The sequence below is a fragment of the Candidatus Methylobacter oryzae genome (genome assembly GCF_003994235.2).
Lineage (GTDB): Bacteria > Pseudomonadota > Gammaproteobacteria > Methylococcales > Methylomonadaceae > Methylobacter_A > Methylobacter_A oryzae.
In genome coordinates this window covers 1-115,343 of the sequence record NZ_RYFG02000119.1, presented here as the reverse complement: position 1 = coordinate 115,343, position 115,343 = coordinate 1, and the positions used below count along the sequence as shown (strand labels likewise).

Sequence of the window (115,343 nt, the reverse complement as noted above, 5' to 3'; positions counted from 1 at the left end):
GCGTTGATCCGGATAAAGTCCTGGATACGGTAAAGTCGCTGGATCAGTACCCGTTATCGATATTAGGCGTCGGCACCGATGAAGGCGCGCCGATTGCAGCGCCTGAAGGCGGTTTTCTTAAAGACCAGAGCGGCAATATTGTCGTACCCAAATTGAATTCCGGCGAGCTCGCAAAATTGGCGCAGCTGGGACATGGCGTTTATCAAACCATAACGGCGAATGACGCGGACATTCAACGCTTGCTGGCGAATGTCGATAAATCCATGCAGCAGCAGGGCAAGCAAAACGATAGTTTATTGTTGGATCAATGGGCCGAAAAAGGTCCTTGGTTGTTGTTGGCGGTTTTACCGTTAGCGGCGTTGACGTTCAGGAAAGGCCTGTTGTGTTTCATCTTCTTGCTAATCTTGCCGTTGCCTAAAAACAGTTATGCGTTGGGTTGGCAGGATTTATGGCAAACCAAGGATCAACAGGCTCAGCAAGCTTATAAAAAGCAGGACTATGCGAAAGCAGCCGAGCAATTTGAGAACCCGGATTGGAAAGCGGCAGCTAATTACAAAGCGGGCAACTACGATAAGGCGCTGGAAGACCTGAAAAACAGCAAGTCGGCCAATAGTGCTTACAACGAAGGCAATGCGCTGGCAAAAGCAGGCCAGTTGGCAGAAGCGGTTAAAGCTTATGAAAAAGCCCTAGCAATAAACCCCAACGATAGCGACGCCAAACATAACAAGGAAGTCGTAGAAAAAGAACTGGAAAAGCAAAAACAACAGAATCAACAGCAGGACGATAAACAGCAATCCAAAGACGATTCCCAGCAAAACAAGGAAGACCGACAATCAGGAAAATCCGGCGAGCAGAATCAGGACCAAAAGCCGGATCAAAGTAATAACGAGGAAAAACCCGAACAAAAGCCGGAGCAAAAGCAATCGGATAAACAGCAATCCGAACAAAATCAACAACAAGATAAAGCCGAGGACAAAAAGCCGGAATCCGAAAAACCTGAACAAGCCGAACAGGGCAAAGATCAACAGAATAAGGAGCAAGCCAAGGAGCAAACGCCTGTTGAGGCCCAACCATCGGATGAACAGCAGCAAGCGAATGAACAATGGCTCAAAAGAATCCCCGACGATCCGTCAGGCTTGTTAAAACGCAAGTTTAAATATCAATACGGGCAGCGTGGCCGTCAATCCGGCGGTAATAGCGATGGTTACTAATAAACAAATCGCGATCTTCGGCGAAGCGCTGTTCGATCAATTTCCGGACGGCCGGCAAATATTAGGTGGCGCGCCTTTTAACGTGGCTTGGCATCTGCAAGCCTTTAAGCAGTTGCCCCGTTTTATCAGCCGGGTAGGCAATGACCGGAAAGGCGATAAAATCAGGCAAGCCATGCAGGCTTGGGGCATGGCTGTTGAAAACCTGGCTTGCGATCCCGATTATCCTACCGGAACCGTGCAAGTCACTATCAATAATGGCGAACCGGACTATGAAATTTTAGCCGACCAAGCCTACGATTTTATTAATGCGCAGCAATTGCTTGCAGACCAGCAGTTCAGCATTCTGTATCACGGCACCTTGGCCTTGCGCAACCGCGCTTCGCAATCGGCATTGCACGATTTAATCGCGCATCATCAGGGCAAAATTTTTATCGATGTGAATTTGCGAGCGCCGTGGTGGCAGAAAGACGCTGTCAACGGCTGGCTCGACAATGCGCATTGGGCCAAGCTGAATCATGAAGAATTGGCGCACTTGGCGCCGCAGCAAAACACCTTAACAGAGGCAATGCGTTTGTTTTTGGCGCAACATCAATTGGAGGTTCTGGTGGTCACTTGCGCTAGCAGGGGGGCGGCGGCAATCGGCCAAGCCGGTGAATTTATTGAAGTTGCGCCGGAATCCGGTTTGACGGTAGCCGACACCGTCGGCGCCGGTGACGCATTTGCCGCAGTGTTATTGCTGGGCATGCAGTTGAATTGGCCGTTACAACTGACGATGCAGCGGGCCCAATCGTTCGCGTCCGCCCTGGTCACGCAAAGAGGCGCTACGGTCCAGGATTTGAATTTTTACCGGCCGTTTATAGACGCCTGGAATCTTGATTAATCAATATGATGAACATGAATTTTATAAAAAAATTATTTTTTCTGTTGTTGCTGCTGAATTTTGCTCCGGTCAACGTATTTGCCGCGCAAATCGGCGTGTCGTTCGACCGCAACCCGGTCAGCCTGGACGAGTCTTTTCAGATCATTTTCAGCGCCGATGAAACGCCGGACAGCGATCCCGATTTCAGTCCGCTGGAGCAGGATTTCGAGGTGCTTGGCCAAAGCCAGAGCAGCAGTTCGTCATGGATTAACGGGCAGTCCAGCAAGACCATACAGTGGACGGTTAACGTGATGGCCAAACGAACCGGCAGTTTAATTGTTCCGCAAATAAGCTTCGGCAAGGATGTCAGCCGGCCGGCAAGCATTTTGATTACCCAGGCTTCCGCGAATAAAGCCTTTAACACCGACGATGATTTGTTTTTAGAGGTTGAGGTAACGCCGGAAAGCCCCTATGTGCAGTCCCAGGTTCTTTATACCGTCAAGTTATACAGAAGAGTTGAAATCGCCCAGGCTACTTTGAGTGAGCCGGAACTGGGCGATGCCGTGGTGGAAAAACTCGGCGACGACAATAATTATACGACCCAGGTTAACGGGGTGAATTATGTGATCACTGAGCGCAAATACGCGATTTTTCCGCAAAAAAGCGGCTCATTAACGATTAAGCCGTTGGTATTGTCGGCGGAAGTCGTCGCTAATACGCGTCCGAATTTTAACGGTTTTTTTAATTCGCAGATGACCAAAACCAAGAAAATCTTATCCAAACCGGTGACGCTGAATGTAAAGCCGGCTCCGGCAACTTTTACCGGCAATCACTGGCTTTCTGCCGAACAACTGGTTTTAAAGGAGGAATGGTCGGGCGATAATCAGCAGATGAAAGTCGGCGAACCTTTGACCAGGACCTTAACATTGCTGGCAAAAGGTGCAACGGTCGGCCAATTGCCCGAGCTGAATACCGGTAAAATCGATATTCAGCTAAAAACTTATCCCGATCAGCCGGTGTTGCAGGAGCAGAAAAAACCGGAAGGCCTGATTGCTTTTAGGGAAGAAAAAATAGCTATCATTCCGTCGAAAGCCGGTTTTTATAAATTGCCCGCCATAGAAATTCCCTGGTTTAACAGCCAAAGCCAAAAAATGGAAATAGCCAGAATCCCGGAAACCCGGATTACGGTATTGGATGCGGTTGGCGCTGAACAAATGCCCGCCGCACCGGAGGCCCGGGTAGCGGAACAACAACCTCCAAAAATCGAACCATCCGCGCCGGTTGCCGCACAGCCCCAGCAGCAAAATATTTGGTTTTGGATAGCTTTATTCTTCGGCAGCGGTTGGCTGGCGACGTTGGCTTATTTCCTGGTCAAACGTCCGGCCAAGAAATCGGTAGTCGAGAAAAGCCCTGTCGAAATCCGTTTAGAAGACAATATCAAAAAGCTGAAAAAAGCTTGTGCCGATAATAATGCCATGGCGGCCAAGGACGCATTGCTGGCTTGGGGACGGCAAAAATACGGCGTGGTGAATCTAGGCGCTATTGCCGACCTAAGCGATGCCAGGTTAAGGGATGAAATCCGGTATTTGAGCCAGACTCTGTATGGCAACGGAGCCGATCAGTGGCAGGGCAAAAAATTGTTCCAGGCTTTTGTTGAAAATAAAGCCAGGGAAAGAATGGCGGTTACCGAAGACGATAAATTGGAGCCGCTTTATCGGTTGTGATGTAGGCCGGAATAAAGTGGGTTCAAGAGAGCTTTTCCGGTCTTATTTAGCCGGACGCGCTTTTAAAATATTCCAAAGCCATAAACAGCGCGGCAATTGAGCGGGCTTCGGTACATTCCCCGGTCGCTAGCAATTCATTAATGCGGCTTAATTTCCACGGCACAACTTCCAATTCTTCGGGCTCGTCGCCTTCCAGCTTTTCGGCATACAAATCCTGGGCGATGATGATTTCGGTCATGTGTTCCAAATAGGACGGCGCGAGGGAAAAAGAGCTTAAATGATGCAGGTTTCTGGCGCCAAAGCCGACTTCCTCTTTTAATTCACGGTTTGCTGCTTCAAAGTACGACTCGCCGGCGTCGGTCTTACCCTTCGGCAAGCCCAGTTCATAACGATGCACTCCGGCGGAATATTCCCTGATTAACAGCACCGTTTCAGCATCCAGCATCGGTATAACCAGCACTGCGCTACCCGGCCTGCTACGTGCTAAGCGTTCGTAGCTGCGCAGTTCGCCATTGCTGAACTTGATCTCCAGCGATTCAATACGGAATAATCGGCTGGTAGCGACGGTTGTTTTGTTAAGGATGGTAGGTCTTTCAGCCATTGTGCTATGTTATTAACTATTTTTTGCAAATATAACACTCCGATGATTGATTGGAAAAAAATTGATACCGTTTTGCTGGATATGGACGGAACGCTGCTGGATTTGAACTTCGATAATCATTTCTGGAAAGAGTTTGTGCCTCTTAAATTTGCCGAAAAACAAGGCTTGTCGATAGAAGAAGCAAAACAGCAGTTGCAGCCGCGCTTTAAAAGTATGGAAGGCAAGTTGGAATGGTATTGCCTGGATTATTGGAGCGATGTTTTAGCGTTGGATATTGCCGGACTGAAAGCGGAGATTTCCGGATTAATTGCCGTGTTGCCGCATGTTACAGAGTTTTTGGAAAAAGCTCATCGTTCGCCGAAAAAGGTGTATCTGGTCACCAACGCACACCGGGGCAGTTTGGGACTTAAGATGGAAAAAACCTGCTTACACCGTTTTTTCGACGAAATTATCAGTTCGCACGATTTGGGCTTCCCGAAAGAACATGCCGATTTTTGGCGTCTGCTGCAACAGCGCATACCGTTTGAAAAGCAAAACTCGCTGTTGATCGACGATAGTTTGTCGGTTTTGAACTCAGCCAAGCAATTCGGCATCGCGCATTTAATTGCTGTCAGTAAGCCCGATACGAAGTTGCCGAAAAGAGAGATAGCCGGTTATCCCGCTATCGAGGATTTTCGAGAGTTGATGTTGGGATTATAAAGCTGAGTTGAGCAGCTTGTCTGGCCAACGAAACTTATGCCCTTTGGGTATAAGTTCGGCACAAGTTTTCATCTGTCGAAAACGCTACGAGTCAGACCTTCCAGGTTTTACGACTGCCATGGATGGCTCCAGTAAAAACCTGGAAGGTCTCATATCCCGCTAACGCCTCCAATCTACGCTCTTTTTTCTTGGCGTGGGCGCCGTTGTCTGCCCTGATAGTCGGTTTTGGGTTTCTCAGGCCTTCTTTCCGGCTTTACAACTTTGGCTAAAAGATCATCGGTAATAGGCAGGACCGGAATCTTCTGCTCAATATACTCTTCGATATCGGGCATTGAATAAGCATATTCCTCGCAAATAAAACTGATCGCGACGCCGCTCGCGCCAAAGCGCGCAGTACGGCCAATCCTGTGTACATAATCTTCCACATCCTGCGGCAGGTCGTAATTAAAGACATGGGAAACATCGGCAATATGCAGGCCTCTGGCCGCAACATCGGTCGCTATCAACAAAGTGATTTTGTTTTCCTGGAAATCACTTAACAAGCGCTGGCGTTTCTCCTGCGGCACATCGCCGCTCAGTGCGGCAGTTTTATAGCCGTTAGCATTCAAAGTGTCATTGAGGTATTCGGCACAGCGCTTGGTATTCACAAAAATAATGCTGCGTTGCGGCTTATGCTGGTTCAATATGCCGACCAATAACGGAACTTTCTGTTCATTCGACGGACAGTATGCGCTTTGCTGGATGGCTTTGGATGTAACTTCCTCGGTCTCGATACGAATCAACACCGGGTTGTTCATATGCTCGTAAGCCAGCTCGGTTACTTTGTAAGATAAAGTCGCCGAGAACAGCATATTCAAGCGCTGATCCGGCGGCGGCATGCGTCGCAGCAAGTAGCGTATGTCTTTAATAAAGCCCAGGTCGAACATGCGGTCGGCTTCGTCCATCACTGTGACTTTCACGTTATCCAGAGTGAACGCGTTTTGCCGGTAGAAGTCGATGATGCGCCCCGGCGTGCCGATGATAATATCGACGTTGGATTTGATGCTGTCCAGTTGCTTTTGATAATCGGTGCCGCCGTATATCAGCGCGAATTTAAAATTAAGATGCTTGCCCAGTTGCAAGGCGTCTTTATGGATTTGAATAGCCAGCTCACGGGTCGGTGCAAGAATAATGGCTCTTGGATTTTTAATTTTTTTATTTTTGGCAACGGCTTTTGACGTTTGACCTTTTGAATCCGTGCCGTCGTCGGTTTGTGCTTCCGTATCAATAGATTCGTTATCATTGATCAGATGCTGAAAAGTGGCCAGCAAAAAAGTGGCGGTTTTGCCGGTTCCGGTTTGAGCTTGTCCCGCAATATCCTTGTCCCGTAACAACAGGGGCAAGGCTTGTCTTTGTATCGGAGTACAGTGATCGAAGCCGGCATCTTTCAAGCTGCGTAAGATGGAATCGGATAATTCAAGATTGCTGAAGCGAGTTTGGGTTAAATGTGTATTATTCATAAGCTATAGCATAACGTAAAAATCAAAACAGCTGAAATTGATTGACTACCAGCGTCATCCCTCCTATAGTTTTGATTTTAACAATTGGAGAAAAAAAGTGAGCGATTCAGTCCTTCATGTAAGCGATAGTGAGTTTAACGAAGCTGTTATTAAAGCTGCGGGTCCCGTACTGGTTGACTATTGGGCTGAATGGTGCGGACCTTGCAAAATGATTGCGCCGATTCTGGACGCTATTGCCGAAGATTATGCGGGTAAATTAACCGTCGTAAAATTAAATATAGACGAAAACCCGGAAACTCCCCAACACTACGGCGTACGCGGCATTCCAACATTAATGCTGTTTAAGGACGGCGAAGTGGAAGCGACAAAAGTAGGCGCATTGTCAAAATCAGAACTTGCCAAGTTTATAGACAGCAATATTTAAACTCGCCCCACTACTCAGTGCCTAGTTTACATCTTTTACAAAAGGTTGGACTAGGCTGAGTACTTGAGTTAAACTTAAGCGGTGCGATAGTCACGCGCACCCAATCATATCACCCGATAAACTACACCCCTGAATTATCCCTGTCCTAGTAGTTGCGGTTTTCACATCGCATATACTTTTCCCTTGAGTTATCTTTTATATGAATCTAACTGAGTTAAAACTAAAACAAATAAGTGAAGTTATTGAGATTGCCGAGTCGCTTGGCCTTGAAAATGTCGCCAGATCGCGAAAGCAAGACCTTATTTTTGCCATTCTGAAAAAACAGGCAAAGGCCGGCGACGATATATCAGGTGATGGCGTATTGGAAATTTTACAGGATGGGTTTGGTTTTTTACGTACACCGGGTTGTTCATATTTAGCAGGTCCTGACGATATTTATGTTTCACCCAGTCAAATCAGGCGATTTTCTTTAAAGACCGGCGACACGATCAGCGGAAAGATTAGACCTCCAAAGGACAACGAACGATATTTCGCAATGCTCAAGGTTGACCAGATCAACTTTGAACCCCCTGAAAACACCAAAAACAAAATCACTTTCTCAAACCTGACTCCGTTATTTGCCAAGCAACGGTTTGTTCTTGAACAAGGCAACGGTACCAGCGAAGATTTAACCGGCCGGATGATCGATCTGATCGCACCTATCGGCAAAGGCCAGCGCGGCTTGATTGTGTCACCGCCTAAAGCCGGTAAAACCATGATAATGCAAAGCCTGGCGCAGGCGATTGCGGAACAGAATCCCGAGTGTTACCTGATTGTTTTATTGATAGATGAACGCCCTGAAGAAGTGACGGAGATGGAGCGTTGCGTTCGCGGCGAAGTTATTTCCAGTACCTTTGATGAACCGGCAACACGGCATGTACAAGTTGCCGAGATGGTTATTGAAAAAGCGCGTCGATTGGTCGAACATAAACACGATGTAGTCATCTTGTTAGACTCGATTACGCGTTTGGCGAGGGCTTATAACACTGTCGTACCTTCATCTGGCAAGATATTAACCGGTGGTGTTGACGCGAATGCGCTGGAAAAGCCGAAACGCTTTTTTGGTGCGGCGCGAAATATAGAAGAAGGCGGCAGCTTGACGATTATTGCCACCGCGCTGGTTGATACCGGTTCAAGAATGGACGAAGTGATCTACGAAGAATTTAAAGGCACAGGCAACATGGAGTTGCACTTGGATCGCAAAATTGCCGAGAAAAGAATTTACCCGGCAATTAACATCAACCGTTCCGGCACGCGCCGTGAAGAATATTTGGTCGATCCCGATACGCTGCAAAAAACCTGGATTTTACGCAAAATTCTTCAACCTATGGATGAAACCGCAGCGTCGGAATTCCTGATCGGCAAGCTTAGAGATTTTAAGACGAACGCCGAATTTTTTGAGTCGATGAAGCGATAAGTTATCCAGCTAAAGTTTTTTCAAGTATTTTAGAGTGCAAGCTCTACTTTCCTAGCAAGCGGCAGCCAATACAGAAACAGACCAGGAAAAATCTATGATTTTCTTGGTCATTGTTTAACCCTAGCTTACAGATCTTAGAAACACCGGCAGCATTTGCTGACGCACGGATGGCCGCATATTTAAGATGTGAGACCTTGAGTTACAAGAAAGTTTAAACATCAATCCGATCTTCACGGATCGCCGTCAATTCGCATAACTTGACTTGCTGTGTGGAGGCCTCGCCCTTTCCCTTAACACATCGGCAAGCGAAGCTTCGGGAAAAAGCCTGCGGAAGCCGAATCGCATAAAGCCCGTCGGGCTTTCATGGTTTAAGGCTGTGCTAAAAGCCGCCTTGGCGGCAAAATTATTGCCGCTCACTTCCCGCGTATTTATAATATTTAACCGCTATATCAGCTGAATTTATAGGAATGATGAATATGAGCGCACTGGATGAATTAAGAAGAAAAGCAGACGAAAAAAAAGCCGCTGAACTTCAGGAAAAGTTAATAAGTGAGCAGTTGGAAGCAACCTATCAGTCTAAGCTCTTGCCCAAAATGCAGCTCTTTTACGATACGCTGAATGAAACCATCAACCATTTAAGCTTTCTTGAAGAGCCCATCATTGCTAAAAATTACTCAAGCCGCTATCCGCAATTTGGCGATCTGCTCCAGACGAATTACAAGATCAATACCGATGGCCGCTCAGGTCTTGCCAGCTATGATCGCTTAATGGAGATTAATTTAAGTTTCGTCTGCGAAGGCAAAGGCGATTTTACCTATCCGGTCATATCCAAATACTTGATAGAGCATGAAGTGAGCTTTCTTCAAGCCAATCGGCTAAATTTCGACTGGAAATTCCTGATGCCGAAGGATGGTAAAGCCTGCGCTAACTTTACGGTTAAAAGAAATGTTCCCGTTCGTTTCCGGATCGAGGTTTTGTACGAGTTGTCCCAATTGAAACTGACCATACAAAACCATCAGAATCTGGAAACTTACAGCAAGGATTTTTCACCCGAACAACTTGATGATCATTTCTTAGACGCTTTGCTGAATTATTTTTTGCGTAAGGATTCCCGGCTCTTAGTAAAATTCGGCGAACTCTCTGCCGAGCACAAAACAGCCATTAAATCAGCCATCCATAAGAATCTTTACAACTTCCAACAAGAACAAGCCCAGTTATTAGAAAAAATAAAATTTGAGGATAATCCCAAGCCGCAGCAGGTCACATCAGGAAAAATAGAATTTGTAAAAAATCTTTTTTCTAAATTCCATAAATAGCCTCTGCAATCGGTTGCCTATCCCAACCAGCTTTGAATTGCTATTTTTTCGCAGCCTGCATTTTCAGCAACGCCAGCTTTTTCTTTTTCGCGCGTTCCGCTTTGTCAGCTTCTTCTTTTTCTTTGCGCAAACAGCGCGCATCATAACGCCGTTTTGCTTGCGCGGATCTTTGCTTACGGCTAACTTCGGCATGATTGGGTGGCGAAGGCTGCATAATGACACAATCGACCGGACAAGGTGCTATACATAACTCACAGCCGGTACATTCCGAAGCGATAACTGTGTGCATGAACTTCGGTGCCCCCAATATTGCATCGACAGGACAGGCGGCAATGCATTTAGTGCAACCGATGCAATCCTCTTCAACAATAAACGCGACGCTTGGCGGCTTATGCACGCCGAATTTTGGATTCAGCGGCTTGGCCGCAACGCCCAACAAACCGGCAATATCGCGTATGCCTTCGTCGCCGCTGGGCGGGCATTGATTAATGTCGGCAGAGCCCGAGGCGATGGCTTCGGCATAAGGACGGCAGCCGCAATAGCCGCATTGGCCGCATTGGGTTTGCGGCAATAATGCGTTTATTTGGTCGGTTAGGCTGGGAGATTCTGGTGAAACGGACATGCTTTGGATATTCTCAAATCAAATAGTTCCCGCGCTCCGGCGTCATTGCCATAATGATAGGAGCGAGCTATGGCAGCGATCAAAGTCCTGCAAATCTGCAAGCCAATGTCGCGGGCGCGGCCCGCTCCTACATTATTATTTTCTTAACTTAATCCGGTATGGGAACGATAGTGGATGAAGTTACTTAACCCGCATCCCCGGCTGCGCTCCTTCGTCCGGACTTAAAATCCAAATATCCTTGCCGCCGGGACCTGCCGCCAGCACCATGCCCTCGGAAACACCGAAGCGCATTTTTCTCGGCGCCAGGTTGGCAATCACCAGCGTCAGCCGTCCTTCCAAATCTTCCGGACTGTAAGCGGATTTAATGCCGGCAAAAATATTGCGGGTCTCGTCGCCGATATCGACGGTCAACTGCAGCAGCTTTTCCGCACCTTCGACATGCTCGGCTTTAAGAATCTTGGCGATACGTAAATCCAGTTTGGCGAAATCGTCGAATTCGATGGTATCGGCAATCGGCTCGCATGTTTTCGCTTTAACAGGCTCCGGCGTTTTTTCCAGGTTTTCTTTCGACGCTTCGATAATCGCCGTGATTTTGTCCGGGTCAACCCGCGTCATCAACGGCTTGAAGTCATTGATCGTATGGTTCAACAACGGCTTGGCATCGGCCGGCCAAACTTGTGCATCGATATTTAAAAAGCTTTCCGCATTGTTTGCCAAAACCGGAAGCACAGGCTTTAAATACACGGCCAGTATGCGGAATAGGTTCAGGCCCATTGTGCAGACTTCGTGCAATTCGGTATCCTTGCCCTCTTCCTTGGCAATAACCCACGGCTTCTTTTCGTCGATATACTGGTTGGCTTTATCGGCCAGCGCCATGATTTCGCGCATCGCCTTGCCGAATTCGCGGGCTTCGTAGAATTCGGCAATTTGCTCATTCGCGGAGACGAACTCATGGAATAAAGCCTGTTCCGAGCATTGCTCGGCCAGTTTGTTATTAAAGCGCTTGGCGATGAAACCGCTGCAACGGCTGGCGATGTTGACCACTTTGCCGACCAGGTCGGAGTTGACCCGCTGGCTGAAATCGTCGAAGTTCAAATCGATGTCGTCGACGCCGGCGCTGAGTTTGGCGGCGAAGTAATAGCGCAGGTATTCCGGGTTCAAATGATCCAGGTAGGTTCTGGCCTTGATGAATGTGCCGCGCGATTTGGACATTTTTTCGCCGTTCACGGTCAAAAAGCCGTGCGCGAAAATCGCGCTCGGCGTCCTGAAATGCGCACCGCTCAGCATTGCAGGCCAGAATAGTGCATGAAAATAAATGATGTCTTTACCGATGAAATGGTACAGCTCGGCGTCGCTGTTTTTCGACCAGAAATCATTGAAATCCAGCCCCTGCTTGTCGCACAGGTTTTTAAAGCTGGCCATGTAGCCGATCGGCGCGTCCAGCCAGACGTAAAAATATTTGCCCGGCGCATCGGGGATTTCAAAGCCGAAATACGGTGCATCGCGGCTTATGTCCCACTGCTGCAAACCGCCGCCCAGCCATTCGGCCAGTTTATTGCTGACTTCAGGTTGCAAATGGCCGGCGTTGGTCCATTCTTGCAGCATATCGCTAAAATTAGCCAAATCGAAAAAGTAATGTACCGAATCTTTATCGACCGGTTTCGCGCCCGAAATCGCCGAAACCGCGTTTTTCAGTTCGGTTGGAGCATAGGTTGTACCGCAGACTTCGCAGCCGTCGCCGTATTGATCGGCCGCGCCGCATTTTGGACATTCGCCTTTGATAAAACGGTCGGACAAGAACATGTTCTTAACCGGATCGTAGGCTTGGGTAATGGTGCGTGAACTGATATGCCCGGCATCGCGCAGACGTTCGTAAATTAGCGATGATAGCGCCTTATTTTCTTCGGAATGCGTGCTGTGGTAATTATCGAATGCAACGCTGAATTCGGTAAAGTCGGCCAGATGTTCCTCGCCGACCTGGGCAATCAGCTGTTCCGGAGTAATGCCTTCACGATCGGCCCTGAGCATAATCGGCGTACCGTGGGTATCGTCCGCGCAAACGTAATAGCAAAGGTTGCCGCGTTGTTTTTGGAAACGCACCCAAATATCGGTTTGGATATATTCGACCAAATGACCGAGATGAATAGGGCCGTTGGCATAAGGCAGTGCGCTGGTGACGAGAATTTTTCTATCTGGCATAGTGTAAAAGTTCAATCAATTCGAAGGCAAAAACAGCTTGGTATTATGGCATAAAATAAACGCAAGCTGCGATTATCGGCCATCTAAAAAGTGCAATGGAGTAGGGTAATCGGTAGAATATTTCTATCTTGAGTCAAACGCTTGGTTTTTGATCGAGTACATTTTTATTTATCTTTATGGAGCATAAGCATGGCGAACATCGAAAAATCTGATGTGGAAGATCTTCTGCGAACATTTATCGACCCTAATAATGGAGCCGATCTTGTTTCAGCAAAATCGGTTAAAGTCATCGCGATCGATGGTAACAATATCAGCGTTAAACTGGAGCTGGGCTATCCTGCCAAAAGTTATGTAGCGGAACTCCAGGCGGCAGTTGAAGAACATTTAAAAACACTGGACGGCGTTGGCAATGTCGATGTTGAAGTGGGCGTAAAAATTCTTTCCCATGCCGTACAGCAATCATTAAAGCCTCTGCCCAATGTTAAAAACATTATCGCTGTCGCATCCGGTAAAGGCGGCGTCGGCAAATCGACAACGGCGGTTAATTTGGCTTTGGCGCTGGCAGCCGAAGGCGCTAATGTCGGCATTTTGGATGCGGACATTTACGGCCCCAGCATTCCGACAATGCTCGGCCTTTCCGGCTATCCGGAAAGCAAGGACAATAAAACCATGATGCCGAAAATTGCTTACGGCGTGCAAACCAATTCTATCGGCTATCTGGTGGAGGCCGACCAAGCGATGATCTGGCGCGGCCCGATGGTTACCACAGCCTTGCAGCAATTGCTTAAGGACACTAATTGGGACAACCTGGATTACCTGGTTATCGATTTGCCGCCCGGCACAGGCGATATTCAGTTAACCCTATCGCAGCAGATTCCGGTCAGCGGCGCGATTATCGTCACCACGCCGCAGGATATTGCGCTGATCGATGCCCAGCGCGGTCTGGGCATGTTCGAGAAAGTCAACGTACCGGTACTGGGCTTGGTTGAGAATATGAGCATTCATATTTGCAGCAATTGCGGTCACGAAGAAGCTATTTTTGGCCACGGCGGTGGGCTAGCGATGGCCGAGCGCAATAGGATTGAACTGCTTGGCTCGTTGCCGTTGGATATTAATATCCGGCAATTTGCGGACTCCGGCAGACCGACAGTGGTTGCCGACCCGGATGGACGGCCTGCGCAAATTTACAAGCAAATCGCTCGTAAAACTGCGGCCAAACTGGCGTTGAAAGCTAAGGACTTTACAACAAAGTTTCCAAAGATCGTAGTGCAGAATACTTAAATAATCGACTTTGTAATGGACACGGATTTAACTGATTTATCACGGATAAAGAAAAATAAAATCCGTTTTAATCCGTCCAATTAGTGTCATCCGTGTTCCACTATTTCTAAATGCTGAGCAATTCCGTTCTATGTTAAAATCCGGCTTTTTGAATCAATCAGGTAGTAATACTCCATGAGCATTAAGTCGGACAAATGGATACGCCGCATGGCGGAACAACACGGCATGATCGAGCCGTTTGAAAGCGGACAGATCAGGGATTCGGAGCGTGGCCGAGTCATTTCCTACGGCACTTCCAGTTACGGCTACGATGTTCGTTGTTCCGACGAATTCAAGATTTTTACCAATATCAATTCAGCTATCGTCGATCCCAAGGATTTCGATTCAAACAGCTTTGTCGACGTTAAATCCGATGTCTGCATTATTCCGCCGAACTCATTCGCCTTGGCCAGAACGGTTGAGTTTTTCCGTATTCCCCGTGATGTCTTGACGATTTGCCTAGGCAAATCAACTTATGCGAGATGCGGCATTATTGTGAATGTAACGCCTCTGGAACCCGAATGGGAAGGTCATGTGACGCTGGAGTTTTCCAATACCACGACACTGCCTGCGAAAATCTATGCCAATGAAGGCGTTGCGCAAATGCTGTTTTTCGGCGGCGACGAAGTTTGCGAAACCTCTTACAAGGACCGGGGCGGCAAATATCAGGGACAAACCGGCGTTACGTTGCCAAAAGCATAAAGCATTAACAATAGGACGCGGATTAAACGGATTTCATTTTTTGGACGCTTTCGCTTTTATCCGTGTATATCAGTTAAATCCGTCTGATCCGTGTTCTATTATTATAAAATTTGAATCTTCGAACTATTGAAGTTTCGACGGCGCAGGCATATTAATCGGCGGCAACTGCACAAAAAAGCCTTTGGTATTCAGGCTTTCAATTACTTTATCGACATCTTCCTTCGCCAGTTTACGTTCCGGCGTCAGCTCCAAATCCATCACAAACTCCATTTTGCCAAAGCTGTTGAAAAGCGCTTCCGGTACTTTCGAAAAATCGTCTTTCTTATCAACGTATAAATAAAGTTGGTCTTTTTTCAAACTCTTATAAATAAAACACAGCATATTGTCGGTCACAAGTCATCAATCAAAGAAAGCATTTTAACCATTTTTCATTAGAATGGCCTTTTCTTACCGACTTAGTTAATACAAATGGCTAAATATCCGATCAATCCCGACGATTTTTTTAAGAAGGCATGTGCTTTTGAAGCGGCCCTGATTTTGGTTGCGCTTTTCTTAGGCTGGATCGCCAACATAAATCCTTTCGCTTACCTGTATTTTTCAGAACCGGCCATTGCTTATGGCGTAATTGGAACCGCGCCTCTATTTTTGTTATTTCTGGTCTTGGAGCTGATACCGGCAGAGTCGATTGTAAAGATTAGAAAAGTATTGTTTGAGACATTAGGCCCCGGCTTATACCGTTATCATTGGACCGATTTGCTGATACTTGCGTCGATTGCCGGATTATCCGAAGAATTGTTGTTTCGCGGCGTTATTCAACCCTGGTTGGAATCCTCCTGGGGCTTGACCGCAGGCCTGATCGCCAGCAACGTTATTTTCGGTTTGGCGCATGCAGTGACGCCGCTTTATGCTGTTTTGGCGGCATTAACAGGAATCTATTTAGGTTTAGCTATGGATTACGGCAGTGATAGGAATTTGCTGGTCCCGATTGTGATTCACAGCTTATATGATTTCCTGGCATTTATCGCCCTCGTGCGTGCGTATCGAGCTCGCCGTTTGGCAGACCCTAAAGAATGATATTGAAAAAAATCTAACGCCAAATTTTGTTCAGCGACTTGACAAAAAAAACGCCGCCCCCACATTTACGGATGAGCATAAATACTCGTTTTTTTTAGTTTGTTATTGAATTAAGACATTAATTTTTAGGAGACAGAAAATGGCTATTATACGTTACGAACCATGGGGCTTATTGAACCAACTACAAAGAGAACTGGCGCTTTCAAAGGAAGACAAAGGCGGCGAAGGCTCAGTCGCAACCGCCGAATGGGCGCCTGCGGTCGACATAAAAGAAGAAGCCGATAAATTTGTTATCCATGCGGATATTCCCGGCGTCAAACCGGAAGATATTGAGATCAGCATGGAAGCAGGCGTTCTGACCGTTAAGGGAGAAAAAGAAACCGAAACCAAAACCGAAAAAGAAGGCTACAAACGCGTCGAAAGGACGTCCGGCTCTTTTTACCGCCGTTTTAGCTTGCCTGATTCCGCCGATGGCGACGCAATCAATGCAAAATGCAAACACGGTGTACTGGAAATCATCATTCCTAAACGGGAAGCCATTAAACCCAAACGCATCAATGTCGTATCAGAGGAATAATTCCCGGCCCCTATTTACATTTCATACCTGTAGCAGGGATTTTTTGCTCTATGCTACCATGTCAGAGCAGCAGGTCCGGCAAGCCTGCTGCTTTTTAACTATCCTGCCATAAAATCAAGATCCACCTGGATTTCCCAGGCTAATTCAATGTAATCGGACGGGCAACATGCAGTATAAAGATTACTATAAGATCATGGAGCTATCCAGGAACGCCACACAGGACGAAATCAAACGCGCCTACCGTAAACTCGCGCGCAAATACCATCCCGACGTGAGCAAGGAAAAAGAAGCCGAGGCCAAATTCAAGGAATTGGGCGAAGCCTACGAAGTGCTTAAAGATCCTGAAAAAAGAGCGGCTTACGATAGGCTGGGCGCCAATTGGAAAGCCGGTGAAGATTTCAGGCCGCCACCCAATTGGGATGAGGGCTTCGAATTCAAGGGCGGCGGTTTTACCGGAGGAGATGCCGGTATCTTCAGCGATTTTTTCGAGCAATTGTTCGGACGCGCCGGCTTCCGTCCATCCGAGTACGGGGCGCGCGGGTTTCATGCGAGAGGGCAGGATACCCATGCAAAAATTTATATCGACCTGGAAGACAGCGTTCACGGTTCAACCCGCAATATTTCCTTGAGTGCCCCGGCAACGGACGCACAAGGCCACGTACAGGTTAAGCAAAGAAACCTGAATATCAAGATCCCCAAAGGCATAAAACCCGGCCAGCATATCCGGCTGACAGGGCAAGGCAATCCCGGCTCAGGAAGCGGCAAAGCTGGCGACCTGCTGCTTGAAATAGCCTTTAATCCACATCCGCTATATCGCGTATCCGAAAGCGATATCTATCTGGACTTGCCGGTTACGCCTTGGGAAGCCGCGTTAGGCGCTAAAATTAAAGTACCGACGCCGGAAGGTAATGTTGACTTGAAAATACCGCCCAATTCCCGGCAAGGCAGCAAACTGCGTTTAAAAGGCCGGGGCTTGCCGGCCAAGACACCGGGAGACTTCTATGTCGCTCTGCAAATCGCGCTGCCGCCTGCAAATACCGAACGCGAAAAAGCGGTCTATCAGAAAATGCAGCAAGAACTTGATTTTAACCCTCGCCTATCTCTGGGGGTATAAAGCTTATGAACTCTCATGACTTATTACCAGTACATACCGGAACCGTCATTGAAGACGACAGCCTGACCTTGGAACAATTGTGCCGTGCTTGCGATGTGCAAACCGATTGGGTTATCAGCCTGGTTGAAGAAAGCATTATCGAGCCGCAAGGCAACGAAATACATGTCTGGCGTTTCTCAGGAGCCAGCTTGGTACGGGTACGCGCCGCGCTACGGTTACAGCATGATCTGGGACTAAACCTGGCCGGTATCGCATTGGCGCTGGACTTGATGGAGGAGCTTGAATATCTGCGTGCCGAACTAAGAAGAATGGGACGTGACTGAAAAATCGGACTGGCTAACCATCGAGACATTCACATCTTACGCCACACTTTGGTTTATACTAAGTGACAACAATTGTAATAACATTAACAAGGTGATTTATGGAATTAGCGATTCGCAGCATTGGTAATTCGGCAGGCGTGGTTCTTCCAAAAGAAGTGCTTAATCGTTTACGTGTGGATAAAGGCGACAAGCTGTATTTAACGGAAACAGAAGATGGTTATAAATTAACGCCCTATAACGATGAATTTGCCAAACAAATGAATATTGCTGAAGACATCATGCGTGAAGACCGTGACATTTTAAAAGCCTTGGCAAAGTAAATGTCCTGGCAATGGATTAGCTCAGAATTAGCATTGGCTATTCATCAACGACAACTGGCGGAACATGGCGGTTTGTCGGGTATTAGAGATAAAGGCTTATTAGATTCGGCTCTGGCTCGTCCGCAAAATTTACATGCTTACGGCGAAAATGATCTCTATGTTTTAGCCGCAGCTTATGGTTTTGGAATTGCGCGTAACCATCCGTTTAACGACGGGAACAAGCGCACTGCATACGTTATTAGCCGATTATTTTTAAAACTGCATGGCAACGATATGTCAGGTACGCCGGAAAATCGAGTGCGACTATTTGAACAGTTGGCGGCGGGCAATATTTCCGAGCATGAACTGATCACTTGGCTGAAGAGTGGTAATGTATAGAACGTGCCACACGCGCCTTTTCCAATGATTGACTATCCCTAATGAGTCAATTACTACAAATTTCCTGATAAAAAAAGCCGCGCCGGGTTACCCGGCGCGGCTTTTTATTTGGTTATTGCTAATATCGTTGATTAGGTCTATAAATAAAACCCAAGCTGACGAATCCTACGCAATTATTACCAATCCAACTGAACGCGTGTTTCAATAATATCCAGGTCGGCGTTGTTGAATGCACGGGCACGAGCATCCGCAACTCCAGAAGTATTAATATCCAACGCATGAATATAGTTAGCCATTACACGAACATGTGAGTTAGGATACCAGTTAACACCAAACTTTGCAGTTGATGCCCGGCCGCCTCTGATCACGCCACTATTCAAGTTGAGTGAATCATAACCAGCCGCAAGTTCCCATGCTCCCCAGCCGCCTTTCATATCGAAATTGCGATTAGGCTTTAAACGATCCCAAGCACCGGTTTTGGATTTATAAGCACGCGATTCGCCGGTTAAGAAGTAAGTCATATAACCATAGTAACCATCCAGGGTTTCACCATCGTTATAGCCTCTACCGGAAACATTCGTCGCGATATATTCACCTTGTGCCGAAAATGGTCCATAAACCAAAGCAGATTCTGCACCAAAGCGGGTAAGATGGTTGACTTGATTGCCCGTCGTTCTATTACCCGAACTCAAATTGCCTGTATTCAATATAGCAGTACGATCTACGTTATTATTAAGACCGTGGGCGAATGAAATGCCGCCGTTGTTAAACGTGCCGTTAGCCAAGTAATTGTTGTTAACATTGATGTAAGAACCTGAAGCGCCCACATGCAGGAATTTGGTTTTGCTTTCCATCCACGGCATACCGGTTACCCGGGCATTGACTTCCCAGTTGGTATCGCCTGCACCGTTATTACGGTTAGCGTTTCCGTTAGAATTGGTTGAGCTGTTGCTGGCGCCGTTCGCGCCAACAGGTTCTGTCTGTAATGACGTAGCAACTTGCCAGCGATCAGTTGCATAATTAGCGCCTATACCCATTTTGTAGGTATTAAGGTCATCGACAAAAGTATCAACTGCCTGGTTACGTTGAATGAATGTAATATAGCGGTTGCTGGTGGCTTCTTCTAAACTGAATGGTTCTTTAAACGCACCGAATTTAATTGAAAAAGGCTTGGAAAAAGTATACCCAATGAAAGCGTCGGTAACGCCGGCACCTGTTGTACCGTTGCCTCGGGTGAAATCGTATTCGAATTTGTAAAAGCTATTTTTGAAAAAAGTACCTTCAACACCCAGACGTGCACGACGAATCGACATGCCGTCATCCAATTGGTTAGGTGTATTAGCACCAGTAGCAGTGGCAACTTGGTTATTAACATTAGTTTGCGAATCCACTTGCAGACGGCCGTTGATGCCGGCAGTGAAATTGCCGTCGTTGGTAGCGAAATGAATGCCGTCGTCTAATTTGACGTGCGCGTGAGAAGGCTTGTTCGCTTCTTCGGCATGCTCTTGCAATGCCTTGATTGCATTATCTTTCAACGCCAAGTCTTCGCGAATTTTAGCGATTTCGGCTTTATCTAATTTTTCTTCTTTAGCTACTGCTTTAGGGGCAGTATTGTCGACTTTTTCAAAATTGCCCATCAGAACTCTATGAGGACCGGGCTCTGCATAAATTTGTTTGGTTTTAGTGTCGACATAAAGATCCATAGCAATCGCGCTGGTTGTTGCGCCCGCACCTAAAACGGTAGCGATTGCCAATGACAGTTTGGAGATTTTCATATTTTGCTCTTGGTTGTTATCAAAAAATTTTGCGCAAGAATATGAGAATAAAGTGACAGCTTAATGACAGCATTGTTACAGCTTTATGACAACGCAACAAATCGGCAAATAAGTTGTAAATCTACAAATATTTGCAGCTATATCCGACTTTTTATTATTAATCAAAAATTTGATTATTAGCTTTTGAGCAACAAAAATACTGAATAAGCAATTAAAGCAAACTTTGAACTCCGAAAATATCGGATTTAGACAACGAAGGAGCGGCGTGGGCAGATGGCGGAAAGTTCTTCACGATTCCTTAAATTCCAGCTCTATTCGGGTACCGCCTTTCTGACAGGCGCGGCTTAGCTGAAGCCGCGCTTTATGCAGGTCGGCAATCTCCTTGACGATTGCCAGTCCAAGTCCGCAACCGTCGCCTTGGCTGCCGGGAATGCGGTAAAACCGTTCGAAAACTTTGTTCGTTTCAGCTTCGGGTATGCCGGGACCGTCATCCACGATGCTCAGGCAAGGCGAGGGACAGGATTCGACTTTAACTACGATATTGCCCCGGTTGTGGCCGTAACAAATCGCGTTATCCAGTAAATTAGCCAGTAACTCCTGCAACAAAACCTCGTCGCCGCGTACATACACCGCTTGCTCCAAACCTTCAAAACTGAGCTCCATATCGCGCTGCAACGCTTTAGGCACCCAGTCCATGCAGGTTTCTTTCGCGAGTTTGCATAAATCTACCGGCCTTAACTCGTAAGCGCCGTAGATAGGTTCGGATTTGGCTAACACCAATAATTGCGTGGTTAAATGCGACATGCGGTCGGCACAGCCCTGAATCTGCGTTAGCGCGGGCTTCATCGCCGACACGTCTTGCTCCCGCTGCGCGCGCTCAACTTGCAATTTCAAGCCTGCCAGCGGGGTGCGCAATTGATGCGCGGCATTGGCAATAAAGCGTTGCTGGGTAGCGATGGCCAAGCCCAGGCGTTCCAGCAGGTCATTAATCGTATCGGTCAATGCCCGTACTTCCAAAAACACATGCTGTTCCGGAATGGGCCGTAGATCGCGCGATGAGCGTTGGGAGATTTCATCGGCCAATTTGTGCAACGGCTGCAAGCCGCGTTTTACGCCGACGACCAGATAAATACCGGCCAGCAGAACCAACGCCATCTGCGGCACAAGGTCGGCCAGCAAAATATCCAGCATCATGCTTCGCCGTTTATTTAAAGTCTCGGCAACGTGGACGAATACTTTTTCCGAAGCCTGTTCAGGCGTAATCGACATCGACACCACCCTGACCGGTTCGCCGTACATTTCATCGTCAAAATAAACCGGGCGGGTCCAATCGGTTTGCACTTCGAACGGCTCGGGAACGAATTTGTCGCCCGCTAGCATGCCTTGTTGTTCGGAGATGATTTTGAAATAGGTTTTATCCGATTCATCCCACTTGAAAATCTCTAAAGCGGCGGGCGGCAATTCCACGAATACCTTGCCTTCGCGCACTTTGATTTCCTGGGTTAACGACCGCGCGGAATCGAGCAGCCAGCGATCGTAAGCGGCGTCGACGTGATGCAAGGTGACGAAATAAGACAGGACCGACTCGGCACTGATAAAAAAAATCAACGGGACAGCCAAACGTAGCAGAATTTGAGTTTTAAGACTGCGCTTTTTATTCATCGCCCGAGCGCTCCAATAAATAGCCCAGTCCGCGCACCGTCCTGATTACCGCGCCATACGGTTCGATGCGTTTACGCAACCGATGCACGTAGATTTCCACTGCGTTATCGGTCAGCGCGTCGCCATCCACGGCCAGACGTTGCGCAATCCGGTCTTTGCTGACAACTTTTCCTGCCTGGATCAACAATATTTCCAACACGCCGTATTCGCGCGCCGACAAGCTAATCGCCTGACCGTCCACCAGGACTTGATGATTACGGGTATCCAGCGCCAAGCGGCCGATCACAATATCGTTATTAAAGCCGCCGTAACAACGCCGAATCAGTGCGTGAACCCTGGCTTCCAATTCCCGTAGCTCAAAAGGTTTGGTCATATAGTCGTCAGCGCCCTGCTCAATGCCGTTGATCCGGTCGTTAACTCCGTCCCGGGCAGTCAAAATCATAATCGGCAGCGGAATTTTGCGGTTGCGAAGCTTACGCAACAGTTCCAGGCCGTCCATATCGGGCAGGCCTAAATCCAGTACGATCAAATCGAAACTTTGCGCCTCAAGCAACTGGTCTGCATAAATGCCGGTGGTGGCCGAGGTCACCGAATAACCGCTGCCGCTCAAGGTATGAATCAAGCCGTCGGCCAGAACGGCATCGTCTTCTATTAATAAAATCTTCATGCATTCAGAAAGTTGTGAAAGGTTCTTGAAAGGTTAAGACGCTAGGATAAGTTCATCGGAATAACCCGCATATGCTATTTAAATTAAGATTGGGGAAAATCAATGAAAACGTTAACTAAAGAGATACAAGCCTCTATTACCCCTACCATGGCATTGGAGTTGCTGAAAGAGGGCAATAAACGGTTTATCAACAACCTTAAAGTAAATCGCAACTTGTTACAACAGGCCAATGAAACTTCCGACGGTCAACATCCGTTTGCGGTTATTTTAAGCTGCATCGATTCGCGGACATCGGTTGAGCTGATTTTTGACCAAGGTTTAGGCGATGTATTCAGCATTCGCATTGCCGGCAATATTATCAATGAAGATATTCTGGGCAGCATGGAATTCGGTTGCAAAATAGCCGGCGCTAAAATCATCGTGGTTCTGGGCCATACCCGATGCGGTGCGATAAAGGGCGCTTGCGATCATATCGAAATGGGTAACCTGACAACGCTATTGAGCAAAATACAGCCCGCGGTTTATGAAGAAAAAACCGTATTGGAAAACCGTAATTCGGATAACGATGAGTTTGTCGAAAAAGTCGCCGCCATTAATGTGAAAAGAGCGGTGCATGCCATTATGGAACGTAGCCCGATATTGAGAGAGATGATTGAAACCGGTGCGATTGGAATTATTGGCGGCAATCACGACATTACGACAGGCAAAGTCGCCTTTTACGATCAGGTGTTAGCGAGCGAGGATATCCCAAGCGAGTATCACTATTTGCCGCTGCAACCTAAGCAAAAAGCGGCAGCCTTGCAGGTGTGAGTACAAAACACTGACCTGTTGGTAAATTTCCTAATCCAAAACCGAGGCGCTACACCATATGATACACAAACATGCCCAGTATTATTTCCGCCATTTAAAAGACGATTTGCCGGCAGGCATCGTGGTGTTCCTGGTAGCCCTGCCATTATGCCTGGGTATTGCATTGGCCTCCGGCGCGCCGTTATTCGCCGGGCTGATTACCGGTTTAGTAGGAGGGCTGATCGTGTCATGGCTCAGTGGCTCGCAACTGGCTATTTCCGGCCCTGCCGCCGGCCTTACCGTGATCGTATTCAACGCGATTGAAACCTTGGGCAGTTTTCAAGGCTTGCTGGTCGCCTGCTTATTGGCGGGTATCCTGCAACTTGCCTTGGGCTACCTCAGAGCCGGGATTATCGGCGCTTTTTTTCCCTCAGCTGTTATTGAAGGCATGTTGGCGGCTATCGGTTTGATTTTGATTATCAAGCAGCTTCCGCATGCCACCGGTTACCATGGCAGCTATGAGGGCGATGAAAGCTATATGAAGGAAACGGCGCATTCAAGTTTTGTGGAGTTTTTTGATGCCTTAAGCGGCGTTACTCCGGGTGCGGTCGTTATCAGCGCGGTGGCATTGTTGCTGTTGATACTATGGGGGACGCCCTGGTTTAAAAAACAAAAACTGCTGAAGCTGATTCCGGGACCGTTAGTCGCGGTGCTGTGGGGGGTCGGCTACAATTTTGCCGCCTCCCAATTCGCGCCAGACTGGGCGGTCAGTTCCGAGCATCTGGTCAAATTACCGATTTCGGAAAAAGCCACGGATTTTTTCAACAACTTCATGTTTCCCGACTTTAGCTACCTTGACTATCTTACCAATCCGCAGGTTTACGTGGTCGCGATAACGATTGCGATCATCGCCAGCTTAGAAACCTTGTTAAGCCTTGAAGCGACTGACAAGCTTGATCCTTTAAAACGCATCGCGCCGACCAACAGGGAATTGAAAGCGCAAGGGGTCGGCAATATTATTTGCGGCCTGATCGGCGGCCTGCCGATGACCGCCGTCATCGTGCGTAGCGCGGCCAGCATCAACGCCGGCGGCCGAACCCGCGTTTCCTGCTTCACTCACGGCTTATTTTTGTTGTTGAGCGTCCTGTTTTTTGCGTACTACCTGAACTACATTCCGTTGCCCTGTCTGGCGGCGATTTTACTGCACACCGGATATAAACTGGCCAATCCCAAGCTGTTCAGCCATTTCTACTACAAAGGCATGAGTCAATTTATGCCGTTTGCGATCACCGTGCTGGCGATTTTATTCACCGATTTATTAAAAGGCATGGCTATCGGCCTGGGTTTTGGATTGTTTTTCGTCATCAAGGCCAACTATTCGGCCGCGATTACCTTGGTTCAGGACGGCATGCATTACGTATTGTTGCTGAACAAAGACGTTTCGTTCCTGAACAAGGCGCTGCTGCGTAAATTTATCCTGCGAATCGAAGCCGACAGCACCGTGACCATAGACGCGAGCAAAGCCAAATTTATCGACCACGACATTCTGGAAACCATCGAGGATTTTCTCTCCACCGCGCCGGACGATAACATCGGCGTCGAAATCATCGATTTATACGGCAAGGAAAAAATCCAAAAGCACGAGCCCTTAGTCGTGTTGAACGCCAGAGGCTGATGTAACCAAACAAAGGATCCCCCTCATCCGGCCACGGACGGCCGACCCTATTTCTACAAGTTCAATTGGCGCAAAAGCTGCTAAGATTTGATAAACAACAAATCCAGAAACGCATTGCACCAATTCATCCCAATACAAAACCATGCGCAGATCCGTAAAATCATCCTTATCAATGGCACGGTTCTTTAGCTTGGCCCTTACGCTAAGCATTGTTTCGCCCAACAGTCTGTCAGCCCCGGCGCTGACCTTGCCCCAGGTGCTGAGCCTGCTCGAAACGCACAGTCCCGCGCTGGCCAGTGTCCAGGCGCGCCAGCAATTGGCCCAGGCCGCGCTGGTTACCGCCAAAGCCTACCCTAACCCGGAACTGGAGCTGGGCGGCGGCGCGGCGACCGGCATCGGCGAAGGCGCACTGAATGGCTCGAATGAACAAGTCTATATCGCCCAACCGCTGGACCTGCCGTTCGTCAGGGAAGCGCGGCGCAAGGTAGCCGAAGCCGGCATTGCCTCGGCCGACGAAGCTAGCCGCCACGTCTGGCTGACCGTGCGCGGCCAGGTCAAACTGGCGTTTTACGAAATCCTGCGCCGCCAGGCCGAATTGCAGATCAGCCGGGACAACGAGCACCTGTTGACGCAAATCCGCGACAAAATCAAATTGAAAACCGAAGTCGGCGAAGCGCCGCGCTATGAACAGGTCAAGTCCGAAGCCGAGGCATTGAACGCACTAAAACTGCGCGAGAGCGCGGAAACGCGAGTCGACGACGCTAAGTCGGCATTACGCGCGATGTTCGGCCAAGCCTTACCGCACCACTATGAAGCGGAAGGCGAACTGCCTGCACCGCCGTCGAACATTCCGCCGCTGGAACAACTGCGCGACGAAGTGCTGGGTAAGCAGCCGGTGCTGCAACAATATCGCGCCGAAGTCGACAAAGCCCGAGCCAAAGTCGGTTTCGAGGAAAAGCTGCGCTATCCGCAACCGACACTGAAAGCCGGCGCCGAGCGCGATCCCGGCCTTGAGCAATGGCGGGTCAATCTCGTGGTGCCGTTGCCGATATGGAACCAACGCCAAGGCCCGATAGGCGAAGCCGAGGCGGAACTGCGCCAGGCCGAGGCGTCGGCCAACCAGCAGGAGCTCACGGTGATCCGGGAACTGGAAAACGCCTACAACCGTTACCATATCGCCAATCGCCAAGTCGAAACTTTCGACTCCGGCCTGCTGAAACAAGCCGAAGCCGCGCTGAAAGTATCCGAAGCCGCCTATCGCCTCGGCGAGCGCGGCATCATCGATTATCTCGACGCCCAGCGCACCTATCGCAGCGTGCGCAACGACTACATCAACGCCCGTTTCGACCGTCAAGCCGCATTGATCGATATCGACCGTCTACGCGCCACCGACCTGGAGAACCTATGACCTTGCTTTACCCTTTGCTGTTAATGCTGCTGATCTCGCCGATAAGCAGCGCCGATAACGTCTTGCCAACGGTCAAAGCAACGCCGGTGCTGATGAAGCAAATCAAAGTCATCGCGATCGGCGAAGGCCAGGTGCACGATTCGCTACGCCTGCCGGCGCGGATCGATCTGGACCAGCAGCGCGTCGCCCGGATCGGCGCGACCGTGACCGGCCGCATTACAGAAACCCAGGCCATACTGGGCCAGGAAGTGAGCAAAGGCGAGCAACTGGCGACATTGAACAGCACCGAACTCGGATTGGCGCAATCGGCCTATTTAAAAACCAGCTCGCAAGTCAACTTGCGCCGGCTGGCGGTGGAACGGGCCAAACGCCTGTTGGCCAGCGACGTGATTGCGGCAGCCGAACTCCAGGAACGGGAAAGCGTACTGAACGAAGCCGAAGTGGATTTGCGCACCGCAACCGACCAGTTACGCGCGTTCGGCATGTCCGACCGCGACCTGGCGCGGCTGTCCAAAGACAAGAAAATCCAATCGCTGCTGCCTATCACCGCGACTATCGAAGGCACCATCGTCGAGCGCAACGTGACCGTCGGCCAAGTCGTGCAACCGGCCGACGCGCTGTTTACCGTCGCCGACCTGTCACATGTCTGGGTCGTCGCGGAAATACCGGAGCAACAGGCCAGCTGGGCGCACGAAGGCGACGAGGCGCTGTTCACGATTGCCGCGCTGCCCGGCGAGGAGTTGTCCGGCCGCCTGACCTATGTCGCCGACATGGTCGATCCGCAGACGCGCACGCTTACTGTGCGCATGGCATTGCCGAATCCGCAGCGCATCTTCAAGCCGAATATGCTGGCGACGCTGGTAATTCGCAAGCAAGGTTTGCAGGACCTGGTATTACCCGAATCGGCCGTGCTGCGCGTCAACGATAAAGACCATGTTTTCGTTGAAATAGGCCCGAACGAATTCCAGCTCAGGCCGGTGAAAACAGGCATCCGTTACGACGACGTGCGGCGCGTACTGGACGGCGTTAACAAGGGCGACAGGGTCGTTGTCGAAGGCGCATTCCATTTGAACAGCGAACGCCAACGCAAGGACCTGGAGTAAGCCGATGATCGAAGCGTTAATCCACCGCAGCCTGCACAACCGTATCGTAATGCTGGCTATCGTGCTGGGGTTGGCCGCCTTCGGCGTGCGCGCGCTGCAATCGCTGGCGGTGGATGCGTTTCCCGACGTCACCAACGTACAGGTGCAAGTCGCCACCGACGCGCCGGGACGCTCGCCGGAGGAAGTCGAGCGTTTCATCACTGTGCCGCTTGAAATCGGCATGACCGGCTTGCCCGGCCTGACCGAAATGCGCTCGCTGAACAAAAACGGCCTGTCGTTGATTACGTTGGTGTTTACCGACGACACCGACGTCTATTTCGCCCGGCAACTGGTCATGGAACGGCTGATGGAAGCCGGCCACAACATGCCCGAAGGCGTCGTTCCTATTCTAGGCCCGGTCTCGACCGGGCTGGGCGAAGTCTATCAATACACGCTGGAGCGCGACGACGACGGCCGGCGCGCGCTGACGCCGGATGAGCTGATGCGCCGCCGCGAGGCCCAGGATTGGGTTGTGCGCCCGTTGCTGCGCGGCATACCGGGCGTTGCCGAGATCAACTCGCAAGGCGGCTACAACAAGCAATACCAGGTACTGGTCAATCCGGACCGCATGCACCATTACCATATCGCGCTGAACGAGGTGTTCGACGCGCTGGCGCGCAACAACGCCAACAGCGGAGGCGGCGTGCTGCCGCATTACGCCGAACAATACCTGATCCGCGGCGTCGGCCTGATCCGCGACGTCAATGATATCGGCAATATCGTACTGAAGGAAGAAAACAGCGTGCCGGTGCATATCCACGACGTCTCCGAGGTCAAAATCGGCCACGAGGTGCGGGTCGGCGCGGTGATTAAAAACGGCTATACCGAATCGGTCGGCGGCATTGTGATGATGCTGCGCGGCGGCAACGCCAAGGAAGTGGTCAGCCGCATCAAGGAACGGGTGCAGGAAATCAACGATAAAAACATGCTGCCGGACGGACTTAAAATCGTGCCGTACTACGACCGTAGCGACCTGGTCGACGCCGCATTGCATACCGTCACTAAAGTGCTGATGGAAGGCATCGCGCTGGTCGTGGTGATTTTGCTGCTGTTCCTCGGCGATCTCCGTTCCAGCCTGATCGTCGTCTGCACCTTGCTGATCACGCCGCTGGCCACGTTCATCGTCATGAACCAACTGGGCCTGTCCGCGAACCTGATGTCGCTGGGCGGCTTGGCGATTGCGATCGGCTTGATCGTCGACGGCTCAGTCGTCGTCGTCGAAAATGCGTTCACGCTGCTAACCAAGCGCAGGGGCGGCACCACCAGCCGGGTCAAAATCGTCATGGCTGCGACCCAGGAAGTCGCGACGCCGGTGTTGTTCGGCGTAGGCATTATCATCCTGGTGTTCCTGCCGCTGATGACGCTGGAAGGCATGGAAGGCAAGATGTTTTCGCCGTTGGCTTATACGATTGCGATTGCGCTGCTGATTTCGCTGATTCTGTCGCTGACGCTGACGCCGGTGCTGTGCTCTTTCCTGCTGCAAGGCCACCAAGGCAAGGAACACGATACGCGCCTTATTGCGGCCATGAAAAAGCCCTACCTGAAACTGCTGGACCTGGCGCTGCACAACAGCAAAACCGTGGTTTTGCTGGCCGCGGCACTGTTTGCCGGCGCGTTGTTATTGCTGCCTTTCTTGGGCACCGCGTTCATCCCGGAAATGAAAGAAGGCTCTATCGTGCCCGGCATCAACCGGGTGCCTAACATATCGTTGCAGGAAAGCATCAAGATGGAAATGGACGCGATGCGCATGGTCATGGACGTGCCCGGCGTGTTGTCGGCGGTATCGGGGGTAGGCCGCGGCGAGAGCCCGGCCGACCCGCAAAGCCAAAACGAATCGACGCCGATCGTCAGCCTGAAACCGCGCGACCAATGGCCCGAAGGCTGGACCCAGGACCAGATCGCCGATGCGATACGCGATAAGCTCAACAAAAACCTGCCCGGTATCCAACTGGTGATGGCGCAGCCGATTTCCGACCGCGTCGACGAAATGCTGACCGGCGTGCGCTCGGACCTGGCGGTCAAAGTGTTCGGCGACGACCTGGAACGCCTGAAAACCGCCGCGAACAGCATCGCCCAGATCGCCGGCGGTATCCAAGGCTCCCGCGACATCCGCGTCGAACGGCTGACCGGCCAGCAATACTTGTCCATCACCGTCAACCGCGAAGCGATCGCCCGGCACGGCATCAACGCGGCCGCGATCCACGACGTCATTGAGACCGCGGTCGGCGGCAAAACCGCAACCGAAATCTACGAAGGCGAACGGCGTTTTTCGGCGATGGTGCGGTTGCCGGAAAACTTCCGCAACAGCATCGAAGCCATCGACGCGATTTTGCTGACCTCGGCCAACGGCGCGCGCGTGCCGCTGGGCGACCTGGCCGACATCCGCCTGCACGACGGACCGTCGCAAGTCAGCCGGGAAATGGGCAAGCGCCGCATTGTGATCGGGGTTAACGTCAGGGACAGGGACTTGGGTAGCTTTGTTGCCGAACTGAAAAAAGCCGTCGCCGGCCGGCTCAAACTGCCGGAAGGCTATTACCTGGAATGGGGCGGGCAATTCCAAAACATGGAACGCGCGTTGGGTCACCTGAAAGTCATCATCCCGATTACCGTCGGCGCGATTTTTTTCGTGCTGTTCATGCTGTTCAATTCGATACGTTATGCCGCGCTGATTATCCTGGTGCTGCCGTTCGCGTCGATAGGCGGCGTGGTATCGCTGTTCATTAGCGGCGAATACTTGTCGGTGCCTGCGTCGGTCGGCTTTATCGCATTGTGGGGCATTGCGGTGCTAAACGGCGTCGTGCTGGTATCCTATATTCGCAACTTGCGCGACAATGGATTGAGCCAGCTCCAGGCTATCCACCAGGGTTGCGCGCAACGTTTCAGGCCGGTGATGATGACCGCGACCGTCGCGCTGCTGGGTCTGGTGCCGTTCCTGTTCGCGACCGGACCCGGCTCGGAAGTGCAGCGACCGTTGGCGATCGTCGTCATCGGCGGCCTGATCACATCGACGCTGTTGACGCTAATCATGCTGCCGACGCTGTACCGCTGGTTCGAGGAGCGGCGCGAACCGGTTTGATTTGGTGAATAGGTTTCTAAACTGACGTGGATAATAGTCTTACAGTTTCGCCTGCTGCCCGGCTGATGACTTGCTGTAGTCGCTATGCAGCGTCGCGGCCAAAAGAGAGCTTCGATAAATTCGCTTAATCGCGAAGCCATTTTTGTACAGCAGGAAACGGTTCGACACCTAACTCCGCAGCCTTGTGGTTCGAATAAGCTATTCCGGCCTCTTCAATACCTGCAATGCCGAAATACACTCCTAACTGGAAATTGAGCAGCAGCGCTTGGGCCCCGCCTTTATAGCCTTTATTGTGGAACAACATTTCGGGATCGATGCCTAACGCAGTAACCGCAGCCCAAGACCAGGCAATCGCCTCGATTTCGTAAGAATTGCCGATTTGATCGATTTTACCGACATTGCCGGTGGCGCAATGCCGCAAGTGGCCGGGAATCATCGCGATATGCCCGGCTTCGTGGAGCAGGTCGCCGGGGTAAAGCAATTTCTGTTCGTCAACCAACAGTTTTCCTTGCTCGATATAAATGCCGGGAATAAATGTTTCTACGTCAAGCGGCGTTTCGACGATTTCAATGCCGATGCCCCGGATGAAGTCCACCATCGTTGCCGTTACCGGATTACAAAATGCCATACGTTTTTCCTAAAATGTTGAATAGTCGCAGCGGATAAGGGCGGCTAGCTTAAACGCTAGGCTTCGTAAACACCAGTTCCGGCTACCCGTTCGGACAGATTTATTTCGGCCTGCATGGCTATTTATCCTATAAAAAAACTTCAGTTTGAGCATTAATAGCCGATAAGCATGAAGTAAACGTTTATTTTTTTCTTCCGACAAAAGAAACTTAATATCTGTAATGCCAACGATTACTTTGATTAGGGGAACGTCAATGGAAATTAAATTAGAACAATCATCGTCAAGCTACACAGCCAACGTAGCCAAGACAAGCCAAAAGGTCGACGTGCCGGCCAATGCGCAGGCGTCGGAGCAAGCGCAGGCGAAAAAAGCCGGCAATATACATGACTCGGCTGCCGTAATAGCCAAAAAGCAATTGAATCAAAGCATCTTGCAAGCCTCCCTGGATGTCAGCGTAAGCGTCGGCGATCAACCGATGGCTTTGCTATATAAGACAGCAATTGAAGGTGTTAACAAGGCTTTAGAAGGACAGCTGGGCCCCGACGCCATCCAGCACGCTTATGACGACGGTCTCGACGTATCGCCGCAAGCCACTGCGGATCGTATTGTCCAGATGAGCACGGCCTTTTTCGGCAAGTATCAGGAAAACCACCCGGAATTAAGCACCGAGGAAGCTGTAGATTCATTCACAAAGATAATCAGCGGCGGTATCGATAAAGGCTTTAAAGAGGCTCGGGATATTCTGCAAGGTCTTAACGTATTAAAAGGCGACATTGCCGACAATATCGATAAAACTTACGACTTGGTGCAAAAAGGGCTGCAAGCTTTTGTGGATAGCTACAAAAAACCGGAACAGACGGGGACCGATAAATCGGCACCAACTGCGCAATAATGCTAAGTAAATATTAACTTTGACCAGAAATGGAATATGCCGCACAAACCGTTGAAATTTAATTGCGTCCTAGCTTTTGTAGCCGCCGGCATGCTGGCGGTGAGCCCTGTCTTCGCCGACAAGCATTCATCGGGCGGTCATGGTAAAGCCGATAAACATGAGAGGAGGGAAAATCAAAACCATGACAGGGATCATGATGATCGGCAGTTTGAGCAAAGGGACGAGCGCGATTATGGACAGAAACGCTATTTCGACGACCGGCATCGAGCCATCATCCGCGACTACTATGCGGAACAATTTAATAGCGGCCACTGTCCTCCCGGCCTCGCCAAAAAGCACAACGGCTGTATGCCGCCGGGGCAAGCAAAAAAATGGCAAATAGGCCGTCCGCTGCCGAGCGACGTAATTTACTACGATTTACCTTCAGCAATTCTTGCGCAGATGGGGCCGCCGATGCCGGGTTACCGTTATGCGCAAGTGGGGCCGGACGTTCTGTTAATCTCGATAGGAACGCGAATGGTTATGGACGCTATTAGGGGACTGACTGGGAATTAACCGGAAACGCCGGTTCTCGCTAACGCTCAAATAGACTTATTCCGGCCTATATGACTTTAATATATGAAGGCCCCTTATGGCGCGGCCCGCGAAAACTTGAAAAATACATTAAGTGAAACGGCCGCGTCCCGGTTCAGCATTTTGTCAGACCGATTTTTTCTCGCATTTATCGTAAACAAACTCAGGATCAAGATCAGCTCCGGATTCCCATTCAATGGTGTCAAAAGCAACTGAAACTTTCTCAAAAGATTTGTAATCTTTAATACGATTAAAAATGCCAAAATCCAGATATGGCTTCATATCTAATACGCCGCTTTCACCGTTGCTAAAAGTAATATCGAGCATGTAATCATCTTGAGGTACGACGGCTGTTACCGATGGATACATTGTATTTCCTCTTATTGTAGTGGTTGAATTTTGAACGGTTCTTTGCCATTCATGACTAAATTCCAATCATCCAGAAGTTCCTCTTGATGTATTCAGCCCATGCTAAAACAAGCTTTATTTGCTTTCCCGGCAAATTTCCTTCAATCATCTTACAAGTAATTATATCTACCGTAGCCGTATATTCAGCATAATAGACATGAAAGTGCGGCGGCGGATGTTCACCTGGAGCAAAGTACATACGAATAATGATTCCATAAAACATCGATATTGTAGGCAAAGCAGACTCCGGTTAAGCAAAGTATTTTCACTCAGATGTTGTAGAAATGTTAGGGACGGGGGGGCAAACCTCGTTCCGCTGGACGCTCGTTTGACGGAAGGGATAGATTACCAGCTCGATACGCACGAATTCGATCACCGACCCTGCGGGCAATAATTACTTCGAGTACATCTCTAGCAAGCATGAGACCGTAACCTAAGAAGAAGAGGACGATAAACATAGCGGTAACCAATGCAGCAGGACTACTGAGAATTAGCAGTTGTTGCACGAGCATCCAGACATAGAACACCATGAACATTAGAAATGCACTTACAAGGGTGGCGATAAACATTCCCTTCTTGCCAGGAGAGACATCAAGAACGCCTACGTCATTGATTTTCATATAGAAGAATGAGGCTCGCAGTTCGGAAAGAGAGAAGAACTTAGACTCGTACAGTGCCATTATTGCAAGTGCTACACGAGGAGGAGCAGCACGGCCAAAAACAGCGGAAAAGAGACTTTCGCGTTTTGCTGATTCGATGAATTCAGAAAGATCTGCGTGAGCCTCGCTTTCTACTATGAGATAAGAAAGATACTTGAATCGTCGCTTCCGAAGGTACTCATCATGAAACTCAAGTATAGCTCGTGTACCTTTATACAAAGCGGCGAAAACAGCGGTTACAGCAGCGCCAATTGCGGGGCCAGAATTCAGGATTTCGGTAAGAGTCATAAAATCTAACGTTTAAAATTGTTGGCCTATGCAGATTTTAGCTCAGACCGAGGATTTATTGGATGGACAAAGTTTACTCTGCCTTTCGTTATTGAACAGTCTATTGGGTTTGGTGTTGTTTTGCTCGGGACACTGCGGGTCATCTACCAGTATGCGCACCATGACATTGCTGTCTAAACTAATTATCGCAAGCCGCTTCGGCTATCGCTTCCTCCATTTGTGCCAACGAAACCGTTTTTGTCGCTTTCAGCAAGCCAAACACTGCACTAATATCATTCTCAACCGGCGTTATAGTAATAATATTATTTTCGCAACTGATTTTTACTTTTTGGCCAGCAGTAAGGTGTAAGGATTTTCGGATATTGGCAGGTATCGTGACTTGGCCTTTTGAAGTAATACTTGATGTTTGCATGATTTACTCCTGCAAATGCGGTGATTGAACAGCAACTTTAAGGACAATCTAACGCTCAACATTTCCAGTGTCAATTGAGCGATCAATGCGTTGCCGCCCAAACCGGCTGCAAAATATTTTGACAATGTCGCTCAAACGACTCGCCCAGCACCAGCCCAATATCCGCGACATTACCGTAAAGCCGCCTGAATTCGGGCTCGTAAGGTTGCTGGGCGGCTCTGGTCAATTGCTCGATTGCGGCATCCAGCGCGGACTTTGACGCCCGGCTGCTGGTTGTCAGCTTCTGGGCTTGCTTGATGTAGGCCAGGGCCGGATCGACAAAGAACGCATCGGGCTGTTTGCAACCCTGCCGGTAAATTTCTATCAATGCCGCCAGATGTTCCGCTTGGCAGTGTTCGGGCAACAAGCTTAAGTCTTCGTCGGTGCTCAACAAAAAGGTCGGCTGCATGTCGGCAAATGCTCCCCGCATCGCCGCGGCATTGACTTTAGCCATTTCCGCCAGGTCGGAAACGACGGTTTCAGAATTGGCGGTCGATTGCGCCTGGTTAATAATCAGATGGTGCAACAGCGCGCAGATAAAATCCCTGCCTTTAAGATCGGCGTAGCGGTAAAACAGGCTGCCGTATTGATAACGGTTGCCGAGTTTGCCGACCAAGCGGTAGCCGTTTACGGTCAGGTCTATCGGCAAATCGTCCAGGCGCGCGCCCAGATTCTTCGCTTTGATCCGTTCGACAAATTCATTAATCACATTTTGTTGCCGCTCAAACTCCAGCTCGCCCGGAATACCCGCCAACCAGCGCCCTTGCGCTTGCAACTTTTTTACCGACATCGGCTTGCCGTTTAACGCTTCATTTATCCATTCATGATAAATGTTGTAACCGTCCAGTGCGTCAATGCTGAACGGTTCGCGCTCTTCGGCAGCGGCCTCGATTCGGCTGAAGCGCAAATCCATTTGCCGCTGCATGAAATAACGTTGAGGATGGCGGAAAAAACTGAACAATTCGTTCAGTTCGATCACTTCCGTTGCCGCCGTATCGTCAGGAAGGCTACCTTGCCACCATAAGTTTGGTGCCGAATCGCTCCTGGCGGCCAGTGCCTTGGCGATTTCGCAGTCGGCTTCCGAGAAGCTGAACAAATGCGTTGCCCCATCAAAATAACGCCGGCTGAAAGGTTGCAGCGGGTGCCGGGTAATCAGCTCGCCGCAGGGTAAAACTTCCAGTAATTCGCTGATGACTACCGACGGCGGAATCGGTTCGTTATGGCTGATCGATTGGCCGATGTAAGTCATGATCAACTGCTGCCGGGCCGACAGCAGGATTTCCAGGAATTGGTAGCGGTCGTCGGCGCGATGCGAGCGGTCGCCTTTGCGAAAGTTAAGGCCCAGTAAGTCGAAGGTAGGGTGGCGGTCGATTTTGGGGAACTCGCCGTCATTCATGCCCAACAGCGCAATGACTTTGAACGGGATGGAGCGCATCGGCAACATCGAACAGAAAGTCAGCTGGCCGCGTAAAAAGCCGTTGGCCGACTTGCGCTCGGCAACCATGCCTTTCAACCAACTGATGATGACTTGCAATTCGACGTCGTCGTTATGCACGGAGGCCGATTCGTCGGACAGTTCCGCCAACAGTTCGTTAAGCTGCTGCCGTTCGGACGGTTCCGCCGCCGTCAATAATTGGTCGGCGTAATAATAAAGTTGCGCACTCCAGCTTCTTAGCGGTTTTGCTTGTTTGAGTTCCTTGCCGGCTTTAAACAGCAGTTGCATAAAATCGCATAAGCCGCCCAAGGCCAGCGCCGACGAGCCCTCAATATCCTTGTAAGGGAGCACGTCGGCATGCACGGAAGCCGCAGTCACGAAATATTCGTCGCTGCCTACCGCATAGCCCATCAGCAATCTGTCCAACGCCGCCTGCCAGGTATTCTCGCTCAGCGCAGGCAAGCCAAGCTCCTGTTTATGCTCCGCCGATTTGCCCCAGCGCACATGGGTGTCCTCCAGCCAATATTTGATCAATTCGAGGTCGGTCTCGGACAAGCCGAAGCCCGGATAGACGACCGGTTGTTCCAGCAAATCCAGCACGGCTTGGCGGCCGAAACGGCTTTGGCTTAACTCCAAAAAGCGTATGAAAGCGTCCAGCGCGCTGTTGCTCAAGCGCAGGCTGCGGTCGGCGATCGCATGTTGAATATCGTCAAAAACCGCCGCAATGAACGGCTCGTAGACCTGAATATCCGGCGCCATGACCACGATATCGCGCAGTTCCAATGTCGGATCGTTTTCCAGCGCTTGCAGAAGCTGGTTTTTTAGCACTTCGACTTCGCGCATCCTGGAATGGCAGGAATGGATGCCGATCGAATTATCTTGTCGTAGCGGCTTTGCGGTTCGGTTCAGCCGGTTGTTTAGAATATCGTTTTGCAAGCGTTGCAGATTAGTAAGGGCTTCGCTAAGTTCAAAGCTTTCCGGTTCAAAATCGAACTGCGCCTGCTCCAGTAGCATTTCCTGGAACTCGCGGCCTTGCTGGCCTAAAGTCGACAGTAACGGATGACCGCTGAAGTTTTCATCGTTAGCCCGTTGTCTCTTGGTAGCCAGATCGGCCCAAAAATCCTGCGCCGGATTCAGCAGGAAAAGATGCAGCTGGCAATGCCGGGACAGGCCTTGTAAATAGCTTAAAAACAACGGCGGCATCGTATTTAGCCCGAATACCGAAATCCGCTCCGGCAACTGCGCGCTGAATGCGCCTTCTTCCGCGTTATTCAATTTGGCTATCGCGTCCAGCCATAGCGAGCCGCGATGTTTGCTGCCGGTTTGCCCGGTTATTTGCAGCCACAGCGCTTGCTGCCATCTTTCCGTCGTTGATTGATACAGGAGCTGGCCTTTTTGCCACGTCTCCAGCATGTCCGGCCGCATCATTTGATATTGGTCGAAAATCTGCGTGAGCTGCTGGGCCAATTGATAACGTTTTAAGGCGATATTGTGGCCGGACAAGTATTGCATTAGCGGCGAAAACTTATCGCCGTCCAATTTACGGAGCAGCGCTTCAATCCGCCACAGCATCAAGTGACGATCGAAAGCCGCATCGCTTAAGCGGCTGTCGATGCTTTGCGCCAGCGAGCTGAAAAATTTGCCGGGAAACAAATACTCGTAGTTTCCCCAGACGTTAAATTGGCCGGCTAACTGCTGCGATAGCCAGCGCTCCATGCCTTGACTTTGAATCAGGAAAGCTTCTTTTGCAAAAGGCGACGACAGCGGCGAGTTTTCGATGACGGCGCTCAGATGCGCAACCAGGTTTTCTGTCTTATTGGAGCTGTGCAGGATGAACATGTGCGGTTTGATTTGTTATAAGTATTTTGAGATGCCGGCCGGGCAGGTTTTGTCCTGGAAACGTAGCGTTTGCCTTCCGGGAACGGCCGTTAGAGAACAAAACTTTCGGGACAACACTATCTGCGGTATTATCACACACCATTTACTTACCTATAACTAAAATCAGGATGACGTTATGACGCAAGACGAATTAAAACAACAAGTAGCTAAAGCCGCTTTGGAGCATGTTAAAGGCGTGTCCATCGTCGGTGTCGGCACCGGCTCCACGGTGAAACATTTCATCAATTATCTGGCCGATTTAAAGGACGATATCGAAGGCGCGGTTTCCAGTTCCGAAATGAGCACTGCGCAATTAAAGGAAGTCGGCATTCCGGTTCTTGATTTAAACGACGTAGGCACGCTGGATGTGTACGTGGACGGAGCGGACGAAGTCAATGCGCACAAATACATGATTAAAGGCGGCGGCGGCGCGTTGACTCGCGAGAAAATTATCGCGGCAGCCAGCAAGAAATTCGTCTGTATCGCCGACGAAACCAAACGCGTCGACGTGTTGGGTAAATTCCCTTTGCCGGTCGAAGTCATCCCAATGGCCAGAAGTTACGTTGCTAGGGAAATGGTTAAACTGGGCGGCCAGCCGGTATGGCGGGAAAACTTTATTACCGACAACCACAATGTGATTCTCGATGTGCATAACCTGGATATTACCGATCCGATCAAGCTGGAACAAATCATCAACAATATCACCGGCGTAGTGACTGTCGGTATTTTTGCGATGCGTGCCGCCGATGTGGTGTTAATCGGTAAAGGTGACGAAGTCGTTACGTATTAAATCGGCCGGTAAGCGGTTCAAACATACAAGCTTACTTATAGCCCGCCTGAAGCAGACACTTCAGGCGGGCTATTTTTTTGCTAATAAATTACACCGGTTTCCGGCGATTATTGTACCGTCGGTTTTTGTATATAAACGGCGGGGGCGGGACCGCTTTGATAAATCCCGGTTAATTTACGTTTAAACTCGTCTGAAATCAGCCTGGAATCCTGCTTGCTTTTAACAACGCGCGGGGTAATCAGCACCACCAGCTCAGTTCTATCCTTGTTTCGAATAGTTTGGCCGAATAACGGACCGATCACCGGTACATCGTGCAACAGCGGAATGCCGGATTGAATATCGCGATTATCTTCGGTAATCAAACCGCCTAACACGATCGTTTCGCCGTCGAGTACAGCCACTGAGCTTTCGATTTCTTTCTTGTTGATCGTAGCAGTCGAAGTAACGCCGTTCGTTTGCGGTACAACGTTGCTGACAATTTGCTTGATCTCCATGATCACCATGCCGTTCGCGTTGACTCTGGGTGTAACGTCCAAAGTAACACCGGTATCTTTATATTGAATCGAGCTTCCGACCGCTATGCTGGGGGTTGTTGCTCCGCCGGCAATCGGAACCGACGTAGTGCTGGTTTGTATCGGCACTTGGTCGCCGACGTTGATTTTCGCTTGCTGGTTGTTTAGCACCATCAACGACGGAGAGGAGATCACGTTGATATTATTTTTTGCGGCCTGCGCACTTAATAGCGCATTGACTACGCCTGAATTATAGATAGCGCTGAGTCCGCCCGTCGCAAAAGCCGTTCCTGTCGCTGTCGCAACTTGGCCAAGCGAAACGGCATTGTTACCGCTGCCGATGCTGCTGCCGCCATGATCCAAAAACCATTGTATGCCGTACTTCAAATCGTCTTTCAAATCGACCGAAACAATCTTCGCATCGATCAAAACCTGCAACGGCAATGCATCCAATTGCATGATGATCGGCAGGATGATTTCGTATTCGCGAGGCGAAGAAACAATCACCAGTGAATTATTGGCTTTGTCGGCAATGATTTTGACGTCTTCGACATTGGCTACCGTTTCCGAGCCTGTCGCACCGGAACCGCCGCTGCGGCGCGCCGTACGGTTTGTGGTTTTGGCCGTATCGGTCTTATTCTCACCCGGCTGTTTGTTCGTTGCTTCGGCGGCTTTTTTTCCCGGCGAAACTTTGGCCGATTTATCCGCAGGCTGCGCACCGGTAAAAATTTCATTCAACGTACCGGCCAATTCTTCGGCATCGGAATGTTGGACTTTATACACGTTGACCCCGCCGCCGGATTCGGTGTTGGCCTTATCGAGCCTGAATATCCAGCTTTCAATATCCTGCAGGTAGCGGGCTTGATGGGTAATCGCCAGAACCGAATTCAAGCGGTTGATCGGAATAAAACGGAAAAACTCAGATTCCTCCCCTTTCTCTTTTTTATCGAAAACTTCTTCGAGCTCTTTGATCAGCGTTTCCGGTTCAACGTGGGATAACGGGAACAAGCCGAAAGACCGCCCCTTTAATACATCGATATCGAAAGTCCTGACCATATCCGAGACGCGGGCCAATTCATCCGGCGTTCCCGACGCGACCAGGATGTTGCGCGTGCCGTCGACGGTCAGTATGGTTTTTTCCTGCACCAAAGGTTTAATCACTTTGACAATATCCTCAACCCCCACGTTCCTGACCGGAATCACTTTGGTCTGATAACCGGAGCCGCCGGCACTTCCGGGCGCGGAAAAGGTTGAACTGTACAGCGCTTCCGCAGCCGGCTCTATGTGATAAATTTTGCCGTCCTTAGCCAACACCGCATTGTTCATCCTCAAGACCATTTCCAGGGTAGGCAACAATTCGTCTTTGGTTAAAGCCTCGGTTGTCTGCAAAGTGACCTTGCCGGTTACCTTTGGACTGAGCACATAGTTCTGGCCGAGTATGTCGCTTAAGACCACCTTGGCCACTTCGCCAAGATCCGCATCGTCAAAATTAAGACTGTACGAACCTTCGCCCTTGGCTTTTTTATGCGGCGCCGCCTCCGGTACAAACTGGCTGGTGCTGGGAAATAATTCAGGCTTGCTTGGCTTGGCTTCAGTAGGCGCTTTGTTTTGCAGTTCTTTAAAAACCACGCCGGGTTGTTCGCTCTTCACAGGCTCCAACGGCAATTTATGGCTCAATTGCGGCCCGATCAACTCGCAACTTGACAGGGTCAGCCCCATGGCCACCAGGCAAGAAGCTTTTGTTATTTTTTTTACATTAGTCATTGATTACTCTCAGATGTGTCTGATTCAGGAATAGCGGCTGGAATAGGCGCAGGAGCCGGCGCCGGTGCCTGCGCGGGCGCCGGCTGTGGCGGCGTAAACGGCGTAAATGGCGATGGGGGAGCGGCGGGCGGCTGCTGTGGCGGCGGCAGTGCTTTTGATTTGGGTTTTCGCAGCGGCAGCTCTTTTTCGCCGCTGCCTCGTTTAAGTAGAGCCCTGTCCTTGTTTATTTCGACCAGTTTCCAGCCGTCAAGATCGTCCCCCAGGGTTATTTTGCGGTAATTATCTTTTGCGGCTTTTGATTTAGACCGGCTGAATAACGCCGACACGGTCTTTTTGGTACTGTAGACGCCGCTGAGCTCCCAATCGAAATTTTCCGGTTTAACGCCAACGGTTTGCACTGTCTCCTGATGCGGCTCCTCGACAGGCCGCCTGCCTTTAAGAAACAACGGCCTGTCAACCAGGTCAACATAACTTTCTTCAGGCTGTTTGGTTAAATCGATTTCCGGCAGCTCGTCCGCTTTATAGTCCTGCTGTTTTGCCGAGTTGATCGATGCCAGCAAACGATGCCGCATATAGCTTGCATATAACCATTCGCCGGCAATGACCAGACACAGACTAACCAGGATAGATACCAGCAATTTTATAAGTTTACTGTTCATTACGGCTGCTTTCTCATAAAACTGACCGCTTGAAAATTAATATCCAGTTCATTAGTCGCTTCGATCTGTCGCGTGGTTCTGCTCATGATGCCGCGCATCGGTCTTATTTCTATTTGGCTGATAATAATCAATGGTATCGATGTTTCTATTTTATACAGCACATTCCGCAGCACTTTGCTGTTGCCGGTCATCCTGACGCTGACGGTTATCCGGTTGAATTCATTTTTAGCGCTGACAGGAAGCGCCTGTGTGCTGCTCAACTGCCCGCCTGCCTCTACAATTGCTTTTTTAATAAATTCCTGAACTTCCGCAGAGGCCAGCGCGCCGGTACTTTGCCGGTTCAAAAGCCCGCGTTGTTGATACTGCTCCTTCATCGCGCTCATGCTTTGCATGACGGCGTCTTTTTTTGCCAGAATCCGCTCGTATTGCTGTAGCTTGAAAACAAGATTGTCTTTGGTTTCATGCAATTCCAGGCCTTTGCTGACCACGGGCACTATCACGGCCAGGCTGACGATCAGTATCACCACGGCCAACAAGGCGACTGCCAGCCAGCGCTGGATTTGCCAACTACCGGCTTTGCTCATTTAACGCCTCCCGACATCATCATGGACGGCTTATGCGCCGCGGATTTGCCGGAAGTCGGCGTAGCGTCCGGCAGCGGCTCAACTGACGGAGTCACATCGACGGTAACTTGGAAGCGCTCCTGTCCGCTGATTTTATCTTGGGTCACGGGCGAGATAAAACGGGCATTGGCGAACAATTTGGAATCTTCTAAAACGCCGAGCAATGCTGAAGCGGCGGGCGATTCGCCCTGGATTTGCAGATGTCCGTCCGAGTATTGAAGGTAGGACAGCCAAGTATTGTCTTTTATTAGCATGCTTAAGGTATTTAACATATCGACGATGGTTGGGGCCGCGTTCTTCTCCGCTATTAACAGACGCGTTTCATTGACGATCCCATCAATCTCCTGTTGCAAGGCCTTGACGCCTTTGGCGTCTTTTTCTATCGCGTCGATTTTTTCCTGCAAAATATCGACGGTCCGATGCTCAAACCAGACCGGCAACGCCAGCATTGTGCCCAGCAATAAACATATCGCCGCAATTAACCCGCTATAAATCAGCCGCGGCGCTTTTGCAGGTTTTTCCCTTAGATTTTCAGGCAGCAGGTTGTAAGCGTCATAGCGTTGCTGGAGATCGTTCGGCGTTGCCTCATAGTCGACAAATAACGGCGACATGCCCATTGATTTGACGTCTTCATATAATGCGTCAAGCGTTTCTCTTGGCGTTAACACCAGCATGACCCTGATCTGCCCAGGCTCGTGTTCTGCTTCCAGCGGCTTAACCGCGAAATAAACCTGCTCGGCCTTGAACGGCGTATAGCGGTCAAGCTCATAGGCAACAACCTGCGACAGGTTTTCTTTTACCGCGGACGGCAAAGCCAGCTCTTTTTGAATCGCTTCTTTACCGGTCAGCCTGAGGATTAAATTCGCCTTAGCCAAGCGCTCGTCCTTGGCCCGCAAGGCTTTATAGCGTTCCACGCCCGAAATATTGCGATCCAACGTTGCCAACGGTTCTTCCTGCCCATTAAGCAGGTACGACAGCGCTAAGCGATTGCCTTCGGGACGCACAATAATGAAGCCTTGCTTCTCATTAACCAACTGCCTGATTTTTTCAGGTACTAAAAAGTCAAGTTCGCGCAACCACCAGCGCCAGAACTTTTTAACGTCCAGGTCAATTGTTGAATTCAGGTTCGGCATACTGTCTCACTAACAACTCATCTTTCTCATCTACAAATAACGAACCGCCAATCGCGGCATTGCGTTGCCATTTCAAAACCTTAAACGGCGACGTTCCGGTCGAACTATCCGCCTTTCCTATCAGGGCATTAATGGTGGCGGTGGTGCCGTCATCCAATAATGCTTCGGCAATGACAGTCATCGCGCCTTGCTGTGCCGCCGCGCTACTGATAGGCGCGGCGGCGAAAGGGTTTGGGTTTGCGATGTTCCCGGTCTGCCCTGCCCCCAGGCCCAAACCGGAATTGGCGGCTCCCGGAATTGGCGGCGCCGGCAGACCGTTTATCGCGCTTTCGTGTCTGGCCGCGATATATTCCTCTATCATTCCTGTATCCATTCCCGGCAATACATATAAAACTTCTTTTGCGGCCTGGGCCGCATCAACCTTGGGCTGTTCCGAATTGACCGTGACCAGGTTCTCAAGCCATTTGAAAACTTGCTCATTCATGCCCAGCACCAGCTGTAATTCCTCAATCGATTGAAACGGCTTGTTGCGGGGCTGATAACTCAACCCGGCCTGCTTATATTCGGTTTTTTCGGCGCCATCGATCTGCACTAAGTCGTCCTCATCGCGCCAGTCGACAATCGCATTAGCCAGCTTCGTTTGTTGCTCCGCATCGGCTGGCGCATGAGACATCAACTGTTGCAACACAGTCGGGTCCGCCCGGTTTAAATCCACTTTGCCTGCTTCGGACAGGAGCCGGATACGGACTTTGGCATCCTGGTAGTCTATTTGGTAAATACTGCCGTCGGTACGCCAGCGTTGCAGTTGGTCGGGATGCATCGTCATCAGCTCCGCAATCGCAAGGCCTGACTCCGCGATCGCCAAAGCTTGGGCATTCTGACTGCTGCCGGCCACAATGCCCGCCTCGCGCCGCATACTGAGAGCAAAACTGCCGGCCATAATGGTCATCAGGCTCAGCACCCACAACACCAGGACCAGCGCAAAGCCGCCGGACCGGGTCAATTCGGTGCTCCGAATGGGGACGCGTTCAGTCCGCCTACAATTCCAGGGACTGCGGCCGTACCTGTGCCCGCCACTTTAAGTTCTATGATCATCTCCGGCCAGAAAACGCCATCGCTGGTATTGATGTTGATTTTGACCAATTTTGGCTGAATCTCTTTTTCCAGCCATTCGTCCTGCCAAGCGCTCTTGCTGCCGTCTTCGACAGTAGCGCCAAAATAAGACAGCTCGAAATCGCTGACATGCTTTAACAAAACCACCTCTTCGGTGTTCCATTCCTCGCCTTCGGCGAGCGGGAAAAACGGCGTCAAGGTCACTTTGACAACCTGGTCTTTACCTTCCCGCTCCGGCTGTATCGAGAACAACTGCATGCCCGCCCTGCCGGCGCTTGCCGGAAAAACCGAGACAAATTGCAGGGAGTCTCTTTTGCCTTGAAAAGAAAAGTTTTTGCCTTTGCTTTTTTCTATCGCCGCTCCGGCGGCAATCGTGCTATTGATTACCGGCTGGCCGGCAGCATCCATGCCGTTCTGGGCAAAATCGTTCGATACCGGCATAGCTGCCGATAAGTGCCGCTGAAAAAAGTTATAAACGACCGCAACTTCATTCACTTCGGCTATCTTGTTTTCCCCTTGCTCCCAACTTTGGGCGCAAATCTTTAGGCTGCTGAATAATAGCACCACCATAATGCTCAACAGCGTCATCGCGATCAGGACTTCGATCAGCGTGAAACCGTCCTGCCTCCTTGCACCATGCGGACTGAGCACTTCATGCTGTGAACTCGGTGCAGCGAGTGGAAAATAATCTTGTGCTTTTTGCCTTGTGCCTTTCGTCTTATTCTTGCAGTTCATAACATTTTGTTCGCCAATCTCAATGTTACCAACTCAACCTGCCTGCCATCGCTCTCGGCGCTATCGTCCCAGTTGACAACAACCTTAATCTTAAAAAGCGTTGCCGCGATGGTTGTCAGATCCACTTTGTCAGCCGTGAACTGGAACGGGCTAACGGACACGCGCCAATGGTATTTGTCATTTTCGGTTCCGGCCGTTTCGCCCGGCTGTAAAGGCGCTTCAACGGCTGTTCGGGCCATCAGGGATTCGGCGATTTGAACGGCCGCAGTATAGTCTTCGGCAACGCTCGCTGTGTTAACGCCGGCGGAAAATATCTTCAATAAAATCCCTAAGGACAGCGCCAGAATTGAGAACGCAATCAGTATTTCCAGCAATGAAAAGCCGTGCTGTTTATTCATTTTCAAGTTCGGGCTGGCCGGTCAGCCAGTTTATATCGATTTTCCAGGCCGTCTGTCCCCGCTCCAGCGTGACTCTTCCGCCGGTAGAGGAGCCGTCGGCAAAAAAACGGATATTCGCTTGGCCTTCTCCCGTTAATTCGTTTTGTGCAGTGACCACGGTAATATCGATATCTTCCGGAATTTCATAGATTTTGTCGCGGCCGCTGACCGTGTAGCTATTATTGCCGAGATCGATAGTCACCGTGGCTTCCTCGTGAGTCATTAATGCCTGGCCTCTGGCATAGCGTAGCGCCGACACAATATCCCTTGCGGCCGCCTTGATTTTTGTCGAGTCGCTGCCTGACGACAGGTTAAGGCCAATCGCGGAAAAACCCAGCACCACGACAAACAGCACGACGATCAATTCCAATAACGTGAAGCCGCGTTGGCGCAAGGGGCAAGGTTTAAGGTAAAAGGTACAAGGTACAAGGTACAAGGTGTAAATATCCTTGTACCTTGCACCTTTCACCTTGCGCCTTTTCCCTTTCCCCTCAAAAATCATTCCCAACTAACAATATCCTGGTCTTCGCCCTCGCCGCCTTCCTTCAGGTCCGCGCCCAAGGTGTACAAGTCGAATTTGCCGTGCTCGCCGGGAGCAACATAGTGATATTCCTGCTGCCAAGGATCCAACGGCATTTTGGTTTTACGCAGATAAGGGCCGTTCCAGCGTTTGGCGCCGTCCGGCGATTCAATCAGTGACTTCAAGCCTTGCTCGGTAGTTGGATACGTGCCCAAATCCAGTTTGTACATATCCAGCGCGGCGGACAGGTCTTCAATCTGCACCTTGGCGGCTTTGGTTTTGGATTCGCCCATATGCTTCATGACCTGCGGCCCGACTATCCCTGCCAGCATCGCAATGATGCCCAATACGACCAGCAACTCAAGCAAAGTAAAGCCCTTTTGCCTTTCGCCTTGCGCCTTGAATCTTAGTGTTTGTTTCATAAAATTTTATTTCTCCGTTTAAAAAGCTAAATCGTTAACGCTCAGGATAGCCAGCAAAATCGATACGATGATGCCCGCAATCATCAAGCCCAATGAAATGATCAAAGCCGGCTCCAACAACGCCAGCAGGCGCTGAATCGCGACCCTAAGCTGTTTATCATAGATTGTCGCGACGCGCAGCAGCATTTCTTCAAGGCGTCCTGTTTCTTCGCCCATTTTTATCATTTGCATCGCCATTTTCGGGAATATGCCTTTTTCCAGCAACGCGTCGGACATATTCTTGCCTTGCTTTAACTGGTCTTCGGTATCTTGAATGGCCGCGGCCAGCACCAGGTTGTCGACCGTTTCCCGGACAATGACCAGCGCCGACAATATCGAGACGCCGTTGCCTAATAAGGTGCCGAGCGTACGGCTGATGTTGGCGGTTTCTTTATTCAAAATAATCGATCCGGCCAGCGGCAGCTTTAAAAAACGGCCGTCCCAAACCTTCTTTTTGACCGGATCGGCCATTTGGAGGTTCATATAACTGGTGATTAGCACAACGCCCAAAATCAAAACCCACCAATAGCTTTGCAGCCATTCGGCCAATCCGACCACGATCTGCGTCGATACCGGCAGGGCTTTGCCCGCGCTTTCGAACATCTCCGAAAATTGCGGTACGACAAAGGTCAACATCACAAACAAAGACGCTAACGACATGATCAGCAAGATAGCCGGATAGATCAATGCGGTGCTGACGGTTTCTTTCAACTCCCGTGAGCGTTCCAGGTAGTCGGCCAAGCGTGCCAGCACTTCGCCTAAACTGCCTCCGGCCTCGCCGGCGCGTATCATGTTCAGGTAAAACTTGCTGAAAATGCCGGACTGCTTTTCCAGTGCATCGGCCAGCGTGGAGCCGCCTTTGACTTTTTCCAGCACCCGGCCGATCAACTTGGTTACCCGTTCGTTTTCTTCAGCCAAATCGATCAATATCAACAAGGACTTATCCAGCGGCAAGCCGGATTCCAGCAACGTCGCCAATTCGCCGGTAAACATCGCAATATCTTTTTGCGACAGCTTGGACTGTTTGGCGCCGAGGCTTAGGCTCCAAAACGGCTTCGTTCCGGCCGGTACCACACGGATAGGGATATAGCCTTCGGTTTGCAAAGCCGCAATCAGGTGTTGCTCGTCAATTGCGTCCCTGACGCCTTCTTCGGTCTCGCCGAGACTATTAACTACTTTGTAAGCAAATAACATTATGTTTCCGACGTAACCCGCAGCACTTCTTCTATCGTGGTAATGCCTTGCAGGGCTTTGAGCAAACCGTTTTCGTACATCGTTGTCATGCCTTCTTCGATAGCGAGCCGTTGAATCGCTCCGGCTTCTTCATGCGCCATGATCAATTTACGTAGCGGGTCGGTCATCTGCAAAAATTCAATGATCGCCAAGCGTCCGCGATAACCCAAGCCCCCGCAAGACGGGCAGCCGGCCGGTTTGTATAGAGCAATATCGTCTGTCTGGGCCAGCTGCTTCAATCTCATGCCTTCGATAATATCCGGCGATGGCGTATAGCGCTGCTTGCAGTCGGGACACAGTTTCCTGACCAGGCGTTGCGCCAATATGCCGTTGACGGTCGAGGTCAGCAGATATTCTTCAAGGCCCATATCCAGCAAGCGGGTTACACCGCCGGCCGCGTCGTTAGTATGCAGCGTCGACAACACCAAGTGACCGGTTAACGCCGACTGTACGGCGATTCTTGCGGTTTCCAGGTCGCGCATCTCGCCTATCATGATCACATCGGGATCTTGCCGCACGATAGAGCGCAAGGCCGACGCGAACGTCAGGCCGATTTGCGGCTTGGCCTGGATTTGGTTGACGCCTTCCATCTGGTATTCCACCGGATCTTCAACGGTGATGATTTTGCGCTCGGAGGTATTCAGTTGTTTTAGCGCGGCATACATCGTCGTGGATTTACCGCTTCCGGTCGGGCCGGTAATCAGGATAATGCCGTGCGGCTGCGACAGCACCTCGATAAACTGCTGTAAATGCCTGCCGGCAAAGCCCAACGCGGCAAAATCCAGCACGGTATTTTCCTTGTCCAGCAAACGGATCACCACGCTTTCGCCGTACATCGTCGGAATCGTCGAAACCCGAAGGTCCAGCTCCTTGCCCAGCATTTGCACCTTGATGCGGCCGTCCTGCGGCAAACGGCGTTCGGCGATGTTTAGTTTTGCCATGATTTTGATGCGGGAAATGACCGCAGCCGTGGACTTGACCGACGGCGCGTCAATATCCTTCAATACGCCGTCGACGCGCAGCCTGACTTTTAGCGATTGTTCGAAAGGTTCGATGTGAATATCCGAGGCACGGGTTTCAATCGCCCGCTGCATGATCAAATTAACCATTTTAATGACTGGCGCTTCGCTGGCGAGGTCTTTCAAATGCTCCAGATCTTCTTCGCGCAGATCGTCGACGCTCAAATCGTCGATTAACTTATCGGTTTGCGCGCTGCTTTCACCGTATTGCACTTCCAATGCCGCATCGATTTCAGAAAGTAGGCCGACTTTGGCGACGATGTTCTTTCCGGTCGCCAGTTTTAACGCATCGATCACAAATCGGTCTTCCGGGTCCATTAGCGCGACGGTAATTTCATTGCCGTTATTTAAGCCGATAACGTGATAGTTTTTTAGAAAACGCAACGGCACCGTTTCGGGCAGCTGCATTTCCAGCGGATATTGGTCCGGAGCCACTTTTTCAAAGCGGCCCGACTCGACAAAAGCATCGGCGACATCCAGTTCCGAACATAAACCGAGCTTGACCAACAATTGCGGCACGGATTCCGATACCGAAGTTTTTTGCACGCGCTCAACTTTTTTTAGTTCTGTAACGGAAAGTTTCTGTTTATCTTGCAAAACAGTTAGCAATGATTCATATGCCATTAGCCAGGGGAAACCGGTAGAGGTGTGTATGAGTATTTTAAGAATAGAGTGTTCAACTTGCTCTATCAATAGGTGTTATCGCTTACTTAAATGAACCTGTCTTTAGGCTAAACATTTATCTTAACATTTTATTGGAATTAAGGTTTTCTGCTTTTTAGATTGGACTGGCTTGCTGTGAACCAACAGCCCTGTTTTTGATTCATCATCAGATGCTTATTTATTGAATTTGCGCAGGTTACAGATTGGGGATTAAGGCATTCTTAAATTCAGAGTGTCTTACTGGCGGATATTTTACTGAATAAATTGCCCCGCTAAAGCTTAATCTTAGATCGTGTCGTCATAAGATAGCGCCCCAAAGAGCGATACAGCGGATTTGCACGGCCGCCAGGAATGAAGCGGTATTTTTGGCGTAGCGGGTTGCGATACCCCGCCACCGCTTGAGGTGCAAAAACGCGTTTTCGACTCAATGTCGATGCCGATAAAGATCGCGATCATACGCGCGAGGTTGAGTGCGATTCCTCTTCGGCGGGATGACAACCATCATCTGCTTAGCTTCGGCTTGGGCCACGATGGCATCGGTGTCATAAACTTTGTCCGCCAGTAGATATTGAGCATCCAGTCCCTCAATCAAGGTTGCAGCTTGCGTACAATCCGCAACGGTACCTGCCGTAATAAGGATTCTGACCGGCATACCATGCGCATCCACGGCCAAATGTATCTTACTGTTGAGCCCCCTTTTGTGACTCCCATGTTCTGGTTACCGCCTTGAGCGCCTGCGGCGTGCGGATGCACTTTAATGTGGCTGGCATCGATCATCAGCCATTCATAGTCCGGTTCGATCACCCGTTGTTCCAACAGGGCTTCCCAAGTGCCTTTATCACGCCAACGGCAAAACCGGCGATGGGTGTTTTTCCAATCGCCGTAGTCAGGCGGCAAGTCGCGCCACGGCGCTCCCGTCCGTAAAATCCAGAACACGGCATTGATAAACAAGCGGTTATCATGCGCCTTGCCGCCCCAGGCGCCTGCCCGTCCCGGTAAGTGCGGTTCCAATAATTGCCAAACTCGATCCGATATATCGTGTCGCCGATGAGCTGAAGTCATTATTCTTATCCTTTCGCAGAGTTGAGAAAAGATAAGTATCTCACAATCTTGTGACGGCACTATCTAAGCTACTTATTTCTAATGGTAGGTAACTGCTGAGCTTCATCACAACTGGAAAATCGTTTCTGCACTCTGTCTTTTCTGATATGTTGTAGCAAAAATCGTTATGCGATGGTCTAAGGTAATTCTCTCAACAAATCTTAAATATGGAACGCATCCAATCTATTAATCCGGAACGCATTGCATGGTGTTGCGCCGATCATGGCATAACGCCGGGCGATCTTGCGTCCGAGCTTAATATTGCTAGGGCCAGTATCGAACGAGTCATGGCTGGCGAAGATGGGATAACGTTCAACCAGTTGCGAAAAATTGCGGAGTATTTTGGCCGTGGAGTGCTGTTTTTTTTAGAGCCTGGGCCGGTTAATGAAACGCAGGTTCATACGGCGCAGTTCCGTACTCTTGCCAATCAAAAACCGGAATTGTCCGCCAAACTCAAAGCCCTAATCGAACGAGTCGAAAAGCAAAGAGAAGTGTATTTGAACCTGTGCGAAAACTTAAGCAACACAGATAAAACAGAGTTTAATCCGCCCAAATTACATGGAAAAAATCAGCAGGAAGCCGCGCGTATTGCTCGCGAATGGCTTGGATTAAACGACCGGAATACTTTCGATAGCTACCGCGAGGCTGTGGAAGCACGGGGCATACTCGTGTTTCGCAGTAACGGTCACAGCGGGAAATGGCAGATTGCTAAGGAAAATCCTATTCTTGGTTTCTCGCTTTTCTATCCAACTTGCCCGGTTATTGTTATCAAGAAGCAGGATTGGGAACCACAGCAGTCGTTCACGCTCATGCACGAGTTGGGACACTTACTGCTGCATAAAACCAGTTCGATTGACGATGAACAGGACTTGCATTCCCATCAAGGCAAAGAACAAGCAGCCAATGCTTTTGCAGGTCATTTATTGGTGCCGGATACTTTTTTGACGAATATTCGTGATGAAGAACGGCCTGACGAGGTATCGCAATACGATGAATGGCTTGAACGGCCGCGCAAGACATGGGGCGTCAGCGGTGAGGTCATTTTGCGCAGGCTCTTGGATGCCGGCCGGCTGCCTCAAGATCGATATACAGCTTACCGGCAATGGAAGAAGCGGATGCCAATCCAGCAAAAAGATGGCGGAAACCGTCAGTACCGGCATCGAGAACCCAAACATATTTTTGGCGACACATTTGTACGAACGGTTCTGGATGCGTTGGATGCCCGATATATCACACTCGCCAAGGCGAGCAGTTATCTCGATAATCTGAAAATTAACGACTTACACCAACTGGAGCGTCATATTGCAGGTTTTTGACGCATCATCCATGATTTACGCATGGGATAACTATCCCATACGCCAGTTTCCTGGCTTGTGGGAATGGATGGCGACTCAGGCTGAAGAAAGGCTGCTGGTAATGCCGCGCGTGGCGTTTGAGGAAGTGGCGCATAAAGCCCCGGATTGTGGTAAATGGCTCAAAAACAACGATCTGAAACTGATTGAAATCAGTAATGCGATATTACAAGATGCCCTCCGCATCAAGCATTTACTTGGCATTGTGGGTGACCAATATAGATCCGGTGTTGGCGAAAACGATTTACTTATTATTGCTACGGCGCGGCAGCATAATGCTGAATTGGTTTCAGACGAGCGGAAACAAACTGCTCTTCCCAAGGAACTCCCTAACTACAAGATTCCTGCTGTGTGCGGTATGGCGGAGGTTTCGGTTCCTTGCATCAGCTTTATTGAGTTCATCAAACGAGCTGATGTGGTTTTTGGTTAAGTTTTTAAAATTTTGGTAAATACAAAGCAAAGGTGAAACGATGTAAGAGGGAATGAGAAAGCTAATGATGAAAGGAGTCGCGAAATTGTTTTGTTCATGGAATTTTAAAATTTATAAGTAAAGGAATAGCGTTATGCCTAATTCACAAATCGTTAATGCTGATGTTTTGATTATTACTGTCACTCGAGTTGAAAGTTTAGCGGTACTTAAAGCTTTCGAACAAGCAACTGGCAATAAAGCAAAAGCAATCACTATAGATGATCGAGTTTATCGAGATCTGGGTGAAATTCATAGTTCTAAGATCCTCATGGCTCTATCGGAAATGGGAGCTGTGGGATTGGGAGCGGCGCAGCAAGCCGTACAAAAAGGAATCACGGCGTTAAATCCCCATGCTGTCATCATGGTGGGTATCGCTTTTGGCATTAATGAGCAGGATCAGTCAATCGGCGATATTTTGGTCTCCAAGCAATTGATGCTTTATGAAACTCAGAGAGTTGGTAAAAATGGCAAAATCGTACCACGTGGCGACAAACCTCATGCTTCAAGTAGATTAGTAAATTACTTACAAAGCGCACATTTGGATTGGGATGGCGCTAAGGTTGAGTTTGGTTTGATATTAAGTGGTGAAAAATTGGTAGATAACTTTAACTACCGAAAATCGTTAATAAAGCTAGCGTCTGAAGCCATTGGTGGAGAAATGGAAGGCGCAGGGCTCTATACAACTTGTCAAGATGAAAAAGTCGATTGGATATTAGTTAAGGCTATTTGCGACTGGGCTGACGGAAACAAGCACCAAGACAAAAAGGAGCGACAACAACAGGCCGCACAAAATGCTACTGATTTTGTTCTTCATGCGCTACAACATGCCCCTTTAGGACGACCACCAGGCTTTAAAAGCGGGAATACCTCACTCTATACTTCAGAAACTAGTTACATTGGCGTTGACACAAAATCAAAAATAATAGATTCCTCTTCTTCCTCAGAGTTAGAGCAGTTGCGCTCTGAGCTCGGAGGCGTTTATGCAGAAAAGCTTGAATCGATAATTGCAATGCGTGGAGCGGGAAAAATCGAAGATGCGTGGAATAAATTAACCGTTGAACTGGCTTCACTAACCGGCAGTCCGATTCCTCAAGATATTCAAGCGCGCTATTTTTATCATGCAGCTCGCTGCGCGCAAGAAGACGGTAAGCCTACTGAGGAATACACCTCTTACTACAAAACCGCCCGCCGTCTTAATCCACAATTGGACGATCGAACTTACCGTGCTTTTGAATTTGCAGCAGAAAAGCAATTTGAAGATGCTATTGCTGTTCTTACACCACTTGATTCTGAAGCTGTCGCAATAAACGCACTAAAATATCTGCTCGACTTCAGCCGATTCGTCGAAGTTGACGACTTTATGGGTAAGCTGGCAATTCCTATCACTGACGAAATGCTACGATTACAAGCACTTTGTTTGTTATCTGCGCGAAACGCAGACAGAGCATGGCAAACGTTTGAACCCGCGCTGTCTAAAAATCAGGACAATATTCTCTTTCAACTAACTGCTGGCTATATTGCATTTTGGCAAGCACTGCCTATTGAACTTCATAGCACTGGCGTTATACCGCCACAATTCTTTATATCTGATATGTTTTCGCTTGACAGCAATCGAGAGCAACAAATGCGAGTAGCTCTGGGTTATTTGGAGCAAGCGCTAAAGAATATGAACTCAGAGCCAAGAAACGAAGTTAGGCAAGCAATTATAGGCGCTTATCTTGCTGTCTGTGTTTGTTTGCCCGACAAACATACCAATGCAATTGAAAAAGCAAAATCTGTCCTTACTGAAAATCCAATCGATCCTGCACCAATTCTTTGTCTGATGCGACTGAAGGTTGATTACGACTGGAGTCATACTCTTGAAGCTCTGCATAAAGCCTGTCAACAGCCGTATGCTCCGACTTGGCAAATTGAGTTGTACACGGATTTACTATTGCATACAGACCAAGAAGAACCCGCATGGCAACATCTCTTGCGATTTGAAAACCGTTTCTCGACAAACGATGAAGATAGAAAGGTATATTGGCTTGATCGCGCTGTTCACAGCTGAGTCATTAGGAAGATTGAATGAATTAGCAGAGCGCATAACTGAATTGGATGACTGTGCCGAATACCGGCGAGTTAAGGCAGGTTATTGGCTACGTTGTGGCAAAATTTCTGATGGGCTCGCTATTGCGAAAGAGTTGGCGAACAATCCAGGCACGAGGCTTGATCACATTAATCTTGTCTGCATCTATCATCAAGAACGCATGTGGAATGAACTGGCTGAATCAGCCGGTGTTTGTTTGGATCGTTTCGAAGAAGAAACTCCAGCGCATATTGCCGAAAAGCTTGCCCAAGCGTTATGGTCATTAAATAAACCCATAGAAGCTTTGGCTGTCTTAGAACAATACCGGCCTGTATTTGAACGCGATGGCTTAATGAATAATTTTCACGCCAGTTGTATGTCAGTACAAATAGCTCAAGGGCAGTATAGACCGGCATGGGAAGCCAGTGAACAGTTATGGCAGGCAAAGCCAAATGAATGGCTTTTGGTACAACGAGCTAATTTGCAAGCACGGATGGGCGATATTCCGCGTGCCATTGAGCTATTAAAGCAGGGTGTTGAACAAGGTTTTCAAACGCCTCAAGTTTTAATGCAAATCGCACATTATGCTTTGGCTAATGACCGCGATGGGGCATTTCAGTATGCAAAAGAAGCTGTTGAGTGCTTCCCCAATGATCCGCAATTACTTCAAGCTGCGATGATGATTGGTTTTAATTCTGGACATAGTGATTGGGCAGGAATGCAATTGGCGGTGTTGCACCAGAAATTTCCAGACAGCGGCTTAGTGCGGGAAATTAAACTACCTGCACTTTTACAATGGGAACAAGAATATCAGGAGAACAGTAGAGCAAACTGGCAGCAATTTCTTGCAGGTCAGCTACCGATACATCTTTTATTAGATAATAGAAGAGCTTTATTAGGAGAGGAATTTTATTGGCGATGGCATCACAACCGCAGTAAGCCGTTACGCGAACAGGTGCCATTTCCAATCGCTTATGCTGGACGCTCAGTTGAACCTTCTGACGATTGGGAAAGTAACGCCTTGAGCATGGACTATTCAGCATGTCTTATAGCCCACCAACTCAAACTCTTTTCGAGTCTTACCGACTGTTTTGAAGTCATTTATATTTCACCTTCTTTACTTGGATTGATTCAAGATGAAATACATCGACTGGCAGAAGTGCAGGTTGACCGTGTCGAGCAAGCAGAAAAACTGCTCAATGACTTAAGCGAGTTACCTATCACCTTATTACCAGATCCACAATTAGAGCTTGGTGATTTTAACGGACTGCAACTACAAGACCGCATTGAATGGGCATTAGCTACCCAGGAAGATTTATTAATTGTAACCGAGCTGTTTGCGACCGAGCTTTTTGAATCAGGAAGCATTCCTCCTGCTTTAGAAATGCTGAGAATTTCTTATGCTGATATCTTTACTGCCCTTGAAAATAGGGGGGAGTTATCCTTAGAAGACAGCCCAGTTAAACGATTATTCACATGTGCCCCGAATTTGACTAGTGTCGAACAATTGACTGATGGTACAAAGCTGTTGGTGGATAGTGCTTTCTTAAAACATCTAACCCAACTGAATGTCTTGGAAGCTGCCAGCCGTGTTTTTCAATTCTATTGTCTTGAAAGCATACGCGACCAGTTATGTGCGGAAATTGAAGGTTTTCGTTACCGGCAGGAGATTAAAAAGTCGTTGGAGTCGTTACGATCTGAACTCAAGAGGCTATTGTCCAACGGCAAACTTAAAATGCTCGCATTGCGGCCGAATCCAACGGAACAGCATGATAAGTTGTACCAATTGCCTTTAACAAATGAATTAACGGAGCTTTTTTTTTAGCGAAACGATGAATTGTCCTGTATGGATAGATGATCGTTTGCTCAGTAGCTATCCTTGCCTCTCAAAGCAAGAGCCTATTGTCGGCATATATGATGTACTGCTTGTTTTGCATTTGCGTAAAAAAATCACTGACGGCAAATTTCGTGAATGTTTTCAACAGTTGATACGTGCAGGAGTAAGCTACCGCCTGCCGCCTGTAACGTACCTCATGGAAGAGTTGAGACATGCTAAGATTAATTCAAATGTTGATACTCTGATTGAGAACGCGCATTTGATGAATCTCCGTCTGACAGTTATGTTGATGTTGAGTTCTACTTCTTTTCTAAACAGAGAGCCACTACGCACTGACTTATTACCTGAGGAAACAGAGTTTAAGCTACAGTTGTATAGGCTAATTGATGTAGCTATGGTGGAAATTTGGACTTCCGACAAATTCAATATACAGCAACGTGTTGCAATGGCAGACTGGCTATACAACCAATTTCAGCCTCAGCGCGGGCGATTCGATTCTGCTTTAGAAGAATTGTCCATTGAACCAATTCAGCAATTAGCAATAGAACATGGATATAGGATGAGTTTGCCTTGGCAGTTTCTGAATAAATCTCGTGCTATTAATGAATATTATCAGTGGCTCTTTAAAAACATAGAACCCGTTTGGCAGAATCACCCCCTGTTACATGAGGCGGCATTATCCCGTTTTACAGAATTAGTCATCAACCAGTTGAATTTCTTTTTGCGGCACAAAAGCAGTTCACTGGCAATCAAGGCATTTACAAACCCCTTGCGGCATCTTCCCAAAGAGATTCTCACTCAATTAGTCATTCATCCTGCATTAGAACCGCATCTAAAAAGCTATTTCTCTACAGACGAATATCTCGAATCACTTAATTTGTCTATTCCTGAACACGAGTGGAAAGAATTGGTTGAAACCAGCATTAACTTAGGAGTTGGAAAACCACTTCTCAAAATTATAAAAGGCCGAAACATTACTTTAGACTTTAAACCCCAAAATGGGGTAGGCGACATGATCTGCGTAACAGGTCAGGCCGCAAATGGACATCCTAGCGTGCTTCACATCCTGATCCCGTTTGATCGTTTGGAACATTCAGTATCGGATAGACGTATTGAATGGTTAGATGAAATAGCTCAAACAGGACTATTAGCGGAAGATGACTCAACTCGCTACCGATCTATTTTAGCCAGCGATGATTTCAATGAGGCGGCTGAGGCTCTACGGAATTGCTGTGATCGTTCAGGCGATTTTTTCTTTGCTTTCGCCCAGTATGCTCTCAAAATTTCTAAACTTTCCGACCATCATTGGCAGCACATTCTACCTGCTTATACTGACATACTCGTATCGGCTAGCCCTCATGAAGTGTCGGCTGAATGGATTTTTGCCGATGCCAGTAACCCTGACAAAACGAAAAAACGCTTAGCGAGTGTTGCCGCGCTACCTTTTGGGGAACCATTTGGTTTTACCACGCTTGTTGATCAAGCACTTTCTACTGGATGGATTTCTGCGGAAAAAATGACAGAACTGCTGGATGATTTGGCTACAACAAGTTTAAATCCAATCGTTCTTCAAAACCTGCTTGCAGTATACCTGCGCTTACCCGATGAAGTCAGCAAGCAAAAACAGATAGAAACGCTGATTCAAACTTTATTAACACTAGATAGAAATACTGAAACCGATGAAGCGTTTGAACGCTATATAGAGCTGCTGCACCTTATTTGGAACTATTTTCAACTTACAGCTGAATTCAAAAATAGCACTTACGATCAACGTGTTACTTGGGCATATATTTATGCTGACCGGATGTTAGGCGGAATGTTACAACAAAAAGCCTCTGATTCAGATTATTGGGTTATTGCCTCAAAAAATATTAAGGAAGCTGTAACCGCACTACAAGCACAGCAAAATCCTTTTGTTAATGTACCTGATAATGACGCCGATGTTATTTTGCCCAGTGCAGCTTCTTGTTGGCGAACAATTATTGGTGGAACGTTAGGCATACTCAGGCGAGATGTTGATTACTTGAATAATGTACAGCAAACCGTGATTGAAATAGTTCAGCCTTTATTGAGAACGTGCAATACGCTGGATCATTCTAAGTTTCGACAGTTTGAATTTCTTGAGCCAACCGATTTTATAAACAATCACAAAAATAGCGCCATCAGCAATCAAGGCTGGACATATGCAGGACAACTTCTAGCTCAATTATCTGGCGAGCAATCGCTTATGCAAAACTATCCTATGGGTTTTTGGGCAGAAGCACTTAACAAAGGGGATTACAATCTTTTGACTAGCTACTTTTCCATTCTGGCTCGTTACCCAGTAGGGCTTGAATTTGTTGAGCAATTGGTCGATTTTATTGAAACACTTATCGAAGAAAACGTATTTAATCAAGCCAACGAAAAGTTATTTTGGGCACAAGCCGGGCTGCTCGGTCGATTACAAAGTGAGCCAACTTTAAGTTTGCGTGAGCGTTTAATACATAAAGCGTTCAATGCATTGCATACCGAATCAGCTCTTTGGTCATTAATTCCCGAGTTAATTTTTGGTCTGTATCGTTTTGATGACCCTGTAGAACGGATTGATAATTTCATTACTGTTATGAATCGAATAGCAGATGAACTGCCAGTCGATACGAAGGAGTTTAGCGAATTTTGTGCTTTTATTCGGCGTATGGAGTCGTATATTCCAGCAGAAAATTGGCCGGATTTATGGCGAGTTTTAGAAAGAGAACCAAGGAACGTTGATGGATAAGGAATCTGTGATTGAATCATCCGGCAACGTGTTTGCCGATCTGGGCTTTGCTTCTGAAGAGGCCACGCTGCTGGCAATGCGCGCCGAATTGATAGCGTGTTTGCGTGAAACGATTGCGGAACGCGGCTGGACGCAACTACAAGCCGCCGAGCATTTAGGCATCGGGCAGTCGCGCGTGTCTGATTTGGTGCGAGGCAAATGGGAGAAGTTTAGCCTGGACATGCTGGTCACGTTGGCTACCCGCGCCGGTCGGCGAGTTGAATTGACCGCGGCGTAAAGTTTATTCATAACGCCAATAAAAGCTTCGCCAACTCAATAATCTCCCCCTCATCAATATCCCTAATCGAATAATCCTGTTTGTTGAGTTTATACGGGTTGGCGATTAGCGGACTTGACCACTTTGTCGATATCGGTCTGGTAAACCCGGCTGGCCGGAGTCGGGCCGAAAATGGTGATTGACGGTCTATTTAATCCTCAGGTCATGTGTGTCGACCCGGTATCGTTGCCGGTCAGTAAATTGGCTTTTATGGTTCCCACGCTTCGCGCTCATCGTTATACACAAGTGTCTGGGTAACATCGCTATCCCGACAGGGATTGCCGGGATCCAGCTGACATGGATGGCATACCAAAACTGGCAACAAGTCTTACAACGCGGAGTTGCAGTTAAAACGAACATTCACATCCTTGTGCTCTGGATTCCGGCAATCCCTGCCGGAATGACGTGCTTTTAAAGACTTGTGTAAACAATAAACGCTCCGCGTGGCAACCCAGTAAGATAAGCTTCGGCGTCGTGTTTTCGAATATGTGCTACGACTTACCAAACCCTATCCACGCCGTAACGTAAAAACAACGCTTCATTGCTGAGAAATTTCATATTTTCCACCAATGACTGCCCGATCAATAATCGGTCGAACGGGTCGCGATGCTCAAAAGGCAGGTTTAACACGGCTAAAACATGGGCGGGCTTAACGGATAATAGAGAAATACTTTGTTGTTCCAAGGTATCAATCACCTGTTCAAGCGATTGCGACAGCTTCAACTTGCCAAGGCTAATTTTAATCGCCATTTCCCAAAGACTGACAATGCTCAAATAAATGTCGGCATTATCATCGTTAAATATGTCTTTAGCAGTGACGGACAGGCGATTGTCGCCTTCTAAAAACCAGATCAAGGAATGAGTATCCAATAAATAACGCATCTCACATGTACTCTTTAAAATCATCCAATGGCGCATCGAAATCATCGGCCATATAAACAACTAAGCCTTTCATGCAGCCAATCTGCCGTTTTGACGATGGTTTATTATTAACCCGTAATTGAGCAATTAACTTTTCCAGCTCTATTAACGATTCTTCCGGCAAAGCGTCGATTTGACGAATTAAATTTAACTTATGTTCTGCAATATTCATTTTAACTCCACTAATCAACCGGGCTATGGATATTGATCTTAGTTTCTATAAAAGCAGCTTAAACACTCCCCCATTTTTTGACAACTTGGAAGTTAAGTGGTTTGTGCTGAGCTTGTCAAACTATGGATTGTTTCCGCCGCCTTTCGAGAGGGACAATCAACTCGGGCTTATTCGTAGCGATAACAAAAATCTTGCTGGTTCGATAATCTCCCTCTCGTCGATGTCATTAATCGAATAATCCTGCTTGTTCAGCCTAAACGGGTTAACAACCGACGCGGACTTAACCACTTTGTTGATGTCGGTCTGGTAGACGCGGCTGACCGGGGTCGGGCCGAAGATCGTGATCGACGGGCGGTTCAGGCCCCAGGCCATGTGGGTCGGGCCGGTGTCGTTGCCGATCAGCAGGTCGGCGTGGGCGATCAAGGCTTTCAGGCTGTTCAAGTCCAGCTTGGGCATGACTTTGATGTAGCCGGATTGCGCCGCCATCCACTCTGCTGTGACTTTTTCTTGCTCGCTGCCCCAGACGACCAGACAGTTTTGCTGCAACGCTTCGGCTATTTTTACGAATTTTTCTGCCGGATAGTTGCGGCTTTCCCAGGTCGAGCCAATCACGAACACGATGTTGCGCCGGTCTTGGGCCAAATAATTGTAGATTTGCGGGTTTTCGTCGGCGTAAAACAAGAACGGCTTTTTAGCCAGGATTTGCTCATGCGTGATGCTAAAGCCCAACGGCTGCGACAACACCGTGGCGTTTCTGTCGATGGTATTCGCGTCGTAAGGGCTGTGGACTTTTACGTCGTAAAACCAGGACGCGGCTTTTTCGCGGATCGAATCGGCATCGAAGCCGGCGAGGCGCTTGCCGCGCCGCGCCAGTTCCCGACTGGCTCGCGGCATACACACCATCCATGGCGATAGCAGCTTTGCGGTCACGGCCGATTTGATCAGGCCTTGGGCGTCGATGACCAGGTCGTAATCGTTGTCACGGTAGCTTCGGACTTTTTTAAACTCGGCGAACAGACCGAATTTGTCTGTTTTCAGTGCTTTCAGGTTGACGGTCAGGATGTTGTCGATGTCGGGGTTGTGTTTTAGAACTTCGGCAAAGCGTTGCTCGACGATCCAGTCGATACGGGCCTCGGGTTTATGGGCTTTGATGAATTGCAATGCGACCATTGCGTGAACGATGTCGCCCAAGGCCGACAGTTTTACAATTGCAATTTTCATAGGATTTGGATCGTAGGAGCGATCCGGCGGTCGCCGTTGTTTACATTTCTGTGTTGCATCGGGCTACTTGCCGGATCGCCCCTGCAATCAGTTAATTATTAATAATATTAAGTACTTGCTCCGGTGTAATGCCGGTCAGGCAATTACTGTGGCCCAGCGGGCATTCGCGCTTGAAGCACGGCGAACAGTCGAGTTTTAACGTGATAATCCGGGCTTTGCCGTTCAACGGCGGCGTAAAGCCGGGATCGGACGAGCCGTAAACGGCGATGACTTTCTTGTCCAGCGCGGCGGCGACGTGCATCAGGCCGGAATCGTTGCTGACGACGGCGTCGGCCAGCGACATTAAATCGACGGCTTCAGCTAGCGAGGTGCTGCCGGTGAAGTCGCGGCATAACCCGGACACTGCCCTGTTAATTTGCGCGGCATCGTTTTTATCTTTTTCTGAACCGAACAACCACACTTGCCAGCCTTGGTCTATTCTTTGCCGGGCGACTTCGGCGTAATGCTCGGGCGGCCAACGTTTTGCCGGGCCGTATTCGGCGCCGGGGCATAGGGCCAGGATTCTCGAAGCGACTGGCGTCAGTTGAAATTTGTCGATTACGGCCTGTTGCCGGTCTTCGCTGATCGTCAGCGCAGGCTTTGGGCAAGACGGCGGCATAGGCGCATCGACAGGCAAGCCTAATGCGACGAAACGCTGCACGGTCATCGTCAGCAGGTTTTTATTGAGTTTGCGGGCATCATTCAGCAAGCCCCAGCGGCATTCGCCGATATAGCCGGTGCGCAGCGGGATATTGGCGAAAAAAGTCGGGATTGCGGATTTCCAAGAATTCGGTAGCAAAATCGCCTGGTCGTAGCCTTTCGAACGCAACGATTTACCCAGCTTGATCCGCTCCATCAATGCAAAGCGGCCGCGCGGCACCGGCATGATGATCGCCTCGTTGACTTCGGGCATTCTTTGCAGCAGCGACAATGTCCACGACGGCGCCAGCACGTCGATCTGGCAGTCCGGGTGAATATTTTTCAGCGAGATGAACAGGCTTTGCGCCATGACCATATCGCCGACCCAGGACGGGCCTACGACCAAGATTTTTTTTGCAGCGTTTAGAGTATGGGTATTGGAGCTAGCCATATGACGTCTGTATCACGATTAAGTAGGGTACGCTGTGCGTACCTTGCTTGAATTACGTGGAAGTGGTACGCACAGCGTACCCTACGTTTTGATATTGCCGTCCCTGGCAAATGGATCCCGGCATTCCCTGCCGGGATGGCGTGTTACTTAACGCCGATGTTTTCTATCACGGTTGGACGATCGTACACAACCTTAACCAACGTAAGTCAACCAATCCCCATGATCGTCCCTGCGGCCATGCACGTAGTCGAAATATAGCGATTGCAGTTTCTCTGTGACCGGGCCGCGGCTGCCGGAACCGATGACGCGGTTGTCCAATTCCCTGATCGGCGTGACTTCGGCTGCGGAACCGGTGAAGAACGCTTCGTCGGCGCAGTAAATCTCATCGCGGGTAATACGTTTTTCGGCAAGTTCGTAACCTTGCTCGCGGGCAATCGTAATCACGGTATCGCGGGTGATGCCTTCCAGCGCCGATGTGGTTTCCGGCGTGTAAATCTTGCCGTTGCGGACGATGAACAGGTTTTCGGCGCTGCCTTCGGCGGCAAAACCTTCATGATCCAGCATCAACGCTTCGTCGTAACCGTTCGCGCGCGCTTCCTGCAACGCCAGGATCGAATTGATGTAGTTGCCGTTGGCTTTGGCTTTGCACATCGTGCTGTTGTGGTAGTTGCGGACGTAAGACGAGGTGCGGATGCGGATGCCTTGTTCGATGCTTTCCGCGCCGAGGTAAGCGCCCCACGACCAGGCGGCGATCATCACGTGCACTTTCAGGTTGTCGGCTCTCAAGCCCATGCCTTCGGAGCCCAAAAAGCACATCGTGCGGATGTAAGCGCTGTCCAGGTTGTTTTTTGCCAACGCATCCAATTGAACTTGGTTGATCTCGTCTTTAGTGAACGGGATAAGCATGTTCATGATATGCGCGGAACGGAACAGGCGGTCGGTATGGTCCTGCATTTTGAAAACCGCCGTGCCTTTTTCCGCATGGTATGCCCGGATGCCTTCGAACACGCCCAAGCCGTAATGCAAGGTATGCGTCAACACATGGACTTTAGCTTCGCGCCACTCAACCCATTGTCCGTCCAGCCAAATAACGCCGTCTCTATCGTCCATCGTCATCGTTTATTCTCCAACATTAAGTTTATTTATATAGGTAAAGCATGGAACACGGATGACACGGATTAGACGGATTGAAACGGATTTTTTTATCCGTGTTTATCAGTCTAATCCGTGCCATCCGTGTTCTATTAAATCGTCTTATTCCATGTAATCATGCCAAATCCGCTCGACTTCAGCACTCATTTTGGCGACCTCGGCTTCGGCTATAACGGCCTTGTCGCCTTGCAAAATCTGTTTATGCCCGAAATCCCGATAAGTACAGTAAGCATTTTTCAGTATTTGCTGATCGGTCTTGGACATAAACCCGTGCTGCTGCAAGCCTTCCAACAACCTGACGTTGTCGGTGTAGGTCGTCAGCGCGGCATTAAGAGCCGCCCGATCTAAAACGCCAAATTGTACTATAAACTCAATATCCGCAATACCGCCTTTGCTTTGTTTTAGGTCAAACTTGTCCTTATCTTTAGTCGCCAACGCATCGCGCATTTTTTCGCGCATTTCGCGGACTTCTTTTTTTAGGCTTTCGCTATCCCTCGGTAAGCTCAAAACCCGGTTGCGTATCGCTTCGTATTGTGCTTTCAACTGCGGGTCGCCGGCGATAAAACGGCCCCGGACCAGCGCTTGCAGCTCCCAAGTCCAGGCCTGGTTTTTCAGGTAGTCTTCGTAAGCGCCGATATGATTGACCAGCAATCCTGAATCGCCGTTCGGCCGCAAGCGCATATCGACTTCGTACAGTACGCCGGACAACATTTTGGTATCGAGAATATGCCGGACTTTCAGTCCCAAGCGGCCGTAGAACTGTGAGCTTGAAATCGGCTTATCTCCGTTAGTCATCGCATTGCCATCCTTGCAATCGTACAAAAACACCAGATCCAGGTCGGAGCCGTAACCCAGCTCGATACCGCCCAATTTGCCGAAACCGATCACTGCAAAACCGATAGCCGTATTATCGGTATCCGGTGGCAAACCGTGCTTATCGGCCAGCATCAGCCACGCGCGTTCGATAACGTGGCTGACGATGCTTTCGGCGATATAAGTCAGGTAATCGCTGACTACCATCAGCGGGATGATGCCCATAATGTCCGCGGCGGCCACGCGCAACACGTTCAGTTGTTTAAACTGCCGCAGTACCACCATCAGTTGCTCAAGATCTTGCACCTCGATTTGCGCGAGCAAAACATTAAGCTGAGCGTCAAGATCGGCTTTTTTCAGCGGTTCGTAAAGGGAACGGGTATCCAGCAATTCGTCGAACAGCACCGGGTACTGGGACAAATAATTGCAAATCCACGAACTGGCCGACGACAGCCTGATCAATTGCAGCAGCGCGCCGGGATTTTCGGACAATAGCGACAGATATACATTACGGCCTGCAACCGCCTGAAACAGGCCGAGTATCCGCGTCAGGGTTTCATCCGGATTGCTGACTTGCCGCATGGCTTCTATCAGTTGCGGCATTAACCGGTCCAACACGCCGGCGCCTTTGGCCGTCAGCCTTCTGACAGCCGCCGAATTTTTAAAGCCTTTTATCGCGGCAAGTATCGCAGCGCTGTCTTGAACGCCGCATTCCGTTAAGTAACCTTGCAGCTCGGAGTCATCCGCTACGCAGGCCCAAATTTTTCCCGCCCGCGACGTATTTGTCGAACTGTCCTGTTTTGATAGTGAGAAGACCTGATCGAAGACGCCATGCACCTGGGTTCTTACTTTATCCAGCTCCTGCTTGAAACTTGCCCAGTCCGGATAGTCCAGCGAATGCGCCAAAATTTGCTGCACTAACGGGTCTTTCGGCAAATCGTGGGTTTGCTGGTCCTGATATTGTTGGATGTGGTTTTCGATCCGGCGCAGGAAGCGATAGGACTGTATTAATTGCCCGGCATCTTCCTCTGCTAATAGCTTCCGTTCCTGGAGCAATTGCAGGACCTCTAGGATGGGGCGGATTTGCAAAGCCTTGTCGTTGCCGCCGCGGATCAACTGGAATGCTTGGCCGATAAATTCAATCTCGCGTATGCCGCCGGGGCCCAGCTTGATGTTTTCCATGCGGTCTTTGCGCCGTAATTCCTGGGTAATCTGTGCCTTTAACGAGCGCAATTCTTCGAACGCGCCGTAATCGAGATAGCGCCGGTATACAAACGGCTTGAACATCGCCATCAGCTGCGCGCCGACTTTAAAATCGCCGGCGACTTGGCGGACTTTGATCATCGCATAACGTTCCCATTCCCGAGCTTGGGTCTGGTAATAGTTTTCCATGCCGTCGAAAGTCATGATGACAGGGCCGCTATCGCCGTAAGGCCTTAAACGAATGTCGGTACGGAACACGAAGCCGTCCACGGTGATTTCGTCCAGCACTTTGATCAGGTTGCGGCACAGCTTGGTGAAAAACTCGCCGTAGGTCGTTTCTTTCCTGTCCGGCAGCACGCCGTCTTCCGCGTAAGCAAAAATAAGGTCGATGTCCGAAGAATAATTCAATTCGTAAGCACCCAGTTTGCCCATGCCTAACACGATAATCTGTTGCGGGCTGCCGTCCGCTAATAGCGGCGTGCCGCGCAGCTCGCAGGCTTCGCGGTATAGAAAATCCAGCGCAAATTGGATGCAGGCATCGGCCAGATGCGACAAGTCGGCCAGCGTTTCCGATAATTCGGCCCATCCGGCCAAGTCCCGCCAAGCTATCCTGACCATTTCCCGCCGCCGGAAATGGCGCAGTTTTTCCATTAACCCGGCTTGCGATTCGACCGGCGTCTGTGCCAGTTTTTCGGCATAGTTATTTTGTTTATAAACATTCTCCAGATCGCCCGAATTGACCAGGTCGACCAGCAGCTCCGGCTTGCGGGTACAGCTTTCGGCAACAAACAGGCTGGAACACCAGACTTTAACGAGCGCTGCGTTAAACGCCGGCGTTTGTCCGATATTGAGATTAAGCTCTGCAAGCCGCTCCTCCCATCTTGTCAATGAAGCAATGGCCGTTGTCCTTAACTGCTCCGGCAATGTTGCAAATTCGGGTTCGAGGTTTTCAATAAAAGACATGGATGGACTCATGAATGAAAAACCGCATGATAGCGAAAACAAGCGCGTAACAAGTAGCGCTATTTGTACACATGACGAAGATCAGTAGAACGAGCTTTAATAAAATGATAAAGTTCGGATAACCCTAGTAACTATTTTATGATTTAAATATATGAAAACGCCCAGATTTACTAAAAATTTCCTTTTCGCCGCATTGACCGGCATGGTTATCGCATTATCCGTTGCCGGCTGTTCGGACGATAAAGAGAAAGTTGCAGACGCTAAACAATCAGTCGCTGTTGCTAAACCGGTGCATAACCCGTTCGACCATTCCCATGACGAGCCGGTTACCGACGTACAAAAACATAAGTTCGAGCATGATTTTGCCGACCAATGCGTGGAACGGGAGCTGAAACATTCAACCAATAAAGAATTCGATAAAAATCGCTACTCCACGCCTTGCATGTGCATAGCCAAATTTTTGATGAAGGATTTGACCGCCGATGAAGCTCAACTGTTCCTTGGCGAACATAAAAATGCCCAGTCTTTAGTCATCAAATATGAAAATGCGGCATACCACTGCCTGCAACAAAACGCTCTTCCTAAAGGGCCGGATTTCTCCAGAGCCCCGCAGCAGGCTAACTGATCGACTTAAATACAGACCTTCCAGATTTTACGACTGCCATGGATGGCGGTCGAGCCTGCTCCCGGCAGTCCTCGGCATTTCCTCCATCCATGGAGGTCAGAAGTGCTGGAGCCGCCGGGAGCGGCTCCAGTAAAAACCTGGAAGGTCTAAATCTGCCGGCCTAGGCTAAGATAACCACCGTCTTCTCCGCTAATTCTTTCAGTATCTGCAAGCCGCCCGATACGATTATTTCAGGATTGGGATGGTTCAATTCCTCGGCTACTTGTTTCAGGCAATCCGCTGCCGGCATTTCCTCGTTTTCCTGGATGATCTCCAGCAGCCGGTAGGTGACCGGAGTGATTTCTATAAAATTAACCTCGTCATCCGGATTGCGATAAACAACCAGGAATGTGGCTTGTTCCGGCGCAGTCTCGGGTAAAAAAGCGGGGGATATTTTCTGCACAGGATATTGATAGGCCAGCGGCCAGGCCAAAGGCGACAGCCGAATGCGTAAGTTGTACAGTTCATCCAGGTTCTGGCGATTCGCAGTCACGGTTTCCCTGGCGATAGATAAAGCCATTTCCACCCATTCGTAATGGGCTAGCTCCAACATAAACGGAAAATCAGCCGAACTGTCCCGCTCGTTTTGCAGATAATCCAGAAACTCTTCCGGAATTTGCGAAAAATGCGGCGATTGATTGGCATGTTTTGCAAAAAAATCCTGAGCCAGCTCGAACCATTGCCGGTCATTCAAAATTGTCCGCAATACCGGAAAGTTAACTGACAGGAAACTATCGATATTATTAAAAAACAGTTCGCGGTACATCGCCATCCGTTCCGGCGAAACATCGGCAGGCGGCGGATTGTTTTCGGGATCCCTGAGATAGGCCGCAAACTCAAATTGTTTGGCTTTAAAATCGATTTTCATGTCGGCTTCAAGCGAACTGCTTTGCATGCTGAGCTTCCCAGGCTTTTTGTATAGTGCTGATGGTATTAACTTCCTTGATTAATTCTTCCATCGAGGGAATATTGAAATCGCGTTCCAACAACGTCGGAAACACGCCGTACAGCTCATAAGCCTTGCCCAGCAGCTTCCAGACCGGATCAATCACTTCTGAACCGTGGGTATCGACCAGGAAATTCTCAGCCTCGACATAATGCCCGGCGATATGTGCATAAGCGATGCGGTGCGCAGGTATGGCCTTTAAGAAAGCTTCGGCGTCGTAACCGTGATTAACGCTGTTCACGTAAATATTATTGATGTCGATCAGCACATCGCAGTCCGCTTCTTCGATAACCGCATTGAAGAAATCGATTTCCGCCATTTCCTGTCCCGGCGCGGCATAATAAGATACATTTTCGATGGCTATCTTTTGCTCCAGAATATCCTGTACGCGCTTGATCCGTCCGGCGACGTGGGTTACCGCTTCCTGCGTGAACGGTATCGGCATCAGGTCGTATAAATGCCCGCCTTTACTGCAATAACTTAAATGCTCGCTGTAAAACTTGATTTGATGTTCGGCTAGGAATTGTTTGATTTCGCGGACGAATTTTTCATCCAGCGGGTCGGTGCTGCCTAGCGACAGCGACAAACCATGACCGATAAAGTCAAAGCGTTCGGTCATCGCGCGAAATTGCTTGCCTAACTTTCCGCCGATAGTGATCCAGTTTTCCGGCGCAACTTCATAAAAGTCGACATCTTTAGGGGGCGATTCAACAATTTGGGTTAAAAAAGACCGCCTAAGACCTAAACCGGCGCCGCGAACGAGATTTTGCGTTGTGTCCATAAGAACACCTTACTGTAATTTGGAGGGAATTGGAGGGCATAATGATCATGCCCTCCTTGTGCTAAATCGGAAACTTATACCCAAGGCATAAGTTTCGTTTGCGCAGGCAAACTGCTCAACTCAGCTTTATTTGGCGTCTTTAGACATGTTTCCGCAAGCGCCTTCCTTGCCTTTCATCATCGCGCCGCAAGCCGCTTCCATGCCGGGTTTCATTTTGCCGCCTTGCATCATCGCGCCGCACATGCTCTCACCGCATTTTCCTTCGGCCGCTTTTTTAGCTTCATCGGTTTTTTTATTGCCGGCACATGCGCCTTCCGCAGTTTTGTTTTGTGGCGCCATGCCCATTGCCGCGCCGCATGCCATTTCAGCCGCTTTATTGGCTTCCGCAACTTGCATGTAGCCGGACGACATTTCAGTCATACCGAAAGGATTTGCTTCAGCATTAACCGCGCTTGCAGCGACAGTAGACAAAAAAGCAGCGCCCATTGCAGTCGCTAAAGGGGTTTTATTAATTTTTTTCATGTTGACTCCAGAGTGTTGGTATAAAAACATCGAGCTTCAATTCGTTCCCGGCGTTTAACCCGGAGATAAAAACGATAAAAATGCGTCGAATGCGACTTATCATATCAAAATCAAATAAATAAAAAATCAATATCCTTCTTCCCGATAAATTTTATGTAACTATTCAGCCACAGATGCACACGGATTAAAGCTGAGTTGAGCGGCTTGTCCGCTCAAACCCTACTTATGCCCTTTGGGTATAAAGCTGAGTTGAGCAGTTTGCCAGCTCAAACAAAACTTATGCCCTTTAGGGTATAAAGATTTAGGTGAAAGGTGAAAGACAATGGCCGTGTCGACGCCGGTTTTTTTCGCCTTATCCGTTTAATGTGTTGCCTCGGCAATTGCTCTACCTCCGGCATCCTTGCCGTCGTAGAGGCGCCTACTTTGGGTGATCCGTGGCTAATTTTGTTAACTTCTTGATTTGACCTCTGTTGCGGCGTCGTCCTGATATTTGGTTTTATGCCGATACTCGCACAAATCTTCAATGACACAACTTGGACAGCGCGGCTTTCTGGCGATGCAGGTATAGCGGCCATGCAGAATCAGTAAGTGATGCGCATCTTTGATATGCTTTTTAGGCACGAATTTTTCCAATTTGCGTTCCACTTCCAGCACATTTTTACCGGGAGCAATGCCGGTACGGTTGGCAACCCTGAAGATATGCGTATCCACTGCAATCGTATGCTGCCCAAAAGCGGTGTTTAATATTACGTTGGCGGTTTTCCTGCCGACTCCGGCCAGCGCTTCCAATTCTTCCCGCGTTTGCGGCACCTGTCCGCCGTGTTTTTCAAGCAATTGCCGGCAGAGCGTGATGATATGCGTGGCCTTGCTGTTATATAAGCCGATGGTCTTGATGTACTCTTTTAAACCGTTTTCACCCAAGGCTAAAATGTCTTCAGGCGTATTAGCGACCGGAAATAATTTGGCGGTTGCTTTATTAACGCCTTTATCGGTTGCTTGAGCGGACAAAACGACCGCGATTAATAATTCAAAAGCGCTGTTATAGTTCAGTTCCGTAGTCGGATCGGGTATGGCCGCAGCCAGCCGGTCAAAAATTTCCAAGCGTTTTTTGGGGTTCATATTGTTGTCCGGTTTGATTCAGAATGTCCCCAGTTCTTCATCAATCAGGTTTCTGCATCCGCGCGGAAAACACCATATCCGGTGTTTTGCCACGTAATCCTTTTTTGAATTCTATTAATATTGAGGGAATAGGGGACGTATCTTACAGGCTTTTAATCGGCGTCTTTTTCAGCCGCGTTCGATATCAACTTTTTCCTGATCAAAAAAGCCGCGCCAATCGCGCATAGCGCAGGAACTTGCACAAGCAAAAAAGTTCCTGTCGCACTTTTGGCAACCATGCCCGATAAAGCGGAAACCACCGTTAATTTAACCGCCCACCACGCAATCCAATAACCGATTAAACCGGTGACGGCCCAATTGATAGGCGGCTGCCCTTTTTCCTTTGCAGTCATATAAAACCATATCAGCACTGCAATCGCAGCAAATCTAGCTAAATGCAACATTTTCCTACCTCATTTTAATTATAATGAACAAACAATCATTTAGACTCTACCCAATTAGTGTTTAACTGGCAACCGCTGTTATCGGCAATTGTCTTCCATAATTGATCGTCATTACTTTTACCCCAGGAGAATATTGTGGAAAAACCGTTTATACCCGAAGGGCATAAGTTTCGTTTGAGCAGACGGGCTGCTCAACTCAGCTTTAAAATCATATTATCGGCACTTGCCGCACTGGTTTTGTTGCTGGCCGTTGCCGTCTACATCCTGCCGTTCATCGTCAACCCCAATGATTTCAAGCCCGAAATTACTGCTGCGGTTAAAGATAAGACCGGCCGGGAGTTGGTATTGGACGGCGACCTAAAACTCTCGCTATTGCCCTGGATCGGCGTTTCTACAGGAAAACTTTCGTTAAGCAATGCGCCGGGATTTCAAGACCGGCCTTTTGCAACCTTGGAAGAAAGCGACATAAAAGTGCGCTTGCTGCCGCTGTTATCGAAAAAACTGGAAGTCAGCCGCATTGTTTTAAAAGGCCTGACGTTAAATCTTGCCAAGAACCGGCAGGGCGTAAGCAATTGGGATGATCTGACAGCCAAGACTGCGGCGTCCGCTGCTGTTGCCGGCAAACAGGATGAACAACCTGCATCCGCTCCAACACCGATGACTTTTAGCGTTGACGGTCTCACTATCGAAAACGCCCGGATTAACTGGGACGACCTGAAAAGTGAAACTCATATCAAAATACAAGACTTTAACCTGAATACCGACAAATTCACCTTTGATCAGCCGGTTGCGGTCTCTACTTCTATGACCGTTTTGACGGAAGGTTCCAAGTCAACGCAGGCCATCAAGTTCAATACCGAATTAAGCGTTAACGAAAAGCTCGATGCGTTTACGCTACGTCAAAGTAACCTGCAAATAACCAGCGCAGGCGAAAGCATTCCCGGCAAATCGATCACAGCGACATTAAGCGCCGCCGATGCAGCGCTGGATATGAACCGGCAGACCGCCAACATCAACGGCGTGAAACTCATATCCGGCGATGTGGCGCTCGCTGCTGAAATAACCGCCACCTCCATCAAGGATAAACCATCTTTTCAGGGGCCGGTGACTATTGCGCCATTCAGTCCGGCCAAGGTGATGCAGCAGCTCGCAATCGCGTTGCCTGCGATGCAGGATGCGAATGCACTAAGCAAGCTGGCCGCGAACTTTGACTTGACCGCGACAGGCAATTCCGCCGATCTGCAAAATCTGGGCATAACATTGGACGATACGCAAATTAACGGCGCTATCCATATTAAAGATTTTGCCCAAGCGATGATCAGCTTCGACTTAAACATTGACGCATTGGACGCCGGCCGTTATTTACCGGTTGCGGACAAGTCGTCAAAGCCTATCGCCAGTCCGGCCATTGCGCTGGCTGCCGGGATTTCCGCCTTGCCTGTCGAAACCTTGAGAAAACTGAACGCCGATGGCAGCGTCGCGCTCGGCAAACTTAAAATCAACGGTTTGTCCATGCAAGACATCCGTATGAGCTTAAGCAGCAAAAACGGCGTGTTCACTTCGCAGCAATCGGTCAAGCAACTCTATCAAGGCAGCTATTCCGGCAATCTCAGCGTCGATGCGCATGGCGATAAACCGGCGCTGGCCGTCACCGAAAAAGTAGAGCATGTACAAATCGAACCTTTATTAAAAGATTACAAAGGTTCAGCGCCAATAGGCGGCATCGTCAATGCCTCCGCGCAATTACGAGGGCAGGGCCGCAAGCCGGACGAGCTGGAAGCTTCGCTGAACGGCCAGCTAAGCTTTCTGTTCAAGGATGGCGTCATCAAAGGTTTTAATCTGCAAAAAATTATCGATCAAGGCAAAGCGCTGATTAAAGGTTCCGCATTGCCGTCGGATAGTAAAAACGACCAAACGCTATTTTCGGAAATGAGCGGCACGGCTACGGTTGCTAACGGCCTGATCCAAAATAACGACCTTGTCGCCAAATCCTCCAGATTACGCGTCGACGGCAAGGGCAACCTGAATCTGGTTTCCGAAGCGCTGGACTATAAAATCGACGCCAAGCTGCTGGATCCGGACGCGGCCGAGCCGGACAAAATTAAAGGCGCGGTGGCGATTAATATTGAAGGAACACTCGATAAGCCGTCTTATACAATAGACGTTGCGTCATTATTAACCGACAAGAACAAAGCCAAAGTTGAAAAACTGATTAATAAAATCGACAAAAAAATCGGCCCCGGCCTTGGCGATCTGTTGAAAGGGCTTTTGAAGAAGTGAGGAGCAGATAAAAGCCGAAAGGCACAGGGCGAAAAAAGCCCTTAAACTATGCCCTTTCACCTTTCACCTTTCACCTTTCACCTTTCACCTTTCACCTTTCACCTTTCACCTTTCACCTTTCGTCTTTTGCCTTTATATGAGTCCATCCGCTTTTCAACGCAACATCCTGGCCTGGTTCGACCAGCACGGCCGCAAAGACCTGCCTTGGCAAAAAGACCGTACGCCTTACCGCGTATGGCTTTCGGAAACCATGTTGCAGCAAACCCAGGTTGCTACCGTTATTCCTTACTTCAACGCTTTTATAGCAAAGTTTCCCGACATAGAAAGCCTGGCGAATGCGCCTGTCGACGAGGTTTTACACCTCTGGTCCGGACTGGGCTATTACGCGCGCGCACGGAACCTGCATAAAACCGCGCAGCTGGTTACCGAGCGGGGCAGCTTCCCCGATAACCTGGACGAAATAGTCGATCTGCCCGGCATAGGCCTGTCGACAGCGGGAGCCATATTGAGCATCGCTTTCAATAAAAGCCATCCGATCCTCGACGGCAATGTTAAAAGAGTGCTAACTCGCTTTAGAGCCGTAGACGGCTGGCCGGGCAACAGCGCGGTCAACAAAAAACTGTGGGAAATCAGTGCCAGGCTGACGCCTGCCGAGCGCGTCGCCGATTACACCCAAGCCATGATGGACTTGGGCGCGACGGTTTGCACCCGCAGCAAACCGGCTTGCGAAGCTTGCCCTCTGAGCGCCGATTGCCTGGCCAGGCTTGCCGGCAACAGTTCGGTCTATCCGACGCCGAAACCTGCCAAGATTTTACCGGTCAAACAGCTGATTTTATTAGTGTTGAGCAATGCCGATAAGCAAATATTATTGGAAAAAAGACCGCCGGCCGGCATTTGGGGCGGATTATGGAGCTTGCCGGAATTCGATAACGTTGAAGCGGCGCGCGACTGGTGCTTCAGCAGGAATATTCATATTGCCGGCGAACGGATGTTGGCAACCAGACGCCACACCTTTTCCCACTATCATTTGGATTACACGCCGCTGCTGATCCAAACCGATAACCCTATAAATTTTGTGATGGAAGCCAATCAAACTGTCTGGTATAAAACCGGGCAAATCAATAAGCTTGGCTTAGCCGCGCCGGTTAAGCGACTGTTGCAACAATCACACACGGAAATAAAATGACTAGAATGGTTAAATGCGCAAAATTGGGAATAGAAGCCGAAGGCCTGGATATTCCGCCGTTTCCGGGCCCCAAAGGCCAGGAAATATTTGAAAAAGTATCCAAACAAGCCTGGAAAGAATGGCTGGCCAAACAAACCATGCTGATTAACGAAGGCAGGTTAGCCAGCTTCGACCCGAAAGCCAGGGCATTTTTAGCCGCTGAAAGAGACAAATTCCTGTTTGAAGGCAACAACGACATGCCGGAAGGTTACGTGCCGCCAAAGGCTTGATCGTTAGTCCTCAGATTTTGCGCAGCATTGGGCAATGTTGCGCTATACGCGTTTAATATCCCAACAAGCAACGGATTTAACCCGTTACCGATCTTCCGGCTTTATACCGGCACAACGCCAAAAAGTGCGGCATATGCCGCACTTTTTTACGGCATAACCCTCAAACAATCTGATTCTTCCGTTAAATAACTCGCTAATTCAATTGGCTACATTTTAAGTCAGCTTTATTGAAAAGAATTTAGCATATTGATTTATCAAGTTTTTTCATAATCGAGCGATTATCCGGCCGTCGTAATCAAGCGGCTGATATTTAAGCAGGCATGGATATTGCCTTAGTACCGGCAGTACTTCCATTTAATCTTGTCGCGTACAGCCGATGCCCAAACACAGCTTATTGCATGATTTGTTCCTGAAACACGCTCACGAGGTCAACGCCTTTATTCGTGGACGCTGGCCCAGAGAGCAGGATGTTGACGATATTTTGCAGGAATCGTTTTTGCGCCTGTCGCAAGTCCCTCATCCTGAAGCCATCGTTAACCCGCGGGCTTTCCTGTTTACCACCGCGTCCAATATCGCCGTGGATCGCCATCGCCGCCAGAAAACCCGCGAGCGCTATACCGAGCCGGAAGCCGATCTTGAAAAGCTGGCTGAAGACCCGTTGTCCCCGGACCGCCATTCGGAAGCTCGTCAAACGCTTGAACGTTTTACCGAATGGTTGGACGAATTGCCGGAACTGCACCGTCATGCCTTTGTCCTGTATCGCATCGAAGGCTGCGCGCATGCCGAAATCGCCGTGCGCCTCGGTATTTCCGCCAGCACGTCAGAGCGCTACGTAAGACAGGCGATGCTGCATATCAGCCAGCGTCTTAGCGCCCTGCATGCTTAAAATTGTGACGGAATTTGAGCCTTCGAACGTCTATAGTATTATTACGATAAAATACATTGACTTAAACAAAAACGACAAGGCTCTCAACTCGCGTGAAGACCACTCCCGATTCAGCGCAAACACAAGCTATCGATTGGCTGCTGTGCCTCCGTTCGGAGAGTTGCACGGAAGAGGAGCGCCGCGCCTTCGCGATTTGGTTGGAAGAAAATCCGGAACACAGACAAGCTTACGAAACGGTGCAGGAACATTGGCAATGGATGGAGCCGTTCAAAGCCATGGATTTCCCCGAACGAAATGCGGCATTGCAGTATCGCAAAAAATCGCCTCGCCGTTTGCTGATCTATAGCGCCGTCGCGTCGTTGCTGCTGGCGCTGGGCTTGACCGCCTTTTCGCCTAACGGCTGGTTAGGCATCCCGCAAACGTATATTGTCGAAAAAGGCGGCCGCCAAACCGTCGCGCTAAGCGACGGTTCCAACATTGAATTGAATACCGACAGTGAAGTACGCGTCCATTTCAACCGTTGGCGGCGTAGCGTCGAGATGATTAAAGGCGAAGCTTTTTTTACCGTGACTCACAATGCCGAACGGCCGTTTGAAGTACGCGCCGGCAACGGCCGCATCCGCGACATCGGCACCGCGTTTGAAGTCTATATCAAACCCGAACAAGTCATCGTTGCGGTACAGGAAGGCGTCGTCGAAGTGCAGGCCCTCGAAACGCGCAAATTGACCGAAGGCCAACAACTTGCCTTTAACAACAACGGCGCATTCCAAACGTTGCAAGGCCAGGATATTGCGGCACTGACCGCCTGGCGGCAAGGCAATCTGGTGTTCCGCAACCGCCGGCTCGACGATGTGATTGCCGAAGTCGGGCGTTACCATGACACCCGTATCCGCTTACAGAATCAGAATCTGGGCAAACTGCGGGTGAGCGGCACCTTCCATACCGCCGAATTGAACGGCACGCTTAACGCTATTGCAACTTTGTTGCCGGTTAATATTGATCCTGTCGGTGAGCATGAAATCGTGCTGAAATCAGCGGCATCGATTCAAAGATAATCAAGCTGCGGTTTGTAGATTTAATCCGCAAAAAAACAAAGGTGATGTATAATTCTATACATCACTTGAGAAGGAAAAGATCATGCATAGAACTCAAATATATTTACAAGATACGGTTTATGAGCAGTTAAAACATAAGTCCCGGCTGGTAGGCATCAGTATTTCAGAACTAATCCGCAGAGCCGTGGAAAAAGATCTTAATAAACCTGACCACAATGAAGCGCGGGCTTTTTTTGATGCATTAACCCCCCTGGAAAGCTTTAAAACAACAGAGCCTGAACAGTATGTCAATGACATCCGTAGCGGTAGCAGAATTTTACGCGTTGAAGAATAATGCCTACGCCCAAACGCTTGTTGCTGGATACTGATATTGTTATTCAGCTATTGAAGAAAAATAACGATGCCTTGGAATGCTTTATCGGCTTACATGAGCAAGGCGTCGAGTTTTACCTTTCGCCTATTGTGATTGCCGAGATTTATGTCGGCGCATTTAAAAAAGAACACCCTGAAATCGAAGCCTTCTTTAATTTGTGTACCCGCCTGACATTAGACGCTAAAACAGCGAAACAGGCGGGGCTGTTTGCTGCTCAATATCGTAAAGCCTATCAAGGCATTTCATTGGAAGATTATTTGTTAGCCGCTACCGCCGAGCAACTGGCTTGCCCGTTATGGACACACAATAAAAAACATTACCCAATGGCCGAAATTGTGTTGTTTGAGCCTTTGTAGCGGTGTATGAGCATACGATGATACATCCCGGCTCACAGCAGGCTGACTGGGAATCCGCAAAAATAAGTTCAAATTCCTGACGATTTTTCTACAGTCATCCGTCTACTCCAATGCAACCATTAACAAAGGAGAAACGGATAATGACAGTAAAGATGAAGCTGCTGAACGCTACTATTCTGGCGGCGATAACAAGCACGGCCCATGCGGAGCAACAAAAGCACCACTTTGACATTCCCGCGCAAGCGTTGGGCTCGGCGTTGCAAACATTCGCCGCGCAATCCGGCGCACCGATGCTTTATGCCGAACAGACCGCTGCCGGCAAGCAAAGTCCGCGCTTGAGCGGCGATTACACCACCGCCGAAGCAGCAGCCAAATTGCTCGCCGGCAGCGGCTTGGTCCACAGCGTCGCCGAAAACGGCGCGGTGACGGTTAAGCCTGCTGCAAGCGCGAGCCCTGTCACGTTGAAACCAATGACGGTAACCGGCAAAACAGAAGACGATCCGAAGTCGTACATCGCCACCCGCACATCCTCCGCCACCAAAACCGACACGCCGATCATGCAAACGCCGCAATCCATCCAGGTCATCAAGCGGGCATTGATAGACGATCAGCAAAACATCACCATCAGCGAAAGCTTGCGCAACGTCAGCGGCGTGGTTCCGAATAATCCTGCGTTTACGCCTGCCGGCGAGATGACGATGATCCGCGGATTTAAAGCCGAACAACTGGTCGACGGTTTTACTCAATATCGTAATGCGGGCGACCGGGAAAGCACCGTTAATGTTGAGCGCCTCGAAGTCCTGAAAGGCACCAACGGCGTACTTTACAGCGGCGGCTCCGGTTCCCCTGTCGGCGGTTTGATCAATATTGTCTCCAAGCTGCCTAACGCCGTTGCATCGCGCGAGGTGGGGTTTAAAGCCGGCAACAACAGTTATTACCAACCCTATGTCGACATTAACCAACCGCTGACTAAAAACATCCTGACCCGCTTTACCGGCGAATACACCAATGCCGGCAGTTATCTCGATAATATCAATACAGAACGCTATAACCTGAACCCGACCGTAACTTTTACCAACAACGATACAACTTCTTTCACCTTGCAAGGCAAGGTGTCGAGATGGGAGCAGCAGGAATACCCAGGCTTGCCGGCCATTGGCACAATAGCCGGTAATTTCTCGATTCCCCGCACCGCCTTTTTAGGGCCGGCCGATATGCCGAATAGCCGTAGCGAATCCAATGCCGTTTGGGGCACGTTCGACCACAAGTTCAATAATATTTGGTCAGTGAACCTGAAAGCGCGTTATTCGCAATCGGAATTTGACGAGAAACTTAAAGAGATATTCGGGGCGGACGGGTTTATTGCCGATCGTCCCGCGACCGGCAGCACGTGGTTTTTATATAATACCGATATGCTGCAAAAGCAGGAAGAGTGGACCTTTTTAGGCAACGCGACCGCAAAATTCGATGTCGGCCCTACCAAGAACACCGTGTTAATCGGCGCCGACCATAGCGATTTAGACGACAGGGGTTATATGGATTACGCGGCGGCAGGCAGCGTCGACTTGAGCAAGTTGTCGTTTAACCAACCTTACGGCCGGGCAGGCGCGGGCATCGATAACATGTTTGTAAAAAACGTCACTTACGGCGGTTATACCCAATTACAAAGTACAATCTACGATCGGCTGCATTTATTAGCCAGTCTCAGGGCAGCGCATGTCGATACTGATTACACGACCTTAACAGGCATCAATTCGAGCGGCGGTAAAACCAAGTTTTTACCGCGCGCAGGCGGCGTTTTCGATCTGACCGATGAGTTTTCATTATTCGTCAATTACAGCGAAGGCATGATGGGGCAGACTTTCAAAAACTTTGTCGGCGCCCCTCAACCGGAAGAATCGACAACGATCGAAGGCGGTCTTAAATTCAATATCGCGCATCAATTGACAGGACAAATAGCAGGCTATCAAATCGACCGCACCAATGTTGCGGTAACCGACAGCGCCGACCTGCAACGCCGCAGCAAAGCCGCCGGACAACAGCGTTCGCGCGGTGTCGAAACCGACCTGACCTGGCAAGCAACCGACGCGTTGAGCATTCTTGCCAATTACGCGCATACCGATGCCGAATTTACCGACAGCTTGGCCGGTGTTCCCGCAGGCAACAAACTGGCGGCGGTGCCGGCAAACTCAGGTAGGCTGTGGGTCGATTACCGCTTTCAACAACCGGATATTAAAGGCTTGAGTGTTGGCGGCGGCGTTTATGCGCAAGGCCAAGCTTATCTTTCCAACAACAATGCGTTCAAAAGCGACGCCTACCATAGTTTCGACGCGAGCATTGCTTATGAATATCAACGTTACAAATTGGCGGCGACGGTCAAAAACCTGACCAATGAGCATTATTTCCAGGCTTACAACTACTTGGGCGGACATGTCATACCTTCCGATGGCACATCCGCTTACGTCACCGGCTCGGTCAAGTTTTAAGGAGCCACCGTGGATCGTCGTCAATTTAGCAAACTAGCCTTATTGGCCGGCAGTCTGGCGCCTTTCCTGCCGGGCTGCCAAGCGCTTAGCCGGCACCAAGCGTCTAATGCCGGCCCGGCAACGGCCTCGCCCCATTTAAGCAAGGATGAAGCGGAGGCCGCGTCCCATAAGGCTCATGAAGCTTTTATGAGCGTTAACGAGCAAGATTTCAAGATGCTGGGGGAAGAGCATATTGCGATGCTGTTGTATCCCGGTTTTGCCGCGTTGGATCTGGTCGGTCCTCAATACCTGTTTGCCGCGATGATGGGGGCAAAGATCTACTTGATTTCCCCGACCGACAACCTGAAACCGGTCGTCAGCGGCGAAGGCTTGGCGATTGTGCCGACCCATACCCAAAGCGAGTGTCCAAAAAAACTGGATATTTTCTTTGTACCGGGCGGTGCCAACGGCACGCTTGAAGCGATGAAAAACGCTAAATTGATCGACTTCATCGCCGGCCGGGCGGCGGAGTCCAAATACGTAACCAGCGTTTGCACAGGCAGCCTGCTACTGGGTAAAGCCGGGTTATTGAAAGGAAAAAAAGCAACCTCTCATTGGACGATGCTGGAGCTGTTACCGGAATTCGGTGCGATGCCGGTAAAACAGCGGGTGGTTTGGGACGGCAACCTGATCACAGGCGGCGGCGTAACTGCGGGCATTGATTTCGGTTTGGAAATTGTCGCCGCCTTACGGGGGAAAGTGTATGCCCAGACGATTCAGCTTGAGGCAGAGTACGACCCGGCTCCGCCTTACGATGCGGGATCGCCTGAAAAGGCCGAGCCATTCGTTAGGGATAACTTGAAAAACATATTCGCGCCGCTGCTTGAAAAGCTCAGACTGGCAGTTTGACGGTTCAGGCTACTATCCGGCTAGCGTTAGGCGGAAAACATGCCGATAAAAGACCTTCCAGGTTTTACGACTGCCATGGATGGCGGCCGAGACTGCTCCCGGCAGCCCTCGGCATTTCCTCCATCCATGGAGGTCAGAAGTGCTGGAGCCGCCGGGAGCGGCTCCAGTAAAAACCTGGAAGGTCTACTCGCACTCCCGTTGCAGCCAATACAAAATTCTTTCATTACACCTTCTTCAATCTAACCGACGGTATCAGCAATAAGGCCAGGAAAAAAACCAAGGCCAGCAGATGAAACAGGGTATTGATGGTCAGCACTTCCGCCTCGCGCATCGCCAGGCTGTAAACCTGCTTCAACGCGGCCAGATCGCTGTCCGGCAACAACGGTGCACCGCTAAATCGTTCCTGTAAACCGCCCAGCAGGGTTTGCGCATTTGCCGAACCGGGCTTTACCGTCTCGCGCAATACCGCGTAATGTTCCTTATTCAGCCGGATTATCAGCGTGTTGGCGACGGCCAAGCCAATCGCCCCGCCCAGGTTTCGCATCAGGTTGTACAGTCCGCTGGCGTTTTTCACTTCTTCCGGCGGCAAGGTGCCAAAGGTCAGATGATTGATCGGCAGGAAGCAGAACATCAGCGAAAAGCCCCTCAGCGCCTGCGGCCAGAAGAATTCCCAGTAAGCGGCCTGATGAGTCAAATCGCCGTTCAGCAAGGTTCCGATACCGAAACCGCTCAGCCCCAAGGCCAAAGTCAGGCGCGGGTCCAGCTTTTTGGCGATGCGGCCGGCGATGAAGCCGGAGGCGAACTGGAACATGCCGGTAACCATGATGTACTGGCCGATTTGCTGGCTGTTCAAGCCTTTGACGGTAGCCAGGTAGATCGGCATCAGGTAAATGATAGAGTACAGCCCTATGCCGAGAATGAAGCTGAATAAACAGCCCATCGCGAAGTTGCGGTTGCGGAACGCCCACAGGTCGACGATCGGATGTTCGATCGTCAGCTCCCGGTAGAACATCGCGACACCGGCGCCGGCGGCGACCAAACTGAAGAACACGATCTTACGGCTTTCGAACCATTCCTCGCGCACGCCCTCTTCGAGTACGAATTCCAGGCTGCCGAGAAACACGACGATATACAGGATGCCGCGAAAATCTATTTTTTTCAGCAGCGACCAGTCCGGCTCGTCGACGCGCAGAAACAGGCCGACCAGCGCGGTCGCCAGCATGCCCGGAGCCAGGTTGACCAGGAACAGCGCTTTCCAGGACGCGGTTTCGGTAATATAGCCGCCCAATACCGGTCCTGCGGTCGGCGCGACGGTCACGACCATCGCGACGAAGACTACCATTCTCGGCAGCAGACGGCTCGGGAACAAGGTGTAGGTCACGGCGAATACCGATGGAATCATCGCGCCTCCGAAAAATCCTTGAAAGGCGCGGAATACGATCATCGACGGCAGGTTCCAGGCGCACGCGCATAGCAAGCTCATCAACGTGAAGCCGCCGCAGGACAGCACAAACAGGTAGCGCATCGACAGCGCCCGCCCGAGCCAGCCCGACAACGGAATAATCACCACTTCCGCCATCAGGTAGGCGGTTTGCACCCAGGTAATTTCGTCCCGGGTCGCGGATAGTCCGGCCTGGATTTGTTCCAGCGAACTGGCGACAATCTGGATGTCCAGCAGCGCCAGGAACATGCCGAAGACCATCGCGAAAAAACCGATCCATTGCTGAGGGCTGACTGTTTTCTCGGCCGTTGTTTCTGCGCTCATGGCCGTCTACCCGACCCTGACCTTGACCACCGTGGACAGCCCCGGCTTCAGGCGGCTCAGGTCGGTACCGGGTTTAAAGCGGATTTTTACCGGCACGCGCCGCACGATCTTGGTGAAGTTGCCGGTCGCGTTTTCCGGCGGTAGCAGGCTGAATTCGGAACCGGAGGCCGGCGCGAAGCTGTCTACGGTGCCTTCAAACCGGGTGTCGGGGTAAGCATCGACCAGGATGTCCACCGGTTGGCCCGGCTGCATGCGGCCAATCTGGCTTTCCTTGAAATTCGCTTCGACGAACAGGCCGTCGCTCGGGATCAGGTAGGCCAGCACGGTGCCGGGTTTGACCAGTTGCCCGACCTGCACGCTACGATTGCCGATGATACCGGCGATAGGGGCGACGATGCGGGTATTGGTCAAATTGATCCGCGCCAGCTCCAGCACGGCCTGGGCGGCTTTCAGCCTAGCCCTGGTTTCGACGATTTGCGCATCCAGCGAAGCCAGTTGGCTTTCCGCTTCCTGCCGCGCCGAGTGGGCTTTTTCGCTCTGGGCGGCAGCCTGTTTATGCGCGGATTCGGCGGTATCGCGGGTTTGCGCCGATACGGCACCGTCCGCCGCGAGGTTGCCGAAACGCTTGACGTCTTTGACGGCCCGTTCCAGATCGGCTTCTGCGGCGGCGATGTTGGCGTCTTGCTGACGGATCTTGGCGCTCTGCGTGCGTTTGTCGGTTTCCAGCGTCCGGATATGCGCCGTTTCCAGCAAGACCTGCGCTTCCGCCTGGGCGGCCCTGGCCTGGAAGTCGTGGTCGTCGATTACAACGAGCAGATCGCCCGGCATCACTTTCCGGTTATCGTCGAACAGCACTTCTTTGACGTAGCCCGTTTCCTTGGGGCTGATTAGGCTCGGGTGCGATTTGAGGTAAGTGTTGTCGGTGGTTTCGAAAGGGTGGATCGCGTTGAGCCAGTATGCGGTTCCGGCCGCTATTGCAGATATTAGTATTAGAAGAATCAGGATTGTTTTGGGGGGGAAGCGCATGTTTTTTGTTGTCTTATTTAGAGTGTGGACGGGGCCGAATGTTTTGGATTTTATTTATACCCAAAGGGCATAAGTTTCGTTTGAGTAGGCAAGCTGCTCAACTCAGCTTTATTGCATGGTTTTTTATTGCGGTAGATCCGGATTAATCATCGTTAAGTAATCCAGTTATCAGGTATTTGGAGTGCAAGTAAAACTGAAAGTTTAGGCCCGGACACTGATATACAATCCGGCTTACAGTTGCGATTAAGTGCTCTCTCGGAAAAGCCTACATCGCATTATTTTACTACGGCCCACTCATCCCAGAAACAAGTCATATGCCGCATTAAAAACTGTTAATTTCATCATAAGTCTTTGTTTTATTAGCGTAATATATGGCGGACAGGCAAATCGCTCAAATTAAGTGAGGCACATACCCTATTTGTCTGCTGAAAACCGATAAACTTTCTGAAAATTTTCCCGATAAAACGGTTTGGCTGATGCCCGGCGAAAAAAATTATAACCGCTGCAAGTGCCGGCAATGCTGAATATAGGCTGGTTTATCCGCCGGCAAAAACAAATCTGAATTAACGATTGGCCCGGACATTGCTTTAGCTGGTTAAGCACTATCCATTTCCCACCAGTACGGGCCGATAAGAATGACTTTTTCCACCACGCAATCCAATCAGTTTCAGACCCTTGCCGGGATGTGTATCGGGCAAGCCAAAACGCGGCCGGATGCCGTTGCCTTTATAGCGGGCGATGATAGCCGGACATTCCAACAACTCGATCTAAGCAGCAACCAAGTCGGCCACGGCTTGACTGCGACAGGCGTTACACCGGGTTCCAGGGTAGCGATATTGGGTAAGGATACCATTGCCCATTATGAGATTCTGTTCGGCTGCGCCAAGGTCAAAGCGGTATTGGTTGACCTGAATTGGCGGCTCGCTCCACCGGAGTTGCTATATATATTGAACGACGCCGAAACCGAAGTGTTGTTCGTAGCGCAGACGTTTTTTCCGGTCGTGGAAGATCTGTTGCCGCAACTGACCACCATTAAGACCATCGTCGCCCTGGACGGCGGCCATCCGGACTGGCCTGGTTACGAGGCGTGGAAAGCCGCTCAGCCAAAAGCCCAGCCGGATTTCGAATACGACGCCAACGACGTCGCCGTGCAAATGTATTCCAGCGGCACCACCGGGCGGCCGAAAGGCGTGCAACTTGCGAATTACAGTTTTTTCAGGCTGATGCAAGGCATTCTGGCGTCCGGCGATCCGTGGATGTCGCTGAATCCGGACGACATCCTGCTGTTATCGCTGCCGCAATTCCATATCGGCGGACTCTGGTGGGCGATGCAAGGTTATGCGGTCGGCGCTGCCGGCATCATCGTCGATACTTTCGTGGCCTGGCAGGCGTTGCAGTTAATCGAGCGGCACAAAGTCAGCAAAGCGGTGCTGGTGCCGTCGATGATTCAATTGATGCTGGCGGAACCCGGCTGTGCGCAGACCGATTTTTCGTCATTCAAGAGCCTTGTTTACGGCGGCTCGCCGATTGCCCCATCGCTGTTGCGCAAGGCCATGGAAACGTTCGGTTGCGATTTTTTCCAGATCTACGGCTTGACCGAGACCGGTAACTGCGCGGTCTGCCTGCGCCCGTCCGACCACGATCCAGCGGGCAGTCCGCGGATGAAAGCCGCGGGCCGGCCGTTTCCCGGCGTCGAAGTCAAAATCGTCGACGGGCGCCGCACTTTGCCGGCGATGCGCAGCGGCGAAATTTGCATTAAATCCCCGGCCAACATGCTGGGTTACTGGAACAACGAATCGGCCACCGCGCAAACATTGGACGGCGGCTGGGTGCGTACCGGCGACGTAGGTTATATGGACGAAGAAGGCTACGTCTATGTCTGCGACAGGATCAAGGACATGATTATCTATGCGGGAGAGAACTTGTTTCCTGCCGAAATTGAAGCGGTATTGAGCGAACATCAGGCGGTTGCCGAAGTCGCTGTGATAGGAATCCCCGATGAGAGATGGGGGGAAGTCGTAAAAGCCTTTGTCGTGCCGCGGCAGGGCGGCGAAATCAAGCAACGCGAGTTGATCGATTTTGCCAGAAGCCGTATCGCGGATTTCAAAGTGCCCAAATCCATAACGTTTGTCGACGCCTTGCCGAGAAATCCGAGCGGCAAAGTCCTTAAACGGGTGCTGAGAGCTCCGTTTTGGCAAGACCGGGACAGACAAGTTAGTTAACTCACGTGACTATTCAGCACATAGAAAAATGGAACACGGAGGACACAGATAGGACGGATTTACACGGATTTTTAGTCCGCCCCCGGTTTTATACCCAAAGGACATAAGTTTCGTTTGAGCGGACAAACCGATCAACTCAGCTTTAAATCCGTGTTTATCCGTCCTATCTGTGTCATCCGTGTTCTATTTGAGCATACGCTGAGTAGTTGCTAACCCACAATCCAAGCAAGGAGTAATCAAGAATGAATGCAGTGTTAGAAGAAAAAGTATCGATTATCGAAGCGGTGCCGGGGAAAATCGGCGCCGAGGTAATAGGCTGGGATGTTAGGGATTTCACCAAGGATTCTCCCGAAATGGAAACGCTCCGGCAGTTGATCTACCGGAACAAAGTGGTCGTCATTCGCGATCAACACGACTTGGACGAGCAGCAATATGTGGATTTTGCCCATGCAATAGGCCGGCCCCAGGTCTATTTTCAACAGAATTATCATCATCCGGATTATCCCGAGATTTTCGTTTCCAACAACCTGAACGAAGACGGCAAGAAATTCGGCGTTTCCGGTACGGGACGTTACTGGCATACCGATTGTTCGTTCGAGAAACATCCGCTGTCGTTTACGATGGTGCGGCCTTTGATTTTCCCGAAATCGGCCAGGGAAACATCGTATATCGATATGGCGCGCGTTTACCGGGAACTTTCCGATGAATTGAGGGCTTATGTCGATGGCGCAAGGGCGGTGCAGGAAGCCTGGCCGCGTTACAAGGTTCAGGAATGCGACATTGACCGTTCGATTACTGAACTGATCGAGAACTTCAAAGCCGAATGCCCGCCAATGTCCCACCCGGCGATCATTCAGCATCCGGTGACCGGCGAAGAAATCCTTTATATCAGCAGTGGTTTTACCAGCAAACTCGAAGGGCTGTCTTTCGAAGAAAACGAGCGGGTCATGCAAGCCTTATTCGAGTTCATCGAGCAACCGAAATTCATACACACGCATTTCTGGGAGGAGGGCGATTTACTGATCTGGGACAACCGCTCGTTGATTCATAAAGGCTCCAAGGCCAAAGCCGGCGAAGTCAGCAGGATGTACCGCATCGGCGTGTATGACAATTTACCTTTTTATGTAGGGATTGAGCCATGAATACGTTAAGGATGGTCGATCCACGCGACAGCATTCGTGTTTCAACGATTGACGACGGCTTTGTCGGCAAAGTGTTGCAACCTTATTACGAGCACAGCCGCTACCTGAAACACGCGTCGTTTCAGCAGACAGACAGCCTTGAACCGCAAAGCCTGATCATGAATGGGGAATTTGCTATACCGGAGTCTTGCTATATCGACGACACCGGGCATTTTAACGCGGTCGAATACAATATCTGCTTCAACCAGATTTGTTACGTGCATATGGCGCACTGCATTAAAAATGCGCTGATACCGGAACTATCGGACGATTACGATATGGATACGTTCTATGAAAAGCAGTTGCCGAACGTGTTGATCGCAAAGCTGGCTTCGAGCTATCAAAGCCAGCTGAACGCGAAGCATTTTTACGGCACTTACGGCATCAATGCGATTAAGAAAACGTCAAAATGCACGTTCATCAAAACCTATTGCCATTTTCACGATGATGGCGACGGCAGAAGCACAGGAGAAGTAACACTCGCTGTACTGGCGCCGTAAGCACCGAACACGTCGCCCATTTTCCAAAACCTGGAATGACTCCCAAGTTTCAGGAACGGAAAATGGGCGGCGATTTTTTTGAGTTTGTCGAAGGGTGTCTGCTAACTGAATTTTATGCTGGTTCCCAAGTTCCAGCTCTCGCCGTTATTCACATTTCGACGTAGGCCGAAAACCTGCTGCTCCGTTGAGCGTTGCGCGAGTTAGACCTTCCAGGTTTCCAAAACCTGGAAGGTCTGCTATCAGCATGTTTCCCGCCTAACGCAGGTAAGGAACAGCATCTTGTGAAATGGAACTAGCGCTTACTAAATGCCCGTCCCGCACTCGCCCGCTTGCCCAACATCGACGTTTTTTATCGCCTCGGTTTTTCACTACAAATTATGCATTCCAGCTCGATTATCACCACCCTGCAACAAGCCCAAGCGGACCAAAGAAAACCTATCCTGAACCGCTATATTCGCGAATTATTGGCCGATTTTCTCGGCATGGACGGACCGGAAGACATCGCGCCCACGCAAAGCTTCATCGAACTCGGCACCGATTCGCTACAAGCGGTCGAATTCAAGACCAAACTGGAATCGAGCTTGGGCTGTTCGTTGCGCACGACCTTGTTATTCGACCGTCCGAGCCTGGATTTACTGGTCGATTACTTAATCGACGACATCCTGCCGCTGGAGCAAATGCAAGCCAAGCAAGCCGTGGCCGGTACGCGGCAACGTTTGCCTTCCGGGGCGCAGCCGATTGCGATTATCGGTTTGGCCGGATGCTTTCCCGGCGCCGACAGCGCGGAATTGCTATGGCGCAAAGCGATGAGCGGCGAATGCCTACAGTCAGGCCATGAGATACCGGAACTCGCATTCGGATACGGCCGCATCGACGACGGCATAGACGCCAGCATTGCCGAGCGTCAATTGCAACTTCTGGCCCGCCTCATTGGCCAAGTTCAGGACGATTACCGAATCAGCAGGCAAATGCCGATGACCGGCGTTTTCATCGCCGCGCAATCGTTCGCGGATTGCTCCAACTGCCAGCCCTATCGCGTCCCGATTGCCAACCAATTATCCTTTCAACTCGACCTGAAAGGCCCCAGCGAAGTGATCAATACCTTTTGTACCAGCGTCCACGTCGCGCTGCATCATGCCGTGCAAAGCATCCGTTCCGGCGAATGCGAACAAGCTATTGTCGGCGCGGTCAACCTGATCGATGCCGACGAATTCGCTTCGCTGGCGCGGCAAGGCTTTTACGACGCGTTGCTGACCCGCGGTAATCTGACACGCAGTTTCAGCGAAGATGCCGACGGTTTTGTCCGTAGCGAAGGCGCGGGGGTTGCGATGCTGAAGTCGTTGGAACGCGCCCTGGCCGACGGCAACCGGATTTTGGCAATCGTCAAAAGCAGTGCGATACATCACGGTGGCCGCGGTTATTCGCTGGAAGCCCCGAACGTGCAGGGGCTAAAGCAGGCGATAATCGCCAGCATCAGCCAGGCCGGCATCGGCACCGATACGATAGATTATGTCGAAGCCCACGGCATCGGCAATACGCTGGCCGACGCATTGGAATTAACGACGATCAGCGATGTTTACCGGCTGCTGAGCGCGAATCCGGATAAAAACTGGTTTGTCGGCAGCGTCAAGCCCAGCATCGGCCATCCTGAAGTCGCGTCGGGCATGGCTTCGCTGATCAAGGCCGTCAAAGCGCTGGAACACAGGGCAATACCGGGCATTGCCGGGCTCGGTGAAATCAATCGCGAGTTGCCGGCCGATCATGCGCTGATCCTGCAAAACCAATCCACGGACTGGCAGCACAGCGCCGGGCCGCGCCGGGTCGCTCTGAACAGTTACGCAATCGGCGGCGTCAACGCGCATATCGTGCTGGAAGAATATTGCGGACAAACGCTAGATGATGCCGCCACGGTTGTTAGCCAACGGTCAAGCGAAGCAACGCAAACTGCCGGTTTGAGCGGTGCTGTCGAAGCAGCGCTGGCGGATCTGGTCGCCGACGTGTTCGGCATCGATTTGACGGAAATAGACCGTACTTTATCTCCGGTGCATTACGGCTTCGATTCGATACAGGTGGTGCAATTCATCAAGCGCCTGAACGAAAGGCTGGGCTTGTCGATCAAAGTCGCCCAGGCCATGGGCGCGAACAATTTCGGCGAATTTTTCGATTTATTGGCGCGGCAAACGCCCGGCTCGAACCGGACTGCGCCGCAAACGCCGGCAATCGTTCCAGCCGGGCCGCAACCGCTATCGGAAACCCAAAAAGGCTTGTGGTATATACAGCAAACTTTTCCAGAATCTACCGCTTTTAACGTGCCGCTGATTTTCCGGCTCAAAGCCCCGGCCGACCCCGATTGCCTGTGCGAAGCCCTGCTTGCCGTGCTGGAAGAGCGTCCGCTGCTGCGCTGCCGTTTTAAAGCTGAGTTGAGCGGCTTGTCCGCTCAAACGAAACTTATGCCCTCTGGGTATAAGTCATTTCAGGAAAACATCGTGCAAACAGTCGGCACGGCCGCCGGCAACTTGGCGATTGAGCATCTTTGCCTGTCCTGCGATCAACCGCTTTCAGCATTTTTGCGCCAATTGCTGCACCGGTCGTTCAATCTGGAAACCGATCCGCCGCTACGTCTATATACCGTGGAATGCCCGGACGACCAGCGCTATTACGCGTTCTTCGTTATACACCACATCGTCATCGACGGCTTTTCCGGCATGTTGTTCGCGAACGAATTTTGGGGTAAATACCATGCGCTGGCCGCTGGCAAGACCGTTAATAAACAAACGCCGGATACGGCTTTTTTCGATTTCATCGCTTGGGAGCGCGCCTATCTGGACAGTCCACGGGCCGAAGCCGACCTGGCCTGGTGGAAAGAGCGGCTGGACGGTGTATCGGCGTCCATCGCGCTGCCTTACGATACATTGCCGCAACCCGGTTTAGCCGAACAAGGCATGGGCTGCGAAACGTTGACGCTGGACAGGGCGACGCTGGCCGCTTTGAAATATCTCGGCGCCACGCTGAACCAAAACCTGTCGGCCTTATTGTTGGGCGTATTCAATCTGCTGATCCACCGGCTCAGCGCCGCGGACGACATTGCAGTGAATATGCCGGCGGCAGGCAGGCCGTTGCTGCGCCACGAAAATACGCTCGGCTGCTACATCAACCTGATGATCATCAGGACGCAAATCCGCGAGGACGACAGCTTTTTGCAACTGGTCAAACAGATCGGATCGAATCTTGCCGAAAGCTTGGATCACTCTCATTACCCGTTTGCCCGCTTAATGCCAGAGTTGGGATTGACGCTGTTGAACCAAAGCGACGTGCCGTTTTCGGTATCGTTCACTTATCAAAACATTTTCGACAGCATACTCGAATCCGAACAGCAGCTCGGCAGCGTCGAGCTGTGCTACGACGTTTACCAGCAAACGATGGACAGCTACATGCTGGAAGTTTACGACTTCCGCGATAAGGTCGAACTGCACCTGAAATACCAGCGCAACCTGTTCGAGGCCGACACGGTCAGGCGCCATCTTGGCTACCTGGAAACGTTGATTGCGGCGATTAGCGAAGATCCCGGCAGGCGCATAGCCGATTACGATTGCCTGCCGGACCAAGAACTAAGCCTGCTGCTCGAAGATTTCAACGATACCGCCGCCGAGTTTGCCGGACAAAGTAGTTTTTACGAACTGTTCGAGGCCGGCGCTGCTCAATTCCCTGACAACACGGCTGTGATATTCGCCGGTCAAGCGCTGAGTTATGCGGAATTGGCCGAACGCAGCCGGCAATTGGCTGTCTATCTGCAAGCCGGGGGAATCGGTGCGGATAAACTGATCGCGGTATGCATGGACAGATCGGCGGACATGATTGTTGCGGTGCTGGGCGTGCTAGGCTCCGGCGCTGCGTACCTGCCGATAGACCCGCACAACGGCGAGGACAGAATCCGTTACATGCTGAACGACGGCAACGTCGGCATGCTGCTGACCCAGGCTCATTTGCAACCGGCGCTGGAGGTTTACGGTTGCCGGACCTTGGCCGTGGATCGGCCTGTCCCGGCTTCCGATACCGAGCTGCGCCGCGAGGCCGGACCGCAACATCCGGCTTACGTAATCTACACGTCCGGCAGCACCGGCAAACCGAAAGGCGTGGTCATCTCGCAACGGTCTTTGCTAAATCTTTGTCACGCGATGACGGAGCAATACGGCATCACCGAGCGAGACAGGATTTTGCAGTTCGCTTCGCTGAGTTTCGATATGTCGGTCGAGGAAATCTTTCCGTACCTGCTGGCCGGCGCAGGCGTCGTGATTCGCCGGGACGACGATATTGAAGTGGACAATTTTTACCGGCTCGTCGTCGATAACGGCGTGTCGATACTTAACCTGCCGCCACAGTTTTACAGCGTGATCGCCGCGCTGGAACCGGAACGGCAACAGCGGCTATTCAGCCAATTGCGCTTGATCTCCTTCGGCGGCGAAGCCCTGCCGGACGCGACGCTGCAAGCCGTGCAAAATCGCGGCGTCAGGATATTCAATGCCTACGGCCCGACCGAATGCACCGTCAATGCCGCCATCGCCGAACTAGGCGGCGGGCGGCGCCTGAGCATCGGTAAACCGGTCGCCAACACCCGGTTATACGTGTTGGGCAAGCACCTTGAATTGCAGCCGATAGGCGTTGCCGGGGAACTGCATATCGGCGGGGAAGGGCTGGCGCTGGGCTACCTGAACAATCCGGAGCTGACCGCCGAAAAGTTCATCGACAATCCCTACGCGCCCGGCAAGCTCTATAAAACCGGCGATCTGGCGCGCTGGCTGCCGGACGGCACGATCGCCTACCTGGGCCGGACCGACGACCAGGTCAAGATTCGCGGTTTCCGGGTCGAGTTGGGAGAAATTGAAAATGCGCTGGCCGCGCTGCCGGGCGTGACAAGCGCGGCCGTTGTCGTTGCCGGCGAGCGTTTGGTCGCGTATTACGCGAGCGATGCGGCAGGAGTAGACGCCGAAGCGTTGCGCGAGCCGTTGCGCCGCTGCCTGCCCGACTACATGGTTCCTGCCGCGTTTGTTTGCTTGCAAGCCCTGCCGCTGACAGCCAACGGCAAGATCGACCGTAAACAGTTGCAACGGATGAAGCCGGAATTCGACGCCGGCGAACATTATGCCGCGCCGCAAACGCCGGTCGAACGGCAACTGGCGCGGATATGGGAAGACGTGCTGGCGCTGGACCGGGTCGGGCTCAACGACAACTTTTTCGAGCTTGGCGGCCACTCGCTGCTGTCGATACAGTTGGTCCACGAGATCAACCGGCAACTGCCGTCGTCGCGAATCGGCATTACCGACATCATCCAATGTCCGACCGTGCGCGAACTGGCCGGACGCATCGGCGACGTCGGCGATAAACCGGGAGCTTCGCCTTATGTCGCGAATTTGCGCGACAGCATCCCGACGTTCATCGTTCCGGGCATGCCGGGATTAAGCGACGGCTATCACCAGCTAGCCGCCCTGATCGGCGGTTGCGGCCCGGTGTACGGCCTGCAAATGCAAGGCTACAACGGAAGCGTGGCGGCCGCTTCGGTCGAGGACATGGCCGCGCACAATATCGCGCTGATCCGGGGCATTAAAGCGCGCGGCGCAATCAAGCTTTATGCCCACAGTTACGGCGGCACCGTCGCCTACGAAATGCTCAAGCAATTGCAGCACAGTGAAATCTCGGTCGACGCGCTGGTGCTGATAGACTGCGGCGTCGCGAACTGGCCGAAGCAGCTCGACAAGCCGGCGGTCGTCGGCTTTTGCCGGATGATTTTTGACAATGCCGGCAGCGAGTTTTCCGGCCAAGCGGCGGCTATCGAAGCTATTTTGGACGGCAACCCCTATCCAGCCTGGAAAAGCGGATTGGCGAAATTGCTGCACGCGGCAATGGGCATCGCGCCCGGCTATTTCCTGGATTTGTGGAACGTGGTCGAGACTTCGCTGGCCGTCGATTACCGCTATCCGCACGGCAAATTGCCGTGCCGGCCGACGCTGGTGATCGCCGAGGAAAGCCGGAGTTGGCTGAAGCCGGATTGCTGGGACGATTATTACGACGGCGTTAACGTCGTCCATGCCGGCGGTGGGCATTTCTCCATCGTCGCCGAGCCTTATTGTTCGGCATGGATCAAGGAAATTGGACTGCGATGAAATTTAAAGCTGAGTTGAGCAGCTTGTCTGCTCAAACGAAACTTATGGCCTTTGGCTATAAGATTGGATATTTATGGCTGTTGTGCGCTTTGGCCGGATGCACGATGGGGCCCGATTACCGGCCATCGACACCCATTGTGCCGGAGCGCTGGCAGGCCGAACAGGGAAACGGCCTGGATTTAAAACCGATAAGCCCGGAAAAACTGAAGTCTTGGTGGCGGAGTTTCGGCGATGCGCGCTTGAATCGTTTGATGGATTTGGCGCTGGCCGGCAACCTGGACTTGAAAATAGCTTTGGCGCGTGTCGATCAGGCCCGCGCCGACCGCCGTTCGATTAGGGCCGAGCTGTTTCCGCAGGTTGGCGTAAAGGCGGGCGCTCAGCGCAACCTGAATCTTTCGCCGATCTACTCGCGCGGCCTTAGCTTTAACATTTTCGAGCTGGGTTTCGACGCGCTGTGGGAAGTCGATTTGTTCGGCCGCCAACAGCGCCGTCTGGAAGCAGCCAGCGCCGACCTGGATGCGGCTCATGAAGAGCAGGCTCAAGCGCTGGTCACGCTGACGGCCGAACTGGCGCGCGCTTACGTCGAATACCGCAACGTGCAGAACCAGCTGCGGATTACCGGGTCGAACCTGCAAACGCAACAACACACCTTGAAGCTGACCGAGCGCTTGTTCAATGAAGGCGTCGGTTCGCGGCATGACGTGGTCAGGGCTCGGGCGCTGGTCGAGGACACCGAGGCGCAGATTCCGGCTCTGGAAGCGCAGATGATCGCCGCGTTACGGCAATTGGAAATGCTGGTAGGCAAGCAGCCCGGCGCGCTGGCTGCCGACTTGGAGGAGACGGGCGCGGTGCCGGTTGCGCCGGGCCGGGAATTGCTGGCGTCCCCGGCGATGACGATCCGCCACCGTCCCGATCTTGCGATTGCCGAACGCAGGCTTGCGGCTGCGACGGCCATGCACGGCGCGGCCGTTGCGGAGTTGTTCCCGAAAATATCGCTGTCGGCTTTTTTGGGGTTGCGTAATACCGACATCGAAAGCCTGTTCAAATCGGCGGCTTTTTCTTACAGCACGACGTCCAACCTGATGCAGCCGCTGCTGAATTTCGGCCGCATCCGTGCCGGTATCGATTTGGCCGAAGCCAAGCAAAACGAAGCCTATCTGGCTTATGAAAAAGCGGTGCTCGAAGCGCTTCGCGATACCGAAACTGCGCTGACGCGCTATCTTAAGGAAGAGGTCAGGCGGCAGATATTGGGTAAGTCGGTCGAGGATCAGCGGGAGTCGGTGCGCTTATCCGAATTGCGCTATCGGGAAGGCGTGATCTCGTTTCTTGATGTGCTGGATGCTCAGCGCGCGCAGTATGCGGCCGAAATTGAGCTGGCCCGCTCCGAAGCGGAGGCTTCGACGAATCTGATCGCGTTTTACAAGACTTTGGGAGGCGGTGCGGATGCCGCATTGCCGGAAGTGGTGCAGAAGGCGCTATGAAATTGATGGGCATTGTGTAGACCTTCCAGGTTTTTACTGGAGCCGCTCCCGGCGGCTCCGGCACTTCTGACCTCCATGGATGGAGGAAATGCCGAGGACTGCCGGGAGCAGTCTCGGCCGCCATCCATGGCAGTCGTAAAACCTGGAAAGTCTAACTCGCGGAGCTTTCGTTGTTATGCTCAAGTCCGGTCAAGCTACGAAAAATCGTAAGATTAAAGCGGGGCTTTATTTATGCTTGGGCATGTCGCATTTTTGACCGGTGCCGCAGCAGTCAGCCATATTGCCGCCGTGTTTTGCGCAGTGCTCGGCTCCACATTCATGTGCTGCCGAGGCGTTGTGTTTTGAGCAATGTTCGGTATTGCAGTTTTTGGCCGCCGCGGCTTCGTGGTGCGCACAATGTTCAGTGCCGCAAGCATGGGCTTTGGCTGCAGGATCGTTTGAGCAGTGTTCGGCGCAGACTTTATCTTTCTTGCCTTTATGGTCGGCGCAATGTTTTTCGCAGTTATGATCGGCAACTGCCTTGTGTGAGCAATGGGTTTTGCATTCTTTGTCTATTTTGCCTTTGTGCGTCGTGCAATGCTTGGTGCAGTTATGATCGCTGCCGTGTTGGTGCTTGGCGCAATGTTCCGCTTCCGGTACCGGCGATGCGGCAGGTTCAACGGCTGGAGCTGGAGTCGTGGCTGGGTTGCTCAGTGCCGCAGCTTCGACAGGTTCTGCATTAGCTTCCTTGGTTGGGTTAGTCGCTTCGCAACCTGCGAGTAACAGCAACAACGGCAGAGTGACAGCGGCTAGTAGATGTTGTTTTTTCATGTTTGTTTTCCCTAAGATCAATATTAAAGCGGGCAATTATAGGGAAAAATTTAATGCATAGCTAACTGAGCTGCGGTGTAGGTGGGGAAATAAGTATCGCAGGCCGGGCAACAGATGGATGCCATAGACGTCTGCCGAACATATGCCATTGTGATGTATTGCTGAGAAAGCAGAAATAAACTAAACAAAACTCCCCCAATTATTCAACAAATTACGCCTTTCACTCGCGCTCTACCCCTCCCACACTGTATAATACGCGGTTATTTTTCACAGAGTTAAAGGTGTGGTCTATGCAAATTCTCCAGGAAGCGCTCACGTTCGATGACGTTTTATTAGTGCCTGCGCACTCGACTGTGCTGCCACGCGATGTAGAGTTGAAAACCCAGCTGACGCGGGGCATTACGCTGAATATTCCGCTGGTTGCGGCGGCGATGGATACGGTGACCGAAGCCCGTTTGGCGATTGCGATTGCGCAGGAAGGCGGTATCGGCATTATTCATAAAAATATGACGGCCGAGCAGCAGGCGCGCGAAGTGCTCAGCGTTAAAAAATACGAAAGCGGCGTGATTAAAAATCCGATTACGGTTTCGCCGGACGTCAGCATTCGCGACGTTATCAATTTAACCCGCTCGAAAAATATTTCCGGTGTGCCTGTCGTTGACGGCGATGAGCTGGTCGGCATTGTGACCAGCCGCGATTTGCGCTTTGAGACGCGCTTTGACGAGGCGGTGTCAAAAGTCATGACGCCGAAAGAGCGTTTGGTTACGGTCAGTGAAAACGCCGACCGTAAAGAAGCGGTGGCTTTGTTGCATAAGCATCGTATCGAAAAAGTGCTGGTGGTCAATGATGACTTTCATTTGCGCGGCATGATTACGGTAAAAGATATACAAAAAGCCAAGGATTATCCGTCTGCTTGTAAAGACGAACACGAGCAGTTGCGAGTCGGCGCGGCAATCGGCACCGGGCACGGCACCGAAGAGCGCGTCGCCGCGCTGGTTGCAGCCGGTGTGGATGTGGTTATCGTCGATACCGCTCACGGTCATTCTCAAGGCGTGTTGGACAGGGTGCGTTGGGTCAAGCAGAACTATCCCCAAGTGCAGGTTATCGGCGGCAATATTGCCACGGCAGCGGCGGCTTTGGCTTTGGTTGAAGCGGGCGCCGACGGCGTTAAGGTCGGCATCGGCCCCGGTTCTATTTGTACTACCCGTATTATTGCCGGCGTCGGCGTGCCGCAAATTACCGCAGTCAGCAATGTCGCCGATGCGTTAAAAGGCACCGGCGTGCCGTTGATTGCGGACGGCGGTATCCGCTATTCCGGCGATGTCGCGAAGGCGCTGGCTGCCGGTGCTTATTCGGTCATGCTGGGCGGCCTGTTTGCCGGCACCGAGGAAGCGCCGGGCGAGATTGAGCTGTTCCAGGGCCGGTCTTACAAATCTTACCGCGGCATGGGCTCTTTGGGCGCGATGGCGCAACAGCAAGGTTCCAGTGACCGCTATTTCCAGGAAGAAACCGATTCGGCCGAGAAATTGGTGCCGGAAGGCATTGAAGGCCGGGTGCCGTATAAAGGCAGTTTGTTGGCGGTTATTCATCAACTGTTGGGCGGTATTCGCGCGAGCATGGGTTACACCGGTAGCCAAACGATTGCGATGATGCATGAAAAAGCGCAGTTTGTACGCGTGTCCAGCGCCGGTATGCGCGAAAGCCATGTGCATGATGTGACTATTACCAAAGAAGCGCCTAATTATCGGATGGAGTAAGTGAGTTCAAGGTTCGTAGCGGCTCGGCATTTAGAAAAATAGAACACGGATGACACGGATTTGGCTGATTATCACGGATAAACCGGTGATTTTTTAGTTAAAAAAAGACCATGATGAATAACTGGAAAATCAGTGTAAATCCGTCTAATCCGTGTTCCATTATTTAGGCCTCCAAGTTTTGCATATGTCCCGCCTTCAGTGGGTAGCCCCTTCTTCGATCTACATTTATAGAGTTCTATCGTGAATCAACAATCCCCAAATATCCATACCCACAAAATCCTGATTTTGGATTTCGGCTCGCAATACACGCAATTAATTGCTCGCCGCATTCGCGAAATCGGCGTTTATTGCGAAATTTATTCCTGCGAATGCGGTGCCGGGCAAATCGAAAAGTTTGCGCCGAACGGCATTATTTTATCCGGCGGTCCCGAGACGGTTACCAGCGGCGATACGCCAAGAGCGCCGCAGATTGTTTTTGAGCTGGGCGTTCCGGTATTGGGGATTTGCTACGGTCTGCAAACGATGGCCGAGCAACTGGGCGGCAAGGTTGAAGGCTCGAATCACCGGGAATTCGGCTATGCGCAAATCAGGGCGCGCGGCCATTCTAAGTTATTGACCGATATCGACGATCATATATCGCCGGAAGGTTTTGGCTTGCTGGACGTCTGGATGAGTCACGGCGACCGCGTGGTCGATTTGCCGCCCGGTTTTACGCTGATTGCCAGTTCGGACGGCGCGCCGATTGCCGGTATCGCCAACGAGGAAAAAAGTTTTTACGGTTTGCAGTTCCATCCCGAAGTCACGCACACCAAGCAAGGCGGGCGGATTTTGGCGCGCTTTGTCCTGGAAATCTGCGGTTGCGAAGCGCTGTGGACGGCCAGCAATATTATCGAAGACAGTATTCAGGCTGTTCGCGAAAAGGTCGGCAGCGATCATGTGGTTTTAGGACTGTCCGGCGGCGTCGATTCGTCGGTTGTCGCGGCGCTGCTGCATAAAGCCATTGCAGACCAGTTGACCTGCGTTTTTGTCGATACCGGCTTGCTGCGTCTGCACGAAGGCGACCAGGTCATGGCGACTTTTGCCGAGCATATGGGCGTCAAAGTGATCCGGGTCAACGCGGAGCAGCGTTATTTGGACGCTTTAAGCGGCGTCACCGATCCTGAGCAAAAACGCAAAATCATTGGCGGCCTGTTTGTCGAGATTTTCGACGAGGAAGCCGCGAAAATCACCGATGCAAAATGGTTGGCGCAAGGTACGATTTACCCCGACGTGATTGAGTCGGCCGGTTCCAAAAGCGGCAAGGCGCATTTGATCAAGTCGCATCACAATGTCGGCGGTTTGCCGGAAAATATGGTTCTGCAATTGGTTGAGCCGTTACGCGAATTGTTCAAGGACGAAGTCAGGAAATTGGGCATAGAACTGGGGCTGCCGGCGGATATGGTTTTCCGTCATCCGTTCCCCGGCCCTGGCTTGGGCGTCAGGATTTTGGGCGAAGTGAAAAAGGAGTATGCCGATTTATTGCGGCAGGCCGATGCGATTTTCATTGAAGAGCTGTATCGCCATGATTTGTACGATAAAGTCAGCCAGGCGTTTGCAGTGTTTTTGCCGGTCAAGTCGGTCGGCGTAATGGGCGACGGCCGCCGCTATGATTATGTGGTTGCGATACGTGCGGTCGAAACGATCGATTTTATGACTGCTCGTTGGGCGCATTTGCCGTATGAATTCCTGGATCTGATTTCCCGGCGCATCATCAATGAAGTGTCCGGCATTTCCCGTGTTACCTATGATATTAGCGGCAAGCCCCCCGCAACGATTGAATGGGAATAGATCCCGCAACGGATGAGGCATGGATGCGCTATGCTATCAGGCTGGCGCAACGGGCCGAGCAACAGGGCGAAGTCCCGGTTGGCGCTATCGTAGTCAAGGATGGCCGATGTATCGCCGAAGGCTGGAACATCCCGATAACCAGCCATGATCCGACCGCTCATGCCGAGGTGGTCGCATTGCGGGGCGCCGGCATTCAGGTCGAAAACTACCGTTTGAACGATGCGACCTTGTATGTGACGTTGGAGCCCTGCGTGATGTGCATGGGCGCGATGAGTCATGCGCGGATCAAGCGCTTGGTGTTCGGCGCTTATGATCCTAAGCGGGGCGCGGTGTGCAATGCCCTGAGCCTGACTGACGCAAGCTTTTTAAATCACCGGATCAACTGGGACGGCGGCGTGCTGGAAACGGAATGTTCGGAAATGCTGAGAGGGTTTTTCAAAGCCAGGCGGTGAAGGTGTCTGGCCACGAAAGGCACGAAAATCACGAAAATTTTTACAAATGACCTTTCGTGCTTTTTGTGTTTTTCGTGGACAAATTGATTTTCCAAGGTTAAAGCGTAGCTGGATCGATAGTTACCGGTTCATGTTCTATTTCTTCGCTATTAACGTTCATTGCATTTTTCTTGATCTGGTTTTCTTCGGTCAACCAAACCAGTAGATCGTAATAACTGCGAATATTTTCGACGAATTCAACGGGCTCATGGCCTCTGGCGTAGCCGTACTTAGTCTGCTGATGCCATTTTTGCTGGGTAAGCAGGGGCAGTCTTTGTTTAACATCCATCCATTTATCGGGATTGCCGCCTTGTTTTTTGGTCAATGTCCGGGCGTCTTCAAGATGGCCTAAACCGACGTTATACGAGGCCAATGCAAACCAGGTCCGGTCCGGTTCGGGAATTTGTTCGGGGATGATCCGGAGCCGTTGCTGAAAATAACGCGCGCCGCCGGCAATGCTTTGCGCCGGGTCGGTGCGGTTTTTGATGCCGAGTTCATCGGCGGTTTCATTGGTTAACATCATAATGCCTTCAACGCCGGTCGGAGAGACGGCTTTATCCAGCCACTGCGACTCCTGGTAGCCGATCGCTGCCAGCAAGCGCCAATCTATGCTGTATTGCACGGCTGCCGAGTCAAAATATTTTTTGTACAGGGGGAGCCGGATCTTTTGCTGCTGGCGGAACTTACAGTTATCGATATAGCTTAAGCTGCTGGTGTGGCCGTAGTATTTTTCAAGGAGCTGGTCGAGCGTTTTATCTTTTTTTATACGTTCGAAAAAACGCACTACTTCGCCGTATAAGCTGTTGTCGTCCGATGGGCTTAACGCCCAAGCCAGTTTGCGGGGTTCGGAAATGTCGAAAGCAATGTTAAGTTTTGGGTAAAAACGGCGGATAAGGGTGGTCTGGTTGGAGTCGGCTACGGTGTAGTCGATCAGTCCTTCGTTGACCAAGTACAGCAGGCCATCGGTATCCAGCTCATCGTTGACATTCCAAGTCAGGGCGGGCGTATCCTGTTTTAAATAAGTCAGGCTGTCGATGTGGCTGGTGCCTTTGGCGACCTCGATAATGCCGTGGGTCAGGCTGTCTATGCCGTTGGGCCGGCGTGTGCCTGACCGATAAACAAGCTGTTCGGTGATTTCATGATAGGCGGGAGCAAAGCGCATGTTCTTGCCGCGCTGCTCAGTGACGGTCAGGCCTGCAGCGGCGATGTCGGCCTTGCCTTTGGCAATGCGGGTCAGTATGCCGTTAAAAGTATTCGGCGTTTCAAATTTTACTTTAACGCCTAACTGGTCCGCGAAAAGTATGATCAGGTCATATTCCAGCCCGGTGAAGCCTTCGGGGCTTTCGTAATAGGTTGTCGGATCGTTTCGGGTTAATACGTGCAGGATTCCCGACCGCTTAATTTGTTCCAGCTTATTAAGCGATAGGAATCCGCTATCGCAGGTCGTCAGCGTGATGGTGAAAACAGCGGCAATAAGCAGGCGTTGCGCACGAATCAAGGTTGCCGTAACTGTTTGTAAGTATTAATCAACGCATTCGTTGAGCAATCGTGACCGTCAACGATTTCGTTATTTTGAAGTTCCGGCAAAATGACTTTTGCCAAAGTTTTTCCTAGTTCCACGCCCATTTGATCGAACGAGTTAATATTCCAGATCACGCCTTGGACGTAAATTTTATGTTCGTAAAAAGCAATCAGCGAGCCCAGGGTTTTTGGCGTCAGTTTGCTGAATAAAAACGAATTGGACGGTTTATTGCCGTCAAATACCTTGGATGCAACCAGTACGGTGTCTTCTTGGTCCTCAGGTGACAATTCCAGCTTCACTTCCTCGGCTGTTTTTCCTTTCATCAAGGCTTCCGGCTGGGCGAGAAAGTTTGAAATCAGGATGTCATGATGATCGGGCAGCTTGTAGTGGCTATTGGCGGCGGCCAGAAAATCGCAAGGTATTAGCTTGGTGCCTTGATGGATAAGCTGGAAAAAAGCATGCTGGCCATTGGTGCCTGGCTGTCCCCAGATAATCTGGCCGGTGCTGTAATCCACATGCTCGCCGTTAAGGTCTATGCTTTTGCCGTTGCTTTCCATATCGCCTTGCTGGAAATAATCGGCGAAGTGAAGCATCGACTGGTCGTAAGGCAACAGTGCATGGGATTCGGCATTGTAAAAGTTGTTATACCAAATGCCTAACAGTCCCATGATAACCGGAACGTTTTTCTCGAAAGGCGCGGAGCGGAAATGTTCGTCGACTTCATACGCGCCTTGCAATAGTTCCTCAAAATTATCCATACCCACATATAAAGCGATAGATAAGCCTATGGCCGACCATAGCGAATAGCGTCCACCGACCCAATGCCTGAATTCAAACATGTTGTTGGTATCTATGCCGAATGCGGCAACATTTTTGGTATTGGTGGAAATCGCGACAAAATGTTGGGCGATAGCCTGCTCTTTTTTTGCGCTCTCAAGAAACCAGCTTCTTGCTGATTTTGCATTGGTCATTGTCTCTTGTGTGGTAAAGGTTTTGGAGGCAATAAGAAATAATGTGGTTTCCGGAGATAAATGCTTGAGAGTTTCAACGAGATCGGCTTGGTCGACATTGGAAACGAAATGAACCTTTAACGCCTCGGATGCGTATGGGGTAAGAGCCCTTGAAACCATCTTGGGGCCCAAGTCGGAGCCGCCGATACCGATGTTGACGATGTCGGTGATGGCCTTGCCGGTATAGCCCCGCCATTCGCCGGAGCGAACGCGAGTGCTGAAAGTGCGCATTTGCGCGAGGACGCTATTGATCTGCGGCATAACATCCTGTCCGTCAACATAAACAGGCTGATTGCTCCGGTTGCGCAAAGCAGTGTGAAGAACCGATCTGTGTTCGGTATTGTTTATTTTCGCCCCGCAAAACATGGCTTTAATTTTTTCGTCAAGCCCTGCATGTTTGGCAAGGTCGATCAGTAAAGGCAAGGTTTGATCGGTTATTCTGTTTTTGGAGTAATCGAAAAGGATGTCATTAAAATGGAGTGAAAATTTGGCATGGCGGTTTGGGTCTGCGTTAAAACTGTCGCGAAGGAGAATATTTTTGGTTTCGTTGTGATGCTCTATTAAGGCAGTCCAGGCGGCAGAAGTAGGCAAAGATGACATGCGGTAAAACTCCGTTTGAATAAAGTTAGTGGGCTTAAGTCTACGAAAAGCAGGGACGGATAGCAATACTTCTGCGGCGCATTACCTTTTACTTATATAATGGCGGCTGTAGATCGGTCTGCCATCAATTCCTTGTATTTGGCTAAATCGATGTGCTAGAGTGACTTATTGCTATTAGTCGAATGTACAACGGAAGAAGGGTGTTTGTGACGAGGTCAGGATATACACTAATGGCATTTATTTTTTCATAATAATAATTTTATCAAAACTGGAAGGCGTTATGAACAGTACACACATTTTTAAAAAGGGTTGCCTTGTACTTCTTGGGTTGTTATTTTCCGCATCGTTATGGGCGCACGGTGGGGCTGCGGGCACCGATACCGACCAATGTAAATTTGAGTTGGAACCGGGACACTGGTTGCATTATACCGCTTATCAGCCTAACGCATACCCTGCCGAAGACTTTTGCGCCAATATTCCTCGCATCAATGAAGCAACTTTATTGGTATTCGACTATCAGGATATGAAATACAGAGATATGTCGGTTGAGTTTGAGGTAACAAAAGAGCCTGAAGGCACTCGTGTATTCTTTTTGCCTGCTGAAAAACACAAAAAAGGCACAGTTGAATTAAAACTGCCAAACGGTGTACCGGAAGCAGGAAAATACCTGATTCATATTACTTTGGTTCCTGATTCGGGTAATAGATTAGATGCGCATATGGGCTTTAAAGCGGGCGGTGGTGAAGCAGTTAGTAAAAATAGTATACTCCTGTATGTATTCTTTGCACTTGCAGGTTTATATGTAATTTATTTATCCCATGCCGGTTTTAAAAGCAAAGTGGATGAAGCGATAGAAAAGCTTAAAAGCTAAGCAACACGAACGCGACTTTATTTAAAGTTGTGTATTGGTGCCATTGCGTATTTTCGGATACAGTTCGCCGAGAATGGCAATGGCATTGCTTATAGGGATGTGAGTAAGATGTAGGAGCGGAGGCTTTGATTTTTGAATATTAGAGGAAATGAACAATGGTGAAGTTATTATCGGCTGGGGCGTTGATTTTTATGTTGTCGGCGCCCGTAGCGGCAGTGGAGTATGAGGATCATGATGGGATGCTCATGGATCACGGTGATGGCCATTTGATGGATATGGCCGGTGGTATGGTTATGGGTCAAAATACCAGCACGTTGCCGGGCGGCTGCGATAGTATTGCTGAAACCAAGGAAATTACTGTACATGCCGGTCATAAATATGCCGAGAAGTTCCCAGGTAGAATGTTTGCGTTCGATACTCAGGAATTCAATTTTAAACCGTGTACAAAATTAACCGTTCATTTTATTAATGACGATAACGTCCGTCATCAATGGATGATGCATGGTTTGCCCAAGTATTTATATCCAAAAGGCATGTTTCATTTAGAAGTATCCGGGCCTGCGAAAATCTCCGGAACATTGATTTTGCCTCCCGGCGATAAAACCTATTTGGTGCATTGCGATATTGCCCAGCATATGGAAAAAGGCATGAAAGCCCAGCTGAAAGTCGGCAAAGGCGATGGCGATTTACCGAGTATTCCCGGCGTGACTGCGTATGTCGTACCCGATAACTATAAAGGCAATCTGACGACAGTAATGGCTGAAGTTTCGGCAGCAGCTGCCGCTGCAGCACCGGCAGTTGTGGCCAAGAAGCCTGCTCCGGCGGTACAACAGCCGCCACAAGAAGATTCGATGATTTCAGGTGTTACTGTAATCGGCTTGGTGGTTGGCTTGCTGCTTGCCCCATTTTTAGCCAGAAAATTTAAAGGCATGAGTGCATCGGAAGTAGTCGCGACTATTTTTGATATGGTAAGAACAGGCATTGAGCTAGCCGTAAAGTTGCTGTCCAAATTGGTTAAGCTGGTTGTTTCTAATAAAAATAAGATATTACCTGGAAATTAATCCAGGAAACTTAAAAACCCCTGCGCTTTTTGAGTGCGGGGGTTTTTTTGAGAGAAAAAAGTGCAAGATGTAGGATTTGAAGTTGGCGGACTGTTTATCAGTGCATTTATATCGTCAACAATAGCACCAGGAGGTTCTGAAGCAGTCCTGGCTTATATGCTGACCTCAGGGCATTATCAGGTTGAATTTTTAGTCATTGTTGCAACGATAGGTAATACCTTGGGGGCAATGACAACATGGGGTTTAGGCGTGTTGGCCGCAAAAAAATTTCCGGTTGCAGCGCTTCTACCGGAAAAAAAACAAAAAGCGCTGAATGTTGTAAGAAACCAAGGTATTTGGACGCTGTTTTTTACTTGGCTGCCAGTGATTGGCGACGCCTTGTGCTTTGCCGGTGGATGGCTGAAGCTGCCGTTCTCTCAGGCTTGTTTGATCATAATGCTAGGTAAATTGGGCAGGTATGCGGTGATTGCCTGGATGTTTGTCTGAAGATAGGCGGAGAGCCAATCAGTGCTAAATAAAATCGAATACTGAAAAAATAGAACACTGGTAAAAAAGTCCTTAAATCCGCATCCCATTAAGTTCAAAAGAGGTAATTGTGTTACGCCATTTTCCGCAAGTTAACGTTGCTTACGCCCATAGAAAACGGGACTATTTTATCGCGGCGTTTACTTTTTTTTGCGTGGCGGTTTGTCTGTTGAGCGATGCTCATGCCAGTCTGGAAAGGCAAAATGCCTTGGGCGTATGCGCTTGGGTGTTCCTGATCGGATTGTTGCTCGGAGAAAATAGGGAAATAAGGGTACAAGTTGCTATCGCCGTTATTTTTGCGACTATCGGTGAACATTTTGCATCGCCTTACATGGGCGGATACACTTACCGGTTCGAGAATGTGCCTGCCTATGTACCGCCCGGTCATGGCATGGTTTATTTGACTGCGGTAGCGCTGGGCCGTTCGGGACTATTCCAGCGGCATGCCAGGGAAATCGCTGCATCGGTGGTGTTGGTGTGCGGCGCGTGGTCGATTTGGGGAATCAGCGGCTATGCCGAGCAGGGCGATTCGGTAGGCGCGTTGTTGTTTTGCGTTTTTCTAGGGTATCTTTTTAAAGGCCGTTCGCCAATGGTTTATCTCGCGGCTTTTTTTATTACCACATGGTTGGAGTTGATCGGCACTGCCGTTGGAACCTGGAAATGGGCGGCAATAGACCCGGTTTTGGGACTGCCTCAGGGTAACCCTCCCAGTGGCGTTGCTGCATGGTATTGCCTGGTTGATGCGGTAGCCATGGGAGGCGCTGCTCCGGTGTTAAAGAGTGCAAAGAGTGCTCGCGATTGGTTTAAATCCGGCAGATTGCGGAAAAATGCATACCAAGGTGCGGATAATGAGTAAGGTGAAAATATAATATCCTGATTTAACCGATGAACAGCCCGCAATCCTTACAGCCAAAGCCAACAAGAATTTTGGTCATCGCAATGCGCTACCTCGGCGACGTGCTGCTGACAACGCCCTTATTGCACTCGTTACGGTTGGCCTATCCCGACGCTCGGCTTGATGTGTTGGTGTTCAGTAATACTGCGGCCATGCTTGAAGGCAATCCCGACATTAATCATATTATCACGACGCCTAACCGGCCCAAGTTTCTTGATTACCGGCAATTATTCAGACAGTTGTTCAGGCGGTATGATCTTGCCATTACTACACAATCCGGTGATCGCCCTTTTCTGTATGCATTGCTCGCGTCACCGTTACGGGTTGCGGTCGTGCCGCCGAAAAACTCTACAGGCTGGTGGAAGCGTTTTTTTGTTCAACATTGGACGGAATTTGACGACGACAATACTCATACGGTCTTGCAACACCTGAAGTTATTGGATTTGATTAATGTTCCAAAGCGCTTTTTATTGGTGCCGCCGCGAATCGCTAATGTTTCTGAGTTGGCAGAACAGTTGCCTTTTTTAGCCGATAATAGCGGCTATGCGGTGCTACATCCGCATCCGCAATGGGCATATAAGCAATGGACTGTAGACGGCTGGGTAGAGGTAGGGCACTACCTCAAAAAGTTGGGATTGAAATTGGTGCTTTCAGGAGGGCCGGCTCAAGAAGAATTCGACTATGTCGCCACTATTCAACGTCAACTTCCCGAAGATACTGTGAATCTGGCCGGCCGGGTTTCATTGGCGCAGTTGGCAACGATTATTGCCCAGGCAAAACTCTATATCGGTCCCGATACCGGCATCACACATTTGGCGGCGGCAACCGGAGTTCCTGTGATTGCGCTGTATGGCCCAACGAATCCGGTAAAATGGGCGCCTTGGCCTAGCGGGTACGATCGAAATATAAATCCTTTTGGCAAAAAAGGCAGCCGGCAGCTTAACAATGTCAGCTTGATTCAAGGTGAAGGGAGTTGTGTTCCTTGTCATTTGGAAGGTTGCGACAAGCACCGGCAGAGTCGAAGCCAATGTCTTGATACGCTTAGCGCTGAGCGCGTCAAAGAAGCTATTCGGCAGATGCTTGGGGAAGCGTAGTTTTTTCTTTTGAATAACACGACCGTTTATCGGTAATTGATTTCGCTTTACCCGGTGTTTTTGGTAAAGTTTTTTGGATATAGCCCAAGGTACGGACCAGAATGAATTTAGCAGCAAAACGGCTGGATGGTGTTTATGTAATTAACGTGAAAGCGTTTCATGAACGTCGCGCATTTATGGAAGCGCAGCTTTTAAAGCACGACATCAGTGCTGAATTTATTATTGATGCCGACGCCGACGAGTTGACGGCGGAAATGATCGATAAGTACTTCATCGGTAATAACTTATCGGCCAATCAAATGTCATGCGCGCTAAAACATATTATTGCACTGGAACTTATTATTGCAAGAAAACAGCAGCGGGCTCTGGTTCTGGAGGACGATGCTATTTTTTCGCCAAGGTTTAACGAAGGCCTGCATTATGTGTTGGAAGAAAGTCCCCGCTTTGACGGGCCAAAAGTTATTTTTATCGGTTGCGGCGGCAACTTTTATACGCCGAAAAGCCTGAGAAAGCCTGATCAGCACTTATATATAGGCAGCCGCGGTCGTTTTACCGATTCCTATATTATTGATTGCGATACCGCACAAAGACGCATGGATTGGATTACCGGCAACAAAATGTCATTACCTATAGATAACCAGTTTGAGAAAATCGACCGGGAATTGGGAATCAGCATGTTGTGGCTTGAGGACCCCGTGGTCGAGCAAGGCAGTAAGGCCGGCATGTTTATGAGCGCGGTCGAAAAAGCACCGCCGATTTGGTTACAGCGGCTGTTTTTCAATTGGGAAAAGCTTAAGCGAAAATACATTTATCAATTATGGCGTTAACATTTTATTTTCTAGCGATACGCCATGCTTAGCGTAGTCATTATCACCAAGAATGAAGCCGGGCATATAGCCCGTTGCCTTGAGTCGGTTTCATGGGCCAATGAAATTATCGTGCTGGATTCGGGCAGCGAGGACGATACGGTCGCGATCTGCCGCCAATATACAGACAAGGTTTATCAAACGGATTGGCCCGGTTTCGGCATTCAGAAACAACGTGCCGTGGATAAGGCCAGTGGCGATTGGATTTTATCGATAGATGCCGATGAAGTTGTAACGCCGGAATTAAGGCTGGAAATCGAAAAAGCGCTCCAGCAAGAACAAGTTGACGGCTATGAAATTCCCCGGCTTTCCAGCTATTGCGGCAGGCAAATGCGCCACGGCGGTTGGTGGCCCGATTATGTGTTAAGGCTATTTCGTCGCGATTGCGGCCGTTTTACCGACTCCGTCGTTCATGAGCGCATTATTGTTCAGGGGCAAATCGCTCGCTTAAGCACTCCATTACTGCACGATGCGTTTATCGATCTGGATGAGGTTTTGCATAAAGTAAATAGCTATTCGAGTTTGGGGGCGGCTTTGCTCTACCAGCGCGGCGTTCGCTCGTCTTTAAGCAAAGCGGTGTTAAAAGCATTGTGGACATTCATTCGCACCTATTGGCTTAAAGCCGCTATCTTGGATGGACGGCAAGGCTTGATGCTGTCGATTTCCAACGCGGAAGGAACTTATTACAAATATCTTAAATTGCTGGAATTGCAAAACCGGCAACAGCAATAATGAAGCGAATCTCCGTTATCGTAACGACCTATAACTGGCCTGCCGCATTAGAACTTTGTCTGGACAGTTTATTCGCCCAGCAAGACAAAGGCTTTGAAATTATCATCGCCGACGATGGTTCTACGCCCCTCAATCAGGCTCTGGCTAAAGCCTATTGCAGCCAAAGTCCGGTACCTGTTCAATACGTGCATCATGAAGACCAGGGATTCAGGGCCGGAACTATCAGGAACAAAGCGGTTGCAAACAGCCAGGGTGAATATTTGCTGTTTATTGATGGCGATTGCGTTTGTCCTGCCGACTTTATTGCCCGGCATCGACGGCTGGCCGAGTCCGGGTATTTTGTACCCGGCAACAGGGTCTTGTTAAATAAGTCGTTTACTCAGCAAGCGATTGAGCAGCACATTGCACTGCATCAAAAATCGCTGAGCTATTTCGTTTTGCTTTGGTTGCAAAAAAAGATTAATCGAGTTTTGCCCTTTATCCGATTGCCTTTGGGATTACTGAGAACATTGCGGCCTAATAAATGGCAAAAAGCCATGACTTGTAACCTGGCTTTATGGAAAAGCGATTTCTTGCAGGTCAACGGTTTTGATGAGCTTTTTGAAGGCTGGGGCTTTGAGGATTCCGATCTGGTAATCCGTTTAATACATGCAGGCGTCAAACGTAAGGAAGGGCGATTTGCGGTGCCTGTGCTGCATCTATGGCATAATCATAACGATAAAAGCAAACAAGACCTTAATTACCAGCGTTTGCTGGACCGCTTGAAGCAGCGCGATTTTATTGCCGCAACAAAAGGCGTCTCCCAGTATCTTTAGAGGGCCTCTTAACCAAATAGCTTCATCCGTTAATCACTCTTCAAAATATGAACAAAGCATCTAAAGCAAGCGCACAAATCTATAAACGGCTGTTAACCTACGTAAAGCCGCACTTGGGCCTTTTTGCAATCAGTATTTTTGGATTCCTGATGTATTCGGGCACCCAGACCTTATTTGCGGCATTGGTTAAACATATCATCGATACGCTGCAAACCGAGGCGCGGGAAGGCATGAATTATCTGCCGCTATTATTTAGCGGACTAATTGTCGTACATGGAATCGGTGCTTATTTGGGTAACTATTTTCTGGCTAAAGTATCGACCAACGTTGTCCACGCGTTGCGATGTGAAATTTTTAATCACTACACGCGCTTGCCGACGGCCTATTTCGATGCGCATAACAGCGGTTACATGATTTCAAGGATAACCAATAATGTCGGGCAAGTGACTCAAGCGACTACGGACGCGGTGCGCACGATCGTTCGCGAAGGCTTTACCGCAATTGGTTTGCTGGTTTATTTGTTCTATTCAAACTGGATGTTGTCTCTGGTTTTTATCGGTATAGCGCCGGTTATTGTAGTGCTGGTCACTTATGTAAGTAAGCGTTTACGGGGAATCAGCAAGAAAATACAAGAATCAATCGGCGACATGACCCACATCACCTCGGAACTGGTGGGAGGACACCGGATTGTACGCAGTTATGGCGGTGAAGAATACGAGCGTCGGCGATTCTTGGAAAGTAGTCTCTATAACCGGAGCCAATCGCTAAAGTTGTCGACGACAATGGCGGTGCACAACCCGATTATGCAGTTTATTATCGCTATAGCATTGTCGTTTCTGATGTATATGGCACTGTTTTTTATGAAGCAATCCAGCGTCGGCGAGTTTGTCGGCTACCTGACGGCAGCATTTTTATTGCCGAGACCTATCAGGCAGTTGAGCGATGCGAATGGCGATATTCAAAAAGGTATTGCCGCTGCCGAATCGTTATTCGAGATTTTGGATGAGCCGGGCGAGCCGGATCATGGTGTTTATCAGGCCGAAAGATGCAAGGGTGCGCTGGAATTTAAAAACCTGACGTTTCAATATGCCGGAGCAAATGAACCGGCGCTTATCGACATCAATTTTAAAGCCGAGCCGGGACAGACAATTGCGTTGGTAGGGGCTTCCGGAGGCGGTAAAAGTACATTAGCCAATTTGGTGTCGCGTTTTTATCCGCACGATACCGGCGAGATTTTATTGGACGGTGTCGAAATAAACGCTTATCAATTGGCAAACTTGAGAAAACAGTTGGCGCTGGTTAATCAGCAAGTGACCTTGTTCAACGACACGATTGCCAGCAATATAGCCTATGGAGCGCTTGCGACGGCGACTCGGGCCGAAATAACCCAGGCTGCAACAGACGCCTATGCGATGGAATTTATTAATAAGTTGGATCAAGGCTTGGATACGGAAATAGGCGAGAATGGTGTCAAACTGTCCGGCGGTCAACGGCAAAGATTAGCTTTAGCCAGGGCATTGCTGAAAGATGCTCCGATACTGATATTGGATGAGGCGACATCGGCGTTGGATACCGAATCGGAGCGGTATATACAGGCGGCGCTGCAAAAAGTTATGAGTAATCGGACGACTTTGGTCATTGCCCACCGTTTGTCGACCATTGAGAATGCCGATATGATTTTGGTTATGGATCATGGGCGGATTGTTGAAAGAGGTTCGCACCAGGAGTTGATTGCAAAAAATGGAGCTTATGCGCGATTGCATTCCATGCAATTTAAGGAACATTCTAAGGAAAACCATTCAGCTGAGCTATCAAGTTCAGATCTTGCTTAGAGGATATTACGTTGAATACATTTATTGCCGAGCTTGAACAGCATAAAGCGATGATGGAGCGGCTGGCTGATTGTGCCGGTGCGATTGAAGCGGCGGGAGAGTTGCTGATTAAGACATTGGAGCAAGGCGGAAAAGTTTTATTGTGCGGCAATGGCGGCAGTGCCGCCGATTGTCAGCATATTGCCGCGGAGCTGGTCGTGCAGTATCAAAAGAAACGCAAGGCATTAGCCGCTATTGCGTTGACTACAGATAGTTCGATTTTAACCGCGCATAGCAATGACTTTGGATTCGATACGGTTTATTCCCGCCAAATTGAGGCTATTGCGAATGAAAAAGATTGTTTGGTTGCCGTTTCTACGTCAGGAAACAGCAGAAATATATTAAATGCGGTTGAGGCTGCAAGGTTAAAAGGTATGGCTGTTATTGGATTGACTGGACGCGACGGTGGTGAGATGCGTGAGCTGGTTACGCATTCAGTTATTGTCCCGTCGTATGTGACTGCAAGGATTCAGGAGGCGCATATATTGATCGGTCACTGGTGGTGTGGCGTTATTGACGACTGCATGGATGCAGGAGGTAGAGCAACGCAGGGAGCAGTTGCCGAGGAGGCTTGTTAATGTTGGCTGCAACACCTGATTTTGGGCAAGCTCGAATTATTGTTATAGGCGATGTGATGCTGGATCGATACTGGTCCGGGCAAGCCGCGCGAATTTCGCCGGAAGCGCCTGTTCCGGTGGTCAGGGTTAAAACTATTGAAGAGCGTGTCGGCGGCGCCGGCAACGTGGCGTTGAATATCGCCAAGCTGGGCGGCAAGGTTACGTTACTGGGCGTTGTTGGCGATGATGCCGAGGGCGATACATTAAGGCGGCTGTTGGAAGCGGAAGGCGTGGTATGCGATTTTGTTGTCGAGCAGGAAATCCGCAGCATATGCAAGTTGAGAGTTATGGCTCAGCACCAGCAGCTTATTCGTATCGATTTTGAAGAAACAACCCTTAAATTTGATTCGGATGCATTATTGGCTAAGTTGTCGATGCATCTGCCTAAAAACAATACGGTCGTATTCTCAGACTATGGCAAAGGAACATTGGCGAACATTCCTGAGTATATCAATAAGGCCAAGCAATCAGGCAATAAAGTTCTTGTGGATCCGAAAGGCGTCAATTATCAGCGTTATGCGCAAGCCGATCTGATCACGCCGAATCTATCTGAGTTGCAGGCGGTAGTGGGCGTTGCTGAAAATGAAGACAACTTAGTAGAAAAAGGCCGTGCGCTGTTAAAGCAGTGTCAAATTCCCTCGCTGTTACTGACTCGCGGCGAGGCAGGTATGACATTGATACAAGATCAGCAAGTCCGTTCATTGCCGGCCCAGGCTAAAGATGTTTTTGATGTGACAGGGGCTGGAGATACGGTTATAGCCGTGATGGCTCTAGGCGTCGCGCTGGATATGGCGTTACACGATGCGATGTATCTGGCTAATTTGGCGGGAGGCATCGTCGTTGGAAAGCTCGGCACGTCGACAGTGTCAATGCAGGAATTAACTCGTGCAATGCATGGGGACCGGGATTCCCAATATGGTATTGTCTCGGAAGATGAGTTGGCGCAGATATTGGTAGGCGCCAAAGCCCATGATGAACGCGTTATCATGACGAATGGTTGTTTCGATCTGTTGCATGCCGGTCATGTGACGTATTTGCAGCAGGCAAAAGCATTGGGCGACCGGTTGGTTGTTGCCGTAAATTCCGATGCGTCGGTTAGGATGCTTAAAGGCGAAACCCGGCCTATTAACGGCTTGCAGGAGCGAATGGCTGTGCTGGCGTCATTGGCCTGCGTGGACTGGGTAGTTTCATTCGAAGAGGAAACGCCGGAAAGGCTTTATTGCCGATTATTGCCCGATGTCATCGTTAAAGGTGGCGATTATAGTCCGGAGCAAGTGGCTGGCGGAGATTGTGTTATTAAGGCGGGCGGCGAAGTAAGGATTTTATCGTTTGTTGATGGGCAATCTACAACTGCGATGATTAATAAAGCGAGGGGATTGGAATGATTGTTGTGACTGGTGGTGCGGGGTTTATCGGTAGTAACCTTATTCGGGCATTAAATCTGCGGGGCGAGCGTAATATATTGCTGGTCGATCATCTAGCTAATGGACGAAAAATGCATAATATCGCCGATCTTGATATTGCTGATTACATGGACAAGGAGGAGTTTATAGAGAAAATCGGCGCGGCCCATTTTTTTGATGGAGTACGGGCGGTTTTTCATCAGGGAGCTTGTTCGTCAACGACGGAATGGGATGGGCGGTATGTAATGATGAATAATTATGATTATTCAAAACGCTTACTGCATTGGTGTATAGATAGAAATGTTGCTTATATGTATGCGTCTTCCGCTTCGGTTTATGGCAATGGTGAGAATGGTTTTCGGGTCGACCGTAGCTGTGAGCATCCAATTAATATGTATGCTTACTCGAAGTTTCAATTTGATCAATATGTGCGTCCTTTATTAGCTAAGACTAGAAGCCCTATCGTCGGCTTTCGTTACTTTAACGTTTATGGGCCAAGAGAGCAGCATAAAGGTATGATGAGTAGTACCGCATTTCATTTTAATCGGCAGGTGATTGAGCAAAAGGTTGCAAAATTATTTGAAGGTTGTGACGGCATGGCCAATGGCGAACAAAAGCGGGACTTTGTGCATGTGGATGATGTTGTTGATGTGAATTTGTGGTTTTTGGATCACCCTGAGCAACGAGGTATTTATAACGTAGGCACCGGGCGGGCGGAAACTTTTAATGACGTTGCTAGGGCCGTAATTGATTGGCATAAAGAAGGCCGTATCGAGTACATTCCGTTTCCAGAGCATTTAAAAGGAGCTTATCAGAGTTATACGCAAGCTGATATTTCCGGCTTAAGAGAAGCAGGCTATAAGAAGGAATTATTGACTGTTAAACAAGGTGTTACGAAATATCTGGATTGGTTGAATGCTTAAGCAAGAATATTTGGTGCAAATAAAAGCTTGACGGCAGAGAGGAAAGGCGTAGAATGCGCGGCTCTTTCGGGGCCGATGTTGCGAAAGACAGCCTTGGGGTTCCGCAAT

The 115,343-nt window shown here is 50.1% G+C and carries 100 protein-coding genes and 1 pseudogene (1 of these 101 running past the window's edge); 59 read left to right on the top strand and 42 right to left on the bottom strand.

Annotated features, from left to right (window positions below):
* The 3 genes in view from EKO24_RS19855 to EKO24_RS19845 are tightly spaced (at most 14 nt apart) and all read left to right on the top strand, a layout consistent with a single transcriptional unit that may run on beyond the window.
* A protein-coding gene (locus tag EKO24_RS19855; protein WP_127029815.1) for a vWA domain-containing protein crosses the window boundary here: on the top strand, positions 1-1,211 show its 3' portion. Its footprint begins 604 nt before the window's first position; only the last 1,211 of its 1,815 coding nucleotides appear in the window; the start codon falls outside the window, past its left edge; the stop codon is at positions 1,209-1,211.
* The gene (locus EKO24_RS19850; protein WP_127029814.1) at positions 1,201-2,091 is read left to right on the top strand and encodes a carbohydrate kinase family protein; all 891 of its coding nucleotides are present in this window, start codon (positions 1,201-1,203) and stop codon (positions 2,089-2,091) included. Before EKO24_RS19855 ends, EKO24_RS19850 begins: the two co-directional genes overlap by 11 nt.
* Before the next feature lie 14 nt (positions 2,092-2,105).
* Positions 2,106-3,794 carry a BatD family protein gene (locus tag EKO24_RS19845; protein ID WP_127029813.1) on the top strand — a complete coding sequence of 563 codons (1,689 nt, stop codon included), beginning with the start codon at positions 2,106-2,108 and terminating at the stop codon, positions 3,792-3,794.
* A 46-nt stretch (positions 3,795-3,840) separates the two neighbouring features.
* On the opposite strand, the gene nudE is transcribed toward EKO24_RS19845, so the two are convergent.
* Complete coding sequence (gene nudE / locus EKO24_RS19840; protein WP_127029812.1) at positions 3,841-4,395, bottom strand: ADP compounds hydrolase NudE; 555 nt, start codon at positions 4,393-4,395, stop codon at positions 3,841-3,843.
* Positions 4,396-4,437: 42 nt separating this feature from the next.
* Here nudE and yrfG point away from each other — a divergent pair, with 42 nt between their 5' ends.
* Positions 4,438-5,094 carry a GMP/IMP nucleotidase gene (yrfG, locus tag EKO24_RS19835; protein WP_127029811.1) on the top strand — a complete coding sequence of 219 codons (657 nt, stop codon included), beginning with the start codon at positions 4,438-4,440 and terminating at the stop codon, positions 5,092-5,094.
* Between the two features lie 173 nt (positions 5,095-5,267).
* Here the strand turns inward: yrfG and EKO24_RS19830 are convergent, their stop codons facing one another.
* Positions 5,268-6,593, bottom strand: a complete 1,326-nt coding sequence (locus tag EKO24_RS19830; protein ID WP_127029810.1) for a DEAD/DEAH box helicase — start codon at positions 6,591-6,593, stop codon at positions 5,268-5,270.
* A 97-nt stretch (positions 6,594-6,690) separates the two neighbouring features.
* Between EKO24_RS19830 and trxA the strand changes: the two genes are divergently transcribed.
* The 3 genes from trxA to EKO24_RS19815 all read left to right on the top strand — a co-directional run bounded on the left by trxA (position 6,691) and on the right by EKO24_RS19815 (position 9,789).
* A complete protein-coding gene (gene trxA, locus EKO24_RS19825) occupies positions 6,691-7,017 on the top strand; it encodes a thioredoxin TrxA (RefSeq protein WP_127029809.1) in 327 nt (108 codons plus the stop codon).
* Positions 7,018-7,216: 199 nt separating this feature from the next.
* On the top strand, positions 7,217-8,473 hold the full coding sequence (gene rho, locus EKO24_RS19820; protein ID WP_127029808.1) for a transcription termination factor Rho: 1,257 nt from the start codon (positions 7,217-7,219) through the stop codon (positions 8,471-8,473).
* A gap of 476 nt (positions 8,474-8,949) precedes the next feature.
* Positions 8,950-9,789 (top strand): hypothetical protein, encoded by an 840-nt coding sequence (locus EKO24_RS19815; protein WP_127029807.1) that lies wholly within the window; start codon positions 8,950-8,952, stop codon positions 9,787-9,789.
* Between the two features lie 40 nt (positions 9,790-9,829).
* Here the strand turns inward: EKO24_RS19815 and EKO24_RS19810 are convergent, their stop codons facing one another.
* Complete coding sequence (locus tag EKO24_RS19810; protein WP_127029806.1) at positions 9,830-10,411, bottom strand: RnfABCDGE type electron transport complex subunit B; 582 nt, start codon at positions 10,409-10,411, stop codon at positions 9,830-9,832.
* Between the two features lie 180 nt (positions 10,412-10,591).
* Positions 10,592-12,610 (bottom strand): methionine--tRNA ligase, encoded by a 2,019-nt coding sequence (gene metG / locus EKO24_RS19805; protein ID WP_127029805.1) that lies wholly within the window; start codon positions 12,608-12,610, stop codon positions 10,592-10,594.
* A gap of 189 nt (positions 12,611-12,799) precedes the next feature.
* Between metG and apbC the strand changes: the two genes are divergently transcribed.
* Both apbC and dcd read left to right on the top strand, forming a co-directional pair.
* Positions 12,800-13,891 (top strand): iron-sulfur cluster carrier protein ApbC, encoded by a 1,092-nt coding sequence (gene apbC / locus EKO24_RS19800; RefSeq protein ID WP_127029804.1) that lies wholly within the window; start codon positions 12,800-12,802, stop codon positions 13,889-13,891.
* A gap of 174 nt (positions 13,892-14,065) precedes the next feature.
* Positions 14,066-14,632: a dCTP deaminase gene (dcd, locus tag EKO24_RS19795; protein WP_127029803.1), complete on the top strand. Its 567-nt coding sequence runs from the start codon at positions 14,066-14,068 to the stop codon at positions 14,630-14,632.
* A 123-nt stretch (positions 14,633-14,755) separates the two neighbouring features.
* Here the strand turns inward: dcd and EKO24_RS19790 are convergent, their stop codons facing one another.
* Positions 14,756-15,013, bottom strand: coding sequence for a YcgL domain-containing protein (locus EKO24_RS19790; protein WP_127029838.1), 258 nt, complete (start codon positions 15,011-15,013; stop codon positions 14,756-14,758).
* Between the two features lie 87 nt (positions 15,014-15,100).
* On the opposite strand from EKO24_RS19790, the gene EKO24_RS19785 reads away from it, so the two are divergent.
* The 6 genes from EKO24_RS19785 to EKO24_RS19760 all read left to right on the top strand — a co-directional run bounded on the left by EKO24_RS19785 (position 15,101) and on the right by EKO24_RS19760 (position 18,418).
* Positions 15,101-15,706 carry a CPBP family intramembrane glutamic endopeptidase gene (locus EKO24_RS19785; protein WP_127029802.1) on the top strand — a complete coding sequence of 202 codons (606 nt, stop codon included), beginning with the start codon at positions 15,101-15,103 and terminating at the stop codon, positions 15,704-15,706.
* Between the two features lie 139 nt (positions 15,707-15,845).
* Positions 15,846-16,283, top strand: coding sequence for an Hsp20/alpha crystallin family protein (locus tag EKO24_RS19780; RefSeq protein ID WP_127029801.1), 438 nt, complete (start codon positions 15,846-15,848; stop codon positions 16,281-16,283).
* A 166-nt stretch (positions 16,284-16,449) separates the two neighbouring features.
* Positions 16,450-17,397, top strand: a complete 948-nt coding sequence (locus EKO24_RS19775; protein ID WP_127029800.1) for a DnaJ C-terminal domain-containing protein — start codon at positions 16,450-16,452, stop codon at positions 17,395-17,397.
* Positions 17,398-17,402: 5 nt separating this feature from the next.
* Entirely contained in the window at positions 17,403-17,720 is a 318-nt protein-coding gene (locus EKO24_RS19770) for a chaperone modulator CbpM (RefSeq protein WP_127029799.1), read from the top strand.
* Between the two features lie 98 nt (positions 17,721-17,818).
* A complete protein-coding gene (locus tag EKO24_RS19765; RefSeq protein ID WP_127029798.1) occupies positions 17,819-18,040 on the top strand; it encodes an AbrB/MazE/SpoVT family DNA-binding domain-containing protein in 222 nt (73 codons plus the stop codon).
* Positions 18,041-18,418 carry a type II toxin-antitoxin system death-on-curing family toxin gene (locus tag EKO24_RS19760; protein ID WP_127029797.1) on the top strand — a complete coding sequence of 126 codons (378 nt, stop codon included), beginning with the start codon at positions 18,041-18,043 and terminating at the stop codon, positions 18,416-18,418. It abuts the gene before it with no gap.
* 176 nt (positions 18,419-18,594) lie between these two features.
* Here the strand turns inward: EKO24_RS19760 and EKO24_RS19755 are convergent, their stop codons facing one another.
* From EKO24_RS19755 to EKO24_RS19745, 3 genes are all read right to left on the bottom strand, one after another.
* The gene (locus EKO24_RS19755) at positions 18,595-20,193 is read right to left on the bottom strand and encodes an OprO/OprP family phosphate-selective porin (protein WP_127029796.1); all 1,599 of its coding nucleotides are present in this window, start codon (positions 20,191-20,193) and stop codon (positions 18,595-18,597) included.
* Between the two features lie 288 nt (positions 20,194-20,481).
* Positions 20,482-21,855 carry a sensor histidine kinase N-terminal domain-containing protein gene (locus EKO24_RS19750; RefSeq protein ID WP_127028909.1) on the bottom strand — a complete coding sequence of 458 codons (1,374 nt, stop codon included), beginning with the start codon at positions 21,853-21,855 and terminating at the stop codon, positions 20,482-20,484.
* On the bottom strand, positions 21,848-22,522 hold the full coding sequence (locus EKO24_RS19745) for a response regulator (RefSeq protein ID WP_127028908.1): 675 nt from the start codon (positions 22,520-22,522) through the stop codon (positions 21,848-21,850). Before EKO24_RS19745 ends, EKO24_RS19750 begins: the two co-directional genes overlap by 8 nt.
* A gap of 102 nt (positions 22,523-22,624) precedes the next feature.
* Between EKO24_RS19745 and EKO24_RS19740 the strand changes: the two genes are divergently transcribed.
* The 5 genes from EKO24_RS19740 to EKO24_RS19720 all read left to right on the top strand — a co-directional run bounded on the left by EKO24_RS19740 (position 22,625) and on the right by EKO24_RS19720 (position 30,612).
* A complete protein-coding gene (locus EKO24_RS19740) occupies positions 22,625-23,332 on the top strand; it encodes a carbonic anhydrase family protein (RefSeq protein WP_127028907.1) in 708 nt (235 codons plus the stop codon).
* A gap of 58 nt (positions 23,333-23,390) precedes the next feature.
* Positions 23,391-24,986 (top strand): SulP family inorganic anion transporter, encoded by a 1,596-nt coding sequence (locus EKO24_RS19735; RefSeq protein WP_127028906.1) that lies wholly within the window; start codon positions 23,391-23,393, stop codon positions 24,984-24,986.
* A 142-nt stretch (positions 24,987-25,128) separates the two neighbouring features.
* Positions 25,129-26,394 carry a TolC family protein gene (locus EKO24_RS19730; RefSeq protein WP_127028905.1) on the top strand — a complete coding sequence of 422 codons (1,266 nt, stop codon included), beginning with the start codon at positions 25,129-25,131 and terminating at the stop codon, positions 26,392-26,394.
* Positions 26,391-27,497 (top strand): efflux RND transporter periplasmic adaptor subunit, encoded by a 1,107-nt coding sequence (locus EKO24_RS19725; protein WP_127028904.1) that lies wholly within the window; start codon positions 26,391-26,393, stop codon positions 27,495-27,497. Before EKO24_RS19730 ends, EKO24_RS19725 begins: the two co-directional genes overlap by 4 nt.
* Before the next feature lie 4 nt (positions 27,498-27,501).
* Complete coding sequence (locus EKO24_RS19720) at positions 27,502-30,612, top strand: efflux RND transporter permease subunit (protein WP_127028903.1); 3,111 nt, start codon at positions 27,502-27,504, stop codon at positions 30,610-30,612.
* A gap of 124 nt (positions 30,613-30,736) precedes the next feature.
* Here EKO24_RS19720 and EKO24_RS19715 read toward each other — a convergent pair whose 3' ends face one another.
* Entirely contained in the window at positions 30,737-31,240 is a 504-nt protein-coding gene (locus tag EKO24_RS19715) for a hypothetical protein (protein ID WP_127028902.1), read from the bottom strand.
* A gap of 253 nt (positions 31,241-31,493) precedes the next feature.
* Here EKO24_RS19715 and EKO24_RS19710 point away from each other — a divergent pair, with 253 nt between their 5' ends.
* Together EKO24_RS19710 and EKO24_RS19705 are read left to right on the top strand one after the other, a co-directional pair.
* On the top strand, positions 31,494-32,132 hold the full coding sequence (locus tag EKO24_RS19710; protein WP_127028901.1) for a DUF5610 domain-containing protein: 639 nt from the start codon (positions 31,494-31,496) through the stop codon (positions 32,130-32,132).
* Between the two features lie 36 nt (positions 32,133-32,168).
* Positions 32,169-32,687, top strand: a complete 519-nt coding sequence (locus tag EKO24_RS19705) for a hypothetical protein (protein WP_127028900.1) — start codon at positions 32,169-32,171, stop codon at positions 32,685-32,687.
* A 144-nt stretch (positions 32,688-32,831) separates the two neighbouring features.
* On the opposite strand, the gene EKO24_RS19700 is transcribed toward EKO24_RS19705, so the two are convergent.
* From EKO24_RS19700 to recC, 5 genes are all read right to left on the bottom strand, one after another.
* Positions 32,832-33,074: a DUF2442 domain-containing protein gene (locus EKO24_RS19700; RefSeq protein ID WP_127028899.1), complete on the bottom strand. Its 243-nt coding sequence runs from the start codon at positions 33,072-33,074 to the stop codon at positions 32,832-32,834.
* A gap of 55 nt (positions 33,075-33,129) precedes the next feature.
* Positions 33,130-33,312 carry a DUF4160 domain-containing protein gene (locus tag EKO24_RS19695; protein WP_241674719.1) on the bottom strand — a complete coding sequence of 61 codons (183 nt, stop codon included), beginning with the start codon at positions 33,310-33,312 and terminating at the stop codon, positions 33,130-33,132.
* A gap of 88 nt (positions 33,313-33,400) precedes the next feature.
* Positions 33,401-34,060 carry a hypothetical protein gene (locus EKO24_RS19690; protein WP_127028898.1) on the bottom strand — a complete coding sequence of 220 codons (660 nt, stop codon included), beginning with the start codon at positions 34,058-34,060 and terminating at the stop codon, positions 33,401-33,403.
* Between the two features lie 178 nt (positions 34,061-34,238).
* A complete protein-coding gene (locus EKO24_RS19685; RefSeq protein WP_127028897.1) occupies positions 34,239-34,472 on the bottom strand; it encodes an AbrB/MazE/SpoVT family DNA-binding domain-containing protein in 234 nt (77 codons plus the stop codon).
* Positions 34,473-34,554: 82 nt separating this feature from the next.
* Positions 34,555-37,785 (bottom strand): exodeoxyribonuclease V subunit gamma, encoded by a 3,231-nt coding sequence (recC, locus tag EKO24_RS19680; protein WP_127028896.1) that lies wholly within the window; start codon positions 37,783-37,785, stop codon positions 34,555-34,557.
* 175 nt (positions 37,786-37,960) lie between these two features.
* Here recC and rpiA point away from each other — a divergent pair, with 175 nt between their 5' ends.
* Complete coding sequence (rpiA, locus tag EKO24_RS19675) at positions 37,961-38,614, top strand: ribose-5-phosphate isomerase RpiA (RefSeq protein ID WP_127028895.1); 654 nt, start codon at positions 37,961-37,963, stop codon at positions 38,612-38,614.
* Between the two features lie 107 nt (positions 38,615-38,721).
* Here the strand turns inward: rpiA and gspD are convergent, their stop codons facing one another.
* The 12 genes and pseudogenes from gspD to EKO24_RS19615 form a co-directional block, all read right to left on the bottom strand.
* Positions 38,722-40,890, bottom strand: coding sequence for a type II secretion system secretin GspD (gene gspD / locus EKO24_RS19670; RefSeq protein WP_127028894.1), 2,169 nt, complete (start codon positions 40,888-40,890; stop codon positions 38,722-38,724).
* Positions 40,887-41,549 (bottom strand): hypothetical protein, encoded by a 663-nt coding sequence (locus EKO24_RS19665; RefSeq protein WP_127028893.1) that lies wholly within the window; start codon positions 41,547-41,549, stop codon positions 40,887-40,889. The genes gspD and EKO24_RS19665 overlap by 4 nt, the downstream gene beginning before the upstream one ends.
* Positions 41,549-42,133, bottom strand: a complete 585-nt coding sequence (gspM, locus tag EKO24_RS19660; protein WP_127028892.1) for a type II secretion system protein GspM — start codon at positions 42,131-42,133, stop codon at positions 41,549-41,551. The genes EKO24_RS19665 and gspM overlap by 1 nt, the downstream gene beginning before the upstream one ends.
* Entirely contained in the window at positions 42,130-43,305 is a 1,176-nt protein-coding gene (locus tag EKO24_RS19655; RefSeq protein ID WP_127028891.1) for a PilN domain-containing protein, read from the bottom strand. Before EKO24_RS19655 ends, gspM begins: the two co-directional genes overlap by 4 nt.
* A complete protein-coding gene (locus tag EKO24_RS19650) occupies positions 43,280-44,308 on the bottom strand; it encodes a type II secretion system minor pseudopilin (protein ID WP_127028890.1) in 1,029 nt (342 codons plus the stop codon). The genes EKO24_RS19655 and EKO24_RS19650 overlap by 26 nt, the downstream gene beginning before the upstream one ends.
* Positions 44,305-45,153 carry a prepilin-type N-terminal cleavage/methylation domain-containing protein gene (locus EKO24_RS19645; protein WP_127028889.1) on the bottom strand — a complete coding sequence of 283 codons (849 nt, stop codon included), beginning with the start codon at positions 45,151-45,153 and terminating at the stop codon, positions 44,305-44,307. The genes EKO24_RS19650 and EKO24_RS19645 overlap by 4 nt, the downstream gene beginning before the upstream one ends.
* A complete protein-coding gene (locus tag EKO24_RS19640) occupies positions 45,150-45,551 on the bottom strand; it encodes a type II secretion system protein (RefSeq protein ID WP_127028888.1) in 402 nt (133 codons plus the stop codon). Before EKO24_RS19640 ends, EKO24_RS19645 begins: the two co-directional genes overlap by 4 nt.
* A complete protein-coding gene (locus EKO24_RS19635; RefSeq protein ID WP_241674718.1) occupies positions 45,544-46,026 on the bottom strand; it encodes a GspH/FimT family pseudopilin in 483 nt (160 codons plus the stop codon). The genes EKO24_RS19640 and EKO24_RS19635 overlap by 8 nt, the downstream gene beginning before the upstream one ends.
* Before the next feature lie 62 nt (positions 46,027-46,088).
* A complete protein-coding gene (gene gspG / locus EKO24_RS19630; RefSeq protein WP_127028887.1) occupies positions 46,089-46,532 on the bottom strand; it encodes a type II secretion system major pseudopilin GspG in 444 nt (147 codons plus the stop codon).
* Positions 46,533-46,550: 18 nt separating this feature from the next.
* Positions 46,551-47,765 (bottom strand): type II secretion system F family protein, encoded by a 1,215-nt coding sequence (locus EKO24_RS19625; RefSeq protein ID WP_127028886.1) that lies wholly within the window; start codon positions 47,763-47,765, stop codon positions 46,551-46,553.
* Positions 47,765-49,447, bottom strand: a complete 1,683-nt coding sequence (gene gspE, locus EKO24_RS19620; protein WP_127028885.1) for a type II secretion system ATPase GspE — start codon at positions 49,445-49,447, stop codon at positions 47,765-47,767. Before gspE ends, EKO24_RS19625 begins: the two co-directional genes overlap by 1 nt.
* A 337-nt stretch (positions 49,448-49,784) precedes the next feature.
* Positions 49,785-50,548: pseudogene (locus tag EKO24_RS19615) on the bottom strand (IS5 family transposase).
* Positions 50,549-50,754: 206 nt separating this feature from the next.
* On the opposite strand from EKO24_RS19615, the gene EKO24_RS19610 reads away from it, so the two are divergent.
* From EKO24_RS19610 to EKO24_RS19585, 6 genes are all read left to right on the top strand, one after another.
* Positions 50,755-51,903, top strand: coding sequence for a helix-turn-helix domain-containing protein (locus EKO24_RS19610; protein ID WP_127028884.1), 1,149 nt, complete (start codon positions 50,755-50,757; stop codon positions 51,901-51,903).
* Positions 51,890-52,369: a DUF4411 family protein gene (locus EKO24_RS19605; protein WP_127028883.1), complete on the top strand. Its 480-nt coding sequence runs from the start codon at positions 51,890-51,892 to the stop codon at positions 52,367-52,369. Before EKO24_RS19610 ends, EKO24_RS19605 begins: the two co-directional genes overlap by 14 nt.
* Before the next feature lie 133 nt (positions 52,370-52,502).
* Positions 52,503-54,458, top strand: coding sequence for a 5'-methylthioadenosine/S-adenosylhomocysteine nucleosidase family protein (locus EKO24_RS19600; protein WP_127028882.1), 1,956 nt, complete (start codon positions 52,503-52,505; stop codon positions 54,456-54,458).
* Entirely contained in the window at positions 54,412-56,301 is a 1,890-nt protein-coding gene (locus EKO24_RS19595) for a tetratricopeptide repeat protein (RefSeq protein WP_127028881.1), read from the top strand. The genes EKO24_RS19600 and EKO24_RS19595 overlap by 47 nt, the downstream gene beginning before the upstream one ends.
* Positions 56,302-56,308: 7 nt before the next feature.
* Positions 56,309-59,068: a hypothetical protein gene (locus EKO24_RS19590; RefSeq protein ID WP_127028880.1), complete on the top strand. Its 2,760-nt coding sequence runs from the start codon at positions 56,309-56,311 to the stop codon at positions 59,066-59,068.
* Positions 59,061-59,345: a helix-turn-helix domain-containing protein gene (locus EKO24_RS19585; protein ID WP_127028879.1), complete on the top strand. Its 285-nt coding sequence runs from the start codon at positions 59,061-59,063 to the stop codon at positions 59,343-59,345. Before EKO24_RS19590 ends, EKO24_RS19585 begins: the two co-directional genes overlap by 8 nt.
* Positions 59,346-59,882: 537 nt before the next feature.
* Here the strand turns inward: EKO24_RS19585 and EKO24_RS19575 are convergent.
* The 6 genes from EKO24_RS19575 to glnE all read right to left on the bottom strand — a co-directional run bounded on the left by EKO24_RS19575 (position 59,883) and on the right by glnE (position 66,958).
* Positions 59,883-60,266, bottom strand: a complete 384-nt coding sequence (locus tag EKO24_RS19575; protein WP_127028878.1) for a type II toxin-antitoxin system VapC family toxin — start codon at positions 60,264-60,266, stop codon at positions 59,883-59,885.
* A 1-nt stretch (position 60,267) separates the two neighbouring features.
* A complete protein-coding gene (locus tag EKO24_RS19570) occupies positions 60,268-60,477 on the bottom strand; it encodes a DUF2281 domain-containing protein (protein WP_127028877.1) in 210 nt (69 codons plus the stop codon).
* A gap of 156 nt (positions 60,478-60,633) precedes the next feature.
* Entirely contained in the window at positions 60,634-61,698 is a 1,065-nt protein-coding gene (waaC, locus tag EKO24_RS19565; protein ID WP_127028876.1) for a lipopolysaccharide heptosyltransferase I, read from the bottom strand.
* A 91-nt stretch (positions 61,699-61,789) separates the two neighbouring features.
* Entirely contained in the window at positions 61,790-62,827 is a 1,038-nt protein-coding gene (waaF, locus tag EKO24_RS19560; protein WP_127028875.1) for a lipopolysaccharide heptosyltransferase II, read from the bottom strand.
* 192 nt (positions 62,828-63,019) lie between these two features.
* Positions 63,020-63,943 (bottom strand): branched-chain amino acid transaminase, encoded by a 924-nt coding sequence (locus EKO24_RS19555; RefSeq protein WP_127028874.1) that lies wholly within the window; start codon positions 63,941-63,943, stop codon positions 63,020-63,022.
* A 138-nt stretch (positions 63,944-64,081) separates the two neighbouring features.
* A complete protein-coding gene (glnE, locus tag EKO24_RS19550; RefSeq protein ID WP_127028873.1) occupies positions 64,082-66,958 on the bottom strand; it encodes a bifunctional [glutamate--ammonia ligase]-adenylyl-L-tyrosine phosphorylase/[glutamate--ammonia-ligase] adenylyltransferase in 2,877 nt (958 codons plus the stop codon).
* Between the two features lie 151 nt (positions 66,959-67,109).
* Here glnE and EKO24_RS19545 point away from each other — a divergent pair, with 151 nt between their 5' ends.
* Positions 67,110-67,583 carry a hypothetical protein gene (locus tag EKO24_RS19545; RefSeq protein WP_127028872.1) on the top strand — a complete coding sequence of 158 codons (474 nt, stop codon included), beginning with the start codon at positions 67,110-67,112 and terminating at the stop codon, positions 67,581-67,583.
* A 160-nt stretch (positions 67,584-67,743) separates the two neighbouring features.
* Here the strand turns inward: EKO24_RS19545 and EKO24_RS19540 are convergent, their stop codons facing one another.
* The 5 genes from EKO24_RS19540 to EKO24_RS19520 form a co-directional block, all read right to left on the bottom strand.
* On the bottom strand, positions 67,744-68,517 hold the full coding sequence (locus tag EKO24_RS19540) for an HvfC family RiPP maturation protein (RefSeq protein WP_127028871.1): 774 nt from the start codon (positions 68,515-68,517) through the stop codon (positions 67,744-67,746).
* Positions 68,498-69,349: an HvfB family MNIO-type RiPP peptide maturase gene (locus tag EKO24_RS19535; protein ID WP_127028870.1), complete on the bottom strand. Its 852-nt coding sequence runs from the start codon at positions 69,347-69,349 to the stop codon at positions 68,498-68,500. Before EKO24_RS19535 ends, EKO24_RS19540 begins: the two co-directional genes overlap by 20 nt.
* A 126-nt stretch (positions 69,350-69,475) precedes the next feature.
* Positions 69,476-69,871 (bottom strand): HvfA family oxazolone/thioamide-modified RiPP metallophore, encoded by a 396-nt coding sequence (locus EKO24_RS19530; protein ID WP_127028869.1) that lies wholly within the window; start codon positions 69,869-69,871, stop codon positions 69,476-69,478.
* A gap of 447 nt (positions 69,872-70,318) precedes the next feature.
* A complete protein-coding gene (nth, locus tag EKO24_RS19525; protein WP_127028868.1) occupies positions 70,319-70,990 on the bottom strand; it encodes an endonuclease III in 672 nt (223 codons plus the stop codon).
* Between the two features lie 152 nt (positions 70,991-71,142).
* A complete protein-coding gene (locus EKO24_RS19520) occupies positions 71,143-71,433 on the bottom strand; it encodes a hypothetical protein (RefSeq protein WP_127028867.1) in 291 nt (96 codons plus the stop codon).
* A 135-nt stretch (positions 71,434-71,568) separates the two neighbouring features.
* On the opposite strand from EKO24_RS19520, the gene EKO24_RS19515 reads away from it, so the two are divergent.
* From EKO24_RS19515 to EKO24_RS19475, 9 genes are all read left to right on the top strand, one after another.
* The gene (locus tag EKO24_RS19515) at positions 71,569-73,713 is read left to right on the top strand and encodes an AsmA family protein (RefSeq protein WP_241674717.1); all 2,145 of its coding nucleotides are present in this window, start codon (positions 71,569-71,571) and stop codon (positions 73,711-73,713) included.
* Between the two features lie 136 nt (positions 73,714-73,849).
* Positions 73,850-74,899 carry an A/G-specific adenine glycosylase gene (gene mutY, locus EKO24_RS19510; RefSeq protein ID WP_127028866.1) on the top strand — a complete coding sequence of 350 codons (1,050 nt, stop codon included), beginning with the start codon at positions 73,850-73,852 and terminating at the stop codon, positions 74,897-74,899.
* Positions 74,896-75,168, top strand: coding sequence for an oxidative damage protection protein (locus tag EKO24_RS19505; protein WP_127028865.1), 273 nt, complete (start codon positions 74,896-74,898; stop codon positions 75,166-75,168). The genes mutY and EKO24_RS19505 overlap by 4 nt, the downstream gene beginning before the upstream one ends.
* 376 nt (positions 75,169-75,544) lie before the next feature.
* On the top strand, positions 75,545-76,054 hold the full coding sequence (locus EKO24_RS19500; protein WP_127028864.1) for an RNA polymerase sigma factor: 510 nt from the start codon (positions 75,545-75,547) through the stop codon (positions 76,052-76,054).
* Positions 76,055-76,146: 92 nt separating this feature from the next.
* Positions 76,147-77,109, top strand: a complete 963-nt coding sequence (locus EKO24_RS19495; protein ID WP_127028863.1) for a FecR family protein — start codon at positions 76,147-76,149, stop codon at positions 77,107-77,109.
* 82 nt (positions 77,110-77,191) lie between these two features.
* On the top strand, positions 77,192-77,443 hold the full coding sequence (locus EKO24_RS19490; protein ID WP_127028862.1) for a ribbon-helix-helix domain-containing protein: 252 nt from the start codon (positions 77,192-77,194) through the stop codon (positions 77,441-77,443).
* On the top strand, positions 77,443-77,838 hold the full coding sequence (locus EKO24_RS19485; protein ID WP_127028861.1) for a type II toxin-antitoxin system VapC family toxin: 396 nt from the start codon (positions 77,443-77,445) through the stop codon (positions 77,836-77,838). The genes EKO24_RS19490 and EKO24_RS19485 overlap by 1 nt, the downstream gene beginning before the upstream one ends.
* Positions 77,839-77,978: 140 nt before the next feature.
* Positions 77,979-80,324, top strand: coding sequence for a TonB-dependent siderophore receptor (locus tag EKO24_RS19480; RefSeq protein WP_161990630.1), 2,346 nt, complete (start codon positions 77,979-77,981; stop codon positions 80,322-80,324).
* Positions 80,325-80,333: 9 nt separating this feature from the next.
* A complete protein-coding gene (locus EKO24_RS19475) occupies positions 80,334-81,212 on the top strand; it encodes a DJ-1/PfpI family protein (RefSeq protein ID WP_127028859.1) in 879 nt (292 codons plus the stop codon).
* A gap of 223 nt (positions 81,213-81,435) precedes the next feature.
* Here EKO24_RS19475 and EKO24_RS19470 read toward each other — a convergent pair whose 3' ends face one another.
* Together EKO24_RS19470 and EKO24_RS19465 are read right to left on the bottom strand one after the other, a co-directional pair.
* Entirely contained in the window at positions 81,436-82,977 is a 1,542-nt protein-coding gene (locus tag EKO24_RS19470; RefSeq protein ID WP_127028858.1) for a DHA2 family efflux MFS transporter permease subunit, read from the bottom strand.
* A gap of 6 nt (positions 82,978-82,983) precedes the next feature.
* Positions 82,984-84,003: an HlyD family secretion protein gene (locus EKO24_RS19465; protein WP_127028857.1), complete on the bottom strand. Its 1,020-nt coding sequence runs from the start codon at positions 84,001-84,003 to the stop codon at positions 82,984-82,986.
* A gap of 635 nt (positions 84,004-84,638) precedes the next feature.
* Here EKO24_RS19465 and EKO24_RS19460 point away from each other — a divergent pair.
* The 5 genes from EKO24_RS19460 to EKO24_RS19440 all read left to right on the top strand — a co-directional run bounded on the left by EKO24_RS19460 (position 84,639) and on the right by EKO24_RS19440 (position 95,545).
* Positions 84,639-86,225: a fatty acid--CoA ligase gene (locus tag EKO24_RS19460; RefSeq protein WP_127028856.1), complete on the top strand. Its 1,587-nt coding sequence runs from the start codon at positions 84,639-84,641 to the stop codon at positions 86,223-86,225.
* 242 nt (positions 86,226-86,467) lie between these two features.
* Positions 86,468-87,367: a TauD/TfdA dioxygenase family protein gene (locus EKO24_RS19455; protein WP_127028855.1), complete on the top strand. Its 900-nt coding sequence runs from the start codon at positions 86,468-86,470 to the stop codon at positions 87,365-87,367.
* Complete coding sequence (locus EKO24_RS19450) at positions 87,364-87,906, top strand: FcoT family thioesterase (protein WP_241674716.1); 543 nt, start codon at positions 87,364-87,366, stop codon at positions 87,904-87,906. The genes EKO24_RS19455 and EKO24_RS19450 overlap by 4 nt, the downstream gene beginning before the upstream one ends.
* 377 nt (positions 87,907-88,283) lie before the next feature.
* A complete protein-coding gene (locus tag EKO24_RS19445) occupies positions 88,284-94,064 on the top strand; it encodes a non-ribosomal peptide synthetase (RefSeq protein WP_206667319.1) in 5,781 nt (1,926 codons plus the stop codon).
* On the top strand, positions 94,061-95,545 hold the full coding sequence (locus tag EKO24_RS19440; protein ID WP_338324025.1) for an efflux transporter outer membrane subunit: 1,485 nt from the start codon (positions 94,061-94,063) through the stop codon (positions 95,543-95,545). Before EKO24_RS19445 ends, EKO24_RS19440 begins: the two co-directional genes overlap by 4 nt.
* A gap of 225 nt (positions 95,546-95,770) precedes the next feature.
* On the opposite strand, the gene EKO24_RS19430 is transcribed toward EKO24_RS19440, so the two are convergent.
* On the bottom strand, positions 95,771-96,355 hold the full coding sequence (locus EKO24_RS19430; RefSeq protein WP_127030394.1) for a hypothetical protein: 585 nt from the start codon (positions 96,353-96,355) through the stop codon (positions 95,771-95,773).
* 290 nt (positions 96,356-96,645) lie between these two features.
* Between EKO24_RS19430 and guaB the strand changes: the two genes are divergently transcribed.
* The 3 genes from guaB to tadA all read left to right on the top strand — a co-directional run bounded on the left by guaB (position 96,646) and on the right by tadA (position 100,391).
* Positions 96,646-98,112: an IMP dehydrogenase gene (gene guaB / locus EKO24_RS19425; RefSeq protein ID WP_127030395.1), complete on the top strand. Its 1,467-nt coding sequence runs from the start codon at positions 96,646-96,648 to the stop codon at positions 98,110-98,112.
* Between the two features lie 240 nt (positions 98,113-98,352).
* The gene (guaA, locus tag EKO24_RS19420; RefSeq protein ID WP_127030396.1) at positions 98,353-99,939 is read left to right on the top strand and encodes a glutamine-hydrolyzing GMP synthase; all 1,587 of its coding nucleotides are present in this window, start codon (positions 98,353-98,355) and stop codon (positions 99,937-99,939) included.
* Positions 99,930-100,391: a tRNA adenosine(34) deaminase TadA gene (gene tadA / locus EKO24_RS19415; RefSeq protein ID WP_127030397.1), complete on the top strand. Its 462-nt coding sequence runs from the start codon at positions 99,930-99,932 to the stop codon at positions 100,389-100,391. Before guaA ends, tadA begins: the two co-directional genes overlap by 10 nt.
* A 97-nt stretch (positions 100,392-100,488) precedes the next feature.
* On the opposite strand, the gene mltF is transcribed toward tadA, so the two are convergent.
* Complete coding sequence (gene mltF, locus EKO24_RS19410; protein WP_127030398.1) at positions 100,489-101,928, bottom strand: membrane-bound lytic murein transglycosylase MltF; 1,440 nt, start codon at positions 101,926-101,928, stop codon at positions 100,489-100,491.
* Positions 101,925-103,553, bottom strand: coding sequence for a glucose-6-phosphate isomerase (gene pgi / locus EKO24_RS19405; protein ID WP_421743945.1), 1,629 nt, complete (start codon positions 103,551-103,553; stop codon positions 101,925-101,927). The genes mltF and pgi overlap by 4 nt, the downstream gene beginning before the upstream one ends.
* A gap of 289 nt (positions 103,554-103,842) precedes the next feature.
* Between pgi and EKO24_RS19400 the strand changes: the two genes are divergently transcribed.
* The 12 genes from EKO24_RS19400 (at position 103,843) to rfaD (ending at position 115,235) form a co-directional block, all read left to right on the top strand.
* Positions 103,843-104,433 carry a hypothetical protein gene (locus EKO24_RS19400; RefSeq protein ID WP_127030400.1) on the top strand — a complete coding sequence of 197 codons (591 nt, stop codon included), beginning with the start codon at positions 103,843-103,845 and terminating at the stop codon, positions 104,431-104,433.
* 155 nt (positions 104,434-104,588) lie between these two features.
* Positions 104,589-105,494 carry a cupredoxin domain-containing protein gene (locus EKO24_RS19395; RefSeq protein ID WP_127030401.1) on the top strand — a complete coding sequence of 302 codons (906 nt, stop codon included), beginning with the start codon at positions 104,589-104,591 and terminating at the stop codon, positions 105,492-105,494.
* Positions 105,495-105,554: 60 nt separating this feature from the next.
* The gene (locus EKO24_RS19390; RefSeq protein WP_127030402.1) at positions 105,555-105,980 is read left to right on the top strand and encodes a YqaA family protein; all 426 of its coding nucleotides are present in this window, start codon (positions 105,555-105,557) and stop codon (positions 105,978-105,980) included.
* 109 nt (positions 105,981-106,089) lie between these two features.
* On the top strand, positions 106,090-106,875 hold the full coding sequence (locus EKO24_RS19385) for a hypothetical protein (RefSeq protein ID WP_127030403.1): 786 nt from the start codon (positions 106,090-106,092) through the stop codon (positions 106,873-106,875).
* Between the two features lie 29 nt (positions 106,876-106,904).
* The gene (gene rfaQ / locus EKO24_RS19380) at positions 106,905-108,008 is read left to right on the top strand and encodes a putative lipopolysaccharide heptosyltransferase III (RefSeq protein ID WP_127030404.1); all 1,104 of its coding nucleotides are present in this window, start codon (positions 106,905-106,907) and stop codon (positions 108,006-108,008) included.
* Positions 108,009-108,109: 101 nt separating this feature from the next.
* On the top strand, positions 108,110-108,835 hold the full coding sequence (locus EKO24_RS19375; RefSeq protein WP_127030405.1) for a glycosyltransferase family 25 protein: 726 nt from the start codon (positions 108,110-108,112) through the stop codon (positions 108,833-108,835).
* A gap of 24 nt (positions 108,836-108,859) precedes the next feature.
* The gene (locus EKO24_RS19370; RefSeq protein WP_127030406.1) at positions 108,860-109,606 is read left to right on the top strand and encodes a glycosyltransferase family 2 protein; all 747 of its coding nucleotides are present in this window, start codon (positions 108,860-108,862) and stop codon (positions 109,604-109,606) included.
* Positions 109,606-110,421, top strand: a complete 816-nt coding sequence (locus EKO24_RS19365; RefSeq protein WP_127030407.1) for a glycosyltransferase family 2 protein — start codon at positions 109,606-109,608, stop codon at positions 110,419-110,421. The genes EKO24_RS19370 and EKO24_RS19365 overlap by 1 nt, the downstream gene beginning before the upstream one ends.
* 47 nt (positions 110,422-110,468) lie before the next feature.
* Positions 110,469-112,253: a lipid A export permease/ATP-binding protein MsbA gene (gene msbA, locus EKO24_RS19360; RefSeq protein ID WP_127030408.1), complete on the top strand. Its 1,785-nt coding sequence runs from the start codon at positions 110,469-110,471 to the stop codon at positions 112,251-112,253.
* An 11-nt stretch (positions 112,254-112,264) separates the two neighbouring features.
* A complete protein-coding gene (locus EKO24_RS19355; protein WP_241674714.1) occupies positions 112,265-112,870 on the top strand; it encodes a D-sedoheptulose-7-phosphate isomerase in 606 nt (201 codons plus the stop codon).
* Positions 112,870-114,294, top strand: a complete 1,425-nt coding sequence (hldE, locus tag EKO24_RS19350) for a bifunctional D-glycero-beta-D-manno-heptose-7-phosphate kinase/D-glycero-beta-D-manno-heptose 1-phosphate adenylyltransferase HldE (RefSeq protein ID WP_127030409.1) — start codon at positions 112,870-112,872, stop codon at positions 114,292-114,294. The genes EKO24_RS19355 and hldE overlap by 1 nt, the downstream gene beginning before the upstream one ends.
* Positions 114,291-115,235, top strand: a complete 945-nt coding sequence (gene rfaD, locus EKO24_RS19345) for an ADP-glyceromanno-heptose 6-epimerase (protein ID WP_127030410.1) — start codon at positions 114,291-114,293, stop codon at positions 115,233-115,235. The genes hldE and rfaD overlap by 4 nt, the downstream gene beginning before the upstream one ends.
* Positions 115,236-115,343 lie beyond the last annotated feature (108 nt).

Coding starts and splice junctions, on each gene's coding strand:
- EKO24_RS19850 (WP_127029814.1), top strand. CDS start 1,201: ATGGTTACTAATAAACAAATCGCGATCTTCGGCGAAGCGCTGTTCGAT.
- EKO24_RS19845 (WP_127029813.1), top strand. CDS start 2,106: ATGAATTTTATAAAAAAATTATTTTTTCTGTTGTTGCTGCTGAATTTT.
- nudE (WP_127029812.1), bottom strand. CDS start 4,395: ATGGCTGAAAGACCTACCATCCTTAACAAAACAACCGTCGCTACCAGC.
- yrfG (WP_127029811.1), top strand. CDS start 4,438: ATGATTGATTGGAAAAAAATTGATACCGTTTTGCTGGATATGGACGGA.
- EKO24_RS19830 (WP_127029810.1), bottom strand. CDS start 6,593: ATGAATAATACACATTTAACCCAAACTCGCTTCAGCAATCTTGAATTA.
- rho (WP_127029808.1), top strand. CDS start 7,217: ATGAATCTAACTGAGTTAAAACTAAAACAAATAAGTGAAGTTATTGAG.
- EKO24_RS19815 (WP_127029807.1), top strand. CDS start 8,950: ATGAGCGCACTGGATGAATTAAGAAGAAAAGCAGACGAAAAAAAAGCC.
- EKO24_RS19810 (WP_127029806.1), bottom strand. CDS start 10,411: ATGTCCGTTTCACCAGAATCTCCCAGCCTAACCGACCAAATAAACGCA.
- metG (WP_127029805.1), bottom strand. CDS start 12,610: ATGCCAGATAGAAAAATTCTCGTCACCAGCGCACTGCCTTATGCCAAC.
- apbC (WP_127029804.1), top strand. CDS start 12,800: ATGGCGAACATCGAAAAATCTGATGTGGAAGATCTTCTGCGAACATTT.
- dcd (WP_127029803.1), top strand. CDS start 14,066: ATGAGCATTAAGTCGGACAAATGGATACGCCGCATGGCGGAACAACAC.
- EKO24_RS19790 (WP_127029838.1), bottom strand. CDS start 15,013: ATGCTGTGTTTTATTTATAAGAGTTTGAAAAAAGACCAACTTTATTTA.
- EKO24_RS19785 (WP_127029802.1), top strand. CDS start 15,101: ATGGCTAAATATCCGATCAATCCCGACGATTTTTTTAAGAAGGCATGT.
- EKO24_RS19780 (WP_127029801.1), top strand. CDS start 15,846: ATGGCTATTATACGTTACGAACCATGGGGCTTATTGAACCAACTACAA.
- EKO24_RS19775 (WP_127029800.1), top strand. CDS start 16,450: ATGCAGTATAAAGATTACTATAAGATCATGGAGCTATCCAGGAACGCC.
- EKO24_RS19770 (WP_127029799.1), top strand. CDS start 17,403: ATGAACTCTCATGACTTATTACCAGTACATACCGGAACCGTCATTGAA.
- EKO24_RS19765 (WP_127029798.1), top strand. CDS start 17,819: ATGGAATTAGCGATTCGCAGCATTGGTAATTCGGCAGGCGTGGTTCTT.
- EKO24_RS19760 (WP_127029797.1), top strand. CDS start 18,041: ATGTCCTGGCAATGGATTAGCTCAGAATTAGCATTGGCTATTCATCAA.
- EKO24_RS19755 (WP_127029796.1), bottom strand. CDS start 20,193: ATGAAAATCTCCAAACTGTCATTGGCAATCGCTACCGTTTTAGGTGCG.
- EKO24_RS19750 (WP_127028909.1), bottom strand. CDS start 21,855: ATGAATAAAAAGCGCAGTCTTAAAACTCAAATTCTGCTACGTTTGGCT.
- EKO24_RS19745 (WP_127028908.1), bottom strand. CDS start 22,522: ATGAAGATTTTATTAATAGAAGACGATGCCGTTCTGGCCGACGGCTTG.
- EKO24_RS19740 (WP_127028907.1), top strand. CDS start 22,625: ATGAAAACGTTAACTAAAGAGATACAAGCCTCTATTACCCCTACCATG.
- EKO24_RS19735 (WP_127028906.1), top strand. CDS start 23,391: ATGATACACAAACATGCCCAGTATTATTTCCGCCATTTAAAAGACGAT.
- EKO24_RS19730 (WP_127028905.1), top strand. CDS start 25,129: ATGCGCAGATCCGTAAAATCATCCTTATCAATGGCACGGTTCTTTAGC.
- EKO24_RS19725 (WP_127028904.1), top strand. CDS start 26,391: ATGACCTTGCTTTACCCTTTGCTGTTAATGCTGCTGATCTCGCCGATA.
- EKO24_RS19720 (WP_127028903.1), top strand. CDS start 27,502: ATGATCGAAGCGTTAATCCACCGCAGCCTGCACAACCGTATCGTAATG.
- EKO24_RS19715 (WP_127028902.1), bottom strand. CDS start 31,240: ATGGCATTTTGTAATCCGGTAACGGCAACGATGGTGGACTTCATCCGG.
- EKO24_RS19710 (WP_127028901.1), top strand. CDS start 31,494: ATGGAAATTAAATTAGAACAATCATCGTCAAGCTACACAGCCAACGTA.
- EKO24_RS19705 (WP_127028900.1), top strand. CDS start 32,169: ATGCCGCACAAACCGTTGAAATTTAATTGCGTCCTAGCTTTTGTAGCC.
- EKO24_RS19700 (WP_127028899.1), bottom strand. CDS start 33,074: ATGTATCCATCGGTAACAGCCGTCGTACCTCAAGATGATTACATGCTC.
- EKO24_RS19695 (WP_241674719.1), bottom strand. CDS start 33,312: ATGTACTTTGCTCCAGGTGAACATCCGCCGCCGCACTTTCATGTCTAT.
- EKO24_RS19690 (WP_127028898.1), bottom strand. CDS start 34,060: ATGACTCTTACCGAAATCCTGAATTCTGGCCCCGCAATTGGCGCTGCT.
- EKO24_RS19685 (WP_127028897.1), bottom strand. CDS start 34,472: ATGCAAACATCAAGTATTACTTCAAAAGGCCAAGTCACGATACCTGCC.
- recC (WP_127028896.1), bottom strand. CDS start 37,785: ATGTTCATCCTGCACAGCTCCAATAAGACAGAAAACCTGGTTGCGCAT.
- rpiA (WP_127028895.1), top strand. CDS start 37,961: ATGACGCAAGACGAATTAAAACAACAAGTAGCTAAAGCCGCTTTGGAG.
- gspD (WP_127028894.1), bottom strand. CDS start 40,890: ATGACTAATGTAAAAAAAATAACAAAAGCTTCTTGCCTGGTGGCCATG.
- EKO24_RS19665 (WP_127028893.1), bottom strand. CDS start 41,549: ATGAACAGTAAACTTATAAAATTGCTGGTATCTATCCTGGTTAGTCTG.
- gspM (WP_127028892.1), bottom strand. CDS start 42,133: ATGAGCAAAGCCGGTAGTTGGCAAATCCAGCGCTGGCTGGCAGTCGCC.
- EKO24_RS19655 (WP_127028891.1), bottom strand. CDS start 43,305: ATGCCGAACCTGAATTCAACAATTGACCTGGACGTTAAAAAGTTCTGG.
- EKO24_RS19645 (WP_127028889.1), bottom strand. CDS start 45,153: ATGAACTGCAAGAATAAGACGAAAGGCACAAGGCAAAAAGCACAAGAT.
- EKO24_RS19640 (WP_127028888.1), bottom strand. CDS start 45,551: ATGAATAAACAGCACGGCTTTTCATTGCTGGAAATACTGATTGCGTTC.
- gspG (WP_127028887.1), bottom strand. CDS start 46,532: ATGAAACAAACACTAAGATTCAAGGCGCAAGGCGAAAGGCAAAAGGGC.
- EKO24_RS19625 (WP_127028886.1), bottom strand. CDS start 47,765: ATGTTATTTGCTTACAAAGTAGTTAATAGTCTCGGCGAGACCGAAGAA.
- gspE (WP_127028885.1), bottom strand. CDS start 49,447: ATGGCATATGAATCATTGCTAACTGTTTTGCAAGATAAACAGAAACTT.
- EKO24_RS19610 (WP_127028884.1), top strand. CDS start 50,755: ATGGAACGCATCCAATCTATTAATCCGGAACGCATTGCATGGTGTTGC.
- EKO24_RS19600 (WP_127028882.1), top strand. CDS start 52,503: ATGCCTAATTCACAAATCGTTAATGCTGATGTTTTGATTATTACTGTC.
- EKO24_RS19595 (WP_127028881.1), top strand. CDS start 54,412: ATGAAGATAGAAAGGTATATTGGCTTGATCGCGCTGTTCACAGCTGAG.
- EKO24_RS19590 (WP_127028880.1), top strand. CDS start 56,309: ATGAATTGTCCTGTATGGATAGATGATCGTTTGCTCAGTAGCTATCCT.
- EKO24_RS19585 (WP_127028879.1), top strand. CDS start 59,061: ATGGATAAGGAATCTGTGATTGAATCATCCGGCAACGTGTTTGCCGAT.
- EKO24_RS19575 (WP_127028878.1), bottom strand. CDS start 60,266: ATGCGTTATTTATTGGATACTCATTCCTTGATCTGGTTTTTAGAAGGC.
- EKO24_RS19570 (WP_127028877.1), bottom strand. CDS start 60,477: ATGAATATTGCAGAACATAAGTTAAATTTAATTCGTCAAATCGACGCT.
- waaC (WP_127028876.1), bottom strand. CDS start 61,698: ATGAAAATTGCAATTGTAAAACTGTCGGCCTTGGGCGACATCGTTCAC.
- waaF (WP_127028875.1), bottom strand. CDS start 62,827: ATGGCTAGCTCCAATACCCATACTCTAAACGCTGCAAAAAAAATCTTG.
- EKO24_RS19555 (WP_127028874.1), bottom strand. CDS start 63,943: ATGACGATGGACGATAGAGACGGCGTTATTTGGCTGGACGGACAATGG.
- glnE (WP_127028873.1), bottom strand. CDS start 66,958: ATGTCTTTTATTGAAAACCTCGAACCCGAATTTGCAACATTGCCGGAG.
- EKO24_RS19545 (WP_127028872.1), top strand. CDS start 67,110: ATGAAAACGCCCAGATTTACTAAAAATTTCCTTTTCGCCGCATTGACC.
- EKO24_RS19540 (WP_127028871.1), bottom strand. CDS start 68,517: ATGCAAAGCAGTTCGCTTGAAGCCGACATGAAAATCGATTTTAAAGCC.
- EKO24_RS19535 (WP_127028870.1), bottom strand. CDS start 69,349: ATGGACACAACGCAAAATCTCGTTCGCGGCGCCGGTTTAGGTCTTAGG.
- EKO24_RS19530 (WP_127028869.1), bottom strand. CDS start 69,871: ATGAAAAAAATTAATAAAACCCCTTTAGCGACTGCAATGGGCGCTGCT.
- nth (WP_127028868.1), bottom strand. CDS start 70,990: ATGAACCCCAAAAAACGCTTGGAAATTTTTGACCGGCTGGCTGCGGCC.
- EKO24_RS19520 (WP_127028867.1), bottom strand. CDS start 71,433: ATGTTGCATTTAGCTAGATTTGCTGCGATTGCAGTGCTGATATGGTTT.
- mutY (WP_127028866.1), top strand. CDS start 73,850: ATGAGTCCATCCGCTTTTCAACGCAACATCCTGGCCTGGTTCGACCAG.
- EKO24_RS19505 (WP_127028865.1), top strand. CDS start 74,896: ATGACTAGAATGGTTAAATGCGCAAAATTGGGAATAGAAGCCGAAGGC.
- EKO24_RS19500 (WP_127028864.1), top strand. CDS start 75,545: ATGCCCAAACACAGCTTATTGCATGATTTGTTCCTGAAACACGCTCAC.
- EKO24_RS19490 (WP_127028862.1), top strand. CDS start 77,192: ATGCATAGAACTCAAATATATTTACAAGATACGGTTTATGAGCAGTTA.
- EKO24_RS19485 (WP_127028861.1), top strand. CDS start 77,443: ATGCCTACGCCCAAACGCTTGTTGCTGGATACTGATATTGTTATTCAG.
- EKO24_RS19480 (WP_161990630.1), top strand. CDS start 77,979: ATGACAGTAAAGATGAAGCTGCTGAACGCTACTATTCTGGCGGCGATA.
- EKO24_RS19470 (WP_127028858.1), bottom strand. CDS start 82,977: ATGAGCGCAGAAACAACGGCCGAGAAAACAGTCAGCCCTCAGCAATGG.
- EKO24_RS19465 (WP_127028857.1), bottom strand. CDS start 84,003: ATGCGCTTCCCCCCCAAAACAATCCTGATTCTTCTAATACTAATATCT.
- EKO24_RS19460 (WP_127028856.1), top strand. CDS start 84,639: ATGACTTTTTCCACCACGCAATCCAATCAGTTTCAGACCCTTGCCGGG.
- EKO24_RS19455 (WP_127028855.1), top strand. CDS start 86,468: ATGAATGCAGTGTTAGAAGAAAAAGTATCGATTATCGAAGCGGTGCCG.
- EKO24_RS19450 (WP_241674716.1), top strand. CDS start 87,364: ATGAATACGTTAAGGATGGTCGATCCACGCGACAGCATTCGTGTTTCA.
- EKO24_RS19445 (WP_206667319.1), top strand. CDS start 88,284: ATGCATTCCAGCTCGATTATCACCACCCTGCAACAAGCCCAAGCGGAC.
- EKO24_RS19440 (WP_338324025.1), top strand. CDS start 94,061: ATGAAATTTAAAGCTGAGTTGAGCAGCTTGTCTGCTCAAACGAAACTT.
- EKO24_RS19430 (WP_127030394.1), bottom strand. CDS start 96,355: ATGAAAAAACAACATCTACTAGCCGCTGTCACTCTGCCGTTGTTGCTG.
- guaB (WP_127030395.1), top strand. CDS start 96,646: ATGCAAATTCTCCAGGAAGCGCTCACGTTCGATGACGTTTTATTAGTG.
- tadA (WP_127030397.1), top strand. CDS start 99,930: ATGGGAATAGATCCCGCAACGGATGAGGCATGGATGCGCTATGCTATC.
- EKO24_RS19400 (WP_127030400.1), top strand. CDS start 103,843: ATGAACAGTACACACATTTTTAAAAAGGGTTGCCTTGTACTTCTTGGG.
- EKO24_RS19395 (WP_127030401.1), top strand. CDS start 104,589: ATGGTGAAGTTATTATCGGCTGGGGCGTTGATTTTTATGTTGTCGGCG.
- rfaQ (WP_127030404.1), top strand. CDS start 106,905: ATGAACAGCCCGCAATCCTTACAGCCAAAGCCAACAAGAATTTTGGTC.
- EKO24_RS19375 (WP_127030405.1), top strand. CDS start 108,110: ATGAATTTAGCAGCAAAACGGCTGGATGGTGTTTATGTAATTAACGTG.
- EKO24_RS19370 (WP_127030406.1), top strand. CDS start 108,860: ATGCTTAGCGTAGTCATTATCACCAAGAATGAAGCCGGGCATATAGCC.
- EKO24_RS19365 (WP_127030407.1), top strand. CDS start 109,606: ATGAAGCGAATCTCCGTTATCGTAACGACCTATAACTGGCCTGCCGCA.
- msbA (WP_127030408.1), top strand. CDS start 110,469: ATGAACAAAGCATCTAAAGCAAGCGCACAAATCTATAAACGGCTGTTA.
- hldE (WP_127030409.1), top strand. CDS start 112,870: ATGTTGGCTGCAACACCTGATTTTGGGCAAGCTCGAATTATTGTTATA.
- rfaD (WP_127030410.1), top strand. CDS start 114,291: ATGATTGTTGTGACTGGTGGTGCGGGGTTTATCGGTAGTAACCTTATT.